We start from the raw sequence: 112,386 nt of genomic DNA, 5'->3' as shown, positions 1-112,386 counted from the left end.
GAGGGGTCGAAGAACGGGAAGGTGATGTTGTAGCCGGTGGCGTACACGATCACGTCGAAGTCGCTGCTGGTGCCGTCCTCGAAGTGCACGGTCTCGCCGTCGAGGCGCGCGATGTTGCCCTTCGGGGTGATGTCGCCCGACCCGAGCCGCAGCGGGAGCTCGACCGACTGCGTGGGGTGCGCCTCGAAGAACTTGTGGTTGGGCTTGGGCAGGCCGTACAGCTCGGGGTTGGAGCCGGTCATGAACTGCATCTTCTGCACCGCCCAGCGCTGCCACTTCAGCGGGAGGTACGGCGTGGTCACGTAGTACTTGTCCGCGGGCAGGCCGTAGGTGTACTTCGGCACGATCCAGGCGCTCGATCGCGTGGAGAGCGTCACCTGGTTCTGCAGGGACCGCGAGGACAGCTCGACCGCGATGTCGGCCGCGCTGTTGCCGATGCCCACCACCAGGATGCGCTTGCCGGTGAAGTCGAGGGGATCGTGCGGGTCGATGTAGTGGTGGGAGTGGATCGACACCCCGGTGAACTCGCCCGGGAAGTCCGCGAAGCGCGGGTCCCAGTGATGGCCGTTCGCGACCGCGAGCAGGTCGAAGCGCCGGGTGCCGGTGCGCTCGGTCTGCAGCTCCCAGCCGCCGTCGGGCAGCCGCTCGGCGTGCACCACGCCGTTCTCGAACTCGATGTGCTCGCGCAGCCCGAACGCGTCGGCGTAGGAGTCGAGGTAGGCCTTGATCTGGGTGTGGTGCGGGAAGTCGGGGTAGTCCTCGGGCATCGGGAAGTCCTTGAAGGACAGCCGGTGCTTGGAGGTGTCGATGTGCAGCGACCGGTAGGCGCTGCTGTGCCCGTTGGGGTTGCCGAACGCCCAGTTGCCGCCGACCCGGTCGGAGGACTCGAACGTCGCGTAGTCGATGCCGTAGTCGTCGAGCATCTTGCTCGCGGTCAGGCCGCTGATGCCGGCCCCGATCACGGCCACGGTCGGTCGGGCTCCGGTCACCGGTCCTCCTGAGGTAGTGAAACCTGTTCTAATTCCGGACGCTAAGCCCTAGATTGACACGCGTCAACTGACCGGGAGGGCGCAATGAACGAGGCAGCGGACCGCGTGGCGGTCGTCATCGGTGGCGGATCGGGCATCGGCGCCGCGATCGCCCGCGGACTGGCCACCGACGGCTGTCGGGTGGTGGTCGCCGACCTGGACCCCGCCCACGCGGACGTGGTCGTCGACGTCACCGACGAGGCGTCCGTCGAGTCACTCCTCGAGGGCGTGCTCGGCTCGCACGGCCGCCTCGACGTGGTGGTCAACAGCGCCGGGGTCTCGACGCTCGGCCAGGTCACCGACCTCGATGCGGCCGAGTGGCGCCGGGTCGTGGACGTGTGCCTGACCGGCTCGTTCCTGGTGATCAAGCACGCGGGCCGTCGCCTCGGCGCGGGCGGCTCGATCCTCTCGCTCTCCTCGCTCAACGCTCGCCAGCCGGGCGCCGGCCTGGCGCCGTACTGCGCCGCGAAGGCCGGCCTCTCGATGCTCACCGAGGTGGCGGCGCTCGAGCTCGCACCGAGAGGCATCCGCGTCAACGCGATCGCGCCCGGTCTGGTGGTCACCCCCCTGACCGCACCTGCGATGGACATCCCGGGCATCGAGGACGACTACCTCGCCAACACTCCCCTGGGCCGCGCCGGCACGCCCGAGGAGATCGCGGAGGCCGCGGTCTACCTGTCGCGCGCCGCATGGGTCACCGGCGAGGTCCTCGACATCAACGGTGGTGCGCACCTGATGCGCTACCCCGACCTGGTCGGGCACGTGACACGCGCGTTCAGCTGAGACCGCTGGTCGAGCAGCGAGCGCCGACCCGACCGCTGGTCGAGCAGCGAGCGTCGACCCGACCGCTGGTCGAGCAGCGAGCGTCGACCCGACCGCTGGTCGAGCAGCGAGCGCCAGCGAGCGTCGTCGAGACCCCGCAAGCGAAGGCAGGGCCTCACCGCCCTGCCCCGGTGCGGCGGTCTCGACGAGCTCTACCACCGGCGCGCGCTCTAGGCTCGGCCCCATGGCCCTCCTCCACCACGCGACGCTCACCCCGACCAAGAAGGAGCTGCTCGACGCCTGGCTCCCGAGCCAGCCCTGGGCGAGTGGTCTGCCGGAGCTGACCGTGGTCGGCGGCTACCGGTTCGACGACCCCGAGGGCGAGGTCGGCATGGAGGGCATCGTGCTGCGGGGCGCAGGCGACACGTTCGTGCACGTGCCGCTGACCTACCGCGCGGCGCCGCTCGAGGGCGCCGAGGAGCACCTGGTCGGCACCACCGAGCACTCGGCACTCGGCACCCGGTGGGTGTACGACGCGGAGGCCGACCCGGTCTGGCGCGCGGCTGCGACGGCGACGGTGCTGGGCGGCGGCAGCGGCGCCGAGGAGTACTTCGAGGTCGACGGGGTCCGGGAGACCCGCGAGCCCCTCGTGGCGGTCGCGGGCAGCGGCGGCGAGGTCGCGGATCCCGAGCCGGTCGCCGTGCACCTCGTGGGCTCCGCCCCCGACGGGGCGGCCACCCTCGCCGGCCGCTGGGACGGCGGCGAGGGCGTGCTGGTCGTCGTCAGGAGCGCCGCGTCACGCTGAGCAGCTCGTGCTCGGGCACCGGGTTGTCGCGGTGCGCCTGGCAGGTCAGCCGGGTGGCGGTCGCGGGGTCGCTGGTCGTGCGGACCCGCACGTCGTAGACCGCGCCGGCGACCGTGAACGCCACGGTCGTGACCTCAGCGTTGGACGGACGTCCGTACAACATCACGTCGGCACTGCGGGTGACGCCCAGCTCGCGGCGCAGGAAGACCTCGGCTGCCTGGACCGGCATCGGCACCGACGACCGGCCGCGCAGATGGTCGAGGTCGAGCTCACCCGCGAGGTGCGCGCCGGTGACAGCGAGCGCCGCGACCGGGTCGAGCCGCCCGTAGTAGAGCCCCTCGGGCAGCACCACCATGTTGCCGGCGAACCGGTCACCGCCGATGTGCGAGACCTCCCAGGTCTCCTGCGGGTGCGCCTGGTCGAGCGCCTTGGCGATCGGCCGCCCGCGCTCCGCACAGCACGCGTCGTGACGACCGTTGGTGCACACGCAGAACAGCGCGCCGTCGTACGCCGCCAGGCCGGTCGACCCTCCGGCGCGGAAGGCACCGAGGTCGAGGTCGAGGACCTCGCGCTCGTCGGCGAGCACGCCGGACTCGAGCCGCGGGTGCACGGGGTCCGCGTACGCCGCGAACACCCGCACGCCGCTCTCAGCGTCCCGAGCCGAGCTGAACCGGCGGACCAGCAGCACCTTGGCCCGGTGCTCGCGGGCCAGCGCCTTGAGCGAGCGGCCGAGCCCCTCGGGCAGGCGGGCGTCGAGCAGAGCGTCGGCCCCCCACGGCCCGGTGTGCTCGAGCAGCACCCAGGTGCGGACGTGGGTCGCGGTGCCGGCGACGGGCTCGTCGCGCAGCTGGCTCTGGGCCGCGCACCGGAAGGCCGGGCTCACCGAACCTCCAGGAGGCCCTCCCGGACCAGTCGCCGGCACAGCACCACGTTGCTCTGGACGTCCAACGGCAGGTCGGCGGGGGCGAGCTCCGCCCGAGCCCTGATCTCCTCCAGCGCGGGGCGGACCCAGGCGGGGACCGTCATCGACCGGTCGCCGAGGAGCACCTCGACCCGGTCGTCGCGGTCGAGCAGCACGCACGGATGACCGGGACGCCGGCGCAGCCGCGTCATCTCGTCGATCGACTCCCGGGCGAGCACGTCGTGGAGACCGTGCTCGAGGCGCGGTGGCCGCGAGGTGAGGAACCGGCGTACCTCCGCCTCGACCGCGGCGCCCGCGTCGGCGCCGCGCACGGCGGCCGCGAGCTGCTCGAGCCGATCGGCGAGCGGACCGGCCAGAGCCGCCGGATCGTCGAGGTAGCCGGCCGGCAGGTGCTCGTCGGTCACGTCGCGGATCAACGGCGCGACCGTGCGCTCGACGAGGCCGCGCCAGGTGAGCTGGTTGATGCCGATCGTGACGTGCAGGGAGACGGTCTCCTGGGCTCGGGCGGCGTGCGGGGTGCCGGTCGGCAGGTACATCGACAGCCCGGGCTCCAGCAGCACCTCCTCGGGCCCGTCGGCACCGTGCACCTCCCACTGCTTGGAGCCGGCGGTCTGGAACACGAACACGTCGTGGGAGTCCGAGTGCACCGCGAAGCCCTGGGAGCCCGGCGGCGTGAGGTAGGCATTGGCCTGACACGGGTGGCCGAGCTCGAGCTCCAGCTCGGCGATCAGCCGGGTCAGCGGCGGCCAGTAGCGATGCAACCCCTGGAACACCACGGTCGCGCCCTCGTCGAACAGCGCGAGCGCCTTGCGGGCGTCGACCAGCCCGGTCAGCTGCTTGCCGGCCAGGGTGGCGCCGCGGGTGTACGCCGACTCCGGCAGCACGCTGCCGTCCTTGGCCAGCCGGACCGACGGCGTACGGATCGCGCTCGAGGTCAGCAGCCGGTCGGCGTCGTCGAGAGACAGCAGCCCGACCAGCCGTTCGGGGTCGGTGCGGTGCAGATGCACGCGAGACGCCCAGACCCTCGTCAGGAAGGTCTGGGCGTCACCGCTGAGCAGGTCGAGCGCGGACCTGTCGAGGGCGCTCAACTACGAGGCGTCGCCGTCGGTGGTGTCGGTGGCGTCCCCGTCGGTGCCGTCGCTGTCGGTGCCGTCCCCGTCGGTGCCGTCGGAGTCGGTGGTGTCGCCGTCCGTGGTGTCGGTGGCGTCGCCGTCCGTGCCGTCGGCGTCCCCGCCGTCGGTGCCGTCGGCGTCCCCGCCGTCGGTGCCGTCGGCGTCACCCACACCTTGGGTCGGGTCGCCGGCGGGGACGGTGGCCATGTCGTCGTCGCTCAGGGGCTCTTCGGGCGTGCTGGTCATGACGTCCTCCTGGATCGGGTGCTGGTGTGCCGATCATGTACCCCGCGACCAACCGCGTACACCGCCCGTCTCGCGCCCCGCGTCAGACGATGAGCCCCCGGCGGCGCGCGATCGCGGCGGCCTCGGTGCGCCCGGAGGCGTCGAGCTTGCCGAGGATGTTCGACACGTGCACCGACACCGTCTTCGCGCTGATGAAGAGCTGCTTGGCGATCTCGCCGTTGGAGCGACCCTGGGCGACCAGCTGCAGGATCTCGCTCTCACGTGGGGTCAACGTGTCGGGTGCGGACTCCTCGCGCACGGCCGTGCTGCCGATCGCGCGCAGCTCGTCCAGCAGCGGTTGCGCCCCGAGCCGGTGCGCGGTCTCGCGGGCCAGGTCCCCGAGCTCACGGGCCCCGGCCGGGTCGCCACTGGCCCGGAGGATGCCGGCGAGCACGGTGCGCACCCGGGCCAGCTCGTAGACGTGGCCGAAGTCCTCGAACAGCACGACGGCGTCGCGCCAGGCATCGATCAGCGCGTCCAGCGGCGGCGCGTCGATGCCGGCCAGCCAGCGCACCCGCAGCGTCTCGGCGTCCAGCCGCTTCATCCACGCCCGGCCCTCGGGACCCCAGTGGCCGGACGGGTCGGCGTAGCGGTCGAGCACCACATGACCGTCGGCATGGATGCGGTCGACACGGTCGACGTACGCCGCCCGCTCGGCCCCTGACATCTCCGGCATCGCACAGGCCACCGCCCCGATCGCGACCGCGCCGAGGCGGATGCGGGCGCTGAACCACTCGTGCCAGATGCGGGTCAGGACCGCGACGACCTCGTCGTAGACCTCGACCGCGCCGGCGGCGTCGCCGCGCAGGCGCGCGGCGTCCATCTCGACCGCGCTGGCGTTGATCGCCACCCCGCCGTCGCGAGCCCAGAACTTGCGCAGCGCCCGCGCCTCGGCGCCCACGTCGGCCCCGCGGGCCTGGAGGATCTGCATCCGCAGCGGGGCGATCAGCGCCCGCGGGAGCGGCGGTGGCGGTGAGTCCTGGACGACGTCGACCAGGTCGAGCGCCTCGTCCCAGCGGCCACGAACCATCAGCACCCATGCCAGCTGCCAGCGGGCCTCGAACGCGTACGGCGCGTAGGGCCGGGCGGCGTCGGCGCCGCGCTCGATCGCGCTGCGGAACCACCGTTCGGTCTCGTCGAACTCCGCCCAGTCCTCGTACGACCGTCCGAGCAGGTAGCGCGCCCGCAGCTCCGAGGACAGCGCCCCGGTGGCCTCGGCGCGCGTGACCGCGTCGGCGAGGGCGTGACGCAGGCCTTCCTTCGGGCCGGCCTTCTTCAACCCGCTGAGCGTGGTGATCACCTCGGAGGCCAGCTCGTGCAGGTCGAGCCGCTCGGCGAGGTGGAGCGCGTCGAGGCCGACGGCCTGGGCCTCGTCGTAGCGCCCCATGCCGGCGAGCACACGGGCGTGGTTGGCGAGCACCCGGGTGCGCAGCCCGCTGTCTCCGTCGGGCACCAGCGCCACCGCCTCGGCGGAGATGCGGGCCGGGTCGTCACCGCCGTCGATCATCAGCATCATCAGCGCCTGCGTGGACATCATCCGGGCCCGCCAGGTGGTGGGGGCGTCGACCGGCAACCGGTCGACCTGCTCGGCGATCACCTTGACCGCGCGCTCGGGGTCACCGCTGGCCGAGAGCGCCTCGGCCGCACTGACCACCAGCTTGGAGAGGTCGAGGTCGACCTGCGCACAGCGCCGCGGGTCGACGAGCAGCTCGAGCGCCTGCTGGTAGTGGTAGGCCGCCTCGTCCGGCCCCCCGACCTGGGAGGCCTCGTTGCCGGCCTGGATGCTCGCGGTCAGTGCGGTGTCGAGGTCGTTGGCCAGCCGGGCGTGGCGGGCCAGCTCAGCGGCAGTGCCGCGGGCACCGTTCTGGAGGGCGGCGACGTACTGCGCGTGCAGCCGGACCCGCTCGCCCGGCAGCAGGTCGTCGTAGACGGCCTCGCCCAGGAGCGCGTGCCGGAACCAGTAGCGGCCGTCGCCGGCCACCAGGATGTTCATCTCGACCGCGCGGCGCAGACCGTCGTCGAGCGCAGTGCCGGCGAGCCCGGACGCGGCGGCGAGCATCTCGTGGCTGACCCGGCGACCGGCGACGCTCGCGGTGCGGACGACCTGGCGCGCCGTGTCGTCGAGACGGTCGAGGCGCACGAGGAGTACGTCGGCGAGGTCGGCGGGCACCCACCGGCCCGGCCCGGCTGCGGCACTGGTGAGCTCCTCGACGAAGAACGCGTTGCCCTCGGCCCGGTCGACGATGTCGGCGAGCTCCTTCTCGGTGAACCCCTCGGGGGCGAGCTGGGCGATGATCGCGCGGACGGCGTCGTCGGGCAGCGGCGAGAGCGCGACCCGCTGGACGCCGCCGAAGCGGGACCACTCGGCGACCTGGCGGCGCAGCGGGTGGCGGCGGTGCAGGTCGTCGGAGCGGTAGGAGACGACCACGGACACCGGCCCGTCGAATGCCCGGGAGAAGAGGAAGCTGATCATGTCGCGGGTCGACTGGTCGGCCCAGTGGGTGTCCTCGATGACCAGCAGCAGTGGTGCCTGGGCGGCCGCCGTCTCGAGCATCGCGTGGACCGCCTCGAAGAGGTCACCACGGTCGAGGGCCGTGTGGTCGTCGCCCGATCGGTCCGGCGCGCCCATCATCCGGCGGCCGGGCTGGAGCCGGGCGAGCGCCGGGTGCCGGCCGGCGACGTCCTCGATGACATCGGGGAGATCGGTGGCGAGCCGGCCGAGGATCTCGGAGAACGGCAGGTAGGGCAGCGCGCTGTCACCGAAGTCGAGGCAGTGGCCGGCGATGACCTGCCAGCCCTCCGTGAACGCCAGGTCGCGCAGCTCGGTCAGCAGCCGGGTCTTGCCCACACCGGCGTCTCCCGAGAGCAGCACCATCCCGGTCCGCGGACCGGCGTCGCTCGCACCCGCGGGCGCACGGACGCCGAGCAACGAAGCGATCTCCGTCAGCTCGGCGTCTCGTCCGACCAGGGTCCGGGTGGTGTGTGCGGCCACGTCGCCCATGATCTCGTGTTCTGTTGTCGGGTGCTCCTGAATACTCGTCCCACCGGAGACGAGCCTCAGCGCGCGCTCGCTCATCGCCGCGCGCCGGTCAGCGCAGCGTCGTCCAGGTCAGCCCGTCGACGTCCCTCGTCCGGCGTACGAGCGACCGGCGCTTGCGGCGCCCGGCCAGGTCGGCCTGGATCCGGTTGAGCCGGTACTCCAGCTCGGTCTTGACGTAGTCGCGGTGTGCGGTGTTCTCGTACATGGTGTGGGCTCCTCAGCTCCTCGGTGACGAGTTGAGACTCGCTCCCTGAGGTAGGCCCCCACATCGGGCAACTGCCTTATCTGCTGGCTGAGGGGGGTCTTAGGCCGGTCGCCCCGCCGCGTTACAGCGGGCGGGACAGCGGGCGGCCGGCGATCCAGGTGGCGGCCACGAGCGGCACGCCCGGGCGATAGGCGAGGTGCACGTGACTGGGCGCGTCGAGCAGGACGAGGTCGGCGCGGCGACCGGGCACGAGGGCGCCGATGTCGTCGCGATCCAGCGCCTGAGCACCGCGGTACGTCGCCGCATGGACGGCCTCGGCCGGGCTCATGCCCATCTCGCGCACCGCGAGCGCGATGCACAGGGGCAACGAGCTCGTGAAGCACGAGCCCGGGTTGCAGTCGGAGGCCAGCGCGACGCGGACGCCGGCGTCGAGGAGCCGCCGGGCGTCGGGGTAGGGCTGCTTGGTCGAGAACTCCACACCCGGCAGCAGCGTCGCGATCGTGCCGCTCTCGCGCAACGCGTCGACGTCAGCGTCGCTGAGGTAGGTGCAGTGGTCGACCGCGTCCAGGCCGAGCTCGGCGGCGAGCCGGACGCCCTCGCCGTACGTCAGCTGGTTGGCGTGCAGCCGACCGCGCAGCCCGGCGTCGGCCCCGGCGGTGAGGATCGCGCGGGCCTGGTCGGCGTCGAACGCCCCGCGCTCGCAGAACACGTCGATCCAGCGGGCGTGCTCGCGGGCCGCGTCCAGCATCGGGCCGGTGACGAGCTCGACGTACTCCTCCGCGGTGGTGCCGTCGGGCACGACGTGGGCGCCGAGGTACGTCGTCTCCTCGGTGAACTGCCGCGCGACGGCCAGGCTGCGGGCCTCGTCGCGGACGGTGAGCCCGTAGCCGCTCTTGATCTCCACGGTCGTGGTGCCCTGGCGACGCATCTCGGCGACGAGACGGGCGACGTGGCTGGTGAGCTGCTCGTCGGTCGCGGCACGGGTGGCGGCGACGGTGGTGCGGATGCCACCGGCGGCGTACGGCGTCCCGGTCATCCGGGCCGCGAACTCCTCGGCCCGGTCGCCGGCGAAGACCAGGTGGCTGTGGCTGTCGACGAACCCGGGGATGACGGCGCGGCCGCCGGCATCGACCATCTCGTCGGCGGCGGGGGCGTCGCCGGCGCGGCCGACCCAGGCGAGGTGCGCGCCCTCGATCACGAGCGCCGCGCCCTCGACGACGCCGAGCAGGCTCTGCCCGTTCTCGGCAGCCTCGGGGTCGTTGGTGACCAGCTCGCCGATGTTGGTGATCAGGGTCGTGGCCACAGGACCTCCATCGCGGCGTCGAGCTCGCGCCCGATCTCGTCACGGTCGGCGGCCGTCGCGACGACGCGGCCTCCGACCACGACCTGGGTGACGTCGGCGGAGGTGGCCGCGAAGACGGCGGTGTTCTCGTCGGCGCCGGTGCCGGCCGTGCGGGGGCTCCGCGTGTCGATCGTGACGAGGTCGGCGGGCTCGCCGACCGCGATGCGCGCGCCGCGGGTGCCGATGCCCACGAGCTCGGCCGCCGACCAGTGCCCGCGCTCGTGGGTGGCCAGCCGCTCGTCCATCTCCAGCCCGCGCAGCTCCTCGAACGGGTCGATCACCGCGTGGCTGTCGCTGCCGGTGCTGATCCGGCACCCGGCCTCGGCCAGCCGCCGGGCCGGCCCGATGCCGTCGGCCAGGTCGCGTTCGGTGGTGGGCGTGACACAGACGTTCGTGCCGGTGCTGCCGAGCAGCGCGATGTCGTCGTCGGTGAGGTGGGTGGCGTGCACGACGGTGGTGCCCGGGCCCAGCAGACCCTCCTCGTGGAGCAGCCGGGTCGGGGTGACGCCGTACGCCGCCAGGCAGGCGTCGTTCTCCGCCTGCTGCTCGCTGAGGTGGACGTGCAGCGGGCTGCGGCCGCGGAAGACGTGCAGCTGGTCGCGGGGCACGGCGCGGACGGAGTGGATCGCGGCGGGACCGTCGCCGACGCGCTGCGCCCACCGCTCGGCGGTGCCGTCGCTGTAGCGGACCTGGACCCCCTCGGGCGGCGCCCCGAACCCGCTGCTGACGTAGCAGGCGTCGAGCAGGGTGAGCCGGATGCCGGCCTCGGCCGCCGCCCTCCGCAAGGCGTCGCCGGTCGCCGGCTCGGGGTCGTGGAGGTAGTGGAACTCGCTGACGCTGGTGTAGCCCGCGGCCACCATCTCCCGGTAGGTCGCGCGAGCCAACGTGAAGTAGGTGTCCGGGGTGAGCCGCTCCGCCACGGCGTACATCTGCTCGCGCCAGGTCCAGAACGTCCCACGCCCCCGCTGGGTCCGCCCCCGCAGCGCGCGGTGGAACGCATGGCTGTGGTCGTTGACCAGCCCGGGGAGGGTGAGCCCGGCGAGCCGCTCAGCTTCGTCGGCCGCCCGTGGCGTCACCGAGGTGAACACCCCGCCGGCGATCTCGACGAGCACGGCGTCGTGGACGGCGCCGTCGACCCACGCCCGTTCGAGCAGGTACGACGAGGAGGAGTCGCTCACCGAGCGAGCCGTTCCAGGGTGTCGGCCAGCGCGGAGACGCCGACCAGGCAGTCGGGGAGCTCCGCGTGCTCGGCGGGCGAGTGGGACACCCCGGTGGGGTTGCGCACGAAGAGCATCGCGGAGGGGATCCCGGCCGCGGACAGGATGCCGGCGTCGTGTCCGGCCTGGGTCGGGATCACCGGCCAGTCTCCGTCCTCGTGGTCGGCGGCCACGCGGGCCGCGAGCCCGGCGTCGAAGGACACCGCCGGCGAGACCGACTCGGCGGTCACGACCAGGGTCGTCCCGTCCCGGCCCGCACGGTCGGTGGCCTGCGCGGTGATCCCGTCGACGAGAGCAGCGAGCGACGACTCGGTCGCGCACCGGGCGTCGAGCCAGGCGGTGACGTGCGAGGGCACGGCGTTGGTGCCGTTGGGCTCCACCGAGATGCGGCCGAACGTCACCCGCTCGCCGGCGAGACGCGCCTGCTTGTTGGCCCCGAGCGCGGTGAACGCGTAGGTGAGCATCGGGTCGGCCCGGTCCTCCATCCGGGTGGTGCCGGCGTGGTTCGCGGCGCCGCTGAAGTCGAACCGGTAACGGCCGTGCGGCCAGATCCCGCTGGCCACCCCGACCGCCGCGCCCCGGTCGACGAGGTTCCGGCCCTGCTCGACGTGCAGCTCGACGTACGTCCCCACCGACGCGAGCAGCGAGGAGGAGCCCCCCTCCACCACGTCACCGAAGGCCACGCCGTCACGGTCGCGCAGCTCCCGCGCGGTCTCCCACGACACCGTGCCCGTCGCCAGGCGCGAGCCCAGGCAGGCCAGGCCGAACCGCGAGCCCTCCTCCTCGACGAACACCGACACCCCGATCGGCCGGCCAGGCGTGACGCCTCGCGCACGCAGCAGGTCGACCGCCGCCAGCGCCGAGACCACGCCCAGCGGGCCGTCGTACGCACCACCGTCGAGCACCGAGTCGAGGTGCGAGCCCGTCATCAGCGCCGGACCGGAGCCGACGTCCCACCAGCCGACCAGGTTGCCGAACGAGTCGGAATCGACCCGCAGGCCCCGCGCCTCGCACTGCTCGAGGAACCACGCGCGCAGCTCGTTCTCCGGAGCCGTGAACGGCTGGCGGTTGTAGCCCCCGGTGGCGGCCGAGCGCCCTACCGGAGCCAGGTCGGCCCACATCCGCTCGAAGTCATCGGGCATCGCTGTCCTCATATCCTTGGCCATCATGGAGTTCCAGGACGTCGTACGACGCCGCCGCATGGTCCGCAACTACGCCACCGACCCCGTCGACCCCACGATCATCGACCGAGCACTGCGCAACGCCACCCGCGCACCGAACGCCGGCTTCAGCCAGGGTTGGGCATTCCTGGTGCTCGACACCGCGGACGACGTACGCACCTTCTGGGAGGCGACCGCCGACGACATCGAGCACCCCGACGAGTGGCTGACCGGCATGATGCGCGCGCCGGTGGTGATCCTGCCGTGCTCGAGCAAGGCGGCCTACCTGAGCCGCTACGCCGAGCCCGACAAGGGCTGGACCGACGAGGACGAGGCACGCTGGCCCAAGCCCTTCTGGGACATGGACACCGCGATGGCCAGCCTGCTGATCCTGCAGACCGCGACCGATGCCGGCCTCGCGTCCTGCTTCATCGGCATCCCGCCCGATCACGACGTCGCGGTCCGGGAAGCGTTCGGCATCCCCGACGACTTCGACCCGGTCGGCGTGATCACGATCGGCCACCACCCGGCCGACCCGGGCGACCAGGGCGCCGCGGGCTCGCCGTCGCGGCGCCGGCGCAAGCCGGTCGAGGACGTCGTGCATCGGGGACGGTGGCGCCACCAGGCCAGTCCATCGGTGTGAGCCTCCGCGGTCAACGACCGGAGCCGGCCCGGCCGTCTCGCATCCGAGACGTACGCCGCCGAGTGGCCTAGCCTCACCCCCGTGACCAGCCCACCCACCAGTGCCGCGACTCACCGCGCCGTCGCCAAGCTGCAGGCCCTGGTCCGCATCCCCACGGTGTCCGACCGCGACCCGGCACAGGTCGACGCGGTGGTCTTCGACGAGCTGCTGGCCGAGCTCGCGCGGCAGTTCCCGGTGCTGCACGAGCGCCTCGAGCTGACCCGCGTCGACTCCCACGGCCTGCTGTTCCGCTGGCCGGGCCGCAGCGACGCCCGGCCGATCGTGCTGATGGCGCACCTCGACGTCGTACCCGTCGAGGAGGACGCACCCTGGCAGCACCCGCCGTACGGCGCGGAGATCCACGACGGTGCGATCTGGGGCCGCGGCACCCTCGACGACAAGGGCTCGGTGGTCGGCATCTGCGAGGCCGTCGAGACGCTGCTGGAGCAGGACTTCGTGCCCGCCCAGGACGTGTGGCTGTCCTTCGGCTGCAACGAGGAGGTGTCGGGTACGTCGGCGCAGCTCGCGGTCGCCGAGCTCCGGGCCCGCGGCGTGCGTCCGTGGGTCGTCGTCGACGAGGGTGGTGCGATCGCCTCGGAGGCGTTCCCCGGGGTCCGGGCCCCGATCGGCGTGGTCGGCGTGACCGAGAAGGGCGTCACCTCCCTCGAGCTGCGGGTCGAGGGACGGGGCGGCCACGCGTCCACCCCCGCCCGGATGGGCCCGACCGCACGGCTGGCCCGGGCGATCACCCGGCTCGACCGCGCCCCGATGGCCGCGAGCGTCCCGGAGCCGACCGTCGAGCTGTTCCGCCGGATGGCGCCGCACGCCACCCTCGCGCTCCGGCCGCTCCTCGCGAACGCCGCTCGTCTGCGCCCGGTGCTGACCCGGGCACTCGTCGCGGCCGGCCCGGAGCCGGCGGCGATGACGCGCACGACGTTCGCGATCACCACGCTCTCGGGCTCGCCCGCGCTCAACGTCATCGCCAGCACGGCCAAGGCGGGCGTGAACATCCGGATCATGGTCGGCGACACCGTCGCCGGGGTGCTCGAGCACGTCCGCCGCACCATCGACGACGATCAGGTGCAGATCGAGGTCGTCGAGCGCAACGAGCCGAGCCCGGTCTCGCCGGTCGACGACGAGGCGTTCGCGCTGCTCGAGTCCACGATCGCCGAGGTGTTCCCCGACGCGGTGGCCGCGCCGTACGTGATGATGGCCGCCACCGACTCCCGGTTCTTCACCGCGATCTGCCCGCGCGTCTACCGGTTCGCGCCGTTCCGGATGACCAAGGCGCAGCGCGAGTCCATCCACTCCTACGACGAGCACCTCGGTCTCGACGCGCTCGTCGACGGCGTCCGCTGGTACCAGCGCCTCATCGAGAGGATCCCCGCATGACCGTCTCGACCGCCCCGCGGCACTCGCCCCGACACGGGCTCTTCGCCGTCGTCGGCTTCCTGGTCTGCGTGGAGCTGGCCAGCGGCATCCTCCAGGGCTACTACACCCCGATCTTCAGCGACATCGCCGACCACCTCCGGATCGCCGACGCCGACGTCAACTGGTTCGAGGCGGCGCAGCTGATCGTCTCGGCGCTCGTCGTGCCGCCGCTGGCCCGGCTCGGTGACCTGGTCGGCCACAAGCGGGTGCTGCTGCTCTCGACGGCGGTGACCGCGGCCGGCTCCTGGGTCCTGGCGTTCGCCCCATCGTTCTCCACCTTCCTGGTCGGTGCCGCACTGCAAGGGGCGTACGTCGTGTGGCTGCCCCTCGAGGTCGCGATCATCTTCCGTCGCACCGCCGACACCGGCCGGCAGAACGAGCTCACCCGCAAGTCCGCCGCGGTCCTGGTCGGCGCGCTGGAGCTCGCGGTGATCGTCGGGGCCGTGACCAGCGGAGCCCTGGTCGGCGCCACGTCGATGACCGTGCTGCTGGCGTTGCCCGCCGTCGCGGTGACGGCGTGCTTCGTCGTGATCTGGTTCGGCATCGAGGACCTGCCCGGCACCGGGACGGGCGGGCTCGACCTCGGCGGCCTGGCGCTGGTCTCGGCCGCGATCGGCCTGGTGATGGCCGGGCTGATCGTGGTCCGTGTCGACGGGGTGGGGAGCGTGCTCGCGTGGGCGCTGGTCGCGCTCGGCGTGGCCGCGCTGGTGCCGTTCGTGCGCTTCGAGCAGCGGCAGGCCGAGCCGCTGATCGACGTACGCCTGCTGCGTCAGCCCGGGCAGTGGCCGGTGCAGCTGACGGCGTTCCTGTTCGGCATGTCCGTGCTCGGCGCGCAGATCCCGCTCTCGACGTTCGCGCGCACCGACCCCGACGTCGCGGGCTACGGACTGGGCGCGGGCGCCGGGTTCGTGTCCACCCTGATCGGGCTGTACGTGATCTTCCTGGCGATCGGGGCGTTCACGCTGCCGCTCACGACGCGCGCCCTGGGCGCGCGGGGCGCGCTGGTGTTCTCCTCGCTGCTGGTCGCCACCGGGTACGCGTTGTGGCTGCCGTTCCACGACGCCACCTGGCAAGCGCTGGTCAACATGGCCGTCGCCGGTCTCGGGTCCGGCGCCCTGGTCGCGGCGCTGCCGGCGACGGCGGCCGCCGCGGCGCCGCCGGAGCGCACCGGGTTCGCGACCGGGATGACGAACGCGACCAAGACCGTGGGTGGTGCGATCGCCTCGGCGGTGTTCGCGATCGCGCTCTCGGCGACCGGGACCATCGACGACCCGACCGAGGGGCACGCACCGTTGGCGGGCTACCTCACGGTGTGGTCGGTGTGCGCCCTGGCCGCCGTCGCAGCAGCGATCGCGCTGCTCGCCATGCCCCGCGTGGTGGCCGAGGACCGCGAGACGGTTCCAGCCGCCGACTAGTGCCCTAGCCTGGGCAGGGCAGGAGGTGGCGCCGATGCCCGACCAGCAGGACCCCCGCCCGGACCGTGACCACGGTCGAGCCGCTGCGCGTGCCCGGATCGAGCAACAGCAGTCCTGGGTCGACGTGCAGGTCCGCCAGGCCATGGAGCGCGGCGACTTCGACAACCTGCCCGGCGCGGGCAAGCCGATCGAGGGCCTCGGCGAGCACCACGACCCCGACTGGTGGCTGAAGAAGCTCGTCGAGCGCGAGCGCATCACGGTCCTCCCGCCGAGCGTCGCCTTGCGCAAGGAGGACGCCGAGCTGGACGACGAGCTCGACCGGTACGCCGTCGAGTCGGAGGTCCGCCGGCACGTCGAGGACTTCAACGAGCGGGTCATCCGCGCTCGGTACTCCCTCTCCCCCGGCCCGCCGCTGGTGACCATGCCGCGCGACGTCGACGCCACCGTCGAGGGGTGGCGCGAGCGGCGCGCGGCCCGGCGTACGTCGCGACCGGCACCCGCCGTACCCCCTCCCCGACGGCACTGGTGGAATCGGAGGAGCAAGCGGGAACGGAGCGAGGGAGAGTCATGAAGAGCGTCGGCGTGGTCGGTGGCGGCCTGATGGGTTCGGGCATCGCGGAGGTCAGCGCGCGCGCCGGCCAGGACGTGGTGGTCGTGGAGTCCGGGGACGAGGCGGCCAAGGCGGCGCTCGGGCGGCTGGAGCGGTCGCTGACGCGGGCGGAGGCCAAGGGCAAGATCGACTCCGCCTCGGAGGTGCTGGAGCGGATCCGCGTGGAGACCGACCTCGACGCCCTGGCCGATCGGGAGGTCGTGGTCGAGGCGATCGTGGAGGACGAGGCCGCGAAGGTCGCGCTGTTCCGCTCGCTGGACAGCGTGGTCGAGGCGCCGGATGCGATCTTGGCGTCGAACACCTCCTCGATCCCGATCATGAAGCTCGGCGTCGTGACCTCGCGGCCCACCCAGGTGATCGGGGTGCACTTCTTCAACCCGGTGCCGGTGCTGCAGCTGGTCGAGCTGGTGCCCTCGCTGCTGACCTCGGCCGAGACCACCGCGCGTTCGCGCACGTGGGTGGAGGAGTCGCTCGGGAAGAAGGCGATCGACTGCCAGGACCGGGCCGGGTTCGTGGTGAACGCGTTGTTGATCCCGTTCATCCTCTCCGCGATCCGGATGTACGAGTCGGGGTTCGCCTCCGCCGAGGACATCGACCGCGGCCTGGTGCTGGGCGCCGCCCACCCGCAGGGCCCGCTCGCCCTGGCCGACCTGATCGGCCTGGACACCACCAAGGCGGTGGCCGAGTCGCTGTACGAGGAGTTCAAGGAGCCCCTGTACGCCGCGCCCCCGCTCCTGCAGCGGATGGTCGACGCCGGGCTGCTCGGCCGCAAGACCGGGCGGGGCTTCTACACCTACGGGTGAGGCGGCCGGTCCGGTTTCGTCGGCTGGCCGACGAAACTCGCAGCCGCTGCGACATCCGTCATACCGACGAGTAGCACCCCGCTGCTACCTTCCGCCCCATGAGCGGATCGCGTAGCGCCAAGGACTTCTTCCGACCCCTCGCGGTGGGGGCTCCGACCCCCCGGACCGAGATCCCGGCACGGCCGAGCCGGGCCATCCACTTCTTCGACCCGAGCAACCCGAAGATGGCGGCCAAGGTCCCCGACCTGGTCGGCACCGTCGACGTGCTGCTCGGCAACCTCGAGGACGCGATCAAGGCCGACAACAAGGAGGCCGCGCGCGAGGGCCTGGTGAAGATCGCCCAGGACACCGACTTCGGCCCGACCCAGCTCTGGACGCGCATCAACTCCCTCGACAGCCCCTGGGTGCTCGACGACCTCACCACGCTGGTCCCGGCCATCGGGCACAAGCTCGACGTGATCATGGTGCCCAAGGTGCAGGGCGCCGAGGACATCCACTACGTCGACCGCATCCTGGCGCAGCTCGAGGCCAAGGCCGGGCTGGACCGCCCGATCCTCGTGCACGCGATCCTCGAGACCGCACGGGGCGTCGCGAACGTCGAGGAGATCTGCGGGGCCAGCCCCCGCATGCAGGGCCTCAGCCTCGGCCCGGCCGACCTCGCCGCCGACCGGCGGATGAAGACCACCCGCGTCGGCGGCGGCCACCCCGGCTACCTGGTGCGCCAGGACCCCCCGAAGAACGACGTGGGCGTCCCCGACGTCGACGCCAAGCGGACGACGTACCAGCAGGACCTGTGGCACTACACGATCTCCCGGATGGTCGACGCGTGCGCAATGCACGGCATCTACCCCTACTACGGGCCGTTCGGCGACATCGCCGACGTCGTGGCGTGCGAGGACCAGTTCCGCAACGCGTTCCTGCTCGGCTGTGTCGGCACGTGGAGCCTGCACCCCAAGCAGATCGCGATCGCCAACCGGGTCTTCAGCCCGAGCGTCGAGGACGTCGCGCACGCCCGCCGCGTGGTGGCGGCGATGGGCGACGGCACGGGTGCCGTCATGCTGGACGGGAAGATGGAGGACGACGCCTCCCTCAAGCAGTGCCTGGTGATGGTCGAGCTCGCCGAGCAGCTGGCCGCCATCGACCCGGAGCTGAAGAAGCAGTACGACGAGATCGGAACCGACGCGTGAGCGAGTACACCCCCCTGCGCAGCGTGCTCTACATGCCCAGCTCCAACGAGCGGGCGCTCGAGAAGGCCAAGTCCATCGCCTGCGACGGGCTGATCCTCGACCTCGAGGACGCGGTGGCCCCGGACGCCAAGCCGGCAGCCCGCGAGGCCGCGTGCGCCGCCGCCGCGAGCGGTGAGTACGGCCGGCGTACGCTCACGATCCGCGTCAACGGCATCGGCACCGAGTGGCACGAGGCCGACCTCGAGGCCGCCGCCCAGGCCGGCCCGCACGCGGTCGTCGTGCCCAAGGTCAGCAGCGCCGCCGAGGTCGTCCAGCTGGTCGAGGCTCTCGAGCGCCACGGCGCCCCCGACCACACCACGCTGTGGGCGATGATCGAGACCCCGGTCGCGATCCTCGACGCGCTCGCGATCGCCCGGGCCTCCGAGCGGCTCAGCACGTTCGTGATGGGCACCAACGACCTCGTCAAGGAGCTGTACGCCGAGCACGTGCCCGGCCGGGCACCGATCGTGCCCAGCCTGCACACGGCGCTGCTCGCCGCCCGTGCCGCCGGCATCGCGATCCTCGACGGCGTCTACAACGACGTGAAGAACGCCGAGGGGTTCCTCGCCGAGTGCCAGCAAGGCCGCGAGATGGGCTTCGACGGCAAGACCCTGATCCACCCCGGCCAGGTCGAGGGCGCCAACGAGGCGTTCGCGCCCAGCGAGCAGGCGATTGCCGACGCGGAGGGTCTGATCCAGGCCTGGGAGGACGGCCGGGGCTCGGGTGTCGTGACCTACAACGGCCGGATGGTGGAGAACCTCCACGTCGAGTCCGCCCGCCGCACCCTCGACATCCACCGGGCGATCCAGGCCCTCGGCTAGCCGATCCGGCGGCCGCAAGGTTTGCGGCCGGACTCCCGTGGGGTACCGCATGTCGGGGGTACACACAGGGAGGTAGAAAGAAATGATCGTTCTTGGCTTGATCCTGCTGATCATCGGCCTGGTAGCCAGCATTCCGGTCCTCACGACGATCGGGCTCATCCTGCTCGTCGTGGGGCTGATCCTGAACCTGCTGCCGATCGGCGGCACCCGCCGCAGGGTCTTCTAGCTGTTCCATCGGCAACCACGCGCGAGGCCCCGGGACACACCGTCCCGGGGCCTCGTGGCGTCTGGTCCTGTGGGTGCTCCGGCGCGCTCAGGCGGGTACGACGACCACCGGGACGGGCGCGTGCCGCACGATCCGGGTCGCGTGCGAGCCCAGGAACACCCGGCTGAGCACCCCGCCCGGCGACGAGCCGAGCACCAGGACGTCGCCGTGGTGCCAGTCGACCGCGCCGACCGACTGGCCCCAGTCACGCCCGATCGGCACCACGCAGTCGACGACGACCGCGGGGTCGAGCTCCGCGACGGCTGCGCGCTGCGCCGTACGCGCGTGCTCGACGAACTCGTCGAGCACCGCCTGCTCCCCGAGCACCTCGGGCGGGTACATGGTCCGGCCCCGGACCGCGAAGGTCACCACGCGCAGCGGGACGCCGCCGGCGGACGCGACCTCGGCAGTGCGGCGCAGCACCTCCGACGAGCGGCCATCGCCCTGGAAGGCGCACGTGACCCGGTCGAAGCGCGGCACCGCATGGGTGGCGAACCCGCGCGGGGCCACCGCCACCGGCAGGTGCGCGGAGTGCATCAACCTGCTGGCACTCGAGCCGAGCACCACCCGGTCCCACGGGCCGTCGGGTGCCGAGCCGACGGCCAGCACGTCGGCGCCGGTCGCCCGCGCCTGCTCCAGGAGCGCGGCCGGCACCGACCTGCCGACGACGCTCAGCGCCCGCGAGCTCAGGTCGCCGGCGACCTCGCGCAGCACGGCCTCGGCCTCGTCGACGGCCGCGACGCCCTCCGCGTGCGCCCACCCGGCATGGTCACGGTCGCTGTGCCCGGCGACGGTCGTGGGCCAGGGGGCGGGAATGACCGTGACGACGACCAGGTCGGTGTGCAACGACCGGGCGAGCATCGCGCCCAGCGAGATCGCGGCGCGGTCGGCCCGGCGCGGCGGATGCCCGACCAGGACGGTCATCGGGGACTCCCCACCGGCACTTCGGATGCGTCCCGGACCCGCTCCAGCGTGGCGTGCCGGCGCCCCCAGAGGAGGTAGAACGCGAGCACCACGACGAGCCAGGTGCCGAAGATCAGCCAGGTGACCGCCGCGAGCCCCGAGAGGATGTAGAGGCAGACCGCGACCGTGAGCACCGGCGAGAGCGGGTACAGCGGCACCCGGAACGGGCGCTCGAGGTCCGGTTGCGTACGCCGCAGGACGATCACGCCGATGGCGACCACGGAGAACGCCACCAGCGTGCCGATCGACACCGTGTCCCAGAGGTAGTCGGCCGGGACGAACCCGCCGATGCACGCGACGACGATCGCCACGACCACGGTGTTGAACGTCGGGGTGAGCGTGCGGGTGTTCACGCTGGAGAACCGCTCGGGGAGTATCCCGTCGCGACCCATCGCGAACAGGATCCGGGTCTGGCCGTAGAGCGTGACGAGCGTGACCGAGAAGATCGACACCACCGCGCCCGCCGCCAGGATCGTGGGCGCCACCTGGGACCCGGTGATGTTCTGCAAGATCACCGACAGGCCGGCGTCCTGCTGGTCGGGCTTGCCGAAGTCGGCCGCCGGCTGGGCGGACAGGCCGGCGATCGCGACGAGCACGTAGACCGTGATGACCACGCCGAGCGCGCCCATGATCGCCCGGGGCAGTGCCTTCTGCGGGTCGCGGACCTCCTCACCGGCGGTCGACACCGCGTCGAGGCCGATGAAGGAGAAGAAGATCGTGCCGGCCGCGGCCGAGATGCCGGAGGCGCCCTTGTCCCAGAACCCATCGAAGTGGTCGGAGCTCCACGCGGTGAACGCGATCACGACGAACATCATCAGCACGGTCAGCTTGATCAGCACCATGATCGTGTTGACCCGGGCCGACTCGCTGGCGCCGCGGATCAGCAGGACCATGCACATCAGCACCAGCGCGACGGCCGGGAGGTTGATGAGACCGGTGGTGTTGTCCTCGTAGGGGATCGGGGAGTACGACAGCGCGTCGGGCAGGTGCCAGCCGATCAGGTTCTCGAGCAGCTCGTTGAAGTAGCCGCTCCACCCGACCGCGACCGCGGCGCTGGAGACGCCGTACTCCAGCAGCACGCAGGCGGCGATCACCATCGCAACCAGCTCGCCGAGCGCGTGGTAGGCGTAGGAGTACGTCGAGCCGCTCACCGGGATCGCGCTGGCGACCTCGGCGTAGCAGAGCGCGGAGAGACCGGCGCCCAGGCCGGCGACCAGGAACGACACGATCACCGCGGGACCCGCGTCGGGGACCGCCTCCTGGAGGACGAAGAAGATGCCGGTGCCGACAGTGGCGCCGACGCCGAACATCATCAGCTGGAACGTGCCGAAGCTGCGCTTGAGGTCCGGGCCGGCATGCGGGCCGGAGAGCCGGATCGGCTTGCGACGGGTCAGCTGGCGACCGAGGGGCGTGCTCACCGGGCTTCCTTACCCTCCCCCGGACTCGCTCAGTCGTCCCCTCGCCGCAGCTGCTCGTCGAGCCAGAGCTTGACGCTGCCGAGCACGCCGGCGACGTCATGGACCATCTTGCCCACCGCGTCCTGGCTCTGCCGGAACGTCTCGGAGTAGCTGCGCGCCGCGGCCTTCGCCGCCTCGGAGACGCCCGCCTGGTCGTCGTCCTGGCGGCGCGGGTAGTCGCCGGCGAGGATCCGGGTGTACTCCCCGGAGTCGACCCAGCGGCGCAGCTCGCTCGCGCGCACCACGAGGAACGGGTGCGAGCGGTTCTCGACGAGCAGCATCTTCAGGACCGAGTCGCGCAGATCGGCCTCGTCGTACTCCTGCCCCTGGGCGAAGAACGACGTCGCGTCGAGGTCGTCGAGGTGGCCGCCGCTGGCGAGCTTCATGTGCACGCGGAACGCCATGGCGGGGTCTTGCGTCGCGAGCAGGCCGGCTCGGTCCGCGGAGAGCTCGGCCTTGCGCGACCACTCGTGCAGGGCCGCCATGATCGCGCGGAACCCCAGGCCACCGACCGGCACGCTGCTGAGCACGCCGGTGAGCTGGATCATCCGCTGCAGGAGCGTCTGGTAGACCGCGTGCCCGCTCATCGCGTGACCGAGCTCGTGGGCGACCACGAACCGCAGCTCCTCCTCGTCGAGCAGGTCGACCAAACCCGAGTTGAGCACGATGAACGGCTTGTTCATGCCGATGGTCACGGCGCCCGGCACGGGGTTGGCCACGACGTACATCTCAGGCAGCTCGGGGGCGTCCAACGTCCGCCCCACCTCGCCGAGCAGCCCGTGCAACCGACTGAACTGGCGCTCGTCGACGCGGACCGCGGAGCCCAGGAACACCAGGCGTACGGCGCGTTCGTTGAACATCCCCGCGATCGCCTTGAGCAGAGTGTCGAAGCCCTTGAGCTTGCGCAGCGCGACCAGCGCGCCGCGGTCGGCGGGATGCTCCCACGCGCGGGAGCTGATGTCGGTGAGAGTGGCGCGGGACCGAGCCGGCTGAGTCGTCACGGTCCCACTCTAGGGTTTCGACACGAGTCGCTGTCCCGCTCACTCCGTTCGCGACTCCCCCGGGACGTCATACCTTCTGAGCCCTAGGACACACTGTCGAGTCTCAGGACACACCATCCGTATGACGTCCTGCGACCGACCTCGACCACCATCACCCCTCGGACATGGGCACGCGCACGCCGCGCTCGCGCGCGACCTCGACAGCGCGGTCGTAGCCGGCGTCGACGTGGCGGATCACGCCCATGCCGGGGTCGTTGGTCAGCACCCGCTCGATCTTCTCCGCCGCCAACGCGGTGCCGTCGGCGACGCAGACCTGGCCGGCGTGCAGCGAGCGGCCGATGCCGACGCCACCGCCGTGGTGGAAGGACACCCACGTCGCGCCGGAGGCGGTGTTGACCAGAGCGTTGAGGACCGCCCAGTCCGCGATCGCGTCGGAGCCGTCGAGCATGCCCTCGGTCTCGCGGTACGGCGACGCCACGGACCCGCAGTCGAGGTGGTCGCGGCCGATCACGATCGGGGCCTTGAGCTCCCCGGAGGCGACCATCTCGTTGAACTTCAGGCCGGCCAGGTGGCGCTCGCCGTACCCCAGCCAGCAGATCCGTGCGGGCAGACCCTGGAACTGCACCCGCTCGCCGGCCATCGTGATCCACTTCCGCAGCCGCTCGTTCTCCGGGAACAGCTCGAGGATCGCCCGGTCGGTCGCGGCGATGTCCGCCGGGTCGCCGGAGAGCGCGGCCCACCGGAACGGGCCCTTGCCCTCGCAGAAGAGCGGCCGGATGTAGGCCGGCACGAACCCGGGGAACTCGAACGCCCGGTCGTAGCCGCCCTTGCGGGCCTCGTCGCGGATCGAGTTCCCGTAGTCGAACACCTCGGCTCCGCGGTCCTGCAGCTCGACCATCGCCCGCACGTGCACGGCCATCGACTCCCGAGCTCGCCGGGTGAAGGCGGCCGGGTCGGCCTCGCGCTCGGCGGCCCAGTCCTCGACCGCGGTGCCGATCGGCAGGTAGTACAGCGGATCGTGGGCGGAGGTCTGGTCGGTGACGACGTCGATGCGCACGTCCGTCTCGAGCAGCCGCGGCAGCACCTCCGCGGCGTTGCCGAGCAGCCCGATGGACAGCGGCCGGCGCTCGTCCCGGGCCTCGACCGCGAGGGCCAGCGCGTGCTCGAGCGAGTCGGCCCGGACGTCGAGGTAGCGGTGCTCGATGCGGCGCTGGATCCGCTCGGGGTCGCACTCGACGCAGATGACGACGCCGTCGTTCATCGTCACGGCCAGCGGCTGCGCGCCACCCATGCCGCCGAGGCCGGCGGTGACGGTGATGGTGCCCGCCAGCGTGCCCCCGCCCTTCGAGACGCCGCTCGTCCCTCGCGGCTCCTCAGGAACCGACGCGGCCCTTCGGGCGGCGAGCTTGTCGGCGACGGCCGCGAACGTCTCGAACGTGCCCTGGAGGATGCCCTGGGTACCGATGTAGATCCAGGAGCCGGCGGTCATCTGGCCGTACATCGTCAGCCCCAGGTCCTCGAGCCGGCGGAACTCCTCCCAGTTGGCCCAGTCGCCCACCAGGTTGGAGTTCGCGATCAGCACCCGCGGCGCCCAGGTGTGGGTCCGCATCACGCCGACCGGCTTGCCGGACTGCACCAGCATCGTCTCGTCGTCGCCGAGGGTGCGCAGCGTCCGCACCAGTGCGTCGTAGGCCTCCCAGGACCGGGCCGCCTTGCCGGTGCCGCCGTACACGACGAGCTCCGCGGGGTTCTCGGCGTTCTCGGGGTCGAGGTTGTTCATCAGCATCCGCAGCGGCGCCTCGGTCTGCCACGAGCGCGCGGTCAGCTCGGTGCCGTGGGCGGCGTGGATGGGCAGGCGCGGGTTCGCGCTGGGCTCGGCGGTGGGCATGCCACCAGTGAACGAGGTACGCCGGGCACCTGCCAGCCCGGCACGCCGGGCGGCGTCTCGGATGCGAGACGCCGCCCGGCGAGGGTCAGACGTGGAAGCGTGCCACTGCCGCCTCGAGCTGGGTGCCCATGTCGGCCAGCTCGCCGGCCGCCTGCTGGGCCAGCGTGACGCCCGACAGGGTCTGCGCGGCCGCCTGGGCGATGCCGGCGACGTTGGACGCGATGCCCTCCGAGCCGTTGGCGGCCTCCAGCACGTTGCGGTTCATCTCGTTGGTGGTGGCCGTCTGCTCCTCCACCGCGGAGGCGATCGTCATCTGGAAGTCGTTGATCTCGGCGATCACGGCGCTGATCTGGCCGATCGCGTCCACGGCGCCACTGGTGTCGGACTGGATCGTGGTGACCCGGCGAGCGATGTCCTCGGTGGCCCGCGCGGTCTCCTGCGCGAGCTCCTTGACCTCGCCGGCGACGACCGCGAAGCCCTTGCCGGCCTCACCGGCACGAGCGGCCTCGATGGTCGCGTTGAGGGCGAGCAGGTTGGTCTGCTCGGCGATCGAGGTGATCACCTTGACCACGGACGCGATCTCCTCCGAGGAGCTGCCGAGCCGGCCGACCGTCTCGGTGGTGCTGGCGGCCATGCCCACGGCGTTGCCGGCGACCTGGGCGGCCGCATTGGCGCTCTGGGCGATCTCGCGGATCGCGGACTGCATCTGCTCCGAGCCGGACGCGACCGTCCCGACGTTCTGCGAGACCTCACCGGCCGAGGCCGAGGCGAAGTCCGCCTGCTGGGCCACGCCCTCGACGTTGCTCGCGATGTCCGCCGCGGTGCCGCGCAGCTGCGAGGACGACCCGGCCAGGCGCTGGGCGAAGTCCCGCACGAGCACCATGACCGCGCCGAGGCTCTCCAGCGTCGCGTTCAGCGACCGGTTCATCTGCGCGATCTCCGCGGCACCGGTCTCCTCGACGCGCAGGCTCAGGTCACCCTCGGCGACCCGGGCCAGCACCTCGCGGGTCGCGGCGATCGGCCGGGCCACGCTCCGGGCTGCGCCGAAGCCGAGACCGAGGCTGAGCACGAGGCCGCCGACAATGATGACGATCGTCAGGGTGCGGGCCGACTCGTAGGCGTCCTGGGCGGCCTTGGCCTGATCGGCGGCCTCCGCCTGCTCGGCGGTGTTGGCGGACGTGATGGCAGCGACGGCCTGCTGGGCGTACTTGTCGAGGTCGGCGAGCACGGAGTTCAGCTCGTCCGGCTTCACGTTGCCGCTCTTGAGGCGGTCAAGCGCAGCACCGTTGCCCTCGACTGCGGCGGCGAAGTCCTTGATGTTGGCGGCAACCGCCGGCGCGAGGTCCATGGCCTGGACCTTCTTGGTGCTGTCGTTCAGCTCGGCCAAGGTCGCCTGGTCGGCCTTCTGCTCGGCGGCGAGCACGTCCGGCGGCAGGCTGGGGATCGCGATCCGGGCGTCGTGGGCGGCGTACTCCCACCACAGGACCTGCAGGTTGCGGGTCGCGTCGAGCTGGACGGTGCCGCGCTCGTAGACGGTCTGGGCCTGGTCGCTGATGCCGCCCATCCGGTTCAGCGCGAAGCCCGCGACGACGAGGCTGGCCAGCGAGACCACCAGGAACGCCGCGATCAGGCGGGTGCGTAGCGACAGGCGACGCAGACGGGCGCCCACGGACGCGCTCGAGTTCGACACGGTTGACCTCCTCGGACCCGATCGCCCTCGGACCGGTCTCGGGAGCAAAGGTCGACCGAAGTGAGGCAGACCTGAGCGGTCCTACCCGAGCGGGCCGACCACGGCCTCCGCCGACCGCAGCACGGCGCCGGAGGACACCAGCGCGACCGCGGCCTCGATCTCCGGCGAGAGATGCCGGTCCGGACCCGGGCCGGCGACACCAGCGGCGCGCAGCAGCCGCACCACGGCCCCGGTCGCGGGCGACGGCTCGAGCGGCGCCCGGAGGTCGAGCGCCCGGGCGGCGGTCAGCACCTCGATCGCGACCACCCGGGTGAGGCCGTCGACCGCGCGGCGCAGCTTGCGGGCCGCCGACCAGCCCATCGAGACGTGGTCCTCCTGCATGGCGCTCGACGGGATCGAGTCGACCGAGGCAGGCACCGCGAGCCGCTTGAGCTCCGACACGATCGCCGCCTGGGTGTACTGCGCGATCATCAGGCCGCTGTCGACACCGGGGTCCTCGGCGAGGAACGGCGGCAGCCCGTGGTTGCGGGCCTTGTCGAGGAAGCGGTCGGTACGCCGTTCGCTGATCGAGGCCACGTCGGCGGCGACGATCGCGAGGAAGTCGAGCACGTAGGCGACCGGCGCACCGTGGAAGTTCCCGTTGCTCTCGACCCGCCCGGGGGCTCCGTCCGCGTCGAACACCACCACGGGGTTGTCGATCGCCGAGGCGAGCTCACGCCCGGCGACGGTGGCGGCGTGCTCCACGGTGTCGCGGGCCGCCCCGTGGACCTGGGGGGAGCAGCGCAGCGAGTAGGCGTCCTGGACCCGGTTGCAGTCGGGGCCCCGGTGGGAGGCCACGACCCCGGAGTCATGCAGCAGTGCCGCGAGGTTGGCGGCCGAGAGCGCCTGGCCCGGGTGCGGCCGGATCGCCTGCAGTTCCGGGGCGAAGACCCGGTCGGTGCCGAGCTGGCCCTCGACCGACATGGCGGCCGCGACGTCAGCGGTGCGCAGCAGCATCCGCAGGTCCTCGATCGCCAGCACCAGCATGCCGAGCATCCCGTCGGTGCCGTTGATCAGCGCGAGACCCTCCTTGGCGGCCAGCTCCACCGGCACGAGTCCAGCGGCCGCGAGCGCGTCGGCGGCCGGCATCAGCGTCCCGGCGGCGTCACGCACCTCGCCCTCGCCCATGAGCACCAGGGCGCAGTGCGCCAGCGGGGCCAGGTCGCCGGAGCACCCGAGCGAGCCGTACTCACGCACCACCGGGGTGATGCCGTGCTCGAGGAGGCCGGCCAGCAGCTCCGCGGTCTCGACCCGGACCCCGGTGCGTCCGGTCGCCAGCGTCGAGAGCCGCAGCAGCATCAGCGCGCGGACGACCTCGCGCTCGACCTCGGGTCCGGAGCCGGCGGCGTGCGAGCGGACCAGCGAGCGCTGCAGCTGGGCCCGCGCCTCGGTGGGGATGTGTCGGGTGGCCAGGGCGCCGAAACCGGTCGAGACGCCGTACACCGGGGTCGGCGAGGCCGCCAGCTCCTCCACGACCGCACGCGCGCGGGCGATCGCGCCGACGGCCTCGTCGGTGAGCCGGACCGGGGCACCGTCGCGCGCCACGGCGCGCAGGTCGGCGAAGGAGACGGGTCCGACACCGACGCCGACGGGGGTGCTCGTGACGGGATCCATCCCGCCATCCTCTCCTCCGCGCATGGGGGTCACCAGGCCGCGCAGCCCATTCCAGGTCTGAGATCCGAGACACATCGCCCGGGCCGGCGTAACCCCGGGCCGATCGCTGCGTTGGGGGTGCGGAGGGTTGGCGCGGCGAGGGACGACGCGCGCCCGGTCGGGAGGCCGGGTCACCGCCCTCCGCACACAGGAGGGACGAGATGTTCCGGACCAGCCGCGCCCACGGGCGACATCGGTCTAGACCAACGGCTATGCCCGCGTCACAGCGGGCACCCCGTACGACAACAACCGCACCGCGCGAAGGATCTGCCATGAAGCGCCGCCACACCACTGTCCTGTCCGCCATCGCCACCGGCGTGCTCGTCACCTCGATGGGCCTTGTGGGAGCGGCTTCGGCCGCACCGGCGCCGACGCCGACCACAGCGCCTCGCACCACCACCGCCAAGGCGACGACCAGCGACATCGCCCTCAAGGGCTACGGCTACGGCACCCGCGTGGCCGGTGGGCAGGTCCCGGCCGGCTCCGGCATGACCGCCTTCATCGCCATCGGCTGCGCCGTCAAGAGCGGCATCGACCGCAGCAACGTGGTCGCCAACGCCGACCTGCAGGGCAACGGCGCCGTGTCCGGCGTCAAGACCGAGCTGTGGACACGCAAGGTCGGAGGCGCCCTGCACTCCTACTCCCGCAACACGACGGCCTCGATCGTGCTCGCCGACAGCCCGCTCGGCTCGCTGAGCATCCGCGGCATCACCTCGCTCTCACACGCGTGGCACGACGCCAGCGGCTTCCACGCCGAGACCGAGAGCAGCGTCGGCAAGATCGTGTTCACCCCGCCGGTCGGCGGGCCCCAGGTCCTCGACATCCCGACCCCGGGCCGGCCGGTCACCATCCCCGGCCTCGGCACCATCTACTTCGGCGGCTCCGCCAAGAAGGTCACGTCCGACGCGGCGATCGCCCGCGCCAGCGCGCTGCGCATCGACCTCACGCCGTCCACGGGCACCCAGATCACCGTGGCCCGCACCACGGCGCAGGCGCTCTCCGGGGTCAAGCACGGCCGGTTCGGCGGCTACTCCGCGGGCACCGAGGTGAAGGCTCTCGACGGCGCGATCACCAGCGGCCGCAACCCCCTGTCCCTGATGCCCTGCCAGGGCACCGACGGCGAGACCCAGTCCAAGCAGGACGCCCACGTCGACCTCGGCGGCCAGCTCGTCGTCGACGGCGTGAGCAGCAGCCAGATGGGCAAGCGGTTCCCGAGCAAGAGCATCGCCTGGGAGCGCGGCGCAGTCGCCGGCGTCAACCTGGGCGGGGGCCAGCTCGTCGTCGACGCGGTCGTCGGCAAGGCGACGGCCACCCGGACCAGCACCGGCAAGCTGATCACGAGCACCGCCGGCACCACCGTCGGCAGCATCACGGTCAACGGCCAGCCCCAGGAGCTCCCGATCGACCAGCCCATCGAGATCCCCGGCCTCGCGAAGATCGAGTCCAAGGTCGTCACCAAGGTCGCCGGCGGCATCCAGGTCATCGCCCTGCGGATCACGCTCCTCGACGGCACCGGCGCGGTGATCAACCTCGGCGTGGCCAAGGCCAGCATCCGCACCCACTGAGGTAGTCCGCACCACGAACCACTCTGCAAGACGCGGCGTCGTACGTCGTGCCGCTCGGCGTTGACTGGGTCCATGACCCTCACCGCCCAGCGACACGACGTCGGCGCCGTTCGTCGTTGGTCGATGCTCGGCGCCAGCACGATCGCGCAGGCAGCGACCGCGGTGATGGTGCACGGCCCGGCGTTCCTGATCCCCACGCTCCACTCCCGGGAGGGGATGAGCCTGGCCCGGGCCGGCCTGGTGGCAGCCGCCCCGACGCTCGGGGTGATGCTGACCCTGGTCGCCTGGGGGGCGGTCACCGATCGTCGCGGGGAGCGCTTCGTGCTGCTGAGCGGCCTGGGCGCCACCGCGGCCGCCGGAGTGGCCGGGGCTCTGGGCAACGGCACGACCTCGCTGGCGCTCGCGCTGTTCGTCGCCGGCGCGGCTGCGGCGAGCACCAACGCCGCGAGCGGGCGGGTCGTGGTCGGTTGGTTCCCGCCTGAGCGGCGGGGGCTGGCGATGGGGATCCGGCAGATGGCCCAACCGGTCGGCGTCGGCGTCGCCGCGATCTCGATCGCCGTGGTCGCCGACGCCTCCGGCGTGCACGCCGCGCTCTGGGTTCCCACCCTGGCCTGCGCGCTCGCGGCCGTGGCGGTGGCCGTGCTCGTCATCGACCCGCCCCGGCCCGAGCGCCGCGCGGGTGCTGCCGCGAACCCCTACCGGCAGGACTCCTACCTCGCCCGGATCCACGGCGTCTCGGTGCTGCTGGTGGTCCCCCAGTTCGTGGTGTGGACGTTCGCCCTCGCCTGGTTGGTCCAGGACCGGGACTGGTCACCGGCAGCGGCCGGTACGGTCGTGGCGCTCGCCCAGGTGGCCGGCGCCCTCGGTCGGATCGCGGTCGGCCACCTCTCCGACGTGGTCGGCGGCCGGATGCGACCGCTGCGCTGGGTGGCACTGGCGGCTGCGGCGACCATGGGACTGCTCGGCCTGACCGCAGCCCTCGACCTGGGGATCGCGGTCCTGCTGATGGGGGTGGCCACCCTGGTGACCGTCGCGGACAACGGCCTGGCGTTCACCGCGGTCGCCGAGCGCGCCGGACCCTTCTGGTCGGGTCGCGCCCTCGGCGTGCAGAACACTGCCCAGTTCCTCACCGCCTCCGCCGTGCCACCGCTCGCCGGGCTCGTCGTCACGGGCTGGGGGTACGCCGCGGCGTTCGGGCTGGCCGCCCTGTTCCCGGTGCTCGCCGCGCCTCTGGTGCCGGTCCGCGAGGAGCGCGTGCTGTCCTGAACCGGCCGTGCGGGACTGATCGGCGGGTGAGGGGGTACGAGTCCCTGGGGGTTACACAACCAGGGAGGAACCCATGAAGACCGTCATCGTCATCGTCGTGGTGCTGGTGCTGATCGCCATCGCCGTCGCGGCGTACCTGATGAGCAAGCGCCGCACCGAGCAGCGGCGCCAGCACGCCGACCACCTGCGCCAGCAGGTCCAGGAGCGCAGCGCCGACGTCGACCTGGAACGGCGTCGCGCCGCGGAGGCCGAGGCTCGCGCCGAGACCGCCCGCGCCGAGGCCGAGCACGCCGAGCAGCGCGCCGCCGAGGCACGCCAGGGCATGCAGGTCGAGGAGGCCCGCCAGGAGGACGTGCTGCGCCGGGCCGACGCGCTCGACCCCGACGTCGACCACCGCTCCGACGACTACCGCCCGGGAATCACCGACTCCCGCGAGCTCTGATCGCCGCACCAGTGGCATAGCCTGCGCCGCATGAGCCAGGTACCCGCAGCGACCCGCGCGCTGCGGGTGCTGCGGTTCCTGGCCGGCCAGCCCGACCCGGTCGCACTGGACCGGATCATGCGCGCGGTCGACCTGCCGCGCAGCACGACGTACCACCTGCTCCACGCGATGATCGACGAAGGCTTCGTCGTGCATCTGCCCGACGAGCACCGGTTCGGGCTCGGGCCGGCGGCGTTCGAGCTCGGCAGCGGCTACGCACGCCAGGAGCCGCTGCAGCGGATCGCCCGCCGTCCGCTGGCCGACCTCGTCGACCGGGCCCAGCAGTCCGCGCACCTCGCGATCCTGCACGGGCGTGAGGTGCTCTACGTCGTGGAGGAGCGCGCGCCGGGACGACCACCGCTGGTGACCGACGTGGGCGTCCGGTTGCCCGCCCACCTCACCGCGAGCGGCCGGGCGATCCTGGCCCTGCTGCCCCACACCCAGGTGCGGGCGCTCTACTCCGGTCCCTCGGACTTCGTCGACCGGCACGGGCGGGGGCCACACACGCTGAGCGGCCTGCGGCGGGTGCTCACCGACACCCGGCAGCGCGGCTACGCCGTCGAGGACGGCGAGATCACGCCGGGCCTGGCGAGCATCGCCGTCGCCGTGCTCGACCACAACGGCCACCCGGTGGCCGCCGTCGCACTCACCTATCCCGAGGACGCCGGCCTCGACGGGCTGCGCGAGGCGGTGTCGGCCACCGCCGGCCACCTCTCCCGCAGGATCGGCGGCACCCTGCGCTAGATCGCTGGTTGCGCAGGCTCCATCGAGGGAAGCATCACCACCGTCCACCCCGCTCGTTGACGCACCAGACGACGCGAAGGAGTGCCCGGTGACGGAGAAGAGTGCAGCCCGGCGGTTGATCTGGGCCTCGGTGACGGGTGTCGCCGTCATCGCCCTTGCGGTCTCGATGGGCGGCGCCGCCGGCCTGCGGCCCGGAGGACTGGTCGAGCGCTACGCGTTCGCCCAGAACGCGCTCGGTGCGCTCAAGACCGACAAGAACGCACTCTCGCGGGCCGGCGACCTCGGTGCGATCACCCGCGATCCCACCACCGCGGCCGAGAAGGCCGCGGCGACGGCGTACGTCGAGCGCGAGCGCCAGCTCCCCGACCCGCAGCTCACGACCGCGCCGGTCACCGGGCCGCGGCTCCTCCACCCGCAGGACCGCTATGCCCTCGCCGGCGGCTGCTACACCCTGACCCCGGGAGGCGAGCCGTTCTACTTCAAGGCCACCGACCTCGGCAGCTACCTGATCTACGACGCCGACCGGGCGTTCGTGCAGGGTGACGGCAGTCGTGCCTCGGCCCCCAGCCCCGAGACCGTGTGGCGGATCGCTCGCGTCGGTGCGGGGCGCTACGCGTTCGCCAACGCCACCGGCCCCCTCACCCTCGACCGCGCCTCGACGTTCCGGCCGACCCGCGCCACCGGGTGTGCGACCTACCCCGAGTCGCAGATCGACGTCGCCGGGCGCCCGCACGCCGGGATCACGCCGTACCAGGAGGTGCGTGGCTACGTCGACGCGCACACCCACGGGATGGCCTTCGAGTTCCTCGGCGGCGACGTCCACTGCGGCAAGCCCTGGGACCAGTACGGCGCGCCGTACGCACTGGTCGACTGCCCCGACCACACGGCCACCGGTGGCTACGGCGGCGTGCTGGAGTCGGTGCTCTCGGGGCAGGCCCACCACGACCCGGTCGGCTGGCCGACGTTCAAGGACTGGCCCGCGCCGAACTCGCTGACCCACGAGGGCACCTACTACCGCTGGCTGGAGCGGTCGTGGCGCGGCGGGCAGCGGATCTTCGTCAACCTGCTCGTGGAGAACGACCAGCTCTGCAAGATCTACCCGATCAAGCGCAACTCCTGTGACGACATGGACTCGATCCGCCTCCAGGCGCACGACATGTACGCCATGCAGGACTACATCGACGCCCAGTTCGGCGGCCCCGGCAAGGGCTTCTACCGGATCGTCACGGACCCGTTCCAGGCCCGCAAGGTGATCAACGCCGGGAAGATGGCCGTGATCATGGGCATCGAGACGAGCGTGCCGTTCGGGTGCACGTTCAAGGCGCTGCCGGGCGGCGACGTGCCCGCTTGCGACATCAACGACATCGACCGGCAGCTCGACGAGGTCAAGCGCATGGGCGTGCGCCAGATGGAGCTCGTCAACAAGTTCGACAACGCCCTCTCCGGCATCGCCGGCGACAACGGGGAGGTCGGTGCCGCCGTCAATGCGGCGAACTTCCTGGAGACCGGCACGTTCTGGGACATGCGGCACTGCGAGCCGGCGATCCCCGGCGCTCACGACCACAACCAGGTCGCCGCGCCCGACATCTCCGCGGGCCAGCAGGACGCGCTGTTCGGAGCGATCGCGCAGCTCTTCGACCCGCTCAACCTGCCGGCGGTCCCGGTCTACGCGCCCCCGGACCACTGCAACAGCCGCGGCCTGACCACGCTCGGCGAGTACACCATCCGGGGCCTGGCGAAGCGGCACATGCTCTTCGACCCCGACCACATGAGCGTCAAGGCCCGGGTGGCCGCGCTCGACCAGATCGACCAGATGGGCTATCACGGTGTGCTGTCGAGCCACTCGTGGTCGACGCCGGACGCCTACCCCCGGATCTACCAGGAGGGCGGGTTCATCACGCCGTACGCCGGCGACTCGACCGGCTTCGTCGAGAAGTGGCGCACCCACGAGGGCTGGGCGGACCCGCGCTACTACTGGGGCATCGGGTACGGCGCGGACATGAACGGCCTCGGCGCGCAGGGCGACCCGCGCGGGGCCGACGTGCCCAACCCGGTCACCTACCCCTTCACCGGGCTGGGCGGCGTGCGCGTGAGCCAGCAGCACGCCGGCCAGCGGGTCTATGACATCAACGTCGACGGCGTCGCGCAGTACGGCCTCTACCCCGACTGGATCGAGGACCTCTCCAAGGTCGCCGACGCCCAGCACCCCGGCGACGGCGCGAAGATCGAGGACGACATGGCCCGCGGCGCCGAGGCCTACCTGCAGATGTGGGAGCGCGCCGAGGGCATCGCCCCCGACTCGTGCCGCAACCCGGAGCGGCGCCTGCCGGTCGGCCGGGCACTGGCCCTGGTCCGGCCGGGGATGAGCACCCGCCAGGTGATGGAGGCCGTCGGGCAGCCCTTCACGCGGCTCGGCACGACCTACGGCTTCTGCGCTCGGACCTCCTCCGACCCGAAGGTCATGGTCACCGTGACGTTCTCGAACGCCGGCCGGGTGACCGCAGTCCGCCAGAGCTAGCTGCGGCCTGCAACCACTTGAAGTTACCAATCGGTAGGATCCTTCTCACGCTTCCGGGGGACTGACGTGCCACGCGGCTGCCCATAGGCTCACCGTCGCGCCCCCGGGCGCGCAGACCGACCACCTGACAGGGAGCAACCAGTGACTGCAGTGCTGATCTTGGGCCTCGTGATCAACGCGATCGCCCTGCCGATCGCGGGGAAGCGGGTGCTGTTCCTCTACCGGCTGATCGCCAGCGGCCAGCCGGCCCCCGACCGCATCGCCGGGGTGACCCACCGCCTGGGCGCTGCCGTGAAGCGGCAGGTCCTCGAGGTGTTCGGTCAGCGCAAGATGCTGAAGTGGACGGTGCCCGGCACCGCGCACTTCTTCGTGATGTGGGCCTTCTTCATCCTGGCCACGGTGTACGTCGAGGCCTACGCGGTGCTGGTCACCCGCGACCCGGAGTGGCACTGGTTCGTCTTCGGCGCCTGGTCCGCGCTCGGCTTCCTCCAGGACTTCATCGCGGTCATGTGCACGCTCGGCCTCGGGGTCTTCTGGGCGATCCGGCTGCGCAACCAGCCCCAGCAGCTGGGGCGCAAGTCGCGCTTCTTCGGCTCCCACCTCGGGCCGGCGTACTTCACGCTGTTCATGATCTTCAACGTCATCTGGACGATGTTCCTGTTCCGCGGCGCCGTCGAGGCGCGCGACATGGGCACCGACCGCGGCTACGGCAAGGCGGCGTTCGTCTCCTACCTGCTCGGCAAGGTGCTGCCCGACAACACCGGCCTGATCGGCGTGGGCCTGCTCCTGCACATCGGCGTGATGCTGGTCTTCCTGATCTTCGTGCTGAACTCCAAGCACCTGCACATCTTCATGGCACCGATCAACGTGCTGTTCGGCCGCGAGCCGGTCGCGCTCGGCGCGGCCAAGCCGCTGATCTCGGCAGGCAAGCCGGTCACGCTCGACGACATCGACGACCTCGACGAGGACGCCAAGCTGGGGGTCGGGGCGATCGAGGACTTCACCTGGAAGGGCCTGCTCGACATGGCGACCTGCACGGAGTGCGGTCGGTGCCAGTCGCAGTGCCCGGCGTGGAACACGGAGAAGCCGCTCTCGCCCAAGCTGCTGATCATGGGGCTGCGCGACGCGGCGTTCAAGAAGGCGCCGTACCTGCTGGCCGACGAGGGCAAGCGTGAGGCGCTGCTCGAGGGCAACGACACCTTGACCAAGGAGGTCGAGCGCCCGCTCGTCGGCGACACCGGCGACGAGTGGTTCTACATGCCCGAGGACGGCTCGGCCGTCATCGACCCCGACGTCCTGTGGTCGTGCGTGACCTGTGGCGCCTGTGTGAACCAGTGCCCGGTCGACATCGAGCACGTCGACCACATCATCGACATGCGCCGCTACCAGGTGCTCGTCGAGTCCAACTTCCCCAGCGAGCTCAACCAGCTCTTCCGCGGCCTGGAGAACAACGGCAACCCGTGGAACATGTCGCCCAACGCACGGATGGACTGGGCCAAGGGCCTGGACTTCGAGGTCAAGGTCGTCGGGGAGACCATCGAGTCCCTCGACGAGGTCGACTGGCTGTTCTGGGTCGGCTGCGCCGGCGCCTACGAGGACCGGGCCAAGAAGACCACCCGAGCCGTCGCCGAGCTGCTCGACATCGCCGGCGTCAGCTTCGGTGTGCTCGGCAACGGCGAGACCTGCACCGGCGACTCCGCCCGCCGGGCCGGCAACGAGTTCGTGTTCCAAGGGCTCGCCCAACAGAACGTCGAGACCTTCAAGCAGGCGCGCGTCAAGAAGGTCGTCTCGACCTGCGCCCACTGCTTCAACACGCTCAAGAACGAGTACAAGGAGTTCGGCATCGAGCTCGAGGTCGTGCACCACACCCAGCTGCTCAACCGGCTGGTGCGTGAGGGCAAGCTGACCCCGGTGCGCGAGGGTGCCGGCGCCCACAAGCGCACCATCACCTACCACGACCCCTGCTACATCGGCCGCCACAACGGCGTCTACACCCCGCCGCGGGAGCTGCTCCAGGTGCTGCCCGGGGCGCAGGTCGTCGAGATGGAGCGCAACTCCGAGCGGTCCTTCTGCTGCGGCGCCGGCGGCGCGCGCATGTGGATGGAGGAGAACATCGGCGAGCGGATCAACGTCAACCGCACCGTCGAGGCCGTCGGCACCGGAGCAGACCAGATCGCGGTCGGCTGCCCGTTCTGCCGGGTGATGCTCTCCGACGGCCTCACCGCCCAGCAGGACAAGGGCGAGGCCCGCGCCGAGGTCGAGGTGCTCGACGTCGCGCAGATGCTGCTCGCCTCGGTCAAGGGCGAGATGGCCACCCGCTACGCGCCGGGCTCGGGCGGCGCCGCCGCACCGGCCGCGCGGTCGGTGGAGACCAAGGCCGAGCCCGAGGCCGGCGACGAGACCCAGACCGCGAACACGGTCACCGAGACCGCGGACGCCGGCCCGGCAGCCAAGGCCTCGGGCGGCTCCTCGCTGTTCGACACCCCGGCCGAGTCCGAGACCGCGTCCGAGGACAAGTCCGTCGCCGAGGAGGCTCAGGCCGCCAAGCCCGCGTCGTCCGGTGGCTCGCTCTTCGACCTGGGCGGTGACACCGACTCCACCGTGGCGGCCAAGCCGACGCAGGAGACCCAGGCCGAGGTCGCCCAGGTAGCCAGCGACACCGCCTCCCCCGGCTCGCTCTTCGACATCGCCGACGACAAGCCGGAGGCCGGCCCGGACGCCACGACCCAGGAGGCGCCCGCCGCGAAGCCCGCGACCGCCGGTGACGGACTCGGCTCCGGCTCGCTGTTCGACATCGCCGCCGACCAACCGGCCGTCCCCGATGCAGAGCCGGAGGTCGAGCAGCAGGCGCCAGCGAGCGTCGTCGAGACCCCCGCACCCGAGAAGTCCGCGCCGGCCGCAGCTGCGCCCCAGGTCGACCTGGGCTCGGGTGGCTCGCTCTTCGACATCGCCACCCCCGAGCCGGCCGCCGCGGCCGAGCCCGAGCCGGAGGTCGAGCAGCGAGCGCCAGCGAGCGTCGTCGAGACCCCCGCACCCGTGACGGCACCGGAGCCCGCACCCGAGTCCGCGCCTGCGAGCCCCGAGCTGGACCTGAGCTCGGGCGGATCCCTGTTCGACATCGCCGCGCCTGCTCCGCAGGAGGTCAGCGCCTCGGCCACCGCAGCCGCGAACGCTGCCGCCGAGGAGCCGGAGACAGTCGCCGAGCCCGAGCCCGAGTCGGCCGAGACCACGCCCGCCTCGGACGCCACGCCCGAACCGGCGGCCGCGCCGGAGCCGGAGCCCGAGTCCCAGCAGCAGGAGGAGTCGAAGCCGCAGGCCAGCGGCGAGGCCCACCAGCCGAAGACCGACGTCGACATCAACGAGACCGGTTCGCTCTTCGACCTCTGACCCGACTCCGGGTCGACCCGACGGGTCGTGTGCCTCAGAACGCCTCATGGCGCGTCGTGAGGCACACGACCCGTTCGTCGTCTCGCGTACGGTGAGCAGATGCCCAGGCTGCTCGCGGCAGCTGCCGCCCTCGCCCTGTCCGGGACCGTCCTGCTGACCGGCTGCGGTTCGGACACCTCCCCGACCGCCCAGGACCCGACGCCCACCTCGTCCGCTCCGGCGTCGTCCCCGTCAGCACCGGAGTCCGGGTCGTCCGCGCCCCCGCCGTCGACACCACCGCCGTCCACGACCTCGAGCACGCCGGCAGAGCCGGGGGTCCCGGGAGCGGAGGACGCGCAGCTGTTCCGCGCCTTCGCCCGCGGCGGCGCGCCCCTGCCGCCGCTAGGCGAGCAGGTCGACCTCTACCTCGGCAACGCGTTCTCGGGCTTCGTCACCCGAGCTCGGGCCGAGCACCCCTCGGCGTGGGGGACCTGCACCGAGGTCGGCGACTACGCCGGGAGGGCGTGCCCGCTCTCGCCGCTCGACGTGCTCGTCGGGCACCCGGCGGTCGCCTACGTCGGCACGCCGGACAGCCGGTGCCTGAAGACCTACGGACCGGTGCCGCCCGACCTGCGCAAGCTCACCCGCGTCGCGATCGTCCCCGCGCCGGGATCGGTGGACTCCTGCATCGACGACTTCGCGGTGCAGCTGTTCAGCAACGCCGACGGCGAGCTCGTGGCCGTCTCGCTGCTCCTGGGCGAGCCCTAGGACCCTGCCGAACCAGTGCCGCGTCTGAATACCGCACTAGCCTCGATCACGTGGACCCGCAGGAGTACGCCGACGCGCGGTGGCACGCGCTGGTCCGCACCGCGGTCGACCTCGGCGTCGACGAGGAGGACGCGCCCGCGCTGGTAAGCCGGGTCCTCGCTGCCCAGCACCGGCGGATCCGCAGAGCAGACGACCCTGACCCGGTCGTCCTCGCCGCGCTCGAGCAGGAGGTCCGGGGCCCGGGGCCCCCGCGGCGCCCGCCCTGGCGGGCCCTGGCCGGCGCGGCTCTCGCGCTCGCCGCGGTGCTCGCCGTGGTCGCTCTCACCCGGCCGGATCCGCCGCCCGACGACCACCTGCGCGGCAACCAGGTTCCGTCACTGTTCGGCTTCAGCCAGCAGAAGGCCGAGGACCTGCTCACGAGCCTCGGTCTCGACGTCACCGTCGAGCCCATGCGCGCCTGCGAGGTGGCCGAGAGGGTGCTGGGGAGCGACCCGGCCCTGGGTGCGGCGTTCGAGCACGGCGACCCGATCACGTTGTACACGGCGGTACCCGCCAGCATCACCTGCCTCACCGACTACCAGCAGCGAGCCGTGGTCTGGCAGCTCGTCGACCTGGCGGCCGGGCGCGGTCAGGGGCCGCCGTTCGCGGACCGCGTCCGCGTCCACGCCGGCGACGCACCAGTCACCGTGCTCAGCAGTGCCGAGGCGGCCGACCCGGACTCGTGGGTGGGGACGGGCATCCTCGACGCACTACGCACCGCGGCCGCTCGGGTCCACCTCGTCGACGAGCGGCCGCCGACCTACGCCGGCCCGGCCCTCCACATGCTCCATGCCTCGGAGGGGTCGGGCACGTGCGGGGTGCCGGGCCACGAGCTCGCCCGCCCCGGCGATGCCTTCGCTGCCGTGATCGTGTCGCCGACCGGGGCAGCCTGTCCGCTGCGGCTCGAGATCCGCCGCGAGGAGGGACGGGTGGCGGCCGTCGCGCTCTACGCCGGGTCGTCCTGAGGAAGATCGTGGTGCTCGGGCACGACCACCGGGCGAAGCCGGGCCCACGCCAGGAAGACCACCCCGACCACCACCATCACGAGACCGGCCCACAGGTTGGCGTTGACGTCGCCGGTCTTGTCGGACTGCTCGTCGCCGAACAGGCCCATCAGCGTGAGGATCACGCCGTACACCCCGATGAGGCTCCCGATGATCGTGCGGATGTCGAGCAGGCCGGCCGTGTGCCGGCCCTGCGCGCCGCTGCGGGCGCTGGAGTTCTCGGACATGACGGCCTCCTCTAGAAGATGACGTTCAGGATGACGACCAGCACCAGTGCGATCCCGGCGAGCGGCATCGTGCGCTGGTACCACGGGTGGGACGCCTCGTCCGGGTCGACGAGGTCCTCACGCGGTGTCTCGGAGTAGACGAGTCCACGCAGCTCCGCCACCGGCTTGGGCGCGGTGACCATCGAGACGGCGACGCTCAGCACCACGTCGACCACGAACGCGGCCCCGGCGGCCACGAAGGCGGCACCCTGGCCGCTGATCGCCAGCGTGCCGGTGCTCGCCGAGCCGAACGTGTCCTCGCTGAGGAACGCGACGAGCACCGCGGACGCCGTGCCGGCCACCAGGCCGACCCAGCCCGCCGTCGGCGTCATCCGCTTCCAGAACATGCCGAGGATGAAGGTCGCGAACAGCGGGGCGTTGAAGAACCCGAACAGGGCCTGCAGGTAGTCCATGATGTTGCTGAAGTTGCTCGCCAGGCCGGCCGTGAAGATCGCGACGACGGTCGCAACGACCGTCGCGACCCGCCCGATCCACAGGTAGTAGTCGTCGTCGCGGTCGCGGACGACGTACTGCTGCCACAGGTCGTAGCTCAGCACCGTGTTGAACGCCGAGATGTTCGCGGCCATGCCGGCCATGAACGCCGCGAGCAGACCGGTGATCGCCAGGCCGAGCAGGCCGTTGGGCAGGACGTCGCGCATCAGGTAGAGCAGGGCGTCGTTGTAGGCGACGCCATCGCCGGATGCTCCCCCCGCCACGGTCTCGCCGGCCTTGACCTTGCCGATCTCGGTCACCAGCACCGCGGCGATCATGCCGGGGACGATCGTGATGAACGGGACGAACATCTTGGGGAAGGCACCGATGATCGGGGTCTTGCGGGCCGCCGAGATCGAGTTGGACGCCATCGCCCGCTGGACCTCGACGAAGTTCGTCGTCCAGTAGCCGAAGGAGAGCACGAACCCGAGACCGAACACGATGCCGATCACCGAGAGGATCGAGGAGTCGAAGCCCGTCAGCGGGATGCCAGGCCAGGAGTGCAGCTGCTGGTCGGCGGGCGCGATGTCCTTCGGGTGCGCCTCGGCCGCCGCGGTGATCTTGTCGGTCAGGCCGCCCCAGCCACCGACCCGGTGCAGCCCGATCAACGTGAGCGGCAGCAGCCCGCCGACGATCACGAAGAACTGCAGCACCTCGTTGTAGATCGCCGCGCTGAGGCCACCCAGGGTGATGTAGGACAGCACGATGGCGGCCGCGACGATCAGCGCCACCCACAGCGGCCAGCCGAGCAGGGCGTGCACGATGCTGCCGAGCAGGAACAGGTTGATGCCGGCGATCAAGAGCTGGGCGACCGCGAACGAGATCGCGTTGACGAGGTGGGCCCCGGTGCCGAACCGGCGGCGCATGAACTCCGGCACCGAGCGGACCTTGGAGCCGTAGTAGAACGGCATCATCACGACGCCGAGGAACAGCATCGCCGGGATCGCGCCGACCCAGAAGTAGTGCACGGTGGGCAGGCCGTACTCCGCCCCGTTGGCGGACATGCCCATGATCTCGACCGCACCGAGGTTGGCGGAGATGAACGCGAGCCCGGTGACCCAGGCGGGCAGCGACCGGCCCGAGAGGAAGAAGTCGACCGAGTCGGAGATCTGGCGACGCGCCACCACCCCGATGCCCAGGACGACCGCGAAGTACAACGCGATGACCAGGTAGTCGACCGCGTGGGCCGAGATGATCGTGTCGCTGGCCAGGACGGTCGGACTCGTCATGGTGATGACCTTTCGTGCACCGATCCGGTGGTGATGACCCGGGTGGGCCATCGGGCCTCGTGCCCGTGCAGGCGTCCCCACAAACCTCCGACACCACGATGACGCCGCATCGACGCCACCATGACATCACATGGTGTTGACATGACATCATGATGATGTCATGGTGGTGCACATGGACATCACGCCGTACGTCGAGAGCCTCCGCCGCGACCTGCTGGCCGCGGCCGAAGCGGCTGGTCCGGAGGCTCGCGAGGCCACCGAGCGGCTGGCCTTCGCGCTGGACCCCGCCGCTCGCCTCGCGCTGATGGAGGCGGTCTCCCAGGCCGCCGCCGAGATCACCGCCGAGATGCCGGACGGCGGCGTGGACGTGCGCCTCACCGGTCGCGAGCTCGACTTCGTCGTGCACAGCACCCCGGCCGCCCCGCCCCCGCCCCCGGCCCCGCCGAGCGAGGAGGCAGAGGACGACGGCAACGTCGCCCGCATCACGCTGCGGATCCCCGAGTCGGTCAAGACCAAGGCCGAGGAGCTCGCGGCCCGCTCGGGCCACTCGCTCAACACCTGGCTGGTGACCGTCGTCCGCGCCGCGACCACCCGGGACAGCGCGATCAACGTCGACATCGACCTCTCGAGCATCCCGTTCCTCAGCGGCAACGACCCGTTCGGCGGCAAGCGCGGCAACAAGCGCATGACCGGCTGGGTCTAGCCAGCCGACCCCATCTCCCACACCTCCCGGGACCGGCACCAGGCCGGCCCCGCGGCCGACCACACCCTCACGCAGGACCCTCACCCAGGAGGAGCACCACCATGACCGAGCACCGCTTCGAGACCCCCCATCCCGTCCGCCTCGTCGCCGAGATCGGGAAGGGCTCGGTGAACCTCGTGGCGACCGACACGGCCGAGACCCACGTCGAGGTCACCGGACGCGACGCCGACCAGACCATCGTCCGGCAGGACGGCAGCCAGATCAGCGTCATCGGGCCCAAGCAGCGCGCCGGCGGCATCTTCGGCGGCGACAACCGGCTCGACGTGGTGGTCACCCTCCCCCACTCGAGCGATGTCGCCGTCCGCACCGGCAGCGCCGACGTGACCGTGACCGGCACGGTCGGCACCACCCAGCTCAAGAGCGGCTCGGGCGACGTCGACGTCGACACGGCCGACGGCCCGCTGGTGGTCGAGACCGGCTCGGGCGACATCCGAGTCGAGGCGGCGCACGCCGAGCTCAAGGCCAAGAGCGGCTCCGGCGATGTGCTGATCGTCGACGCGACCTCGAGCGTCCTCGTCTCGACCGGATCCGGCGACGTCCGGCTGTCGACCTGCCGCGGCTCGGTCGTGGTCAAGACCGGGTCGGGCGACCTCAAGGTCGGTGAGTCCGGGGGCGACGTGGCCCTGACCACCGGCTCCGGCGACCTGGTCGTCGGCACGGCGCTGCGGGGCCGGGTGAGCGTCAAGGGCGCCTCCGGCGACGTCGCGATCGGGATCCCGGCCGGCGTGCCGGTGTGGACCGACATCTCGACGGTCGCCGGCGAGATCCGCTCCAACCTCGGCGGCGCCGGAGAGCCCCGCGACGGCGCCGACCACGTCGAGGTCCGCGCGAAGACCGTCAGCGGCGACATCGTCCTGACCCAGGTGTGACCCCAGGCCCGACCCCAGCCAGATCCGCTCGCCCCACTCACCTCAGGAGAACGTCATGGAGTTCAGCAACATCACCCTCGACGCCGCGGCCAACCGCCACCAGCTCGCCGAGCGGATCGCCCGCGCGAACGCCCCCCGGATCCCCTCCACGACCTACCGCCACCTGCTCGTGCAGCGGATGCGCCGGGTCGCCCCGCTCCTCGACAACTAGTGCCGTCTCTCGGAAGTCGTCGACCGGCTGGAGTCCCTCGTCGCCCTACGAGCGCATCGCGACACCACGGCGCCAGTAGCCCATGAAGGCGACCTGCCGCCGGTCGACGCCGAGGTCGGTGACCAGCGCCCGCCGCAGGGCAGTGACCATCCCGGCCTCCCCGGCGATCCAGGCGTAGAGCCCCTCGAGGTCGTGGCCCACGACCCGCGCGGCCGCATCGACCTCCTCACCGGAGGAGGAGTACGTCGGGGTCTCCCACAGGTCCGGGTCGACCTCGCCGGGCTCCTCGACCCGCCGCGCCGAGGCCCCCAGGTGCTCGAGCACCGCACCGTGCACCAGCGACCCGAGGGGTGCCCCGTCGCGGGTCAGCCAGACGACGTCCACCCCCTCGGGGTGGACAACGCTCAGCACGTCGGCGGCCGTCGGCACCTCGAGGAACGCCGCCCCCTGCGCCTGCCAGGGGAGCTGGGCGAGGATCGCGGACACCGCCGGCACGGCGGTCTCGTCCCCGACGAGCAGCAGCCGCGCCGCAGCACCCGGGTCGAACTCGATGCCACCGAACGCCTGCCCGCGCCGCGGGGCGAGCAGCACGAGCCGGTCGCCGGCCCGCGCGCGCTCCGCCCAGGAGGACCCCGGTCCGGCGGTCCCGTCCGCCCCGTGCACGACGAAGTCGACGACCAGCCGCGTGTCGACGCCCCGGCCACGCACCTCGCGCACGGTGTAGGTGCGCAGGTGGCCTCGCTCCTCGACCGGGCGCTCCAGCCAGGTGGCGAACCACGACTGGTCCGCACCCTCGAACGAGGGCAGCGGCGCGTCGCCGTACGGGAAGACGAGCTTGATCCGCTGGTCGTAGAGCGGCCCCTCGACGCCGAACTCGGCGAGGCAGGGTCCCCCCAGCTCCACCCGGACGAACGACGGGGAGAGTCGCTCGACGCGGACCGCCTCGACCTCGTCGAGGATCATCGGCAGGGCGTGCTGGGTGGTGGTCATAAAGGTTAGGCTAACCTAACCTCGACCTCAGATCTTCGTGCGGTGGAAGTTCTGGTACGAGCGCGAAGGGGTCGGACCCCGCTGACCCTGGTAGCGCGAGCCGTACTTCGCCGAGCCGTACGGGTGCTCGGAGGGCGAGGAGAGCCGGAAGAAGCAGAACTGCCCGATCTTCATGCCCGGGTAGAGCTTGATCGGCAGCGTGGCGACGTTCGCGAGCTCCAGCGTCACGTGCCCCGAGAAGCCGGGGTCCACGAACCCCGCGGTCGCGTGCGTGAGCAGACCGAGCCGGCCGAGCGAGGACTTGCCCTCCACGCGGGCGGCGATGTCGTCAGGCAGCGTCACGACCTCGTACGTCGAGCCCAGGACGAACTCCCCCGGGTGCAGGATGAACGGGTCGTCCCCCTCCGGCTCCACCACCCGGGTCAGGTCGGACTGGTCGGCCGCCGGGTCGATGTGGGGGTACTTGTGGTTCTCGAACACCCGGAAGAACCGGTCCAGCCGCACGTCGATCGACGACGGCTGGAGCATCGCCTCGTCGTAGGGCTCGAGGGCGATCCGCCCGGCGTCGATCTCGACGAGGATGTCGCGGTCTGACAGCAGCACGGAGTCAACCTACCGGCCCCACCCGCCGTCGGGGGCCGATAGGACCGCGGCGAGAATGGGCGGGTGAGCTTCCACCGGTACGTCGCCCTCGGCGACTCGTTCACCGAAGGCGTCGGCGATCCCGACCCCGACCGCCCCAACGGGCTGCGCGGCTGGGCCGACCGGGTCGCCGAGCACCTCGCGACGCTCGAGCCGGACTTCCGCTACGCCAACCTCGCCATCCGCGGCCGCAAGCTCCCCGCGATCCTCGACGAGCAGCTCGACGCCGGCCTGGCGCTGGGTCCCGACCTGGTCACGATCCACGGCGGCGGCAACGACGTGCTCCGGCCGCGGGTCGACGTCGACGCGCTCGCCAACCGGTACGACGCCGCCGTCGGGAAGCTCACCGCCAGCGGCGCCCGCGTCGTGATCTTCACGCTCTTCGACCCCGGCACCACCGGGGTCTTCGCCGCCATGCGCGGCCGGTTCGCGGTGTTCAACGAGTGGGTCCGCGAGATCGCCGACCGGCACGACGCCGCACTGGTCGACCAGTGGCGGATGCGCGACGTGGAGCTGCCGGCGGTGATGGACACCGACCGGATGCACCTCAACTCCGCCGGCCACGCCTACATGGCGACCAAGGTGCTCGACGCTCTCGGCGTCGTCCACGACCTGACCCCGCCGGCGATCGCCCCGATCCCGGTGCTCGACCGCCGCGAGCGACTGGTCGAGAACGCGCGCTGGACCCGGGAGTTCCTCGGGCCCTGGGTGCACCGGCGCCTCACCGGTCGCTCCTCCGGCGACCTGGTCACCCCGAAGCGACCCACCCTCGCCGCCATCGACTAGTATCTCCGCGACGCCGGCGGAGGCCGGAGTCATGCGGATGTAGCTCAGTTGGTAGAGCGCGACCTTCCCAAGGTCGATGTCGCGAGTTCGAGTCTCGTCATCCGCTCCACACTCTCCACGACCGCCGAGTCGGCGCATCTGCTCGCCCGTAGACCGCCGAGTCGGCGCATCTGCTCGCCCGGAGACCGCCGAGTCGGCGCATCTGCTCGCCCGTAGACCGCCGAGTCGGCGCATCTGCCCACCCGTAGACCGCCGAGTCGGCGCATCTGCCCACCCAACAGCGTCGAGTCGGCGCGTGTTCGCACCGGGGTGAGCACTTCATGCCGGCTCGACCCTCCCCACGAGCTGCCACCAGGTCGCACCAGCAGCCACCGGTCGCACTCACGAGCGCGACACTGCACCGAACGTCGATGTCGCGAGCTCGAGTCTCGCGGCCTGCTGCAGCCGGGGACCTGTGTCGTCGGATCTGGGACCTTCGCCCCTCCGGTCCCATGGGGGCCCCGACCGATAGAAGGTCACACCCACCCCACCGACGAGGGACCCCACATGCACGTCACCCGCCTCAACGGGCTTCGGATCGGCCAACGGCTCGCCATCCTCGCCCTCGTTCCACTCCTGGTCCTCGGCTACCTCACCTCGGGGATCGTCCTGGACCGGGCGGCGGCCCGGTCAGCCGCCGACCGGCTGGTCGTCCTGGTCGATCTCACCGGATCGACGAGCGATCTCGTGCACAGCGTCCAACGCGAACGCGGCGCCACCAGCGTCTACGTCAGCTCGCAGGGTGAGCGCTTCGGCGCAGAGCTGCAGCAGTACCGCGGCGAGGTCGACTCCTCGCTCGCCGCACTGGACAGCTTCCTCGATCAGCACCGCGCTCAGCTGCCCAAGACCGTGCTCTCGTCCGTGGACTCGGGCGTGCAGCAGCTCGCCCAGCGTGAGGACGTCCGCGCCCGGGTCGACCAGCTGCAGACCGAGCCTGCCGAGCTCCTGAGCTACTACACCGCCGCGGTGGCCAGCCTCCTCGCCGCCCTGCAGCCCGTCGTCGACGCCACCCCCGACGCCGACCAGGCACGCGACCTCTCCGCGCTCGTTGCGCTGCTCAACGCCAAGGAGCAGGCAGGGATCGGTCGAGCGCAGCTCGCCAACGCCTTCACGACCGACACCTACCAGCCGGGGCAGCTCGTCCTGGTCAGCAGTCTGGTCGCGGCGCGGGAGGCCTACATCTCGACGTTCCTGGGACTCGCCGACGCCACCACACGGGCCGCCTACCAGCGCGCCACCACCGAGCCGGCCTTCCAGAAGGTCGCCGACCTCGAGACCACCGCACTGGCACACACCCGGGGCCACTTCGGCCAGGACTCCGCGGCCTGGTTCCAGGCGGCGACCGACAAGATCGACGCCTTGCACAGCCTGGACACCGACTTCGTCGCCCGCATCCGGAGCCACGCCGTGGACATCAGGGACGAGGCGCGCGCCAGCCTGATCAGGACCATCGCCATCACCATCGGCGCCATCGTCTTGACCAGCCTGCTCGCCATGGCGATCATCCGCAGCATCACCCGGCCCCTCCGGGCCACCGCGGCCGTCCTGGGTCGGCTCGCCGAGGGCGACCTGGACCAGCGTCTCGACGTCCCGGACCACAACCGCGACGAGATCGCCGGCATGGACCGCGCCCTGGACAAGGCGCTCAGCGCACTGCGCACGACGATGCGGCACATCGGCGACACCTCTGAGTCTCTCGCCGCTGCCGCCACCGAGCTCGACCAGGTCAGTGGCAACCTGCGCGGGTCGGCAGACGCCGCGACCTCGCAGGCCCAGACGGTCAGCACCTCGGCCGACCGCGTCTCGGACAACGTGCACAACGTCGCCGCCGCCGCGGACGAGATGAACAGCGCGATCCAGGAGATCGCGCGCAGCGCCGCCGAGGCAGCGACCGTGGCGACCACGGCGGCCTCGGTGGCCGCCCGCGCCAACGACAGCGTCGCCCGCCTGGGGAGCTCCAGCCAGCAGATCCAAGACGTCGTCAAAACCGTCACCGCCATCGCCGAGCAGACGAACCTCCTCGCCCTCAACGCCACCATCGAGGCTGCGCGTGCCGGCGACTCCGGCAAGGGGTTCGCCGTCGTCGCCGGCGAGGTCAAGGAGCTGGCGCGTGAGACCGCGGCCGCCACCGAGGACATCAGCCGGCGAGTCCAGGACCTGCACTCCGACACGGCGGTCGCCGTCTCGGCGATCGAGGAGATCACCGAGATCGTCGCTCGGATCGACTCCAGTCAGGCACTCATCGCCGCTGCGGTCGAGGAGCAGTCGGCCACCACGATCGCGATCAGCGACCACGCCACCAGCGCCGCGAGCGGCACCCAGGCCATCGCCCAGGAGGCGGCCGGCGTCGCCGCCGGAGCGGAGGCGGAGAGCCACGGGATCAACGACATCAGCGCCGCGGCGAGCGACCTGAGCCGGATGGCCGCCCAGATGCAGATCCTGATCCACGACTTCCGCTACTGACCGGAGGCCGCCGCGACCCGGCCACTGTGACCATTGGGCAACTTGACGCTTGCTGTGGCCAGAGGTGACAGTGGGACGGCCGGTCCTTCCCCACCGTCTCGAGGTCGTTCCATGTCCCGCCGCCCCCTGCTGGTCGTCCTGCTCGCACTTCTCGTGCTGCTCGCGCTCACCCCGTTCATCCCCCGAGGCGGGAACGAGGGCGCGATCCTGCCCTCCGGAGACGGCAAGGCCGGTGCGCTCGGGGCGCTCCGGCCGGCCGCCACCGCCGGGTGGTCCCGGGTCACTCCCGCGATGCAGGCGGAGATCGACCGCGTCGTCGCGGAGGGCCGCATCGCGGCCCGCGTCTCGGGCAAGGCGACCCCTGAGCAGCTGGCCACCACAGCCGTGCGCTGCGCCGACCTCGAGGGGCAGCGCTACTGCTTGGGCACCGGGTGGACCGAGGACACCGAGGCCGAGGTCCGCGCCCGGATGGCGCGATCGGCGCGAGTCGCCGCCGCCCGTCCGGCCGGACAGGTGCGTACGACGGGCGACCTGAGCCCCGCGGCCGCGCTCGAGCAGCGCGCCCGGATGAGCCCCGCGGCCCGCGCCGCGGCCGACCGCGCCGAGCTGACCATGGCCGCCCGGTCGGTGGCCAAGGTGTGGCTGCTGCGCCACGACATCGAGGGCGTGCCGCTGCCGGCCGGCTTCCTGGCGGACCACCCGGAGGCGCGCGCCGCCGTACCGGCCGCCGCCAAGCCAACCACCACCGCGACACCGACGACCAAGCCGACCGCGACACCGACCACCAAGCCCACCATCAAGCCCACCACCAAGCCGTCGGCGACACCCACCCCCACGGCGACGCCGACCACGCCCAGCGTGAAGACGATGGCGGACTACCCCAGCCGCGTCGCGATCCTCGACCCCAAGCAGGTCGCCGAGCAGACCCAGACCTACTGGTGCGGCCCGACGACGATGCAGATGATCGCCTGGGGGTGGCGCAAGCACCCGCAGTCGCAGGCGCACTGGGCCCGTCGGCTCCACACGACCACCAGCGGCACCTCGGTCTACGACATGGTCCGCGTGGTCAACGAGAGCACCGGCTGGGACGGCGCGGACCACGCCGGGCCGTACGTCGTGCTCGACATCGGGAAGTACGACTTCTCGAAGTGGATGCTGCTGATGATGCGTCACATCGCCGACTACAAGGCGCCCGTGGTGCTGCACCCGATCCTGCTCAAGCAGTTCTACCCCTACCTCGACGACGACGCCTCCGGTCACTTCCAGGTCGGTCGCGGCTATGCGAAGCGCGGCGCCAAGCCGGACCAGATCGGCTACTTCGAGCCGTGGAACCAGCAGCGCTTCGACCCCTCGGAGCCCTACATCGCGCGGGTCCAGTGGCGTGACGCCTACAAGAGCTACCGCGCCAACGAGACCCACTACGCCCACAACCTCGGCGTCTGATGCACCCGATCCGGTACGTCGTCCCCGCGGCGGTGCTGACTCTCGCGCTCGGAGCTCTCGGGGCGTGCGGGGGCAGCGACGACCCGACCGAGCCGGCCGCCCAGTCCGGCACGACGCCGACCGGGACGCCCTCGGACAGCACGTCCCCCACACCGCAGACCCCGGCAACCACCAGCGACGCACCCACCTCTGCGGCGCCATCCGGGGGCACGGCCGACAAGCCGGCGGCGCTGGCACCGAGCACCGACCTCCTCGACTGGCGGCCGGTGCCCGGGTCGGTCCGCGACGTGGCGACCCGCAGCGGCGGCTGGACGCTGGCGATCACCGGCAACGGCCGCGGCTACTCGCTGGAGGGGCCGGGCTCGAGCAGCGGCTCGGGGTCCGGCGGCGGTTCGGCTACCAAGGTCAGCGACACCCTCATCGACCACGACTGGGCCGTGGTGGTGCTCCAGGACAAGGCCGAGCAGCGGCCCATGGTGGCCGAGGTCACCGAGCTGGCGACCGGGAAGACGTTCCGCCTCGATGGGCGCTCCGACGTTCCCACCACCACCGGCGGCACCTGGGCCCTCGGCGAGGGGAAGCTCCTGCACGCGACCGTCAGCCCCGACGGGGCCTACTGCCTGGCGTCCGTCGACCTGGCCACGCGCACCTCGACGCTGGGCTGGTGCGCTCCAGACCGGCACGGCTTCAACGACGCGCGGATCACCCCCGCCGGGACCTCCTTGCTCACCTTCGACCTCTCGAGCCACACGCGGGCATCGTGCCGCACGGTCGTGTCCGTCGCGGGCGACCAGGCAACCCCGCTCGCGGACGTGCCCGACTGCCACGGCTGGGACGGGCTGCTGACCGACGGCGGCGCGGTGTGGTCGTTGGTCCCGAAGGAGACCCAGATCGACAATGCGCACTTCTACGCCAGAGCCGGCGACCAGTACTACGACCTCGGGCCCGGCACCTCCGGCAGCCTCACCTGGTGTGCCGGGGCGGCGTACTTCGTGCGAGACCCACAGCGTGAGGGCGACCCCGCCGCACTGATGCGGTGGACGGCCGACGCCGGTCTCACGGTGGTCTACCAGTCCCCCGGCGGCCGGGCGTTCCTCAGCGAGCCGCGCTGCGGCGGCGACGCGATCACGGTGACGGCCATGGCCGAGGACCGCGACGAGCAGGTCAGCGCGCTCCTCGACTGACGAGACCGACCCGCGGAGAGAAATCCGGACCGGACCCGTCACATACCGGCGCCCGCTGCGTTGGACCCTTGTCGGAATGTGGGGATCCGACGCACGGGACGAGGTGGCGGCGCAGCAGCGGGCGGCGTCATCTCGTCGCGTCGGGCCTGGTTACCCTCGGTGCGTGACCGCCTCCCAGCCTCCGGCCTTCTCCGGCTTCCCGGTCGCCGCGCTCGACTTCTACGACGACCTCGAGGTCGACAACACCAAGTCGTTCTGGGAGAAGCACAAGGCGGTGTACGCCGACTCAGTCAAGGCGCCGATGACCGCGCTGTGCGCTGCGCTCGAGCCGGAGTTCGGGGCCGCGAAGATCTTCCGGCCCTACCGCGACGTCCGGTTCGCCAAGGACAAGACACCGTACAAGACCCACCAGGGCGCCTTCGTGAGGGTGGGCGAGGCGACGGGCTGGTACGTCGAGCTCTCGCCCCGCGGTGTGCGGACCGGGGCCGGGTTCTACGAGGCGAGCGGCCCTCGCCTCGCCGCGTTCCGCGCCGCGGTCGCCCACGACCGGTTCGGTCCGGCGCTCGGCAAGACCCTGCGGGCACTGGAGAAGCGCGGGTTCGAGGTCAGCGGCGACCGGCTCAAGACCACACCGCGCGGGTACGACGCCGACCACCCGCGCATCGAGCTGTTGCGGCACAAGTCGCTGGTCGCCGGGCACTCGCTGGGCTTCGAGCCGGTGATCCACACCCCCGAGGTGCTCGAGCTGGTCCGCGACGACTGGCGCACCCTGCGACCGCTCGTGGAGTGGATCGCCGAGCACTGCTCCACCTGAGCGGCCGCCGGCCACCGGCACCGCCGCGGGTCAGGCCGAGGTGAAGCTCGCCATCGTGCGCTCGGGCTCCCAGTAGGCCTTCATCGAGGCGACCCGCCCGGCGTCGTCGACGACGTACACCATGATCAGGTCGGTGGTCGTGTGGCTGCCGTCGGCGAACGACGTGGTGATCCGCCCGATGTTCGCGCAGGTGTTGCTGCCCGGGTTGGCGAAGGAGTCGTTGATCTCGAACTCGAACCGCGCGATCGGCGCGATCGCCTGGTGCCAGAACGCCGTGATGCCCTCGTGGCCGCGGTGGCCCTTGCCCTCGGGGTCGAACATCGACGGACCGACGGGGTCCTCGAGGACGGCGTCCTCGGCGTACACCGTCAGCCACTCCTCGAGGTCGCCCTTCGCAACGGCGGAGTAGGAGCGCTGGGACGCCCGGCGCGCGGGGTGGTCGTCATCCGGTGCGTTCCACGTGATGGCGTCGGAGGTGATCACGCGGGCATCCTAGACGTCGAACTGGAACACGTTCTAGCCCTGAGCGGTCACCCGACGTTCATCGACCCGCCGGGCGGGACTGTCACCGTGCTGCCATGGCACGCAAGCGCAGGGCCTACCTGCACATCGGACTGCCCCGCACCGGGGGCGCCTTCCTCGACTCCGCCCTCGCCGAGCACGCCGACGCCCTGGACGCGCTCGGCGTGCGGCACCCCGCGATCTCCGCGGAGGAGATGTTCCGCGCGGCGATCGAGGTCCGCCGCGACCACCGGACCTGGGGCTACGAGCGCGCCGAGGTCGAGGGCGCCTGGGCCGCGATCTGCCGCCGCGCCCACAAGGGCCGCCACGACCTGATCTTCAGCCAGGAGCTGCTGGCCGCCTGCACCCCGCCGCAGATCGACCTCCTGCTCGACGGTCTGGCCGGCTTCGAGGTGCACGTGATCGTCACGGCCCGCGATCTCGGCATCCAGCTGCTCGCCGCCTGGGCCGCCTCGGTCGAGGCCGGACGGTCGGTGTCGTTCGCGCGGTTCTGCAAGCGCGTCATGGATCCCACGCGTGAGCACGAGCAGGCACAGAGCTTCTGGGCCGGCCAGGAGCTCGGCGACGTGCTCGAGCGGTGGAGCGGCGCCGTCCGCAAGCCGCACCGGGTGCACGTGGTGGTGGTGCAGCCGGACGTGGTGGATCCGTACGACGCGGTCTGGGCGGCCATCGGCGACATCGTCGGCTTCGACGCCCGGATGCTCCCGCTGGCCGGCGACCGGCCGACCCGTCCGGACGCGGCCGGCATCGCGGTGCTGCGCAACGTCAACCGTGCGGTCGACGGCCGGCTGCCGGCCCGGACCCACCGCGCCGTCGTACGCCGCTATCTGTCCGAGGGGGTGCCGACGGATGCCGACAGCGTCGCCGGCATCACCGGCGTGCCCACCGATCTGTACGACGAGCTGCTGCTGATCGGCGAGCGGTGGCGCAAGGGGCTCGCCGATGGTGGGTACGACGTGCACGGCGACACCGCCGCGCTGCTGCCGACCCGACCCGACCCGGACGTGGTCCTGCCCGACGAGGTCCCGGCCGAGGAGCGGCTGACCTCCGCGACGGACGCGCTCGCCAACGTCCTCGTCGAGGTCGCTCGGCTGCGCGAGCACAACCAGGCCCTCGAGCAGCGCAACGCGAAGCTGGAGCGCAAGCGCAAGAAGCTCAAGCAGCGGCTGGCACAGACCTCCTGATGCGGCTAGTGCGGCTGCCAGGCGTCCTCGTCGGCCGTGCGGGACGTGACCGCGTCGGGGAGGATCCCGTCGGCGAGCTGCTGGATCGAGACCTGCTCGAACACATCGCGCAGCGAGTGGCGCGCGGCGATCCACACGTGCTGGAGCACGTCGGCGGTCTCGTTGTAGCTGACGGCCTCGGGGCGTAGCCCGTAGACCGAGACCAGGGGGCCGTCGACGGCCCGGATGACGTCGGCGACCGAGACGTCAGCAGCAGCCCGGCCCATCCGCCACCCACCGGACTGGCCGCGCTGCGACATCACGATGCCGGCCCGGCGCAGGTCCGCCAGGATCGCCTGGAGGAAGCCGTGCGGGATCTCCTGAAGTCGCCCGAGCTCCTCGGCGCTCACGGCGCGGCCGTCCGCGCGCGAGGCCATCTCGATCAGCGCACGCAGGGCGTAGTCGGACTTGGCGGAGACTCGCATGAGTCCCAGTGTGTCAGATGTGTCGACTTGTTCACTCGACCTTGGGGGGTACGGCGACCGGCGTCACGCAGCCTCACGCGACCACGCTGACCCCGCCCGTGCCGCGGGCGGCCTGCTCGAGCTTGACCGCCCAGGAGACCCACAGCACCCAGAGCGTGAACACCACCGACGCGAGCAGTGCGACCGTCATCCCGGAGGCGCCGACGACGTCGCCGAGGGTCTGCAGGTTGGTCAGCACGATCAGGCCGCCGGCAGAGACGCCGAGCACCCGCGCGGGCAGCACCCGCACCAGCAGCGCGGCCGCCGGTGCCGCGACGGCGCCGCCCGCCAGCAGGGCCCCGGCGACCTGCCAGTCGATCCCGACCTCCTCGCTGTCAACCTCGCCCGCCCACCACCGAAGATCCTGGTCCGGACGGGACTTTTTGATCTGGATTTGAGCGGACGTTGGGGATCGGCTGAGTCCATCACCGTGATAGTCAGTCAGGCCGATCGGCCCGACGTCGATCGCGAGAGAGGAAGAACCCGATGCCGTCCGACATCTTCGGCCTGCCCCTGCACCCCCTCATCGTCCACGCCACCGCTGTCCTGGTCCCGCTCTCGGCACTGCTGGTGATCGCGATCGTGATCTCCCCACGCCTGCGGGCCTGGGCCGGTCCGCTGCCGATGGGCCTCGCCCTGGTCGGCCTGATCCTCACCCCGCTCTCGACCGCGAGCGGCGAGAACCTCGAGAAGCAGGTCGGCGAGAGCTCACTGGTCGAGAAGCATGCCGAGCTCGGCGACCAGCTGCTGCCGCTGACCATCGCGCTGTTCGTGTTCACGGCCGCCTACTGGTGGCTCGGCCGGCGCGCGGCGACCACCGCTGACGGCGACGTCTCCACGCCCACCCGCGCCGGCTCCGCCGGCACCGCGGACCGGATGCGCACCATCACCGTCGTGGTCGGCGTCCTCGCCCTGCTGGCCGCGGTCGGCACCGGCGTCCAGGTCGCCAGGATCGGGCACAGCGGCGCGAAGGCCGCCTGGTCCGACACCGGCTCGGCGAGCGGCTGACCAGCAGTAGTGTGACCGGCATGGTCCGCCTCCTGCTGGTCGAGGACGACCCCGAGATCCGGCGCACGCTGTCGCGGGGCCTCGGCGAGCAGGGTGCCACGGTCATTCCGGTAGCCACCGCGGTCGAGGCCATCAAGGCCGTGAGCACCGAGCGGCCGGACGCGGTGATCCTCGACCTCGGGCTCCCCGACCTCGACGGAGCGGACGTGCTCGCCCTGATCCGAGCCAGCAGCGATCTCCCGGTCGTCGTCGCCACCGCGCGCGACGACGAGCGGGAGATCGTCCGGCTCCTCGACGCGGGCGCCGACGACTACCTGATCAAACCTTTCTCGGCCGCCCAGGTGATGGCGCGCGTCCGCGCCGTACTGCGCCGGGCGAGCCCGACGGAGCGCGAGGATCCGCGGGTCGTGGTCGGCGGGCTGGTGGTCGACCCCGTCTCGCGCACCGCCACGCTCGACGGCGCCGAGCTGACCTTGAACCGCAAGGAGTTCGACCTGCTGTTCGCGCTGGCCTCCCGGCCGGGCGAGGTCGTCACCAAGCGCCAGCTGCTCGCCGAGGTCTGGCAGATGCCCTGGGGCGGCGCCGACCGCACGGTCGACGTGCACCTGTCCTGGCTGCGGCGCAAGCTCGGGGAGACCGCGGCCGAGCCGCGCTACCTGGTCAGCGTCCGCGGCGTCGGCGTCAAGCTCGTCGACCCCGGCACCTCCTGAGCGCACCGTGAGCCCCCGATGAGCCTGCGCGCGCGGATCCTGGCCCTCGCGGTCGGCGCCACGGCGACCGTGCTGGTGCTGTTCGCGATCCCCCTCGTGCTCCTCCTCCAGCGCACCGCGACCGAGGAGAGCCGCGAGAGCGCGGCCGACATCGCTCGCAGCGTCGCCGACTACGTCAGCACCGGCCCCACCGACACCGATCTGCTCAAGGCGTACGTCGAGCGGGTCAACACCCGCGAGGACGCCACCCCGGTCACCGTGCTGCTGCCCGACGGCACGATGCTCGGAGCGACGCTCCCCGGCGAGGCGGGCGAGTACGCCGAGCACGCAGCCGAAGCGGGGCGTAAGGGCGAAGGCGGCGAGAGGAGCGACGACGACGCCGACAACCGGCTGATGCCGGTGTCGGATGCGGAGATCCACGAAGTGGGCGGCGGCCAGCTCGTCAGCGTCCATGCGGGCACCAGGGACGGGCAGGTGCTCGTGGCGGCGTACGCCTCGGGCGCGGATGCGCGGTCCCTGATGGGCGACAAGCTGATGCTGCTCGCGGCGGCGGCCGTCGGGCTGCTGGCGCTCGCCGCCGCGGCGGCGGAGGTCGTCTCCCGGCGACTGGTGCGGCACCTCGCGAGCACGGCGGCGGCCGCCGACCGGCTCGGCGAGGGCGACCTCACCGCGCGGGCGCCCCACGAGGGACCGTCGGAGGTACGCCGGGTCGCGGACGCCCTCAACCGCCTCGCGGGCCGCATCGACGACCTGCTCGCCGCCGAGCGCGAGACCGCGGCCGACCTCTCCCACCGGCTCCGCACCCCGCTGACCGCCGTGCGGCTCGACGTCGAGGGGCTCCCGCCGTCCGAACGCACGCAGGAGCTCGAGGCCCACCTCGACCACCTGGAGCGGACCCTGACCGCGGTGATCCACGCCGCCCGCCGGCCCGAGCGCGAAGGCGTCCGGCCGCGCGCGGACGCCGCGGCCGTCGTGGACGAGAGAGTCGACTTCTGGCGGCCGCTCACCGAGGACCAGGGGCGCACCCTGTCGACGCGCCTCGCGCCTGGCCCGGTCGGGGTGCGCTGCGCCCACGACGACCTGCGGGCCGCACTCGACGCGCTGCTCGAGAACTGCATTGCCCACACCCCGGACGGCACCCCCGTGGAGGTGGTCCTCGCCGAGGAGGGCGACCTGGTGCGCCTCGACGTCCGCGACCGCGGGCCCGGGCTCCCCCCTGACGCCGTACGCCGCGGCCGCAGCGACCGCGGCTCCACCGGGCTCGGCCTCGACATCGCCCGCTCCTGCGCGGAGGCGAGCGGTGGCCGGCTCGAGCTGCACCGCGACAACGACTGGACGGTCGTGCGCATGCTCCTCGGCCGCCCCTGACCACCCGGGACCACCCCACATGAACGACCCAGGTGGATTTGACCTCGATTTGAGCGGCCGTTCCGGCAGGCCTGAGCAAGGAAGGGACACCGTAGGGACATGACCGAGAACCCCCGCCGCCAGCTCCTCCGCCGCGCTCGCTACGCCACCGCGGGCATCGTGGTCACCGCCGTCGCCGGCACCGCCGGGCTGGCAGCGGTCGCCGCGAACGCCACGAACGTCGCCAGCGGCTCGACCACCAACGGTTCGACCAACAACGGTGCAACGACCTCGCACCGGACCGGCGCGCACCGGAGCACCAGCAGCAACACCGGCAGCACCGGCGTCACGCAGGCCCCGGCCGGCCAGTCGCAGGGTGGGTCGAACGCGTCATGAGCACGCGCACCTGGCGGGACTGGTCGTGCACGGTCCGGGTCGTCGTCGGCCAGGACGAGCCGGTCTCGGAGCCCGCGCTCGACGAGGCCGTCGCAACCGTCCGGGCGCTGATGACCGAGGTCGCCGCCGCGGTGAGCAGGTTCAACCACGACTCCGAGCTCGAGCGGGTCAACGACGCCGCGCCGCGGCTGGTGCCCGTCGGCCCGCTGGCGCTCACGCTGGTCGAGGTCGCGCTGGACGCGGCCCGACGTACCGACGGTGCGGTCGACCCGACGGTCGGCGCCCAGCTGGTGGCGCTGGGCTACGACGACGACTTCGCCGCGGTCCGCGAACGTGTCGCAGGGGCGGCGCCCGCTGTCCCGGCCGGCGACTGGAGCCGGGTCGTGGTCGACCGCGACCTCGGCCGGATCGGCGTCGCGCGCGGCCTGCGCCTGGACCTGGGTGCGACCGCGAAGGCCTGGACCGCCGACGAGGCAGCCCGCCGGGTGTCCGCGCGGCACCACCGGCCGGTGCTCGTCGAGATCGGCGGCGACCTGGCCGTGGCCGGCGCGGCCACCGAGCCCTGGCGCGTGCGCGTCGCGGAGTCCGAGGCCGCCGCGGGGGCGATGATCGGGCTCACCCACGGTGGCGTCGCCACGTCCTCGACGACCGTCCGCCGCTGGCGTTCGGCGAGCGGCCCGGCCCACCACGTCGTCGACCCCGCAACCGGCCGGCCCACCGACGGCTCGGTCCGCACCGCCACGGTGTGGGCACCGTCCGCGGTCGAGGCCAACACGTTCAGCACCGCCGCCCTGGTCTGGGGGGACGCCGCGGCCGCCCGGTTGGCGCTGGCCGGCACCGACGCCCGCCTCGTCGGGCGCGACGGGTCGGTCCACCGCGTCGGCTCGTGGCCCGAGGAGGTGGGCGCCGCATGACGCTGTGGTTCCTCGCGCGCGCGGCCGGCTTCACGGCGCTGGCCGGCGCGACCCTGGCGATCTGCCTGGGCGCCTGGACCTCCGGCGCATCGGCCGGGGGCCGGGTCGAGCAGCGCGAGTCGCGGTTGCTCATGCAGCTCGCCCACCGCTCCGCCGCGGTCGTGACGCTCGCACTGCTGGCCCTGCACGCCGTCCTGCTCGTGATCGACAGCCACGTCGCGATCTCGGTGCCGGGCGCCCTGGTGCCGTTCACGGCCGGGTACCGCGGCACGGCGGTCGGGTTCGGCACGCTCGCGGCGTACTGCCTCGTGATCGCCGCACTGGTCGGGGCCCTCCGCGGCCGGCTGACCTCCTCGCCACGGGCCGTGCGCTGGTGGCGCCCCGTGCACGCGCTCGCCTACGCCGTCTGGCCGTTGAGCCTCGGGCACGGCCTGTGGGCCGGCACCGACTCGCGCACCTGGTGGGCCTGGACGTTGTACGGCGTGTCCGCCGTCGCGGTCGTCACCGCCCTGTGGACCCGGCTCGCTGCGGAGGAGCGGCACCTCGAGACCCCGCTCGCGACCGCGCGGCACGAGATCGCGGCGGCGGTGAGGCGAGCATGAGCGCCGTCCGCGTCCCCGTGGCCCCGCCGACCGCGTTCGGCAGCGCCCGGCTGCTCGGCGGCGTCACCACCGGGGTCCGCGCCGACCTGACCACCCACCGACGCGTGCACGGACCCGCGCGCCACCGCACGCTCGAGGAGCTGGGCGCCGACGCCGCAGCCGTCCGGCTCCTCGGGCGGGGCGGAGCGGCGTTCCCGGTCGCCACCAAGCTGCTCGCCGTACCCACCGGGCGGCACACCCAGGTCGTGGTCAACGGTTCCGAGAGCGAGCCCGCCAGCCGCAAGGACCGGACGCTGATGACGCTGACGCCGCACCTGGTGCTCGACGGCGCCCTGGCCGTCGCCCGCGCGCTGCGCACCACGCACGTGACGATCGCGGTTCACGACGAGGCGGCCGACGACTCCCTGCGCACCGCGCTCGCCGAACGGGCCCGCCACGAGCCGCTGCGCGAGCGGGTGGAGGTACGCCGGCAGCCGGCCCGGTTTGTCTCCGGCGAGATCCGGGCGGTACTGCGTGGCCTGGACGGCGGCCCGGCCGTGCCCCCGAGCCGGCGCACCCTGCCCTCGGAGTCGGGGTTGCACGGCGCACCGACGTTCGCCAGCAACGTGGAGACGTTCGCGCAGATCGCGCTCCTGGTGTCGCTCGGCCCCACCGAGTTCGGTGCCGTCGGCGGGCGCGACGAGCCCGGGACCACGCTGCTGACGCTGCTCGGCGACACCCGCGTGCAGGGCGTGGTCGAGGTGCCCACCGACCTGCCGATGGAGGCGCTGATGCCCGGAGAGGGCGGACCGGTGCTGCTCGGCGGCTACCACGGCCGTTGGGTCCAGGACGTCACCGGCCTGCGCGTCGAGCGGCCGGGGATGAGGACAGCCGGGCTGCCGCTGAACGCCGGGGTGGTCGCCCGGTTGCCCCGCGGTGGCTGCGCGCTGAGCGAGGTGGTCGCGGTGACCCGGTGGCTGGCGGCTCAGTCGGCAGGTCAGTGCGGCCCGTGCCTCTACGGCACCGCCGCCGTGGCTCACGACGTGACCGAGCTGTTGCGCGGCCGCGCCGCACCCGCGGTGGAGGCCCGGCTGCTCGGGCTGGCTCGCCGCGGCGCGTGCGCCCACCCCGACGGCACCGCCGCCTTCGTGTCCAGCGCGCTGGACGTGCTCACCGACGAGCTGGCCGCCCACCGCCGGCACGGCAGCTGCGGGCGCCCGTACGCCGGCGTCCTCCCCCTCGACGACCCGCCCCGGACGGGCAGGGGTACCCGATGAGGATCGAGGTGGACTGGACCCGCTGCGACGGCCACGCGATGTGCGGGCTGCTGCTGCCCGAGAACATCGACAACGACGGCGACGGCTTCCCGATCGTGCGCCGACCGGAGGTGGCGCCGGGCGACCTGCGGCACGCCCGCAGGGCCGTCTCCGCCTGCCCCGCCCTCGCCCTGCGGCTGGAGCGGACCTGACCGCAGGCCGTGCAGACGCGCCGACTCGGCCCCCTCAGCCGTGCAGACGCGCCGACTCGGCCCCCTCAGCCGTGCAGACGCGCCGACTCGGCCCCCTCAGCCGTGCAGACGCGCCGACTCGGCCCCCTCAGCCGTGCAGACGCGCCGACTCGACCCTCCGCAGACCTGCTGACACGGCGACCGCAACCACACCGTCGGGACATCTCCTCAAGTCGCATCCGCGGCCGGCGTGGCGACGAAGTCGACACGCCAGACGCGGGTACGTATCATGGATGTTACTGACGAGTACACAATCCCGAAGGTGGGCCATGAGCCACTACAAGAGCAACCTGCGCGACATCGAGTTCAACCTCTTCGAGGTCCTCGGCCGCGACCAGATCCTCGGGACCGGGCCGTTCGCCGAGGTCGACACCGAGACCGCCCGCGCGATCCTCGCCGAGGTCGACCGCCTGGCCCGTGAGGACCTCGCGGAGTCGTTCGTCGAGAGCGACCGCAACCCGCCGGTCTTCGACCCGGCGACGAACACCGCTCCGATCCCGGAGCCGTTCCTCAAGAGCTACCAGGCCTGGATGGACGCCGAGTACTGGCGCCTCACCACGTTCGCCGAGCTCGGCGGCACGCCGGCCCCCTCCAGCATCTGCTGGGCGATGGGCGAGCTGGTGCTGGGTGCGAACCCCGCGATCTGGATGTACGGCGCGGGCCCGATGTTCGCCGGCGTGCTCTACCGCAACGGCAACGAGCGCGACCGGCAGATCGCCCAGTTGATCGTCGACCACGGCTGGAACACCACGATGGTGCTCACCGAGCCCGACGCGGGCTCGGACGTGGGCGCGGGCCGCACCAAGGCGACGCTGAACGAGGACGGCACCTGGAACATCGAGGGCGTCAAGCGCTTCATCACCTCCGCCGAGGGCACCACCGACCAGGTCATCCACATGGTCCTGGCCCGCCCGGTCGGAGTCGAGGGCGCCGGCGGCCCGGGCACCAAGGGCCTGAGCCTGTTCATCGTGCCGAAGTACCACTTCGACCTCGAGACCGGCGAGATCGGCGCGCGCAACGGCGCCTACGTCACCAACGTCGAGCACAAGATGGGCATCAAGGTCTCCAACACCTGCGAGCTGACGTTCGGCGACCCGGGCGTGGGCGGCGGCGAGCCCGCCGTCGGCTACCTGCTCGGCGAGGTCCACAACGGCATCGCGCAGATGTTCCAGGTCATCGAGAACGCCCGGATGATGGTCGGCACCAAGGCCATCGCGACGCTGTCGACCGGCTACCTCAACGCGCTGGAGTTCGCCAAGGAGCGCGTCCAGGGCGCCGACCTCGCGCAGTCCGCGGACAAGACCGCACCCCGCGTGACGATCACGCACCACCCCGACGTGCGGCGTTCGCTGATGACCCAGAAGTCGTTCGCGGAGGCCATGCGCGCGCTGGTGCTCTACACCGCGTCCTGGCAGGACAAGGTGATGGTCGCCGAGCACAACGGCGAGCGCGACGAGCTGGCCGAGAAGGTCAACGACCTGCTGCTCCCGATCGTCAAGGGCTACGGCTCGGAGCGCTCCTGGGTGCTGCTCGGCACCGAGTCGCTGCAGACGTTCGGCGGCTCCGGGTTCCTGCAGGAGTACCCGATCGAGCAGTACGTCCGCGACGCCAAGATCGACACCCTCTACGAGGGCACCACCGCGATCCAGGGTCAGGACTTCTTCTTCCGCAAGATCGTCAAGGACCAGGGCACGGCCCTGGGCCACCTGGCCGGGGAGATCTCGAAGTTCATCGAGAGCGGCGCCGGCAACGGGCGTCTCAAGAACGAGCGCGAGCTCCTCGCCACCGCCCTCGACGACGCGCAGGCGATGGTCGGGCTGATGATCAACGACCTGATGTCGGCGCAGGACGAGGTCCGCAACATCTACAAGGTCGGGCTGAACACCACCCGCCTGCTGATGGCGCTCGGCGACGTCGTGTGCGGCTGGCTGCTGCTGCGCCAGGCGGAGATCGCGCTCGAGAAGCTCGGTGGCGACCCCGGCAAGGACAAGGCGTTCTACGAGGGCAAGGTCGCCGCGGCGCAGTTCTTCGCCCGCACCAACCTGCCCCGCCTCACCGCGGAGCGTGCGATCGCCGAGGCGACTGACCTGTCGGTCATGGACCTCGACGAGTCCGCCTTCTGATCGAGTGATCGACGTCGACCCGCCCGGAAATTTCGGGCGGGTCGACGTCATTTCGGCGCTAGCCTCCCGATCGTGAGCACGAACGCCCCGAAGCACGACCGCCCCTGGCGACGTCCCGGCGCGCTGCGCTACGCCGCTTCCCGCGTGCGCGGGCTGCTCCGTCCTCCGGTCACCGTCACCGATGCGCCGCCGGGGCTGCTGGTCGTCGACCGCGACGTCCCCGTCACGATGCGCGACGGCACGGTCCTGCGCGTCAACGTGCACCGCAACGCCGATGGCGTGCCACGCCCGGTGGTGCTGTGTGCCCACCCGTACGGCAAGGACAACCTGCCTCAGCGCGGCCGCCGCGGATGGCAGATCCCCCGCCCCTACCGGGTGCTGCGCCAGCCACGACCGGTCCGGTTCTCCGAGCTGACCAGCTGGGAGGCCCCCGACCCCGTGTGGTGCGCCGAGCACGGCTACGTGATGGTCAACTGCGACCTGCGCGGCACCGGCACCTCCGACGGGGTCGGCGCGTTGCTCTCCGACCAGGAGGGCGAGGACGTGGCCGCGCTCGTCGAGTGGGCCGCCGCCCAGCCGTGGAGCACCGGCCGGGTGGCGATGATGGGCGTCTCCTACCTCGCGATCTCCCAGTGGAAGGCCGCAGCGCTGCGGCCGCGGGGCCTGGCCGCGATCGTGGTGTGGGAGGGGTTCACCGACGCTTACCGTGACCTGCTGCGCCCCGGCGGCGTCCGCGAGGACGGCTTCCTCAAGATGTGGTCGGCGGGACTCCGCGGCGCGCGGACGGCGTACGACTTCGGCGTCGAGAGCGTGGCCCGGCCGGAGTACGACGAGTTCTGGGCCTCGCTGGTGCCCGCCGTCGAACGCATCGAGGTGCCGGCCCTCGTGTGCGGCAGCTTCTCCGACAACAACCTGCACAGCCGCGGCTCGGTGCGCGGCTTCGAGCGGCTCGGCTCCAGCGAGCGGCACCTGTGGACGCACCGGGGCGGCAAGTGGGCGACGTTCTACAGCGACGAGGCGCGTCGCGACCAGCTCGCGTTCCTGGCTCGTCACCTCACCGACGACGGGACCGGCGCCGAGGGCGCACCGCTGCCGCCCGTGCGCCTCGCCGTCCACGAAGACCGCGACACCGTCGCCGTGCGCAGCGAGGCGGTCTGGCCTCCGGCCGATGCTCGCCCCGAGATGCTGCACCTGACCTCCGACGGCCTCGCCCCGGTGGCTGCCGGGACGACCGGTCACCTGACCTTCGACACCCGGCGAAGCGGGCTCCGGGTCGGGTGGACCGTCCCCGAGGACCTCGAGGTGGTCGGTCCCATGTCGCTGCGCCTGTTCCTCGAGTCGCCGGCCGAGCTGACGTTGTTCGCGGGCGTCGAGAAGTGGCACGACGGACACTACGTGCCGTTCGAAGGCTCCTACGGCTTCGGCCGCGACCGGGTGACGACCGGGTGGCTCCGGGTGCCGGCGCGCCCCGGCGTGCGCGAGGTGGAGCTCGAGCTCGGCCCGTCCGCGACCCGGTTCCGCGCCGGTGACGAGCTGCGGCTCGTCGTCGCCGGGCGCTGGCTGTGGCCGCGCAACCCGCTGACCGGTCAGGCGCCCGGCTGGTACCCACCCGGCCCACGCACGACCTGCACGGTGCACTGGGGCCCCGACCAGGACGCACACCTGACGGTGGGGGTCATCCGGCTCTGAGCGCGCCCCGAGCAGCCCGGCGTACGACGTCGCTCAGCCGGTCCAGCGTCGGTGAGTCCAGCCGCCAGCGCTGCCAGTGGAGGGCGACGTCGACGTGCAGGCGACCAGGCAGCGGCGCCAGGCGGCCGGCCCGGACGTCGGGTCGCAGCTGCGGCTCGGGGATCATCCCCCAGCCGAGGCCGAGGCGAACCGCCTCGAGGAAGTCCGCCGACGTCGGCACCCGGTGCGCCACGGCCGGCGGTTCGACACCTCGGGCGGCGAGGACGTCGTGCTGGAGCGCGTCCTTCTCGTTGAACACCACCACCGGCATGGCCGCCCAGTCGGCGCGGCGACCGCGCCGCCAGCGCTCGACGAACGCCGGGGTCGCCGCGGGGACGTAGCGCATCAGGCCCAACCGCTCGACCGAGCACCCCTGCACCGCCACGGGCTCGGAGGTCACCGCGGCCAGCACGTCGCCGCCCCGCAGCAGCCCCGCGGAGAAGGCCTGGTCCTCGACGTGCAACCGCAGCGCGACGTCCGGCCAGCCGGCGAGCTCCCCGACGACCCCGCGGAACCAGGTGGCGAGCGAGTCCGCGTTGACCGCGACCGGCAGCTCGATCGTGGAGCGGTGACCGTGCGCGAGCGCGTCGCTCACCTCGTCGAGCAGCAGCTGGGACTGGCGGGCCAGCCGGAGCAGCACCTGCCCGGCGGCGGTCGGCCGGCACGGGGTGGTGCGTTGCACGACGACCTGGCCGACCTCGGACTCGAGCGCGCGGATCCGCTGGCTCACCGCCGACGGCGTGATGTGCAGGTGCCGGGCAGCGGCCTCGAACGTGCCGTGGTCGGCGATCGCGACGAGCGCTGCCAGCTGGGGCGGTCCGAGCTCCATGAAGCAATGCTAATGGTTGTGCAGAATCTTTCGTTGGTCTTCATCACGCCGTCCGCCTAGCGTGGAGAGGTGCTCGACTCCTCCCTCGCCGGCTTCGCCACCGGCCTGTCGCTGATCGTGGCGATCGGCGCGCAGAACGCCTACGTGCTGCGGCAGGGTCTCGCGCGCGAGCACATCGGGGTCGTGGTCGCGATCTGTGCGCTGTCCGACGTGGTGCTGATCAGCGCCGGCGTCAGTGGGATCGGCACCATCGTCGAGAACGCGCCGTGGGCGCTGGACGTGGTGCGCTGGCTCGGCGTCGCGTTCCTGACCTGGTACGGCGTCGGCTCGCTGCTCCGGGCCCGGCGCTCCGATGCCCTCCGTGCGGCCGACCGGGGTTCGGCGGGCGTGCGCGGCGTCGCCGTACGCGCACTGGCCCTGACCTGGCTCAACCCCCACGTCTACCTCGACACCGTGCTGCTGCTCGGCTCGATCGCCAACCACCACGGGCCGTCGGGCCGGTGGTGGTTCGCGGTCGGCGCCTGCGCGGCCAGCGCGACCTGGTTCACCGGGCTCGGGTACGGCGCGCGGCGGGCCGGTCCGCTGCTGTCGAGCCCGCGCGCCTGGCAGGTGCTCGACGTCCTCATCGGGGTGACCATGCTCGCGATCGCCCTCACGCTCGCGCTGAGCTGACTCACGCGGCGCGGAGTCGATGCCCCGAAGGGTGAGCAGAGCGGGCACACCCCGCGATACCGTGCGCGCGGGGCACCGGGAGGAGAACCCGAACACCATGGAGTCAGCCGGCGCTGTAGGCGCCGACCCCTCGTTCGACCGGTACGCCCGCGTGGTCCGCCGGGCCCTCGGCGTACCCGTCGCGCTCGTCACCTTCACCAGGCCCGACCCGCACCCGGTCGCGGTCGCCGACGTGCGCGACGACCCCGTCCTGCGCGAGGACTCCGTGGTCACCGGCCTGCGCGCGATCGCCTACGCACACTGGCCGTTGACCGACCACACCGGCGACGTGGTCGGCGTGCTGTGCGCGGTCGACCGGGAGCCGCGGGCGTGGAGCCCCGGCGACCTCGAGCTGCTCGAGGACCTCGCGGCCGCCTGCTCCACGGAGCTCTCCGAGCGCACGATGCGGGCGGTCGAAGCCGACCTCGCGCACCGCAGCCGCGTGCTGCTCGCGCTGAGCGAGGGCCTGTCCGCGACCCGGACGATGGCCGACGTCGCGTCGGCGATCGAGAAGACCGCGCTGGCACAGCTGGGGTGCTCGCGGGCCGGGATGTGGGTCCGCAGCGACGACACCCCGACACGCGGTGGCCCGCCCCAGGAGCAACTGCGGTTCGTGACGTCACCGACGAGCTACTGGGAGTCCGCGCTGCGCAACGCGCTGCTCACGCTCGACGACGCCAACCCTCTGGGGCGCGCGATCACCCGCACGGGACACCTGCACTACCGCGACCGGGACTCGCAGAACCGCGAGTACCCCCACCTCGACACCACCCGCCAGGTCGGCGAGGCCCGCTCGTTCGTGCCGCTCATCAGCCGGGGCCGGGCGCTCGGCGCGCTCGCGCTGGTCTGGGACGAGGCCCGCGACCTGTCCGAGCAGGATCGGCTCACGATCGACGCGCTCGCGTCGTACACCGCCCAGGCCGCGCAGCGCGCGCTGCTGCTCCAGGAGCGCCTCGACGCGCTGGTCACCCTGCAGAGCTCGCTGCTCCCCCGCCTGCCTCAGCCCGACAGCCTCGAGATCGCGGCGAGGTACCGGCCCGCGGCCGCACGCGACCAGGTCGGCGGCGACTGGTACGACGCGGTGGTGATGCCGTCGGGCGCCACCAGCCTCATGGTCGGCGACGTGGTGGGGCACGACATCGAGGCCGCCGCGATCATGGGCCAGCTGCGCAACATGCTGCGCGCGATCGCCTGGGCGGTCGACGACGCCCCGTCGCGCAACGTCGCCCGCCTCGACCAGGCCATGGCGGACCTCGCCGTGGACGGCATGGCGAGCCTCGTCTACGCGTGCATCGAGCAGAGCGGGGAGCAGCGCACGCGCGGGGAGCGCACCCTGCGCTGGACGAACGCGGGCCACCCGCCGCCGCTCGTCATCGGTCCGGACGGCGCGACCCGGCTGCTCGAGCTCGGCTCGGCCGACCTGATGCTCGGGGTGCTGCCGACGACCGAGCGCACCGACAACCGGTCGACGATCGAGTCGGGGTCGGTGCTGCTGCTCTACACCGACGGCCTGGTCGAGCGCCGCCGCGAGGACATCACCGAGGGGATCGAGCGCCTCTGCGCGGCCGCCTCCACCCACCACGAGCTCCCGATGTCCGAGTTCGTGGACGCGGTGCTCGCCGACCTCGTGCCCGACCGGCTCGACGACGACGTCGCCGTGCTCGGCGTACGGTTCCACGCCCAGCCGGTGCCGTGACCGTCCGCGCCTACTAGGGTGCTGGGGCATGACGGCCCCCGCGACAGGACCCGTGCCCGACCAGGACCTGCTCCGCGGGTACGTCGACGTCTGGTGGCAGGCGATCAACGACTTCAGCGACCTCCTCGAGGAGCTCGAGGAGGCAGAGTGGGCCACCCCGACCGACCTGCCGGGCTGGGACGTCAAGGCCGTCGCCTCCCACGTCGCCCACCTCGAGTCGATCCTCTCCGGCGCCCCGGAGGAGTCGGCCGACATCGGCGAACCCGTCCACGTGACCGGCCTGATGGGGATGTACACCGAGATCGGGGTCGTCACCCGCCGCGACGCCGGCCCCGACGAGATCATCAACGAGATCCGGTCCGCGGCGACGGCCCGGCACACCCGGCTGCTCGCCGACCCGCCGACCGACCCGTCCGGCAAGCCGGATCCGATCTTCGGCGGGGTCGGCTGGGACTGGCGAACGCTGCTGCGCAACCGTCCGCTCGACGTGTGGATGCACGAGCAGGATGTACGCCGGGCGGTCGACCGCCCCGGCGGCATGGACTCCACCGCCGCGCGGCACACGGCGGAGTATCTCGCCGAGAGCCTCGGCTACGTGCTGGCCAAGCGGGTGGGCGCACCCGCGGGCACGACCGTCGTGCTCGAGCTGGAGGGCAGCACGCCGTACGCCTTCACCGTCAACGACACGGGGCGCGGCGAGCGGCTCCCCGGTCTCCCGGACCACCCGGACGTGCTGCTGCGCATGGACCGTGAGGCGTTCATCCGGGTCGCCGGCGGGCGGTGCGAGCCCGAGCCCGGCACGGTGAGCGTCGAGGGCGACACCGATCTCGCCGTCCGCATCCTCGACGAGATGGCGACGACACCGTGACGACCCGTGAGGGCGCGTGGTCGCCGGCCGACATCCCCGACCAGAGCGGGCGGACGGCGCTCGTCACCGGCACCACGGTCGGCGGCCTGGGGCAGTTCACCGCGCTCGAGCTGGCCCGGCACGGCGCCCGGGTCGTGCTCGCCGGCCGCACCGAGGAGCGGCTGGCGGAGACCCGCACGGCCATCGCGACCGAGGTCCCAGGCGCATCCCTCGAGACCCTCCTCGTCGACCTCTCCGACCTCTCCTCGGTGCGGCGTGCCGCAGCCGAGGCGGCGGCCCTCGGCCCGATCGACGTGCTCGTCAACAATGCCGGCGTGATGGGGACGCCGTACCACCGCACGGCCGACGGCCTCGAGCTCCAGCTGGCCACCAACCACTTCGGGCCGTTCCTGCTGACGGGGCTGCTACTGCCGCAGCTGGTGGCCAGTGGCGCGGGGACGGTCGTCGCGGTCTCGTCCCAGATGCACCGGGTCGCGCGCAGCGCGCCGCTCGACGACCCACGCACGCAGCACGGCCGCTACCGGCGGTGGCCGGTCTACGGGCAGTCCAAGCTGGCCAACCTGCTGTTCATCTACGAGCTGGACCGGCGCGCACGTCGAGCCGGGGTGCCGGTGCGCGCGCTCGCGGCGCACCCCGGGTTCGCGGCCACGCACCTGGCCGCGAACGGGCAGTACGGCCGCGCCCGAGGCGGCCGGGCGACGATCCTCGACGCGGCGATCAAGGTCGTCTCGCCCAACAGCGCCGACCAGGGCGCGTGGCCGACGCTCATGGCCGCGACCGCCGACCTGCCGAGCGGCACCTACTGCGGACCCAGCGGGCTCGCCGAGTGGGGCGGCGCGCCGCACGTCACCACCAGCAACAAGCTGTCGTACGACGAGACCGCGCAGCGACGACTCTGGGAGCTGAGCCAGGAGGTCACGAGCATTCACTACCCGTGACCGGGGACGGGGCGCACTGGTCCAGCGTCCCCTGACAGCGCCTCTCTACGCGCGCATTGTCGCCGCGCTGTTCGGCGTCTCGCGCAGCACCGTGCGTGAGGCGCTGCGCCTGCTCGAAGAGAGCGGGGTCGTGCGTGTTGAGCGGGGGAAGGGCGTGCGCTGCCCGGCGTCTCGCCGCGGCTGCGCACCCTGATCAGTCCCGTGGTCCTCGCCACCCTGCTGGAGCGGGTCAGCGCACACCTCGAGGTGCTCCGGAGCCACCCGCTGACCACGCGTCGCTACTACAAGCGCGTCGCCTACTGACCCGGCGGCGGCGCCGTCGAGGCTCGCTCGACGTACGTCGTCGCCAGCTTGCGGTGCACCGGAGCGTCCAGGGTGCCCGCGATCCGCGCCAGCAGGAGCTCGCCGGCGACGGCACCGATCCGCGAGACAGGCTGGGAGACCACGGTGAGCGGAGGAGAGACAGCCTCGGCCCAGTCCGCGTCGTCGAACCCGACGAGTGAGATGTCGTCCGGGCAGGACGTGCCGAGGTCCGCGAACGCTCGCAGCACGCCGAGCGACAACAGGCTGTCGAGCGCGATGATCGCCGTCGGCGGTTCCGGCAGTGCGAGGAGGCGCCTGGTCGCCCGGGCGGCGTCGTCGCGCCGGAGGCCGTCGGCACTGACATAGCGGGGGTCGACGGAGACGCCGGCCTCGGCCAGGGCATCGCGGTAGCCCGCGGTCCGCGGACCCGTGGTCCCCCGGGTCGACCGAGCCACCTCCCGGACGTCACGCTGCACCAGCTGGTCAGCCAGTGACCGGTCGGCTCCCGTGATCAGTGCGATCCTCCGGTGGCCGAGCGCCAACAGCCGCGCCGTCGCGTCCCGTGCGGCCGCCCGGTTGTCGATCCCGACGGTGTCGGCGGCCAGACCGTGCACCCGACGGTCGAGGAGCACGACCGGAGTGCCGCCGGCCACCGCGCGCCTCAGGTGGGTGCTGTCTCCGTCGCTCGGGGAGACGACGAGCCCGTCCACGCGCCTCTCCAGCAGCACTCGGACGGCGTCTCGCTCCATCTCGATCCGCTCGTCCGTGTTGACGACCACCACCTCGTGACCGTGTCGGTGCGCGACGTCGGAGATCCCACGCAGCGCCTGGGAGAAGAACGGGTTCTCGATGTCGGAGAGGACGACGCCGATCGTGCGGGTGGTGCCGGTGATCATGCTCCGCGCGAGGGTGTTGGCGCGGTAGCCGAGACGCTCGGCTGCGGCCAGCACGCGCTCCCGGGTCGCGGGCTTGACCGACCCGTAGTTCCCCAGAGCGCGCGCGGCGGTCGCGACCGAGACGCCGGCGGCGGCCGCCACGTCGGCAACGGTGGCGATTCCCGGGCCTTCCTCGCCCGCGGACGCGGGCGTGCCCCCGCGTTTCACACCGACCCCAGTGCGGTCGGCGGCTGATGCGGGACAGCCGGTGGCGGCGCCACCGACCCGCGGTCTCGCCACACGGCGTACAGCGACGTGGTGCGGGTGCGGGCGCGGTCGTTCTGCACCCGGGCCAGCAGTCGGCGCCCGGCCGTCGCCCCGAGCTCGTACGCCGGCTGGTCCATCACGCTCAGTGGCGGCTGGACCACCGAGGCCCACGGCGGGTCGTCGAAGCCGATGAGGGAGACCTCGCCCGGGCACGAGAGGCCCACGTCGCGCGACCCGAGGAGAGCGCCGAGCGCCAGCACGCTGTCGGTCGCCAGGAGCGCGGTGGGCCGGTCCGGAGACCGCAGCAGGTCGGCGGTCCGCGCCCTCGCCGCTTCGAGGTGGAAGTCGCCGGGCCGGACCAGGGCCGGGTCGAACGGCAGGCCCGCGGCCTCCAGAGCCTCCCGGTAGCCGGCGAGCCGGTCGACGCTCGTCGATGCCGGGTCCTGCTCCTCGGCGGGATCGACGGCCACGCCGTTGCCGGTGATGAGTCCGATCCTCCGGTGGCCGAGGGCCAGGGCATGCTCGACCGCCTCGCGGGCAGCCGCGATGCCGTCGACGATCACGGTGTCGAGACCCGCGCGCGGAATGCGACGATCGACCAGGACGATCCGCGCCCCGGCGTCGCGCGCCTCCCGCAGGTGCCGCCCGTCGCGCATCGAGACCGGCGCCACGATCAGGCCGTCCACGCGGCGCTCGAGCAGCACGCGGATCGCGGAGCGCTCGCTGTCCAGGCGCTCGTCGGTGTTGACGAGGACGGTATCGAAGCCGCGCTCCCGGACCACGTCGGTGAACCCGCGCACCAGCCGGCTGAAGAACTCGTTCTCGATGTCGCCGACCACCACTCCCAGCGTCATCGTCCGGCCGGTGATCATCGAGCGGGCAACCCCGTTGGCCTGGTAGCCGAGCTCGCGAGCGGCTACGCGAACCTTCTCGCCCGCGGCGGCGCTGACGCTCCCGTGCCCCCCGAGCGCGCGGGCTGCGGTGGCGCGGGACACGCCCGCACGAGCAGCCACGTCGGGGATGGTCGGAGCCGCGCGTCGGCTCCGCGGCAGTGGCATGGCGGCCAATCTATCTCACCCCTTGACGACGAATCCTCGTCGTGAGAACGTTATCAAAATTCCATTGAGAACGTTCTCAAAACTGTCGAGGAAGTGAAGCTGATGACTCAGACCCTGCCGCTGCGACCCATCGACACCGGGCTCGTCGAGAGCCTGCAGAAGACCATCGACCAGCGCGGCGCGATCGACAGCGTCGTGCGGGACGTGGTCGCCAAGGGCCTGCGGAACGTGTACTTCGTCGGCGCGGGCGGCTCCCTGATCTGCAGCTACCCCGCGCACTACCTCCTCCAGCGGTCCGCGGGATTCCCGAGCTTCCAGCTGCAGAGCGACGAGCTCAACTGCAGCACACCGGCGCTCATGGGCCCGGGCTCCTTGGTGGTCCTCGCGTCCTACACCGGCACCACGAAGGAGACGGTGCGCGCCGCGACCACCGCCAAGGCCTCCGGCGCGACCGTGATCGCCGTCGCCCGCGAGGGAAGCCCGCTGGCCGAGGCGGTCGACGTCGCCTTCAAGGCCAAGAGCGACCTGTTCGAGGTCCTGGTCGCCTACGCGCTGCTGCAGGCCACCGGGGCCGAGCTCGACTCCGAGGCCGTCGACGCCGCCCTGGCCGCCCTGCCGAAGGCCACCCTCGACGCGGTCGAGCAGAGCGACGTGCGGCTCCACGAGATCGCCACGGCGCTCAAGGACGAGCCCATCGTCTACACCCTCGGCTCCGGCCCCAGCTACGGATGGGCCTACGGACTGGCCATGTGCTACCTGCAGGAGATGCAGTGGAAGCACGCCGCAGGGTTCAACACCGGCGAGTTCTTCCAGGGCGCGTTCGAGATGGTCACCGAGGACACCGCCGTCCTGCTCTACCTCGGCGAGGACGCCAGCCGCCCGATGGCCGAGCGCGCGAAGGGCTTCCTGGAGAAGTACACCCACAAGGCGCACTTCCTCGACGTTCGCGACCTCGCGCTCCCGGGCGTGCCGGCCGCGCTGCGCCCGGACGTCTCGCCCCTGGTGATCGGGGAGCTGACCGGCCGTCTGGCCCAGCACCTGGAGGCCGTGCGCGGGCACCACCTCGACCAGCGCCGCTACATGTTCCGCGTCGAGTACTGAGGGCGCGACCTTCCATGACCGGGGTCGAGCTGGTCATCTTCGACTGCGACGGTGTGCTCGTCGACAGCGAGCGGATCAGCATCCGCGTGGGGCGGGAGATCCTGGGCGAGCTGGGCTGGCGGATCTCCGAGGACGAGATGATCGAGCGGTTCGTCGGGTGCTCGGCCGAGCACTTCCGGCGCGAGGTCGCCGCCGGCACCGGCCGGACGCTGGACGCCGACTGGGAGGCCCGCTTCACACCGCGCTACCGCGCGGCGTTCGAGGCGGACCTCACCGCGGTGCACGGCGTCCGCGACGTGGTCGACTTGCTCATCGCATCCGGCACGGAGTACTGCGTCGCCTCGAACTCCGGCCATGCACACGTCGACCACGTGTTGTCGGTGACCGGACTGGCCGACCGGTTCCGGGACCGGATCTTCAGCGCCGAGGACGTCCGGCACGGGAAGCCCGACCCCGACCTGTTCCTCCACGCCGCACGCCGGATGGGCGCCCGAGCCGAGCGCACCGTCGTGATCGAGGACAGCGTGTTCGGGGTCCGTGCCGCCCACGCGGCCGCGATGACCTGCCTGGCGTACGCCGGCGGGGTCACGCCGGCCGCGCCGCTGGCCGCCGAGGGCGCCACCGTCTTCGCGTCGATGTCCGACCTGCCCGTGCTGCTGGAAGGCCTGCCTGAGGCGGGCCCCGGACGAGTCGAGGAGTGCGCATGAGCGAGTCGAGCGCGGACAGCCCGCGGATCGTGGCTCTCGGTGACAACGTCGTCGACTGCTACCCCGACCTCGGCGTGATGTTCCCCGGGGGCAACGCCCTCAACGTCGCCGTGCACGCCCGGCGCGCCGGTGCCTCTGCCGCCTACGTCGGCGCGGTCGGGACCGATCAGGCGGGCGTGCTGGTCCGCGACGCCCTCGCCAAGGAGGGGGTCGAGACCCGGCTGCTCCGCGTCGTCGACGGCCCCAACGCCCACGCGGTCGTCCGCCTGGTCGACGGCAACCGGGTCTTTGGTGCCGGCGACGTCGGCGTGTCCCGGTTCGCCCTCTCCGCGGCGGACCTGGCCGCGGCAGGGGAGGCCGACCTCGTGCACACCGGTGAGTGCTCGATGCTCGAGGACGACCTCGATCGGCTGTCGGACGCCGCGCGCAGGCTCTCCTTCGACTTCTCCGAGCGCCCCTGGTCCTACATCGCGGAGCTGGCGCCCCGAGTCGACGTCGCGATCCTCTCCGCGGCGTCGACCGAGGCCCATCCCCGAGACCTCGTCAGCCGCGTCGCGAGCCTCGGGCCGTCGGTCGTGGCGGTCACGCAGGGTGCGGCCGGCGCGACCCTGTGGATCGAGGGCCGGGTGCTGCGCGCCCCGGCCGGCGCGGGCCCCGTCGTCGACACCCTCGGCGCCGGGGACGCCTTCATCGCACGCTTCCTGGTCGGCCTGGTCCGCGGCGAGGAGCCCGCCGCACTCCTGCAGGCGGCGACGGCCTACGCCTCGGCCGCGTGCGCCGAGCACGGGGCATTCGGCTATCGGGCTGCTCTGCCCGGGGATCTCACGGCATCGGGGGAGGTGAGCGCATCTCAGTGACGATCTCGTTGCGTCCGGCTCCATCGGGAGGCCCAGCAACGGCTGTTCCACCACCGCAGCTCACCGGAGAAGGAGTGTCATGAGTTCTCACGTGCGTCGCATGACCGCTGTCACCGCCACCGCCGCGACCTTGTTGGTCCTCGCGGCTTGTGGCGGGAACGACGACGGGTCCCCGTCCGGTTCACCGGACCTGTCCCCACCCGCCGACAAGGAGGGGACGCTGACGATGGTCACGAAGTTCGCCGACCCCAAGTACGCGCCCTACTTCGAGAGCGTGGTCGCCGCCTACGAGGATGCGAACCCGGGTGTCGACATCAAGCTCGAGCAGGTCGGCGACCAGCCCTTCAAGGACAAGATCCGGGTCCTCGCCGCCGCGCACGACCTGCCCGACATCTACTTCTCGTGGGCCGGGGACTTCGCGAACAAGTTCATCCGCGCCGGCCTCGCCGCCGACCTGTCGAGCATCCTCGGGCCCGGCACCACCGTGGGCGACACGCTGGCGCCGGCCGCTGTGAAGGCGTTCACCTACGACGACAAGGTCTACGGTCTGCCGATCGACCTCGACGGCAAGTACGTCGCCTACAGCGGCGCGGCCTTCGACAAGGCGGGGATCACCGAGCCGCCGGCGACGCTGGAGGACCTGCTCACCGACTGCGATGCCCTGCGCAGCGCGGGCTACACGCCGATGGCCTTCGGCAACCAGTACGGCTGGCCGGCGATCCACTACATCACCCAGCTCAACGCCTATGACGTGCCGCCGGAGACCCTGGCGGCGGACTACGACCCCTCGACGGGTGAGTTCACCGATCCCGGCTACGTCACCGCCCTGGAGCAGTTCAAGACGATCGTCGACCGGTGCGCGAACCCGGGCTCCAACGGGCTCTCCCACGAGGCGGCCCAGGCCAACCTGATCAACGGCAAGGCCGCCATGCAGTACATGGAGTCGCTGGAGTTCTTCGTGCTGACCAAGAAGGGCGGCGCTCCCGACGCGATCGCCGACGACTGGAACTTCTTCCGGCTGCCGCCGGCCAGCGACGCGGCGGGAGACACCCGCGCCCTCACCGGCGCTCCCGACGGGTTCATGGTCAACGCCCAGAGCAAGAACGCCGCGCTAGCCGCGGACTTCCTGACCTTCTTCGCGAGCACCGAGAACGCGACCAAGATGGTCGAGGACATGGGCTGGCTCAGCCCGGTGAAGGGCTCCGCGGCCGCGGCGAGCAACACCTACCCGCAGCTGAGCGCGACCCTCGACGACATGAACCAGGCCAGCCAGTTCGCGATCTGGCTCGACACGATCACCGATGCGGACGTGGCGAGCGCGTACCTGTCCGGCGTCGAAGGCCTGATCGGGGGAACCAACACGCCTGAGGACGTCATGAACGACGTGCAGAAGGCCGCCGAGGACGCCAAGAAGTAGTCCCACCAGGTGCCTGGCCGGCGCCACTCACAGTGAGGTCGGCCAGGCACCGTGTCGGTCGTCGGGAGGTCCGGATGACACGAATGATGCGACGTTGGCAGACGTGGGTGTGGGTCGCGCCCGCGCTGGCCCTGCTGGGGGTGTTCGTCTACTACCCCGTGGTCGACAACATCCGGCTCAGCTTCTACTCCTGGAACGCGTTCGAGCCCGACCCGGTGTTCGTGGGCCTCGACAACTACCGGACGGCCGTCCACGACTCGGTGTTCTGGAACGCGATGCTCAACAACACGGCGTACGCCGTGGTGTCGCTGGTGTTCCAGGTCGGCCTGGCCCTGGTGCTCGCCGCCGTGCTCGAAGAGGCGGTCCGCCAGAAGCTGCGCGGGTGGCTGCGCACGATCTACTTCATCCCGGCAACCATGTCGATCACGGTCACCGGCATCCTCTTCTCCTTCCTCTACAACCCCGAGATCGGCCTGTTGAACCGGCTGCTCGGCTACCTGGGGTTGGAGTCCTGGCAGCACTCCTGGCTCGGGGAGGAGAGCACGGCGATCTGGGGCATCATCGCGATGAGCCAGTGGCAGTCGATCGGCTACACCGCGGTGCTGTTCGTCGTCGCGATCCAGCGAGTGCCGCGCGAGTACTACGAGGCTGCGAGCATCGACGGCGCCGGCAAGGTCCGCTGCTTCTTCACGATCACGGTGCCGATGGTGCGCGAGATGACCACGCTGTTGGTGATCCTGACGATCTCGGGCGCCTTCCTCGTCTTCAACGAGGTGATGGTGATGACGGCCGGCGGTCCGAACAACTCCAGCCAGGTGCTCGGCACCTGGCTCTACCGCAAGGCGTTCTTCGAGGACGACATGGGCTACGCGGCGACGATCGCCACGGCCATCTTCGTGATCACCTTCTCGATCGCGACGCTCCAGCTCGCGATCTCCCACCGGCGAAGGGTGGAGATATGAGCCAGCACGTGACCGTGATCCGGTCCCGGGTCGCCGCTCAGACGGTGCCCACCGGGTCACCGCTGCGGTGGTTGCTCGCCGTGATCGGCCGCCTCCTCGTCTGGGGCGCACTGGCCGGCCTGGTCGTCGCCATCATCTATCCGTTGCTGTGGATGTTCCTCAGCGGTTTCAAGACCAACCAGGAGATCTTCGGCAACCCGTTCAGCCTCCCCGGCAAGCTGCGCTGGGAGAACTACCAGAAGGCCTGGGAGCAGGGCGTGTTCCGCTACCTGGGCAACAGCGTGTTGGTCACCGCGGGCAGTGTCGTGACGACCACGCTCGTCAGCGCGTGGGCGGCGTACGGGCTCACCCGTCTCCGCCTGCCGCTGAACCAGGGGGTGCTGCTGGCGATCCTGGGTGGGCTCATGCTCGCGCCGACGGTCGCGCTGATCCCCTTGTTCCGCCTGCTGCAGAGCATCGACCTGTTCAACACCCGGATGGCACTGGTCGTGCTCTACACCGCCTTCCGCGTGCCGTTCACGACATTCCTGATCCGCGCGTACATGATCGACCTGCCACTCGAGGTCGACGAGTCCGCGAAGATCGACGGCGCCAGCTCCGCCCAGATCTTCTGGCGGATCATCCTGCCGATGTCGCGACCGATCCTGGTCTCCGCCGCGTTGTTGCAGGCGCTGTTCGCCTGGAACGAGTTCGTCTTCGCGCTCGCGTTCATCAGCGACGACAACCTCAAGACGCTGCCGGTCGGCCTGATGAGCATGCAGAGCCGGCTCACCACCGACTGGCCGGTGGTGTTCGCCGGCCTCTCGCTGGCGGCACTGCCCATGATGCTGCTGTTCCTGGTCGGCCAGCGGCAGTTCCTCCGGGGCCTGACCGAGGGGGTCGGCAAGTAGCGGCGCCGGGATCAGTCCCGGTCGCGCACGCGGACGAGCCCGCCCAGCACGGGCACGTACGCCGCGCGGTCCGGGCCGAGGGTGACCTCGCTGTGGTGGTTGTCGCGCAGCACCCCGAGCCCCGTGCGCTGCGCCCAGAGCAGCCGGCCGGTCTCGAGGTCGAGGGCGGCGAGGTACCACGCGTCGACGCCCAGCCAGCTGTGCCGCTTGACGTAGGCGTAGACGAGGCCGTCGTCCACGGACACCGCGGGCGCGCCGCTGGGCACGTCGAGGTCGGAGGTCCAGGTGACCTCGCAGGCGCCGTCCGTCACGGTGACGCGGGCGATGCCGCGGTCGGTCGTGCGGCCGAGCAGCGTCGAGAGCGGACCGTGGTAGCCGTGGGAGTTCTGCACCACCACCGCATCGCCCGCCGCGACGAGCCCGCCGTCGGTCGCACCCGCGCCGTCCCCGAACACCTCGGCCCGGCAGACCACGTCGCCGGTGTCGGCGCGGTGGAACACCACCTGGAGCCGGGGGTCGCGGTTGTCGGCGACGGCGACCAGGCCGTTCGCCAGCGGCACCGGAGCCGCCCCGCGCGCGCCCCCGCCGTCGTACGCCGAGCTCCAGGCGGGCGTCGGGCGTCCATGGGTGAGCACCAGCCGGTGCAGGGCGTCGGCGCCGGCGACGTAGGCACCGCCGTCGTCGACAGCGAGCGGCCGGTCGACGGTGTCGTCGAGGTCGACGGACTCCACCCGGTCACCGGTCACCACGCCGGCGGTGCCGTCGTGGGAGACGAACCAGGTGCGCGATCCGCGGGCGGCGACGCCGACGACGCAGTCACCGTCGCCGAGGCCGAGCTCGACGGTCGCCTCCGTGGTCAGGTCGGGGGCACCCTCGGCGTCGGCGGTGCCGACGACCAGCAGCCGGTCGCGGGCGGCGACGACGACGCGGCCCTGAGCGTCGAGGTCGAACGCAGCCGGGCAGCCGGCGCCGCGAGACGGCAGCTCCTTGGATGCCACCGGACGCAGGCTGTCGGGGTCGACCAGCCGCAGCACCGGATGGTCGTCGCCGCCGCAGACGGTGACCAGCCGGTCGTGCCCGTCGACGTCGAGGCGGCGGCAGTCGTCGACGCCGTACGACCTCGAGCGCACCTGGGGGGACTCTCCGCCCGGGCCTGCCGTGCTGCCGCCGACGACCGGGCGCCCGACGTACGACGGCGTCACCCAGATGCCGGGCCCGGGCGCGATCGGCACCCAGCCGTCGGGGACGACGACGGCGGCCCCGGCGATCACCAGCACCGCCGCGGCCCACCACACGACCACGCGTCGCGTGGGGTGCAGCCAGCCGCGCACCCGCGGGAAGTAGAGGCACAGCCCGGCGAGGATCAGCACCAGCGGGCCGGCCACGTACACCAGCAGCGCCACGCCCACGAGCGCGGCCGTCCGCCCGCCCTTCACCCCGAATCCCTCATCCCGCACCCGATCCTAGGAGCCCGGCGGGCCTTGGCTCGGGCGGCACGACGGAGCACAGTGGGCGCATGAAGCGACTCTCGGACGTGAAGCGGATCGGATTCGGCGCGATGCGGCTGACGGGGCCGGGCATCATGGGCCCGCCGGCCGACCCCGACCAGGCGCGCGCCGTCCTGCAACGGGCCGTGGAGCTCGGCGTCGACCACATCGACACCAGCGACTACTACGGCCCGTACGTCGTCAACGACCTGATCCGCGAGGCGCTGCACCCCTACCCGCCCGAGCTGGTGCTGGTCACCAAGGTCGGGGCGCGCCGCGACGACGACGGCGGCTGGCTGCCGGCGTTCGAGCCTGACGAGATCAAGGAGGCCGTCCACGACAACCTCGGCCGCCTGGGCGTCGAGCGGATCGGTGGGGTGAACCTGCGGTTCATGGACGGCTGGGAGGGCGACTTCGAGAAGCAGTGGACCGTGCTCGCCGACCTGCAGGCCCAGGGACTGGTGTGCGACCTCGGGCTGAGCAACTGCACTCACGAGCAGGTGCGCATCGCGCAGGACATAGCCCCGGTGTCGATGGTGCAGAACGCCTACAACGTCGCACACCGCGAGGACGACGAGCTCGTCGACTCACTCGCCGAGCAGGGCGTCTTCTACGTGCCGTTCTTCCCGCTGGGCGGGTTCAGCCCGCTGGCGATCGACGCGGTGCACGGCGTGGCCGAGAAGCACGGTGCCACGCACATGCAGGTCGCTCTCGCCTGGTTGCTGCAGCGCTCGCCGAACATCCTGCTGATCCCCGGCACCAGCTCGGTCGAGCACCTCGAGGAGAACCTCCGCGCCGGCAAGCTCGCGCTCGACGAGGACGACCTCGCCACGCTCAACGCGGTCGGTCGCTGACGGCAGGCGTCAGGCGGGGACGGGCTCCGGCTCGCCGAGCAGGCCCTCGCGTCGGGCCACCAGCACGGCGGCGCCGATCGTCATGGCGACGGCCGTCGCGTTGAGCACCAGCACGGAGACGCTCTTGACCAGCACGAACGTCTCCAGCGACTGCGACTGCAGCAGCCAAAGTGTCATCGTGGCCTTGCCGATGCACAGCAGCGCCCAGCCGAGCGTGAGGTACCAGAACAGCCGGCGGATCCGCGGCCGCACGTGCAGCTCGTCGTCCATCGGGTAGAAGTCACCGGCGAGCCGGGCGACCATCGGGCGGGCGGTGCCCATCGAGACCAGGAACGTCAGCCCGAGCAGCCCGTCACTGATGATCGGCTGCAGGAAGTACAGGTAGGTGCTGTCGGTGGCCAGCGCGACCAGGGTCCGGGCGGTCATCACCACCGCGGTCAGGATCAGCAGCCCCGACGTACGCCGGCGGGTGACCGCGCGCCACGCGATCGCGCCGTAGGACCAGGCGAGCGCGGCGAAGATCGCCACCCACACGCCCTCGAGCCGCAGGCACACGTAGAACACGGTCGCCGGCACGGCGCACGCGATCAGCAGGCTCAGCCCGACCCGGCGGATCACCGCGCCCAGGCAGGGCCGGTGGGCCTCGGCGGCGCTCGCCGGGACCGGGACGAGGGTGGCGGTGCCGGAAGTCGGCATGGGTTCCTGTCTCACGACGTGCGCGAGGGGATCCCGCGCTTCCACTGTAGGCCGTGCCCGGCGGCACGGTCACCGAAACTGATCGGCGGGCATGATGTGAACATGAGCCACCCGCGTGCAGGACAGCCCGCTGAGCCCTCCGACCTCGTCGACGTCGCGCACCTCGTGACGGCGTACTACACCGGCGTCCCCGACCCGGAGAACGTCGATCAACAGGTCGCCTTCGGCACGAGCGGGCACCGCGGCTCCTCCTTGCGCACCGCGTTCAACGAGACGCACATCCTCGCGACCACGCAGGCGATCTGCGACTACCGGCGCGAGCAGGGGTACGACGGGCCGCTGTTCCTCGGCCGCGACACCCACGGGCTGTCGGAGCCCGCCTGGGCGACCGCGCTGGAGGTGCTGGCCGCCAACGACGTGACCGTGCTCGTCGACGACCGCGACGGCTACACGCCCACGCCGGCGGTCTCGCACGCGATCCTGCGCGCCAACGGCGGCCGACTCGGTCGTTCCTCGGGGCCGGGCTCCGGGCTCGCCGACGGCATCGTGGTGACGCCCTCGCACAACCCGCCGACCGACGGCGGCTTCAAGTACAACCCCCCGCACGGCGGACCCGCCGACACAGACGCGACGTCGGTGATCGCGGCCCGGGCGAACGAGCTGATCCGGAGCGGCCTCGGCGGGGTGAAGCGGGTCCCGTTCGGTCGCGCGCGGGCCGCGGCCGCGCCGTACGACTATCTGGGGACGTACGTCGACGACCTCCCGAACGTCGTCGACCTGGCCGCGATCAAGGACGCGGGCGTGCGGATCGGCGCGGATCCGCTCGGCGGGGCGTCGGTGCACTACTGGGGCGAGATCGCAGAGCGGCACGGGCTCGACCTGACCGTGGTCAACCCGCTGGTCGACGCGACGTGGCGGTTCATGACGCTCGACTGGGACGGCAAGATCCGGATGGACTGCTCCTCACCGAACGCGATGGCGTCCCTGATCGCACAGCGACACTCCTACGACATCGCGACCGGCAACGACGCCGACTCCGACCGGCACGGCATCGTCACCCCGGACGCCGGGCTGATGAACCCCAACCACTACCTCGCGGTCGCGATCGGCTACCTGTTCGGCGGGGCGCGGCCGGGCTGGCCCGCGGGCGCGCGGATCGGCAAGACGCTGGTGTCCTCCTCGATGATCGACCGGGTCGCGACGTCGATCGGGCGCGAGATGGTCGAGGTGCCGGTCGGGTTCAAGTGGTTCGTGCCGGGGCTGATCGACGGGTCGTTCGGGTTCGGCGGCGAGGAGTCGGCCGGGGCGTCGTTCCTGCGGACCGACGGCTCGGTGTGGACGACCGACAAGGACGGCATCATCCTGGCGCTGCTCGCCTCGGAGATCCTGGCGCGCACCGACCGATCCCCCTCGACGCACTACGCCGACCTGGTGGCCCAGCACGGGGAGCCGGCGTACGCCCGCATCGACGCCCCGGCCACGCGTGAGCAGAAGGCCGCCCTCGGCGCGCTCTCCCCCTCCGACGTCACCGCCACCTCGCTCGCCGGGGAGGAGATCACCGCCAAGCTCACCGAGGCGCCGGGCAACGGCGCGAAGATCGGCGGGCTCAAGGTGACCACCGAGTCCGCCTGGTTCGCGGCGCGGCCCTCGGGCACCGAGGACGTCTACAAGATCTACGCCGAGTCGTTCCGCGGCCCCGACCACCTGGCCCAGGTGCAGGAGGAGGCGCGCGAGGTCGTCAACGCCGCGCTGGGGTGATCTCGCCTCTGCGGAAGGTCAGGCGATGGCCAGCATGACCCGGCCCTCGGGTGCCTCGGCCCGGCCCTTGAGGAGCTGAGTCACCGCGCTGAAGCCTGCCTCGGTGGCGAGGCCGGTGAGCTCCTCCGCCGAGTCGTAGAGCGTGTGTCCCGCGGCGGGGAAGGTCCGTTGAGCCATCGCCGGCATGTCCTGCCGGAGCTGGTAGCCGAGCGCGATCAGGCCCCGTGGCCTCAGGAACCTCCGGATGTGGGCCAGCTCGGCCGCAGGGTCCACCCAGAAGTACGCGACGTGGTTCGCCATCACGATGTCTGCGGGTTCGCACGCGCTCAGTGCCGACACGCTCCCCTCGCGGAGCGTCAGCCGGCCGGCGGCAACGGCCGACCGGTTGCGCCTCCCTGCCTGGGAGAGCATGACCGGAGACAGGTCGATGCCCCAGACGTGCGCACGGGGGAAGCGGGCGAGCAGGGCCTCCAGGCCGACCCCGGGGCCGGGCCCGAGCTCGGCGACGCGCTCGACCGCGTCACCCTGGAGTGCCCCGGCCTGGTCGACCACCCACCGGCTGAGCGCCGCGTTGCCCCGTGCCATGGCACGCCCGACGAGTGCACCCAGCAACCCGGACGGACGACCGAACTGCTCCGCGAGGCCCATCCCGTCATTGTCTTCACCGGCCGACGCCGGCGGAAGGCGCCGGCCGGTTCGGATCCCCGGGCCGGACCGTCATGTCGTCGAGACGCGCCGTGCTTCTGGCGCCGCCTTCCTCAGGCCTCGGGGACGAAGACCTTGCCGGTGAGCGTGCTCGGCGCGAGGTCGATCAGGACGTCGACCGGAGCCGTCACGACGACGGTGGCATGTCGGCTGGCCGGCCAGCGGCCGGCTGCCCCGTGCGGCTCACCCGGATCTCGTCGCGAAGCTGCCAGTACGTGAACGCACCCCAGACCACGCCGAACACCAGCGCCTGCACCACGAGGCCGGCCGCTGTGCCGAGGGACGGCTCGCCGTCGGCGACCGCTGACCAGACAACGGTCACGAGCAGGAAGACCCCGGTCACACCGAACATCGACGCCGCCCAACGGGCGCGAGGATCGGCGATGTCGAGGAGTGCCACGGTCAGATGGTGCCACTCTCAGCACCGAAGGTTACGACCTCCGCAGCGAGGCACTCTGCCCGTTCCGGCGCGAATGGGAGGCGGTCGCCCTCGCGGCGCCCCGGCACGCCTCGGTTGACGCCTCGACCGGGCTCTGGGCCCGCTCGGCGTCATCGACACGACGGTAGCCATGACCATTGCGGCGCGCCGTGCGCCGCCGCGGGGACCGCAACCTCTCTCTGAAGAAGTCCAGCCGCTACAACCGTCTGACTCCGCGGCCTTGACCACGTGACGACTGTCACATATAATCGAGCACATGTTCGATCTCGAGTCTGCTCTCGGCGCCGCTCCGGTGGCGGCCTGGACGCGCGCGCTCGCCGAGACGAGCCTGGGCACCGACCGGGCCGGACTGGTCGAGGAGATCCGGGCGCTGGAGGAGCTCGTGTGCGCGGCGCGGGCGCGGCAGGCCCGCCTGGCCTCGGCGTTCGACGTCCTCGAGCAGGAGCGGCAGTCCGCGGCCGGCGCCCGTGAGACGGAGCTCGGGCGTGGGATCGCGGAGCAGGTCGCACTCGCCCGGCGCGAGTCTCCCCACCGCGGCCGCCAGCACCTCTCCTTGGCCAGGATCCTGCCCGAGCTCCCGCACGCCGCCGAGGCGTTCCGCCGCGGCCTGGTCACCGAGTGGCGGGTCACCATGATCGCCCGCGAGACCGCGTGCCTGGACCGCGAGGCCCGCACCACCATCGACCGCGCGATCGCCTCGGACCCCGACGCGTTCGCCGGCTACTCGGACCGCACGGTGCTCGCCGAGGTCCGCAAGCTGGTCGCCCGGCTCGACCCCGCCGCCGTGGCCGAGCGGCGTCGCCGCGCCGAGGCCGAACGCCGGGTCACGATCCGCCCCGCCCCGGACACCATGGCCTACCTGACCGTGCTGCTCCCGGTCGCCCAGGCCGTGAGCACCTACGCCGCCCTGGTCCGCGACGCCGACACCGCCCGTGCCAGCGGAGACCCTCGGGGCCGCGGGCAGGTCATGGCCGACACCCTGGTCGCCCGCGTCACCGGCGCCTCAGCCGGACCCGACGGCCGCCCCGTGGTCCCGGTCAGCGTCGGGATCGTGATGTCCGACCGGGCCCTCTTCGCCGGCGCCCACGACGACGCCGCCCTCGAGGGCCACGGCCCGATCCCCGCTGGCCTGGCCCGCGAGCTCCTCACCCAGGCCCTGGACGCCAGGACCCGCACCTGGGTCCGGCGGCTCTACCGCCACCCCGGCACCCACGAGCTGGTCGCGATGGACTCGCGCCGCCGTTGCTTCCCCCGCACCCTCGCCGGGTTCCTCCGCGCCCGGGACCAGTGGTGCCGCACCCCGTGGTGCGGCGCTCCGATCCGCCACTCCGACCACGCGGTCCGCGCCGCCGACGGAGGCCCCACCGACACCGACGACGGCCAAGGCCTCTGCGAAGCCTGCAACTACGCCAAGGAAGCCACCGGCTGGCACCACCAACCCCGCCCCGGACCCGACGGCGCCCACACCATCGAGATCACCACTCCCACGGGGCACCGCTACGACTCCCGCCCGCCGCCGCTCCTCGGCCCTCACCCCGACCAACCCGCCTACCACCAGACCCGCCCCGGCCACTGGGAACGCATCGCCTGACGCGGAGGAGGCGCTGAGGCGCGACCCTGTGGCAGGACGCGGTAAAGCCGGCCACTTCGGGCGATCCAATCGCGGAAAGACGCGACCTAAAATTGCCCTCGCAGCGGCACCAGGGGCTCGCAGTCGCTGGGGACCCGCGCGGCCTCGATGCCTCAGCCACGCGTCAGGAGGACGACGTGCCCCCACCTCCAGTGGCCAGTCGAAGTGCCTTGAAGGAACGCGGTGCCACGCTGGGCCGCTGGGTGCCCGGATCTACGGCGTCATTGCAGCCGCCGGGGCGCCGACTTCTCACATGGTCGCCGGGTTGGTCCGCCGTTTGAGGAAGGCACGGTCCGGTGAAGCGATGTCCTCGATCATTGTCCGGATGGGGCGCGCGGGCACGCGCTGTCAGGAGAGCGATCTGCTACTGCCGCGCGCGATCTGCGGACCGCCAGGTGAAAGGACGACCGAGCAACGTCATGCCACTCGCTAGTGCCGCAGACGGGCCTCGTCGTTTGCCTCGACCACACGAGTGTTTAGTTCGCTACCGAACTCCGGCAGATACTCCTCGTTCATCACATGCACCTGACACGGCTTGCCGCTCGCGTCGTGTCCCCGCACCACGGCCCACGGGACCTCGATCAGAGACACTGCGTCGTCGTCGCCGAGTCGGCACGTGATCAGGGGCGCCGCGGTGACCACGGCCGGCACGATCACGACCGCCCGCTTCTGAGCCGATCCCTGCCTCTCGAGGTACGTCTGGCGTCGCGCTTCCGAAGCGGACAAGACCTGACGCACTGCGTCGCCGGCGTGGTTCGTGCTATCGCCATGCGCCGCTGCTATGTGCGTTGCCACCTGTCGTGCATTGAATGGTGGAGCGCCGATCCACATCTCGTTGAGTGGGGTCAACACGGTTGCGAACGGCCCGTGCGCGAAGTAGGACCAGCTCTCCAGCGATCCGCCTTTGGTCACCCGCCGGTCGTAGAAGAGCACCCAGGGGTGCTTGACGCTGCTCTTGCATTCGACGACGAGTTCGATCGCGCACGGGACCCCGCTCTCGCCGATCCACGGAAAGTTGGCGAGCACGTCGCCTTCGCGCTGCACCTTCGTGTTGAAATCGGTGTACACGAACGATTGCTCCACTGGTCCGGCGCCAGCTTGCCGGAGCTTCCTGGCTGTGCGCAGCTCCAGGGCCCGGCCGCTCGTGTTTAGCCACTTAGCTACGCCATCCAGCAAGCTCGCTTCACCCATGGCCCGATTCTTGCGGGCGGGGCCAGTGTCCGTGAACAACGCGCCGGACGGGCTGCGCCGGACTATCTGGGGCTGCGCGGGACGGCGGGCCGACCCGCGACCGCGGGCGTCGGGCGATCGTCCTGAGACATCACGTTTATGGCGGGGCACAGTTTATGGCGGGGCAGGATTTGAACCCGCGACCTCTGGGACCCCTGGGGCTAAAGAGGTTCACTACTGATCGTCTTCGGCCCGCTCCGATCGCCGTCGTCCATAAAGAGATCGGCAGCGTTGTCGGCGACGCCGTCACTCTAACTCTTGATGCGACCACTACCGACTACTCCAAGACGGGCCCGCCGCGGCTTTACGAACCATAGGAGCGTCGCGAGGTGACCAGTCTTCTGCCGCAACTTGACTCTATGACCGCACTAACGACAGCAAGCCAGATCAGTGGGTCGCCCAGTCAGAATCGAAGGTCATCGGACGCACGACCTTCTCGACGAACGCGATCTCTTCGTCAGTCAGTCTGTACTTGGCGTAAAGGGCGTCATCGGTCCACGCCTTCGACCAGTCCTGAGTAGGCACAAACGCGTACACCTTGCGCGTCGTGTTTTGCGAGGGCTTGCGCAGCAGGATGAGGAATCGAGTGAGTCGGCAGGCGAGGTAGGAACCCATGCTCTCGGCCTCGGCGCGTGAGTCAGACCCGCCGATCCGCAGATAGGTCTCCGAGGAGACGCTCCCAGGAGCGCCTAGGAACGGTGTGCTGATCACCATGCCCGGATAGGTGTCCCGGTTGCCGGTGCCCGGGGCGAGGAAACCGACGAACACCTTCCACTTGTCGATCATGGCCAAGCCCGACGGGACGTCAGCGCGCTTCATCGAGCCGTTCTTCCCTGCCTGGTACACGGTGACCTGGCTCTTGCCTCGGGCAGGTATGGCGGGAGCCTTGGGAATGTCGCCGAACGGCCGTCGCGGACTGACGAGCTCCATGAACTGCTTCTCCGAGGGGAGCGCCAGGCTCTCTCGTTGTCCGGTCTCGACCTCGATGACCTTCTCGAGGATCGACAACCCCTCGTTGAAGCGCACGAACACGTCAGCACCCGGCATCAGCAGCGGTCGAGTCGCTGTCGAGTCCTCCCAGCCCTGATGGTGGGTGGTGATGCGGCAGTCACCTGGGTTGTCCCGGTCCCAGAGGAAGTAGCAGATCCCACCCTTGAGACCCACGTCGGTGAAGACGTCCGACGACGCCAGGTAGTCGTCGATCGAGCGCACGCGGGTATCGGTCAGCATCTCCTTCCGAAAGTCGTCGAGCACCTTGCCGCCCGTGAACCACCGCGACGGCACGACCATGCTTATGAGACGAGGACTCAGAGCCTTCGCCTGCTCGACGAACAACGGGTAGATGGGCATGGCGGACGTACCGCTTCCGCCCCCGTCGTTTCGGTGGTATGGCGGGTTCCCCACGACTGCGCCGAACTTCATAACGCCTCTTCCCTTCCCGAACGCGGTCTGAAGTTCCGCTGGAGCCGACGCGAAGTCGGAGGCGGTGAATGTTGATGACACCTGGGCGGTGTCCAGACCGAGGATCTCGTAGAACCTGCGAGTGAACTCGTAGGCGATCGGGGACGTCGGGACGGAGAAGATCGCCGACCCGGCGATGGCAGCGTCCACATTGAGCTCGTTGACCAGTCGGTCGTAGACCGCCAGTGCGAACTCGCCCGACTTGCTGCCGATGTCTAGGATCTTTTCGCCGCTCTCGACCGCGAGTCTCAGTTGATCTCCCGGGAGATTGCCGACCAGGTCTTCGCACAGGCTGGACGGGGTGCGGACCTCGGCGTCGGACATTCTGGTGAACTTGTTGAGCGCGCTGACCGCGCGATCGATCGGATCCAGTGTCTCGTCCCGGACGAGCTGGGAGATGTTCTGGATCTTGTAGTCGAGCCGGGTGAGCTTGAACGGGTCAAAGGCCCCGAGCATCACCCGGAGCAGGTCTACGTCGAGGCCGAGGTTGGCGGCGATCCTGGCGTTCTCGCCCACCGTCGCTTCCGCGATGACCTCCTCCAGGGAGCCGACGCGGTTGGTCGACAGCATCGCGAAGAAGAGGATGCGCTGGTAGTAAGTCTGAAGCCTCCGCTCTAGTGACCTGAGCTCGTCCAACGACGAGTTACGACCCTTCGGGTCCGCAGGCCCATCGACGCCGTCGTCTTCTTCGTCGCTCCTGCCCGGCGGCGTCGTGACGTCGAGGTCGTCTCCCTCGCCATCGACTGCGTTCAGCGTGAGTCCCGCCTTGCTGCCGATCTCTGCCTGGAGCTCGATGGCGCGAAGGATGTCACTATTGGCGAGCAGCCCCACATCGGCCGGAACGTCCCGTGCCTCGTCGGCGATGCTGCGGGCCCGGTTGTATTCGCTCACCGCCTCGAGCACGTTCGCCGGCTGGACCTCGCGGATCTGGTTGTTGTCGACTGTGATGATTGGCGAGATTCGAAGGTCCTCGCGAAGGCGCTCGGCAAGCTGAGCGTTGCCTGCCTGGGCCGTGTTTACGTTGGACATTAAGGATCGCTGCTCCTGCATCCGGAACATGCGATGGGGATCGAAATCCACGAGCAGCGTCTGGGGCTTGAGGTTCACCTTCACCACTTCGTCCTGGCCGCCCTCGGCGTCGACCGAGCGGACGAACTGGCTCTGGAGCCGGAAGGTAGCCTGGTCGTACTCCTGGGGAGATGCCGTGTCCTTGAAGTAGATCATGGTGTCCCACTGCTCGACCGTGCTGCCGGTAAGCATCCGGTTGACTGTCAACGTGATCGTCTTCCGGCCTTCCTCGTCGGCCCTCGCGATGGCAGCCTTGACCGACTCGGGCGTGGGGTAGCGCCGCTGGTCCTCGTGGCCGGAGATGTTGACGATCTCGAACTTGTCCAAGTTCGTGAACTCGTTGGCGCGATCGCCCAGCAGTGCCTTCATCGCGTCGCAGGAGGCCCGGTAGGGAAGGACCATGACGAGGTGTCGACACATCTGGCCCTGCTTGAGCTTGGCGTAGTCGAGGAAGCCAAAGACGTGTGGATCCTGCTGGGTGCCGTCGATGGCGTGTAGGAGATCGAGCACCTCGGCCTCGTGCTCGAAACGCTGGTGGAGGCCACCGCTCGTGTCTCGCTTGATCGAGCGCGGCTGGAGGAGCGCCGAAAGTGCGTATGTCGCGCCGCGCGCACGGAGCTCTTCGAGCTTGCGGCGCGACGACTCGTTCGGGTTGAAGGCGAATCGCACCATCTGGGGAAAGCCGAAGTACGGGTTGTCCCATTCGTCGTCGTCCGGATGGTCGGCGTCCCACTGCTCCTGCTCGCGAACGATGTCCGCGAACTGCACGAAGGCGACGATGTCCTCTGGGGTGAACTCGCTCCCCATCAGGATCCTGTAAGGGGATCCGGACAGGTGCAGCCGGACGCGGGCGTCAAAGCCCTTCAGCTGCTCCTCGGCGTACTCAAGGTCCACGACTTCCTGCCCTAGAGCAGTTTCCGGCCGCTCCGTGGCCTGCTTTGCCTCCCTCAGCACCTCACCGTACTTCTCGGCTCGGGCCCCGAAGTGGGTCTCGTCGATGAGGAGCAGATCGACCTGGTTGCTGAAGACCTCGCGATGCTTCCTTTTGATCTCATCTCCCTGGAGGTCCTGCAGGGTCAGGAAGATGACCACGCAGTCGTTGGTCACGCGAGCGTTCCTGATGGCTTTCGGGTCGTCTAGCAGTGCGTTGGAATCGAGGAAGGCGAAGCCCTCGAAGTTGCCCGCTGACTGGACGGTCTTCTTCCACTCCGTCTTGACATCGGCCTTGCCCGACACCACGACTACTGTCGTCGCGCAGGACTCCTTAGCGCACATGAGCGAGGTGAACGTCTTGCCATAGCGCATCACGGCGTACATCAGGAGGTTGGTCCGCCCGCTGGCAACTGCCCGCGTGAAGTTGTCGACGGCCACTCGCTGGTTCGGGCGCAACTCCCACGCAGCTCCGCGTCGGTACTCATGGGTCAGTGGCAGCCTGAGTTCCGAGCCGAAGAAGGTGTAGCGGCCGCTGTTATCGGCGTGATCACGCGTGATGTCCTGGATCGCGGCCTGAACGTCGGAGACCTCGGTGTCAGCGAAGAACTCGTTGCTGTAGTAGACGCCTGCTTCCAACGCGCTCGCGTCCAGGCGTTGCCGGCCCCGGTCGTGAACGAGGAAATCGTGCACCGCATAGTCCCGGAAATACACGTCGCCCGGGAGGGAGGCGGGGTGCCGGAACTGCTCCTCCAGACCGTGGTACCTGAGTCGCCACTCGTTCAGGCGTCGGTCCACGCTGCGGTAGGTGTCGCCGATCTTCAGGAAGTTCGGCACGCTATTGGTGACGAACGCGTAGATGTGTGGGGTCGTCCGTCCCACAATGAGCTCGTCGAGAGCCTCGAGATTCTCAACCACGTTCGTTGGCCCTCGGGTTCACAAGGTCCTGGTAGCGGTGAACCCGGACCTGACGCCAATCGCGCACGATGCACGGGTGGGTAACCCTAGTTGCCTCGTCGTCGAAGAGGCCCAACTGACTGTCGATCGTCGGCGGGATCTGGAACGGAGGGTGGAAGGTTATTGCGTCCATCTGCCAAAGGTTCCAGGAGATGATCTCGCCGATCCGCAACAGCTCGGCGAGCGGTGGCATCGATCCCAGAGCGCTGACGCTGGACTCGACGTAGGTCGCCAGCAAGTTCTCGCGCGCTAGAAGAAGGTTGTCTCCCTGAAACTCGAAGGCGTAGACGCTCTCGAACGCGCGACGAGCCCACTCGAACCACTCGGAAGGGTCGGATGCATTCTCCGTGACGACCCGAAGCTTGCGATCGAGCAGCCCGATCCGGCGGCTGAGGTCGATCGGCTCGCCAGTCGTCGAGTCGTAGCGGCTGACCAGGTACGGAGCCTCCCCGCACGCCGCCTCGAGACGGCGCTCGTCGACGTACGTGCGCCACGTCCTGTCACCGTCCCGAGCGAATCGAATCGGTTCAGTGTTTACCTCCCAAGACCTGTCCGAGGCGTGGTTAAACACTCCGGACCTGCCGAACCAAGCGTCGTCACACAGATTGTTCTGCTCGTTGCAGAGCCACGATGGCGTGAAGACTTCGCCGCGCCCCCTAGTGCGATCCGAGCGCAGCGCCTGGGCCTTGTGGATCCGCGGCTGGACCACTCGCGCGTGGACTCCGGTGATCGCGTGCGGAGTCACCTCGTCGGATGCTTGATGCCCGGGACCGAAATCAGCGTAGTGATCCGTGGCCCAGATGATGTTCCGTCCAGTGGTTCGGTCCGCCAGCAACACCTTCAGGATCTCCGGATACTCCGTAGCAAGGAACTGCTCCTCGACGTCGACCGCGATGAAGGCCTCGAGGAGACGCGTCGGAACCGCGAGCGCGCCTGCGCCTGCGCCTGCGCCTGGGGCAGGGGTATCCCGTTGCTCTGGAATGTTGTCGAGCGACTGCTGGGCAAATGCTGACATGACATCCCCATCCTGCCCGACCACGCCGACATGTTTGGCACGTTGCGCTCCCTGGGCAGCCCCAGCCGTTAGAACCTCGACGATTGTATGACCCTGCGCGCAGGGCGACCCATGGGCCAAGGCTGGTAGGTCTGCACTCGAATCACGAGGCTGACCGGGTGAGCGGGTGAGCGGGTGAGCGGGTGAGCGGGTGAGCGGGTGAGCACACCATTCTGGGTGGAGTGCCCCTGCCTGCTTGGACGCAGGAGATCGGCAGCAAGCATGCGCTTAGACCTGAGACGAACGGGCGGCCACCCTCGGGCGCGATCGACAGAGAAGGACCTACCCGCCGGCTCCCCTGAGTGTCAGACCTCGGGAACGACGACCACCTTGCCGGCCAGCGCGCCCGCCGCGGCGCGGGCGTGGACGGACGCGAGGTCGGGGAGGGCGACCCGCTCGGCGACGTCGACGACGAGCTCACCGCGGTCCACGCGTGCCACGAGCTCGGCGAGCTGCTGGGGGTCGTTGCGGACGTAGAGGTCGATGCCGCGCACCCCGCGCGCCTCGTCGCTCGGGGCGGGCATCCACACGGTGGTGTTGACGATGACGCCCCCGTCGCCGACCAGGGCGGCCAGCGCGGCGAACTGCTCGGGCGTGATCGGCGCGAGGTTGAGCAGGACGTCGACCGGAGCCGTCACCGCGGCGCTGACCTCGGTCGCCGTGTGGTCGACGACCTCGTCGGCCCCGAGGCCCTCGAGGTGCTCCCGGCTGGTCGCGCTGCCGGTCGCGATGACGTGAGCGCCCGCGGCCTTGGCCAGCTGTACGGCGTAGCCGCCGACCGCACCGCTCGCGCCGTTGACCAGGATCCGCTGCCCGGCCCGCAGGCCGGCGTGCTCGAACAGCGCCTGCCACGCGGTGAGGCCGACGATCGGGAGCGCGGCCGCGTCGACGAGCGGGATCGAGGTCGGGGCCGCGGTCAGCCCCGCGGCGTCCGCGAGCACGTACTCGGCTGAGGCGCCGTCCACGACGAACGGCAGGAACCCGATCACCGCGTCGCCGACCGCAGTGCCGCTGACGCCCTCGCCCACCGCGTCGACGGTGCCGGCGACGTCCAGGCCCGGGATGTGCGGCAGCGTCAGGGGCATCGGGCCCTGCATGTTGCCGGCGCGGATGTTGCCGTCGACGCCGTTGAACGTCGTCCCGGCGACCTTGATGCGCACCTGGCCGGCGCCGGGGGTGGGGAGGTCGACGTCCTCGTAGCGCAGGACGTCGGCGTCGCCGTACTGGTGGAAGCGGATGGCCTTCATGGGGAGCTCCTCGTTCGATCGGAATGCTTCGAATCCGAAGCACACGCAGAACGTAGCAATGCTTTGAACTCGAAGCAAGTGTTTCGAATCTGAACATTCGGCGTAGAGTGCGGCCGTGCCCTTCGCCGAGCCCTACGACCACCTGCGCCTCGACGAGACCCAGCTGCGTGCCTACTTCGGGCTGATGGACGTGGCGGGCCTGCTGCGGCACCAGGTCGAGCAGCAGCTGCGCGAGGCGGCCGGACTCACCTACGTGCAGTTCAAGGTGCTGGCCCGCCTGGGCCTGGACTCACCGACCGGCAGCCTGCGCATGACCGAGCTCGCCGACGAGGTGGTCTACAGCCGCAGCGGCCTGACCTACCAGGCCGGGCAGATGGAGAAGGCCGGCTGGGTCGAGCGCGGCCCCTCGCCCGACGACGACCGCGGCGTCACGGTGACGATCACTAGCAGTGGACGCGAGCGGCTGGCCCAGGCGCTGCCGGGCCACATCGAGGTCGTGCGCGACCTGCTCTTCGCGACCCTGGGCGAGCGCGACGTCAGCACCCTCGCCGGCCTGCTCGAGCCGGTCCTCGACCACATGCGCGCCCAACCGCCGCGGTCAGCCACGCCTCGGCGCCGCAAGCGGTGATCCGCGACGGTGCACCGGTCTAGACCGGTGTACCCGTGATGTAACGCCGGACCGCACTCGTGACATGTGGTGGTTGCCGGCGGTCTTGACGACCACCCCCGCAACTCAGGACCGCCGGCCCCTTCGGGGGCGCTCAGAGGTGGTCGGGGACGATCAGCGCGTCGGGGTCCTGGCGCGGCGGCAGGCACTCGAGCGCGAGCTGCACCAGCGCGACCCGGGCCGTGAGCAGCGCCTTGCGGCGTACGCCGCGCTCGTCACCGAGGTGCTCCTCGACGGCAATCCGGACCTGCTCGTCGGTGTACGTCGGCCGCCCGCCCGGAGCGACCTCGACGTCGGGCAGCGCCACCAGGGTCGCCAACAGTTGGGTGCCGAGCGCGTCGAGCATCTGGAACCGCGCGAACCGCGACAGCCCCTCCCATGCCTCCTCGACGGTCCGCGAGCCCTTGCGGACCGACCGGTCCTGGGTCGCGAGCACGTTCTTCGCGACCTCGGTCAGGGCCACGGTCAGCTCGTGCTCGGTGAATCGCATGGGACCAGCCTGCCGCACCGCCTCGGGAAACACCCGGAGGTTCCCCCGATGTCCGCGTGGATCCGGGCCGACCACGCCGCTGCGGGGCTAGGTTGAGGATCGTGGGCGTGATCGAGACCGCGGGGCTGACGAAGCAGTACCCCCGGGTCACCGCGCTCGACCGGCTCGACGTCACCATCGGCGAGGGCGTGACGGGGTTGGTGGGCGCCAACGGCGCCGGCAAGTCGACGCTGATCAAGATCCTGCTCGGCCTGATCCCGGCCACCAGCGGCAGCGCCACCGTGCTCGGCCACGACGTCGCCACCGAGGGCGGGCAGATCCGGGCGCTCGTGGGCTACATGCCCGAGCACGACTGCCTGCCGGCCGACGTCTCCGCCAGCGACCTGGTCGTGCACCTGGGCCAGATGTCCGGGCTGCCGTACGCCGCGGCCCGCGAACGGGCCTCCGACGTGCTGCGACACGTCGGCCTCGCCGAGGAGCGCTACCGCCCGATCGGCGGCTACTCCACCGGCATGAAGCAGCGCGCCAAGCTCGCGCAGGCACTGGTCCACGATCCCCGCTTGGTGCTGCTCGACGAGCCCACCAACGGCCTGGACCCGTCCTCGCGCGACGACATGCTCGCGCTGGTGCGCCGGATCGGCCGGGAGTTCGGGATCGCCGTGCTCGTCACCTCACACCTCCTCGGCGAGCTCGAGCGGGTCAGCGACCACGTCGTCGTGCTCGACGGCGGCAAGCTGCTGCGCTCCTCGGCCACCACCGAGTTCCTGCACGCCACCGGCAGCCTCCTGGTCGAGGTGCAGGGCCGCCCCGACGCCGACCGGCTGCTCGGCCAGGCCCTGGTCGACGCCGGCCTGGTCGCCCGGCCCGCGGAGGGCACGATGATCGAGGTCGAGGTCCGCGACGAGACCACCCCCGACGTCGTCCGCGACCTCACCGTCGACCTCGGGCTCGGGCTGGTGCGGATGCAGGAGCGGCACCACCGCATCGAGGACGTCTTCCGGGACGGAGGTGCCGGCGATGTCCAGCCCGTCTGAGCTGCCCGTGAACGCCGCGACCGGCACCACGCCCCCCACCGGGGTCATCCACGACCTCGGCTACCGCCCGTACGGCGGGCCACGGCTCGGCGAGGGCCCGGTCGCCTGGTCGTTCTTCAAGACCGGCCTGCGCAACACCTACGGCCTGGGCCGCTCGGCCCGCTCGAAGGTGCTGCCGATGATCCTCCTCGGGCTGATGCTGCTGCCCGCACTGATCCTGGTCGGCGTGCTGGTGCAGGCCAGGAACATCCTCGACCTCGACGAGCAGATCGTCGCGTACTCGACGTACCCGCTCACCACGCAGCTGCTGATCTCGGTGTTCGTGGCCTCCCAGGCCCCGGCGCTGATCTCCCGCGACCTGCGGTTCCGCACGATCACGCTCTACCTCGCGCGGCCGATGCGCCGGTCGGTCTACGTGCTGGTGCGGCTGGGCTCGCTGGCGGTCGCGACGTTCATCCTCATCGGCGCCCCGCTCCTGCTGATGTACGTCGGCGGCCTGCTCGCGGACCTGCCGCCCGGGCGCGAGACCGGCCGGTTCCTCGGCGCGATCGTCGGCGCCGCGCTGCTCGCGGCCTGCCTCGCCGGGCTGGCCGCGCTGGTCGCGGCCCTCACGATCCGCCGCGGGCTGGCGGTGACCGCGGTGATCGTGGTGCTGCTCGTCAGCTACACGGTCGTCTCCACGATCCAGGGCATCGCGGTCGGCGCCGACCAGGACGTGGTCGGCGAGGTCGCCGGGCTGTTCTCGCCGTACACGCTGGTCAACGGCGTGCAGGTCTTCCTCTTCAACGCCCCCGAGGCCACGCCGACACCACCGTCCGGCGACGCCATGGGGATCTTGTACGTCGTCGCCACGGCGCTGACGGTGCTGGGCTCGATCGGCGGGCTGATGCTGAGGTACCGGAAGGTCAGCCCATGAGCGAGATCCGGATCGACCACGTCTCGCGGTGGTACCGCAACGTCGTCGCGATCAACGACGTCTCGATGACGATCGGCCCCGGCGTCACCGGCCTGCTGGGCCCCAACGGGGCCGGCAAGTCCACGCTGATCGCGATGATGTCGGGCTTCCTGGCTCCCTCCACCGGCACGGTCACCCTCGACGGCGACCCGCTCTGGCGCAACGAGCAGGTCTACCGCAAGCTCGGGCTGGTGCCCGAGCGGGAGGCGCTGTTCGACTACCTCACCGGACGCCAGTTCGTCGTCGCCAACGCCGAGCTGCACGGGCTCGCGGACCCCGGGGCCGCGGCGCAGCGGGCGATCGCGCTGATCGAGATGACCGATGCCCAGGACCGCGAGATTTCGACGTACTCCAAGGGCATGCGGCAGCGGATCAAGATGGCGTCCGCGCTCGTGCACGACCCGGCGGTGCTGCTGCTCGACGAGCCGTTCAACGGCATGGACCCCCGCCAGCGGATCCACCTGATGGAGCTGCTCCGCACGATGGGTGCCGAGGGTCGCACGGTGCTGTTCAGCTCCCACATCCTCGAGGAGGTCGAGCAGGTGGCGCGCCAGATCGAGGTCGTGGTGGCCGGCCGGCACGCGGCGTCGGGCGACTTCGGCGCGATCCGGCGGCTGATGACCGACCGGCCCAACCGGTTCGTGCTGCGCACCGGCGACGACCGGCTGATGGCGTCGGTGCTGCTCGCGGACTCCTCCGTGCGCGGGGCGCGGCTGCGCTCGGAGGGCGGGATCGAGCTGGAGGCCTCCGACTTCGGGCGGTTCAGCGAGGTGCTGCCCCGGCTGGCGCGCGAGCACGGCGTACGCCTGCACGAGGTGACCCCGACCGACGAGTCCCTGGAGAGCGTCTTCTCCTACCTGGTGGCCCCGTCATGAGCCGGGCCATCTCCCCCACGATCGTCCGGCTGGGCGTGCGCAGCATCTTCGGGCGCTGGCGCGGGGCGCTGCTGTTCGTGCTCCCGGTCGTGCTCATCGGGCTGTCGGCGCTGGCGCGAGCGCTGGTCGGCCAGGACGACGTCGGCGCCCGGCACACGCTCTACGGGCTCGGCCTGGTGGTGATCGTGCCGCTGATCGCCCTGCTCGCGACCTCTGGGCTGCTGGCTCCCGAGATCGACGACGGGTCGATCGCCTACCTGTTGGCCAAGCCGATCTCGCGGCACACGATCGTGATCAGCAAGCTCGTGGTGGCGGCCGGGTGCGTGCTGGTGTTCGCCGCGGTGCCGATGTTCCTCGCCGGGCTGGTGCTGCTGACCGACACCCCGTCGTACGCCGTGGGCTTCGCGGTCGGCGCGCTGGCCGAGGGCATCGCCTACTGCGCGCTGTTCGCGCTGCTGTCGGTGATGACCCGGCACGCCGTGGTGATCGGGCTGATCTACCTGCTGATCTGGGAGGGCCTGCTGGGCGGGCTGCTCGACGGCGTGCGCTGGCTCAGCGTGACCCGCTGGTCGGCGGCCGTCGTCCAGCAGGTCGCGGACGTGTCGCTGGTCGACAAGCTCCCGCTGGCGTACGCCGTGATCGCGCTCGCCGTCGTGATCGTGGCCGGCACCTGGCAGACCGGACGCCGGCTACGCGCGTTCAACCTCACCGGCGACGAGTGAGCGCCCGGTGTCGGCGAGGGTCTCCTCGATCGGCCGGGGATCGAAGCCGAGGACCTCACGCGCCAGAGCGGTGACGAGGACCGGCACCGCGGGCGCCGGTCCGTCCATCTCCTCGGTCGGCGCGGCATCGGCCACGTCACCGAGCGCGGCCCGGAGGCTCCGGGCGATGTCGAGCCGGCTCACGGTCGCGGCGGTGAGCAGGAAGCGCTGACCCGCGGCCCCCGGCACCTGCAGCGCACGCACGTGCATGGCGGCCACGTCGCGCACGTCGACCGCCCCGGAGACCGCGCGCGGCGCGAGCGGCATCAGGCCGCGCAGCATCGCCAGCACGATGCCGGCCGACGTGCCGGCATCCGGGCCGAGCACCGGACCGAAGATCCCGGTGGGGTTGAGCACCACCAGCTCGGGCGCGCCGTGGAGGCGCACGTCGTCCCAGGCAGCCCGCTCCGCGACCGCCTTGGAGCGAATGTACGCCGGGAGGTCCGGCGTCGGGTCGGTCCAGTCGCGCTCGTCGTACCGCCGGCCGTCGACCACCGGGTAGCCGATCGCGGCGAACGACGACGTCAGCACGACCCGCTCCACGCCGGCCTCCCGCGCAGCACCCAGCACCCGCAGCGCGCCGTCGCGGGCCGGCCCGATCAGCTCGTCGGGGTCCGCCGGCTCGACCGCCGGGAACGGCGAGGCCACGTGCAGCACCGACCGGCAGCCGGCGACGGCCTCGGCCCATCCGTCGTCGCGGGTCAGGTCCGCCTCGGCGAAGGACAACCGGGCCGGGTCGGCGCCGGCGCGAGCCACCATCGCCCGCACCTCCTCGGCGCGGGCCAGGCTCCGCAGCGTGGTGCGCACGGCGTACCCGGCCGTCAGGGCGGCGGCCACGGTGTGCGCGCCGAGGTAGCCGGTGCCCCCGGTGACGAGGACGGTCGTGCGGTGGACAGGGTCAAGCGTGGTCATGTCGTCCTCTCGGGGCGGGTCAGAGCAGGTCGGCGAGCTCGGTGAGCCGCCGCACGGCACGCTCCTCGGCGGCGGGGTCGCCCGCCTCGCGTGCCGACCAGAGCGCGGCCTTCTGGGCCAGGTAGTCGCGGCGCAGCTGGAGCGCCGCGATCTCCCGGGTCACCCGCTGCACGTGGCGCTCGAAGAGCTCACGCTCCGCCGTCGCATCGTCGGCGCGGAGGTGCTCGCGGTAGCGGCGCATCTCCTCGATGCCCATGCCGGTCGCGCGCAAGCAGGACAGCGCCTCCAGGGTCTGGAGCGTCGCGGCGTCGTAGCGGCGGTGGCGACTGCTGTCGTCGCGGGGCACCCGGTCGATGAGCCCGACGCGCTCGTAGTAGCGCAGGGTCGCGTCGGTGAGGCCGGTACGCCGAGACACCTCCTGCATCGTGAACCAGGAGGTGGAGGCGGTCGCGGTGGTCATGCCACCCAGTCTGCGGAACCTGAAGCGCTTCAGGTCAAGCAGTGACCAGGCAAGCGATCAGCTGAGCACCCAGGCGAGCGTCCCGGAGACCACGAACAGCACGACGGCCAGCAGCAGCACCGGGACGAGCGGCCAGTCGGCCATGCGCCGGCGCGGCAGCGTCACCGCGCGGCCGGCCGCGAGCTCGCGGAGCGCGGCGGCGAGGTCGGCGCAGCTCGCGAAGCGCTCCGTCGGCCGGGCCGCGAGTGCCCGGGTCAGCACGTCGTCGAGCTGGCCGGGCAGACCGAGCTCCGCGGCGATCGGGGGCGGTGGGACGTCGGGACGAGCCCGGGCCGCGGCCGGCGAGTCCACGTCGTACGGAAGCCGGCCGCTGAGCAGCTGGTAGGTCACCGCCCCCATCGCGTAGACGTCGGCCCGGGCGTCGAAGCCACCGATGTTGCTCGCCTGCTCGGGCGCCATGTAGGCCGGGCTGCCGGTGACCACGGTCAGCATCGAGGCGTCGGCGAGCAGCTTGGCGCTGCCGAGGTCGGCGACCAGCACGCGCGGGGCCGGACCGCTCGCGTCGACGAGCAGGTTGCTGGGCTTCACGTCGCGGTGCACGACACCCTCGTCGTGGAGCACCTGGACCGCCTCGGCCGCCTCGACGGCGAGCGCCAGCGCGGCGCCCGGGGTGAGCGTGCCGACCCGCGACTCCAGCGTGCCGCCGTCCACCAGGTCCATCACGAAGTAGGGCCGGGCGAACCCGTCGTCGCCGTACGCCGTCCCGACGTCGTGCACGCGCACCACGGCCGGGTGGGCGATCCGGCGCAGCAGCCGCGCCTCGGCCAGGAACCGCTCGCAGACCCCGGCGTCGGCGGCCCAGTTCTCGGCCAGGACCTTGACCGCCACGGTGCTGTCGAGCTCGGGGTCGTATCCGCGCCACACCGTGGCGAACGCCCCGGTCCCGAGCCGCTCCTCGAGCAGGTAGCGTCCCAGGCGTGCCATGCAGCCAGTATCCCGGGAGGCTCGATGTCGGGCTCACCGCCTGAGGTGGATCGTGACGACGAGCTCCTCGACGCGCTCGTCGTGCGCGCCCGTCGTGGCGACGCCGCGGCGCTCGAGGACCTGCTCGCGCGCATCCGGCCGATGGTGCTGGGGCGGTGCCGCCGCTTCCTGCCCTACCCCGAGGACGCCGAGGAGGCGGCCCAGGACGCGCTCCTGACGATCGCCACCAAGCTCGACCAGTTCACGGGGCGTGGGTCGTTCCGCGGCTGGGTCGTGGTGATCACGTCCAACACCGCCCGGGGCACGTACCGGTCGTTGCGGCGCCGAGCCGGCGAGCGCTCCGCCGAGCTGCTGCCCGAGCACCCGGACCCGCGCACCACGAGTGTCATCGCCGGCACCCGCCTGGACCTGCTGGACGCCCTGGAGGAGCTCGAGGAGCGCTCGCCCAGCGTGGTCGAGCCGTTCGTGCTCCGCGACCTCGGCGGGCTGACGTACGACGAGATCGCGGCCACGACGGGTGCGCCGATGAGCGCGGTCAAGGACCGGATCCACCGGGCGCGCGCCCAGCTGCGGGCGATGCTCGGGGAGCGATGAGGCGACGGATCGGCCGGACGGCCGCGCTCCTGCTGCTGGCGACATCCGTGGTCGCCGGGGCCGCCGCTGGTCTCACGGCGAACGCCGTCTCCGGTCCGGGGCCCGACCCGGCCTCCGCTCCGGGCTCGGGCAGCCACACCCCACGGCCGACCCCGGACGGTGGACTGCTCGGCGCTGACGACCTGCTGGCGACCACCGACTTCGAGACGATCGGCTGGCCGGTGCTGTCGATCGAGGCGCTGGCGAACGGCGAGCCCCAGTTCGCCTACGCCTGTCAGCGCTCCGCCCTGAGCCACGTCGCGCTCCTGTCCGGAACGGTCAGCGTCGACTGGGACCACGCCTCGTCGCTGACCGCCGCCGAGACCGTGACCCAGGTGGAGACGCCACCCCAGGCGCGGCAGCTGTACCGGCGCATCTCGGGTTGGTACCAGGACTGCACGAGCGGCACCGGGAACCAGCAGTCGACCCTCGTCAGCTCGGTCGACACCGACGGCGGGACCGCCGAGGTGTGGCGGATCGGCCGCGCCGATGCCGAGCACGCGGCGTACGGCGTGCTGGCGCGCTCCGGTGACCGGATCGGCCTGGTCGACGTGTACGGCGACACCACCCCGGTCGACCCGGACGGGCTGCACGACCTGGCCACGCGCGTCGTCCAGCGGCTCGGCTGAAACTTCTCGCGGCTCCCAACCAACAAAACCGTGCCCCCGGTCATCACGTAGACGTCCGCATCACCATGCACGTCTTGGAGGAACCGATGAACATCCGACGCACCACCCTCGCCGCCGCTGCCGCCGCTCTGGCGCTCACCGGAGGACTTGCCACCGGGTCCGCGTCCGCCCTGCCGGCGGACCGTGCCGCCGCAGGCACTCACGACCTGCTCACCCGCGCGGCCGTCGCCCGCGCGTTCGACTCCGACCAGCCCGTCACCCGCCACACGGGCGCAGGCGGCTTCGCGCTCTCGGCCTGCACCGGCGAGACGCGGATGCGCGACGTCGTCGGTCGCCACGACCGGATCGTGCACGCCACGTTCAAGGGCCGCACCGGCGATGGGCCGTTCACCGTGTCCGAGCAGGTCGCCGGCCGGTCGTCGGTCGCCAAGGCCACCGCGAGCTACCGCCATATCGTGCGCGAGGTCAGCGCCTGCCAGGACGTGCCCGAGGGCCACTGGTACTACGGACCCGCCCACCGGTGGTCCACCGATGCCGGCACGGTCACGTGGATGCTCGCCTTCAACGGGGACGGCACCCGCGCGGGCGGGTACGCCGCCCTGGCCGCCGACACGAACGTCGGCGTCGTCGAGGTGTCCGCACCCATGGGTCCGCGGCAGCTGTCGGCGCTCGCCCGCGCGGCCGTGCTGCGAGCCGCCTGAGGATCTCGCGCGAACTCGATCCGATGCGCTGCGGTCCCGGCCACGCCTAGGGTGGTCGGGAACGCGCGCTCGACACTCGGGGGAGATCGGCATGAGGCTCAGGACCTGGCGTAGGACGACGGCGACAGCAGGGGCCGCGGCTCTGGCACTGCTCGGACCCGCCATCCCGGCCCTCGCGGGCGGGACGACACCCGCGACGTGCTTCGGACTCGCCGCCACCATCACCGCGCCCGCGGGCACGGACGAGGTCCGCGGCACCGAGGGCGACGACGTCATCGTCGTCTCGGACGTCGGCTCGGTGTGGGCCCTTGGGGGCGCGGACGCCGTCTGCGTCACGGGTTCGGCCGTCATCAATGCGGGCGAGGGCAACGACCGGGTCCAGAACACGCAGGACGACGGCGTCAGCCAGGTGGTCCTGGGCTCGGGCTCCGACCTCTTCGAAGGCTCCGACGGCAGTGAGGAGGTCTACGCCGAGCGGGCCGACGACGGGGACTCCGTCCCGGGCACCGGCACCGAGAACACCGACGTGATCCGCACCTACGGCGGGCTCGACCGGGTCATCTCCGGCACCTACAGCCAACCCAACGACGACGACATCGACCTCGGCGCCGGCAACGACCTCGTGACCGTCTTCAATCCCCCGGGAGGCGAAGCTCACGTGTCCGGTGGGCCGGGCACCGACAGTTACACCGCCTGGATGTCGGAGGTGGAGGACATCGTCCGCATCGACCTCCCCGCCGGGACCGCGACGGCGGACGGGGTCGCGTTCAGCACCCTCGACAGCGTCGAGGACGTCGCCGTCACCAGCACCGGCACGGTCGAGGTCGAGGGGACCGAGGGCCCCAACACGATCTACGTGGCCGGTCGACGGCCGAGCGTCGACGCCGGAGGCGGCGACGACATTCTCCGGTTCAGCAGCGACCCACACCGCGCCATCGGCGGACCGGGCGTGGACACGATCGAGATGCTCGGCTACACCGGCACCGAGAACCTGTCGGTCGTCTACGACCTGGCCCGCGGGCTCTTCACCCGCAGGGGCCACACGGCACCGTTCGAGACCGAGCGGCTGGAGGTCAGGAGCACCGGCTACGCCCGCGAGCCGGTGCGGATCCTGGGGACCAGCGGTCACGACGTCATCGAGACCGGGGCGTGCGGCAGCATCGCGCGGGGCCGGGGCGGCGGCGATGTGCTGCGCTCCCGCAGCGAGCAGTGCGGCGGGTCTGCCGTCCGGCTGTACGGCGGGGCCGGCGACGACTGGCTGGTCGGCGGCCACGACCGCGACGTGCTGCTCGGTGGGTCCGGCGCCGACCGCGCTCGCGGCGGGCGCGGTGTGGACCGCTGCCGCGCCGAGGTCGAGCTCGGCTGCGAGCGCGACTGACGCGGTCGTATCCTGCGAACGAACCTGCACTCGGGAGACGGGGGACTCGATCGTGGGACGCATGACGCGGGCCGTGCTCGCGGGATTCGCCGTCGCGGCCTGGATGGTGCTCGTGGACGCCGCCTTCGACCGGGCCTGGCCGTCGGGGCCGGCCACCTTCTGGGTGATCTACGTCGGCGGCTTCGTGGTCATCTACGTCGGCGCGGAGATCATCGACTCGGCCGTGAAGCGCCGGCGCCTACGCGACGAGGAGCAGCCGGTCAGCGGGGCGTGAGGCCCAGCACGGCGTACCCGAACGCGTCGGCGACGACCCGGGTCCCGTCGACGACCACGCCGCTCACCTCCAACGGGGACGCGGTCCACCCGGCGAGGGCCGCGACCTCGACCTCGCGGGTCGAGCCTGCGGGGTTGACGACGACCAGGTGCCGCTCGCCGCGGCGGTAGACCAGCGGGTAGCCGTCGGCGAGGACCTCGGTCGGTGTGCCCGGGCGCAGCTCGGGCGCACGCCGGCGCAGCTGGATCAGCCGGCGGACCCGGTGCAGCGTCGAGTCGTCCCGGGCCCGCTGGTCGGCCACGGTCGGCCGGTGCGGGTCCGGGTCCTGCGGCAGGTAGACGTCCTCGGACCGGGCGGAGGAGAACCCGGCGTTCGGCTCGCTGTCGTCCCACTGCATCGGGGTGCGGCAGCCGGCGCGGTTGAACCCGGGGCTCCAGATGCTGCCCTCCCGGTCGGGCAGGCCCGTCAGGTAGCGCAGCCCGATCTCGTCGCCGTAGTAGATCGACGGGATCGAGCCCCAGGTCAGCAGGAACGCGAAGGCCGCGCCGAGCTGGTCGGCCGGCCGGGGCGCGGTCGCGAGCCGGGAGAAGTCGTGGTCCGCCGACGGGAGCACGACCAGCCGGTCCCCGCCTGAGCCGGCCTGGTGCTGGGACCACAGCTCCAGGAACGCGCCGAACCGGTCGGCGTCCTCCGGCGCGCTCGCGTCGAAGTAGCAGGGGCCGAGGTCGGGCAGGGTGGCCAGCGTGCCCGCGCCGCCGTTGTTGAACAGGAGGCTGTGCGCCCGCTCGATCACCAGGAAGAAGTCGGCATCGAACCCTGCCCGGACACCGAGACCGGGCCCGGCCCGGTGGTCGTTCTCGGGCAGCAGCACGGCGTCGGGGTGACGATCCGCGATGGTCGCCCGCAGCTCGGCCCACAGCGCCGCGGTCGCGGTGAAGTCGGGATCGTCCTTCACCAGCGAGTAGGCCATGTCGACCCGGAACCCCGCCACGCCCCGGTCCAGCCAGTACGACATCACCTCGACCAGGGCCGCCCGGTTGGCCCTCGGTCCTGGGGCGTCCACGTCCTGCCGCCACGGCTCGGCATCGTCGAGGCGGGCGTGACCGAAGTTGAGCGCGGGCTGCTCGTCGAAGAAGTTCTTCAGGTAGTAGCCCGGCCTCGGGCCGGGCGATGCGACGAACCCCGGCCCGGGACGGTCCGACCAGATGTAGCGGTCGTCGCCGGGGTCGGCCGCCGACGCCCGGAACCACGGGTGCTCGACCGACGTGTGGCCGGCGACCAGGTCGAGCAGCACCCGGATCCCGCGGCGCCGCGCCTCGGCGACGAACGCCACCATGTCCTCGTTGGTGCCGTACCTCGGCGCGATCGTGAGGTAGTCGGCCACGTCGTACCCCGCATCACGGAACGGCGAGGCGAAGCAAGGGTTGAACCAGATCGCGTCGACGCCGAGCCACTCGAGGTGGTCCAGGTGTGCAGCCGCACCGGCCAGGTCGCCCGCCCCGTCCCCGTCGCCGTCGGCGTACGACGGCAGGAAGATCTGGTAGATCACGCTGTCTCGCAGCCACTCTGTCCCCGCCACGAGACCCATCCTCCTCCCCGCCGCCGGACCGTATCGTGGCGGCAGAGGCCTTCACTCGGGAGAGGATCGTGGGGATGACGCGGACCACGTGGAAAGACGCGGCGCCGGTCTGGCTGTTCTCGATGCTGCTGCTGGCCCCGGTCACGGCCGCCACCGCCGCACCCGTGGCACGGGCCGAGGCCGGGCCACACACTTGGCAGGTCGGCCCCGGTCGCGCGCTCACGACCCCGAGCGCGGCGGCCGCCCTGGCCCACGACGGCGACACGGTGCTGATCGACGCCGCGACGTACGCCGGCGACGTCGCGACCTGGACCCAGGACGACCTCACCCTGCGCGCTGTCGGCGGTCGCGCGCACCTGGAGGCCGACGGGCGGAGTGCGCAGGGCAAGGCGATCTGGGTGATCGCCGGTGACCGCACCCGGGTCGACCGGATCGAGTTCAGCGGCGCCACCGTCCCGGACGCCAACGGCGCCGGCATCCGCCAGGAGGGCACCGACCTCACGGTCACCCGCAGCTGGTTCCACGACAACCAGGACGGCATCCTCACCGGCGCCGACTCCGCGAGCGACGTCGTCATCCGGAGCAGCCGCTTCTTCCGCAACGGCGCGGGCGACGGGCAGAGCCACAACCTCTACGTCGGCGCGGTGCGGTCGCTGACCGTGACCGGCAGCTACCTGGGCGACGCCGACGTCGGCCACGAGCTGAAGTCCCGGGCCGCGCGCAACACGATCGTCGGCAACCGCATCGCCGACGGCGACGCCACCGCCAGCTACTCCATCGACCTGCCCAACGGCGGGCGCTCCCTGATCGCCGGCAACCTCGTCATCCAGGGCCCGAGCTCCGAGAACTCGACCCTGGTCTCCTACGGCGCCGAAGGGCTCACGGGCTCACCGGAGCTGTGGGTCGCCAACAACACCTTCGTGAACCGGCGGACGACGGGGACGTTCGTCAGCCTCGCCGACGCGAGTCGCGCCCACCTCGTCAACAACCTCCTCGTCGGCCCGGGCAACGTCACCACCGGCGCCGACCCCGTCGGCGCCAGGGCCAATCGCCGCGTGGGGCTGGCGGGGTTCGTTCGCCCGGCGCGAGACGACTTCCGGCTGCGAGCCGGCTCCCCCGCGATCAACCGGGGCGTGCGGGTGCCGGCCCAGTGGCGGGCCCGCTGGGAGTACGTCGACCCCGCCGGCCGGGCGCGCCGCCCGGTGGTCGGCCGCATCGACCTCGGCGCCTACGAGCGACGCCGCTGACCGCCGGCGGGCTCAGCGCCGCAGGATCCCTCTCACCAGCACTGCCAACAGCCCGACCGCCAGCGCGGCCACGACGAGGAGGATCAGGAGTTCCGAGAGTCCGTACCGAGCATGCGCCCACCCTAGTGCTCGCCGGGGTCAGGACCGGTGCGGCGCCGGGAGACCCACAGGCCGCTCCGCGACCAGGGACGCCAGCAGCGCGAGCCGTTCCGCGGTGTCGGTGCCGGGCTCCGCGTGGTGGACGACCAGGGTCTGGCCGTCGGTGCCCTCGACGGCGAGCTTCGCGAGTCGCAGGTCGAGCATGCCCACCAGGGGATGGTCCAGGAGCACCGGCTTGCTGCCCACCGCCTTGACGTCGTGGCGGGCCCAGGCCTGGCGGAACTCCTCGCTCTTCAAGGACAGCTCGCCGACGAGCTCGACCACACGCGGGTCGTCGATGTCGTGGCCCACGCGTGCCCGGAAGCCCGCCACGAGCTGCGGCGCGAGCTCGGGGCATCCGGGCAGCAGCGCGCGCTCCGCTGGGTCGAGGAACAGCGAGCGCAGCCGGTTCTCCCCGACCCGGACATTGGGCTGCAGGGCCGTCGCCAGCGGGTTGGCCAGGAGAACGTCGAGATAGCGACCCTCCACGAACGCCGGCAGGCCGATGACCTGCACCAGCTGGGCGATCTCGGGCGGCACCGTCTCGCGGCGCGGGCGGCGGACTCGTGATCGCGGTCGCGGGGAGCCGAGAGTGAGCAGGTACTCCGTGGCCGTCGCGTCCAGCTGCAGCACCCGCGCGAGCGCCTCGAGCACCTGCACCGAGGGGTTGCGGTCACGGCCCTGCTCGAGGCGCAGGTAGTAGTCGGAGCTGATGCCCGCGAGCATCGCGACCTCCTCGCGGCGCAGCCCCGCGACCCGGCGTACGCCATGGACCGGCAGCCCGACGTCCTCGGGCCGCACCAGCTCGCGGCGGGCCCGGAGGTAGTCACCCAGGCGACGGTCGTCGGTCACCCGTCCCACGGTAGCCGGGTGGTCCCGGCCGTCCCTGGCCCTCTCGCTCCCAGGATGAGCGGGACCTGGGCCATCGGATCCGGCCGGGGCACCGTGGTCGGCATGACGATCAATCCCACGACCCTTCCTGGCGGCACCTACGAGCTCGGCGACCTCACCGTGACCCGCGTCGGGTACGGCGCGATGCAGCTCGCCGGCCCCCATGTCTTCGGGCCGCCGGCCGACCGCGACGCGGCCGTTGCCGTGCTGCTTGAGGCGGTCGAGCTCGGCATCACCCACATCGACACCGCCGACATCTACGGACCCCACGTCACCAACGAGATCATCCGAGAAGCGCTGCACCCTTACCCCGCCGACCTGCACATCGTGACCAAGGTCGGCTCGCGTCGCGACGCCGAGGGCGGCTGGCCGCACGCGCGCAGCCCGCGCGAGCTCCGCGAGGACGTGCACGCGAACCTCGACCGCCTCGGTCTCGACACGCTCGATGTCGTGAACTACCGCGTCGGTGGGTTCGACCGCCCCGAGCCCGGCTCGATCGCCGAGGGGTTCGAGGCCCTGGCCGAGCTGCAGCGCGACGGGCTGATCCGCCACCTCGGGCTCAGCACCGTCTCGGCCGATCAGGTCGCCGAGGCGCAGGCGATCGCCCCGGTGGTGTGCGTGCAGAACCTCTACAACCTCGCCCGCCGCGACGACGACGACCTGATCGACGCGCTTGCCGAGCAGGGCATCGCCTACGTGCCGTACTTCCCGCTGGGCGGGTTCTCCCCGCTGCAGTCCGCGGCGCTGGACGCCGTCGCGACCCGGCTCGAGTCCTCGCCGATGGCGGTCGCGCTGGCGTGGCTGCTGCGGCGCTCACCGAACATCCTGCTGATCCCCGGCACCTCCTCGCTCGCCCACCTGCGCGAGAACGTCGCCGGTGCGGGGCTCGAGCTGTCGGCCGAGGACCTCGCGGAGCTGGACGCCATCGGTCGCTGAGCCGCAGGGCCACGGGGTTTCGAGGCTCGCTGCGCTCGCACCTCAACCGCCGTGGACGTCGCTCACACGGCGGTCACACGGTGGTTGAGGTGCGAGGAGCGCCAGCGACGAGCCTCGAAACCACCGCGACGCCGGTCAGGCGCCGCTCACACGGTGGTTGAGGTGCGAGGAGCGCCAGCGACGAGCCTCGAAACCACCGCGACGCCGGTCAGGCGGCCGCGGACGCCTTGCGGGCCTGCTGGTTGAGGCGGGCCTGGGCGGCGCGGCGCACCTTGGGGCCACCGGTGCTCATCTTGTAGAGCATGGTGAGCTGCTGCGGGGCGTTCTTGACGTTGGTGGTGGCCAGCCAGCCGTTGGGCAGCGAGAGCCGGACGACCTTGTGCCAGGCCGAGTAGACCTGCTTGGGCAGCGGCGCCTCGTGGTAGTTGAGGTCGTACTTCTCGAACAGCGCCTTCACACGCGGGGCGATCTCGGCGTACCGGTTCGAGGGCAGGTCGGGGAACAGGTGGTGCTCGATCTGGTGGGAGAGGTTGCCGCTCATGAGGTGCATCGCCTTCGAGCCGGAGATGTTGGCCGAGCCGAGCATCTGGCGCACGTACCACTCGCCGCGGGACTCACCCTCGATCGAACGCTTCTCGAAGGTCTCCACGCCCTCGGGGAAGTGGCCGCACATGATCACCGAGTGGCTCCACAGGTTGCGCACGACGTTCGCGGTGAAGTTCGCCGCGAGCGTGGGCAGGAACGACCCGGTCGGGATCGACAGTGCCGGGTGCACGACGTAGTCCTTGGTGGCCTGGCGGCGGATCTTGGTCAGCACGCCCTTGACCCGACGCTTGAAGTCGGGGTCCTGGGTCTGCTTCTTCTTGATCGTGGCGCCGAGCTCGAGGTCGTACGCCGCGATGCCGTACTCGAAGAAGCAGGCGTTGATGAAGTTCCACAGGGGCTGCACGAGGAAGAACGGGTGCCAGGGCTGGTCCTCGTCGACGCGCATGATGCCGTAGCCGAGGTCGTTGTCCTTGCCGATCACGTTCGTGTAGGTGTGGTGGAGCTCGTTGTGCGAGTGCTTCCACTGCTCGGCCGGCGTCGCCATGTCCCACTCCCAGGTCGTGGAGTGGATCTTGGGGTCGCGCATCCAGTCCCACTGGCCGTGCAGGATGTTGTGCCCGATCTCCATGTTCTCGAGGATCTTCGCGACGCTGAGGCCGGCCGTGCCGAGCACCCAGGCCGGCGGGAGCGAGGAGAAGAGCAGTACGGCGCGGCTGCCGAGCTCGAGTCGCCGCTGGACGTCGATGACCGTGCGGATGTACTTCGCGTCCTTCTCGCCGCGACTGTCCAGGATGTCCTGGCGGATCGCGTCGAGCTCGACACCGAGCTGCTCGATGTCCTCGGGCGTGAGGTGGTCGATCGGGCTGACGGGCTTCTTCTGGATCGCGGTCATGGCTTCGTCTCCTGGACGTCGATGTCGTCGGGCAGCTCAGCGGGTTTCGAGGCTCCTCGCTCGTTCCTCGCTCGGAGCACCTCAACCACCGCCGTGGTCGAGGTGGCACTCGCCGGCGGCGGCGTTGATGCAGGTCTGGATGATCACGCCGTCCCCGGGGGCGGCGGTGGTGAGCTGGCCGTTGCGCAGGTCGCGCACAGAGCCCTCGCGCAGCGGCAGCACACAGCCGTAGCAGACGCCCATCCGGCAGCCGCTCGGCATCAGCACGCCGGCGGACTCGGCGGCGTCGAGGATCGGGGTCGCGCCGTCGGCCTCGACGGTGATGCCGGAGGTGAAGCCGATGGTGCCGCCCTCGCCCGGCTCGGCGACCATCGGCGCGCGGAACCGCTCCACGTTGAGCGCGAGACCGAGGGCGTCGTAGCGCTCCTGCAACGCGTCGAGCAGGCCCGCGGGCCCGCACGCGTACGCCGTCCGGTCGGCCAGGTCGGGGACCATCGTGTCGAGATCGCGTACGTCGAGCAGGCCGTGGGTGTCGGTGTGCAGCTCGACGAGCCGCAGCCAGCCGGCGGCGCCGTAGCGTCGCAGCTCCTCGCCGAAGATCACCTCGGAGCGCGACAGCGCGGAGTGCAGCAGCACGATGTCGGTGGTGGGCCGCTCGGCGCGCGAGAACAGGTTGCGCAGCATGCCGATGACCGGGGTGATGCCGGACCCGGCGGTGACCAGCAGCAGCTTGGCGGGGATCGGCTGGGTCAGCACGAACTCGCCCTCGGCCTGGCCGAGGTGGATCATCTGGCCCGGCCGGATCCGGTGGACGAGGTGGTTGGACACGACGCCGTCGGGGATCGCCTTGACGGTGATCGAGATGCAGCGGTCGGCCCGGGGGCCGTGGGTCAGGGAGTAGGTGCGCCAGAGGCGGACACCGTCGACGTCGACGCCGACGCGGAGGTACTGCCCAGGGACGTGGCCGGCCCAGTCGCGACCGGGCTTGATCACCAGGGTCGCCGAGGCCGAGGTCTCCGGTCGCACCTCGACCACCCGGCCGCGCAGGTCGGTGCCGCGCCGCAGCGGGTGGAAGTGGTCGAGCACGTCGTCGAGGTCACGGGGCGTCACGGCCGCCTGGGCGACCTGGCGCAGTGAGGTGCGCAGCGACCACCCGGACCCGGACCGGGCCGAACCTGTGGGGATGGCGATGCTCATGTATCCGAGTGTGCTGGCCCGCGTGCGTAAGATCATGACCGCTGGACGTGAAGATCTGCATCACAATTATCATCTGCGAACAGTCTGGCTCGAGCAGGAGGCGAGATGGTCCGACACACGGCCCGGCGTACGGCGGACCACGGCCTGCGGCTCGACCCCGGCGCGGTGCACGACATGCGGGCCGAGCTGCCCCGCGTGGCCGAGCACGTGGTGACCGCGATCATCGACGAGGTGCCCAGCTACACCGACGCGTTCAGCGGGCCGATGGGCGAGACGATCCGCAACGCGGTGCAGCTGGCGCTCGGCGGCTTCCTCTCGCTGGCCAGCGGCAGCCGGGGTGCGGACGTCTCGACCCCGGCGGCACCGGCCGTCGAGGGCGCCTACCAGCTGGGCCGCGGCGAGGCTCGTAGCGGCCGGTCGACCGACGCGCTGCTCGCGGCGTACCGCATCGGCGCGCGCGTCTCGTGGCGCGAGATGTCCACGGTGGCGGTGCGCAAGGGGGTTGCCGGTGAGAGCCTCGCGGGCTTCGCGGAGCTGGTCTTCGCCTACATCGACGAGCTGTCCGCCGCGAGCGTCGCGGGGCACTCCGACGAGCTCGCCACGAGCGGCCGGGTGCGTCAACGGCTGCTGGAGCGCGTGGCCCACCACCTGCTGACGGGAGCACCCGTCGACCAGGTCGTCGCCGCGGCCGAGCGGGCCGGCTGGGAGCCGCCCAGGACGCTCACCGCGGTGATCGTCCCGGAGTCGCAGGTGCGGCCGGTGATGTCGACGGTCTCGCCGGCGACCTTGCAGGTCAGCGATCCGCCGGGCCTCGACGACAGCGTGCTGCTGCTGGTGCCGGACGCGCACGGCCACCGTCGCCTGCCGCTGCTGCGCGCGCTCGCCGACCGGGGTGCGCTCGCGGGGCCCGCGCGCCCGTGGCTGG

Annotated in this window: 105 protein-coding genes and 1 tRNA gene (2 of these 106 cut by a window edge); 65 read left to right on the top strand and 41 right to left on the bottom strand. The window is 71.7% G+C overall.

Annotation, left to right across the window (positions count from 1 at the left end):
• A protein-coding gene (locus tag AC3ANS_RS01040) for a flavin-containing monooxygenase (protein ID WP_488294326.1) crosses the window boundary here: on the bottom strand, positions 1 to 989 show its 5' portion. It extends 355 nt beyond the left edge of the window; 989 of the gene's 1,344 nt are visible here — the first part of the coding sequence; the start codon lies at positions 987 to 989; the stop codon falls past the left edge of the window.
• A gap of 84 nt (positions 990 to 1,073) precedes the next feature.
• Between AC3ANS_RS01040 and AC3ANS_RS01035 the strand changes: the two genes are divergently transcribed.
• Both AC3ANS_RS01035 and AC3ANS_RS01030 read left to right on the top strand, forming a co-directional pair.
• A complete protein-coding gene (locus AC3ANS_RS01035) occupies positions 1,074 to 1,811 on the top strand; it encodes an SDR family NAD(P)-dependent oxidoreductase (protein ID WP_488294325.1) in 738 nt (245 codons plus the stop codon).
• A 223-nt stretch (positions 1,812 to 2,034) separates the two neighbouring features.
• Positions 2,035 to 2,595, top strand: a complete 561-nt coding sequence (locus AC3ANS_RS01030) for a CG0192-related protein (protein ID WP_488294324.1) — start codon at positions 2,035 to 2,037, stop codon at positions 2,593 to 2,595.
• Here the strand turns inward: AC3ANS_RS01030 and AC3ANS_RS01025 are convergent.
• From AC3ANS_RS01025 to AC3ANS_RS00990, 8 genes are all read right to left on the bottom strand, one after another.
• Positions 2,573 to 3,478: a ferredoxin family protein gene (locus AC3ANS_RS01025; RefSeq protein ID WP_488294323.1), complete on the bottom strand. Its 906-nt coding sequence runs from the start codon at positions 3,476 to 3,478 to the stop codon at positions 2,573 to 2,575. The two genes, AC3ANS_RS01030 and AC3ANS_RS01025, sit on opposite strands and share 23 nt — an antisense overlap.
• A complete protein-coding gene (locus AC3ANS_RS01020) occupies positions 3,475 to 4,605 on the bottom strand; it encodes a cupin domain-containing protein (RefSeq protein WP_488294322.1) in 1,131 nt (376 codons plus the stop codon). Before AC3ANS_RS01020 ends, AC3ANS_RS01025 begins: the two co-directional genes overlap by 4 nt.
• Positions 4,606 to 4,875, bottom strand: coding sequence for a hypothetical protein (locus AC3ANS_RS01015; protein ID WP_488294321.1), 270 nt, complete (start codon positions 4,873 to 4,875; stop codon positions 4,606 to 4,608).
• Positions 4,876 to 4,957: 82 nt separating this feature from the next.
• The gene (locus tag AC3ANS_RS01010) at positions 4,958 to 7,906 is read right to left on the bottom strand and encodes a helix-turn-helix transcriptional regulator (RefSeq protein WP_488294320.1); all 2,949 of its coding nucleotides are present in this window, start codon (positions 7,904 to 7,906) and stop codon (positions 4,958 to 4,960) included.
• Positions 7,907 to 8,003: 97 nt separating this feature from the next.
• Positions 8,004 to 8,159: a hypothetical protein gene (locus tag AC3ANS_RS01005; RefSeq protein WP_488294319.1), complete on the bottom strand. Its 156-nt coding sequence runs from the start codon at positions 8,157 to 8,159 to the stop codon at positions 8,004 to 8,006.
• A gap of 121 nt (positions 8,160 to 8,280) precedes the next feature.
• Positions 8,281 to 9,462, bottom strand: a complete 1,182-nt coding sequence (gene hutI, locus AC3ANS_RS01000; RefSeq protein WP_488294318.1) for an imidazolonepropionase — start codon at positions 9,460 to 9,462, stop codon at positions 8,281 to 8,283.
• Positions 9,447 to 10,679, bottom strand: a complete 1,233-nt coding sequence (locus tag AC3ANS_RS00995) for a formimidoylglutamate deiminase (RefSeq protein ID WP_488294317.1) — start codon at positions 10,677 to 10,679, stop codon at positions 9,447 to 9,449. The genes hutI and AC3ANS_RS00995 overlap by 16 nt, the downstream gene beginning before the upstream one ends.
• Positions 10,676 to 11,860 (bottom strand): allantoate amidohydrolase, encoded by a 1,185-nt coding sequence (locus AC3ANS_RS00990; protein WP_488294316.1) that lies wholly within the window; start codon positions 11,858 to 11,860, stop codon positions 10,676 to 10,678. The genes AC3ANS_RS00995 and AC3ANS_RS00990 overlap by 4 nt, the downstream gene beginning before the upstream one ends.
• Positions 11,861 to 11,885: 25 nt before the next feature.
• Between AC3ANS_RS00990 and AC3ANS_RS00985 the strand changes: the two genes are divergently transcribed.
• The 8 genes from AC3ANS_RS00985 to AC3ANS_RS00950 all read left to right on the top strand — a co-directional run bounded on the left by AC3ANS_RS00985 (position 11,886) and on the right by AC3ANS_RS00950 (position 19,092).
• Positions 11,886 to 12,521, top strand: coding sequence for a nitroreductase family protein (locus tag AC3ANS_RS00985; protein WP_488294315.1), 636 nt, complete (start codon positions 11,886 to 11,888; stop codon positions 12,519 to 12,521).
• Positions 12,522 to 12,602: 81 nt separating this feature from the next.
• A complete protein-coding gene (locus AC3ANS_RS00980; RefSeq protein ID WP_488294314.1) occupies positions 12,603 to 13,952 on the top strand; it encodes a M20 family peptidase in 1,350 nt (449 codons plus the stop codon).
• Positions 13,949 to 15,406: an MFS transporter gene (locus AC3ANS_RS00975; RefSeq protein ID WP_488294313.1), complete on the top strand. Its 1,458-nt coding sequence runs from the start codon at positions 13,949 to 13,951 to the stop codon at positions 15,404 to 15,406. The genes AC3ANS_RS00980 and AC3ANS_RS00975 overlap by 4 nt, the downstream gene beginning before the upstream one ends.
• 34 nt (positions 15,407 to 15,440) lie before the next feature.
• Complete coding sequence (locus tag AC3ANS_RS00970; RefSeq protein WP_488294312.1) at positions 15,441 to 15,977, top strand: DnaJ family domain-containing protein; 537 nt, start codon at positions 15,441 to 15,443, stop codon at positions 15,975 to 15,977.
• Entirely contained in the window at positions 15,974 to 16,819 is an 846-nt protein-coding gene (locus AC3ANS_RS00965) for a 3-hydroxybutyryl-CoA dehydrogenase (protein WP_488294311.1), read from the top strand. Before AC3ANS_RS00970 ends, AC3ANS_RS00965 begins: the two co-directional genes overlap by 4 nt.
• Positions 16,820 to 16,917: 98 nt before the next feature.
• Complete coding sequence (locus AC3ANS_RS00960) at positions 16,918 to 18,006, top strand: HpcH/HpaI aldolase/citrate lyase family protein (protein WP_488294310.1); 1,089 nt, start codon at positions 16,918 to 16,920, stop codon at positions 18,004 to 18,006.
• Entirely contained in the window at positions 18,003 to 18,866 is an 864-nt protein-coding gene (locus AC3ANS_RS00955; protein ID WP_488294309.1) for an HpcH/HpaI aldolase/citrate lyase family protein, read from the top strand. Before AC3ANS_RS00960 ends, AC3ANS_RS00955 begins: the two co-directional genes overlap by 4 nt.
• Positions 18,867 to 18,963: 97 nt before the next feature.
• Positions 18,964 to 19,092 carry a hypothetical protein gene (locus tag AC3ANS_RS00950; RefSeq protein WP_488296586.1) on the top strand — a complete coding sequence of 43 codons (129 nt, stop codon included), beginning with the start codon at positions 18,964 to 18,966 and terminating at the stop codon, positions 19,090 to 19,092.
• A gap of 87 nt (positions 19,093 to 19,179) precedes the next feature.
• On the opposite strand, the gene AC3ANS_RS00945 is transcribed toward AC3ANS_RS00950, so the two are convergent.
• From AC3ANS_RS00945 to hutH, 6 genes are all read right to left on the bottom strand, one after another.
• A complete protein-coding gene (locus tag AC3ANS_RS00945) occupies positions 19,180 to 20,055 on the bottom strand; it encodes a universal stress protein (protein ID WP_488294308.1) in 876 nt (291 codons plus the stop codon).
• On the bottom strand, positions 20,052 to 21,512 hold the full coding sequence (locus AC3ANS_RS00940; protein WP_488294307.1) for an amino acid permease: 1,461 nt from the start codon (positions 21,510 to 21,512) through the stop codon (positions 20,052 to 20,054). Before AC3ANS_RS00940 ends, AC3ANS_RS00945 begins: the two co-directional genes overlap by 4 nt.
• Before the next feature lie 29 nt (positions 21,513 to 21,541).
• Complete coding sequence (locus AC3ANS_RS00935) at positions 21,542 to 22,552, bottom strand: M48 family metallopeptidase (RefSeq protein ID WP_488294306.1); 1,011 nt, start codon at positions 22,550 to 22,552, stop codon at positions 21,542 to 21,544.
• 151 nt (positions 22,553 to 22,703) lie between these two features.
• Positions 22,704 to 24,440 carry a urocanate hydratase gene (gene hutU / locus AC3ANS_RS00930; protein WP_488294305.1) on the bottom strand — a complete coding sequence of 579 codons (1,737 nt, stop codon included), beginning with the start codon at positions 24,438 to 24,440 and terminating at the stop codon, positions 22,704 to 22,706.
• An 85-nt stretch (positions 24,441 to 24,525) separates the two neighbouring features.
• Positions 24,526 to 26,130: a methyl-accepting chemotaxis protein gene (locus AC3ANS_RS00925; RefSeq protein WP_488294304.1), complete on the bottom strand. Its 1,605-nt coding sequence runs from the start codon at positions 26,128 to 26,130 to the stop codon at positions 24,526 to 24,528.
• A gap of 81 nt (positions 26,131 to 26,211) precedes the next feature.
• Complete coding sequence (hutH, locus tag AC3ANS_RS00920) at positions 26,212 to 27,783, bottom strand: histidine ammonia-lyase (RefSeq protein ID WP_488294303.1); 1,572 nt, start codon at positions 27,781 to 27,783, stop codon at positions 26,212 to 26,214.
• Positions 27,784 to 28,094: 311 nt separating this feature from the next.
• Here hutH and AC3ANS_RS00915 point away from each other — a divergent pair, with 311 nt between their 5' ends.
• The 8 genes from AC3ANS_RS00915 (at position 28,095) to AC3ANS_RS00880 (ending at position 39,534) form a co-directional block, all read left to right on the top strand.
• Positions 28,095 to 29,387 (top strand): choice-of-anchor P family protein, encoded by a 1,293-nt coding sequence (locus AC3ANS_RS00915; RefSeq protein WP_488294302.1) that lies wholly within the window; start codon positions 28,095 to 28,097, stop codon positions 29,385 to 29,387.
• A 72-nt stretch (positions 29,388 to 29,459) separates the two neighbouring features.
• Positions 29,460 to 30,653: an MFS transporter gene (locus AC3ANS_RS00910; RefSeq protein WP_488294301.1), complete on the top strand. Its 1,194-nt coding sequence runs from the start codon at positions 29,460 to 29,462 to the stop codon at positions 30,651 to 30,653.
• Positions 30,654 to 30,726: 73 nt separating this feature from the next.
• Positions 30,727 to 31,095: a hypothetical protein gene (locus tag AC3ANS_RS00905; RefSeq protein ID WP_488294300.1), complete on the top strand. Its 369-nt coding sequence runs from the start codon at positions 30,727 to 30,729 to the stop codon at positions 31,093 to 31,095.
• 30 nt (positions 31,096 to 31,125) lie between these two features.
• On the top strand, positions 31,126 to 31,878 hold the full coding sequence (locus AC3ANS_RS00900; RefSeq protein ID WP_488294299.1) for an IclR family transcriptional regulator: 753 nt from the start codon (positions 31,126 to 31,128) through the stop codon (positions 31,876 to 31,878).
• 88 nt (positions 31,879 to 31,966) lie between these two features.
• Positions 31,967 to 34,396 (top strand): peptidase, encoded by a 2,430-nt coding sequence (locus AC3ANS_RS00895; RefSeq protein ID WP_488294298.1) that lies wholly within the window; start codon positions 31,967 to 31,969, stop codon positions 34,394 to 34,396.
• A 141-nt stretch (positions 34,397 to 34,537) separates the two neighbouring features.
• Positions 34,538 to 37,783 carry a (Fe-S)-binding protein gene (locus tag AC3ANS_RS00890; protein ID WP_488294297.1) on the top strand — a complete coding sequence of 1,082 codons (3,246 nt, stop codon included), beginning with the start codon at positions 34,538 to 34,540 and terminating at the stop codon, positions 37,781 to 37,783.
• A gap of 99 nt (positions 37,784 to 37,882) precedes the next feature.
• Positions 37,883 to 38,530 (top strand): hypothetical protein, encoded by a 648-nt coding sequence (locus AC3ANS_RS00885; RefSeq protein WP_488294296.1) that lies wholly within the window; start codon positions 37,883 to 37,885, stop codon positions 38,528 to 38,530.
• A 50-nt stretch (positions 38,531 to 38,580) separates the two neighbouring features.
• Positions 38,581 to 39,534, top strand: coding sequence for a PASTA domain-containing protein (locus AC3ANS_RS00880; protein ID WP_488294295.1), 954 nt, complete (start codon positions 38,581 to 38,583; stop codon positions 39,532 to 39,534).
• On the opposite strand, the gene AC3ANS_RS00875 is transcribed toward AC3ANS_RS00880, so the two are convergent.
• Positions 39,516 to 39,800, bottom strand: coding sequence for a hypothetical protein (locus tag AC3ANS_RS00875; RefSeq protein WP_488294294.1), 285 nt, complete (start codon positions 39,798 to 39,800; stop codon positions 39,516 to 39,518). The genes AC3ANS_RS00880 and AC3ANS_RS00875 overlap by 19 nt on opposite strands.
• 11 nt (positions 39,801 to 39,811) lie before the next feature.
• Positions 39,812 to 41,560 (bottom strand): sodium:solute symporter family protein, encoded by a 1,749-nt coding sequence (locus AC3ANS_RS00870; RefSeq protein ID WP_488294293.1) that lies wholly within the window; start codon positions 41,558 to 41,560, stop codon positions 39,812 to 39,814.
• Between the two features lie 160 nt (positions 41,561 to 41,720).
• Between AC3ANS_RS00870 and AC3ANS_RS00865 the strand changes: the two genes are divergently transcribed.
• From AC3ANS_RS00865 to AC3ANS_RS00855, 3 genes are all read left to right on the top strand, one after another.
• Positions 41,721 to 42,263, top strand: coding sequence for a histidine kinase (locus tag AC3ANS_RS00865; RefSeq protein ID WP_488294292.1), 543 nt, complete (start codon positions 41,721 to 41,723; stop codon positions 42,261 to 42,263).
• 101 nt (positions 42,264 to 42,364) lie between these two features.
• A complete protein-coding gene (locus AC3ANS_RS00860; RefSeq protein ID WP_488294291.1) occupies positions 42,365 to 43,192 on the top strand; it encodes a DUF4097 family beta strand repeat-containing protein in 828 nt (275 codons plus the stop codon).
• 55 nt (positions 43,193 to 43,247) lie between these two features.
• The gene (locus AC3ANS_RS00855; protein WP_488294290.1) at positions 43,248 to 43,403 is read left to right on the top strand and encodes a hypothetical protein; all 156 of its coding nucleotides are present in this window, start codon (positions 43,248 to 43,250) and stop codon (positions 43,401 to 43,403) included.
• Between the two features lie 45 nt (positions 43,404 to 43,448).
• Here the strand turns inward: AC3ANS_RS00855 and AC3ANS_RS00850 are convergent, their stop codons facing one another.
• Together AC3ANS_RS00850 and dcd are read right to left on the bottom strand one after the other, a co-directional pair.
• Positions 43,449 to 44,393: a siderophore-interacting protein gene (locus AC3ANS_RS00850; RefSeq protein WP_488294289.1), complete on the bottom strand. Its 945-nt coding sequence runs from the start codon at positions 44,391 to 44,393 to the stop codon at positions 43,449 to 43,451.
• A gap of 27 nt (positions 44,394 to 44,420) precedes the next feature.
• Positions 44,421 to 44,996, bottom strand: coding sequence for a dCTP deaminase (dcd, locus tag AC3ANS_RS00845; RefSeq protein WP_488294288.1), 576 nt, complete (start codon positions 44,994 to 44,996; stop codon positions 44,421 to 44,423).
• A 63-nt stretch (positions 44,997 to 45,059) separates the two neighbouring features.
• Here dcd and AC3ANS_RS00840 point away from each other — a divergent pair, with 63 nt between their 5' ends.
• The 6 genes from AC3ANS_RS00840 to AC3ANS_RS00815 all read left to right on the top strand — a co-directional run bounded on the left by AC3ANS_RS00840 (position 45,060) and on the right by AC3ANS_RS00815 (position 51,764).
• The gene (locus AC3ANS_RS00840; protein ID WP_488294287.1) at positions 45,060 to 45,821 is read left to right on the top strand and encodes an SGNH/GDSL hydrolase family protein; all 762 of its coding nucleotides are present in this window, start codon (positions 45,060 to 45,062) and stop codon (positions 45,819 to 45,821) included.
• A 33-nt stretch (positions 45,822 to 45,854) separates the two neighbouring features.
• Positions 45,855 to 45,930 (top strand) — tRNA-Gly (locus AC3ANS_RS00835).
• Positions 45,931 to 46,367: 437 nt separating this feature from the next.
• On the top strand, positions 46,368 to 48,323 hold the full coding sequence (locus AC3ANS_RS00830; RefSeq protein WP_488294286.1) for a methyl-accepting chemotaxis protein: 1,956 nt from the start codon (positions 46,368 to 46,370) through the stop codon (positions 48,321 to 48,323).
• A gap of 111 nt (positions 48,324 to 48,434) precedes the next feature.
• On the top strand, positions 48,435 to 49,766 hold the full coding sequence (locus AC3ANS_RS00825; RefSeq protein ID WP_488294285.1) for a C39 family peptidase: 1,332 nt from the start codon (positions 48,435 to 48,437) through the stop codon (positions 49,764 to 49,766).
• Positions 49,766 to 50,950, top strand: coding sequence for a hypothetical protein (locus AC3ANS_RS00820; protein ID WP_488294284.1), 1,185 nt, complete (start codon positions 49,766 to 49,768; stop codon positions 50,948 to 50,950). The genes AC3ANS_RS00825 and AC3ANS_RS00820 overlap by 1 nt, the downstream gene beginning before the upstream one ends.
• Before the next feature lie 163 nt (positions 50,951 to 51,113).
• Positions 51,114 to 51,764 (top strand): DUF2461 domain-containing protein, encoded by a 651-nt coding sequence (locus AC3ANS_RS00815; RefSeq protein ID WP_488294283.1) that lies wholly within the window; start codon positions 51,114 to 51,116, stop codon positions 51,762 to 51,764.
• A 30-nt stretch (positions 51,765 to 51,794) separates the two neighbouring features.
• Here AC3ANS_RS00815 and AC3ANS_RS00810 read toward each other — a convergent pair whose 3' ends face one another.
• A complete protein-coding gene (locus AC3ANS_RS00810) occupies positions 51,795 to 52,247 on the bottom strand; it encodes a nuclear transport factor 2 family protein (RefSeq protein WP_488294282.1) in 453 nt (150 codons plus the stop codon).
• A gap of 95 nt (positions 52,248 to 52,342) precedes the next feature.
• Between AC3ANS_RS00810 and AC3ANS_RS00805 the strand changes: the two genes are divergently transcribed.
• Positions 52,343 to 53,470 carry a hypothetical protein gene (locus tag AC3ANS_RS00805; protein WP_488294281.1) on the top strand — a complete coding sequence of 376 codons (1,128 nt, stop codon included), beginning with the start codon at positions 52,343 to 52,345 and terminating at the stop codon, positions 53,468 to 53,470.
• A gap of 5 nt (positions 53,471 to 53,475) precedes the next feature.
• Here AC3ANS_RS00805 and AC3ANS_RS00800 read toward each other — a convergent pair whose 3' ends face one another.
• Positions 53,476 to 53,934 (bottom strand): RrF2 family transcriptional regulator, encoded by a 459-nt coding sequence (locus tag AC3ANS_RS00800; RefSeq protein ID WP_488294280.1) that lies wholly within the window; start codon positions 53,932 to 53,934, stop codon positions 53,476 to 53,478.
• 73 nt (positions 53,935 to 54,007) lie between these two features.
• On the bottom strand, positions 54,008 to 54,223 hold the full coding sequence (locus tag AC3ANS_RS00795) for a hypothetical protein (protein WP_488294279.1): 216 nt from the start codon (positions 54,221 to 54,223) through the stop codon (positions 54,008 to 54,010).
• A 236-nt stretch (positions 54,224 to 54,459) separates the two neighbouring features.
• Between AC3ANS_RS00795 and AC3ANS_RS00790 the strand changes: the two genes are divergently transcribed.
• From AC3ANS_RS00790 to AC3ANS_RS00745, 10 genes are all read left to right on the top strand, one after another.
• Positions 54,460 to 54,981, top strand: coding sequence for a DUF2231 domain-containing protein (locus AC3ANS_RS00790; protein ID WP_488294278.1), 522 nt, complete (start codon positions 54,460 to 54,462; stop codon positions 54,979 to 54,981).
• Positions 54,982 to 55,001: 20 nt separating this feature from the next.
• Positions 55,002 to 55,691, top strand: coding sequence for a response regulator transcription factor (locus tag AC3ANS_RS00785; RefSeq protein ID WP_488294277.1), 690 nt, complete (start codon positions 55,002 to 55,004; stop codon positions 55,689 to 55,691).
• Positions 55,692 to 55,709: 18 nt separating this feature from the next.
• Positions 55,710 to 57,059 (top strand): sensor histidine kinase, encoded by a 1,350-nt coding sequence (locus AC3ANS_RS00780; RefSeq protein ID WP_488294276.1) that lies wholly within the window; start codon positions 55,710 to 55,712, stop codon positions 57,057 to 57,059.
• A 99-nt stretch (positions 57,060 to 57,158) separates the two neighbouring features.
• Positions 57,159 to 57,434, top strand: coding sequence for a hypothetical protein (locus AC3ANS_RS00775; RefSeq protein WP_488294275.1), 276 nt, complete (start codon positions 57,159 to 57,161; stop codon positions 57,432 to 57,434).
• Positions 57,431 to 58,348, top strand: coding sequence for an FAD:protein FMN transferase (locus AC3ANS_RS00770; protein ID WP_488294274.1), 918 nt, complete (start codon positions 57,431 to 57,433; stop codon positions 58,346 to 58,348). Before AC3ANS_RS00775 ends, AC3ANS_RS00770 begins: the two co-directional genes overlap by 4 nt.
• Positions 58,345 to 58,950: a hypothetical protein gene (locus AC3ANS_RS00765; RefSeq protein ID WP_488294273.1), complete on the top strand. Its 606-nt coding sequence runs from the start codon at positions 58,345 to 58,347 to the stop codon at positions 58,948 to 58,950. The genes AC3ANS_RS00770 and AC3ANS_RS00765 overlap by 4 nt, the downstream gene beginning before the upstream one ends.
• A complete protein-coding gene (locus AC3ANS_RS00760; RefSeq protein ID WP_488294272.1) occupies positions 58,947 to 60,206 on the top strand; it encodes an NADH-ubiquinone oxidoreductase-F iron-sulfur binding region domain-containing protein in 1,260 nt (419 codons plus the stop codon). The genes AC3ANS_RS00765 and AC3ANS_RS00760 overlap by 4 nt, the downstream gene beginning before the upstream one ends.
• Complete coding sequence (locus AC3ANS_RS00755; RefSeq protein ID WP_488294271.1) at positions 60,203 to 60,397, top strand: ferredoxin; 195 nt, start codon at positions 60,203 to 60,205, stop codon at positions 60,395 to 60,397. Before AC3ANS_RS00760 ends, AC3ANS_RS00755 begins: the two co-directional genes overlap by 4 nt.
• Positions 60,398 to 60,705: 308 nt before the next feature.
• Positions 60,706 to 62,559: an acyl-CoA dehydrogenase gene (locus AC3ANS_RS00750; protein ID WP_488294270.1), complete on the top strand. Its 1,854-nt coding sequence runs from the start codon at positions 60,706 to 60,708 to the stop codon at positions 62,557 to 62,559.
• Positions 62,560 to 62,628: 69 nt separating this feature from the next.
• The gene (locus AC3ANS_RS00745) at positions 62,629 to 64,248 is read left to right on the top strand and encodes a CocE/NonD family hydrolase (protein WP_488296572.1); all 1,620 of its coding nucleotides are present in this window, start codon (positions 62,629 to 62,631) and stop codon (positions 64,246 to 64,248) included.
• Here AC3ANS_RS00745 and AC3ANS_RS00740 read toward each other — a convergent pair.
• Positions 64,235 to 65,116, bottom strand: coding sequence for a LysR family transcriptional regulator ArgP (locus tag AC3ANS_RS00740; RefSeq protein WP_488294269.1), 882 nt, complete (start codon positions 65,114 to 65,116; stop codon positions 64,235 to 64,237). The genes AC3ANS_RS00745 and AC3ANS_RS00740 overlap by 14 nt on opposite strands.
• 69 nt (positions 65,117 to 65,185) lie before the next feature.
• On the opposite strand from AC3ANS_RS00740, the gene AC3ANS_RS00735 reads away from it, so the two are divergent.
• The 5 genes from AC3ANS_RS00735 (at position 65,186) to AC3ANS_RS00715 (ending at position 69,522) form a co-directional block, all read left to right on the top strand.
• Positions 65,186 to 65,788 carry a LysE/ArgO family amino acid transporter gene (locus tag AC3ANS_RS00735; RefSeq protein WP_488294268.1) on the top strand — a complete coding sequence of 201 codons (603 nt, stop codon included), beginning with the start codon at positions 65,186 to 65,188 and terminating at the stop codon, positions 65,786 to 65,788.
• 97 nt (positions 65,789 to 65,885) lie between these two features.
• Entirely contained in the window at positions 65,886 to 67,523 is a 1,638-nt protein-coding gene (locus AC3ANS_RS00730) for a SpoIIE family protein phosphatase (protein ID WP_488294267.1), read from the top strand.
• A 28-nt stretch (positions 67,524 to 67,551) separates the two neighbouring features.
• Complete coding sequence (locus AC3ANS_RS00725; RefSeq protein ID WP_488294266.1) at positions 67,552 to 68,391, top strand: maleylpyruvate isomerase N-terminal domain-containing protein; 840 nt, start codon at positions 67,552 to 67,554, stop codon at positions 68,389 to 68,391.
• On the top strand, positions 68,388 to 69,329 hold the full coding sequence (locus tag AC3ANS_RS00720; protein WP_488294265.1) for an oxidoreductase: 942 nt from the start codon (positions 68,388 to 68,390) through the stop codon (positions 69,327 to 69,329). The genes AC3ANS_RS00725 and AC3ANS_RS00720 overlap by 4 nt, the downstream gene beginning before the upstream one ends.
• Before the next feature lie 16 nt (positions 69,330 to 69,345).
• Complete coding sequence (locus AC3ANS_RS00715; protein ID WP_488296571.1) at positions 69,346 to 69,522, top strand: GntR family transcriptional regulator; 177 nt, start codon at positions 69,346 to 69,348, stop codon at positions 69,520 to 69,522.
• 103 nt (positions 69,523 to 69,625) lie between these two features.
• On the opposite strand, the gene AC3ANS_RS00710 is transcribed toward AC3ANS_RS00715, so the two are convergent.
• Positions 69,626 to 70,669, bottom strand: coding sequence for a LacI family DNA-binding transcriptional regulator (locus tag AC3ANS_RS00710; protein ID WP_488294264.1), 1,044 nt, complete (start codon positions 70,667 to 70,669; stop codon positions 69,626 to 69,628).
• A 62-nt stretch (positions 70,670 to 70,731) separates the two neighbouring features.
• Positions 70,732 to 71,832: a LacI family DNA-binding transcriptional regulator gene (locus AC3ANS_RS00705; RefSeq protein ID WP_488294263.1), complete on the bottom strand. Its 1,101-nt coding sequence runs from the start codon at positions 71,830 to 71,832 to the stop codon at positions 70,732 to 70,734.
• A 102-nt stretch (positions 71,833 to 71,934) separates the two neighbouring features.
• Between AC3ANS_RS00705 and AC3ANS_RS00700 the strand changes: the two genes are divergently transcribed.
• The 6 genes from AC3ANS_RS00700 to AC3ANS_RS00675 all read left to right on the top strand — a co-directional run bounded on the left by AC3ANS_RS00700 (position 71,935) and on the right by AC3ANS_RS00675 (position 77,766).
• Positions 71,935 to 72,933 carry an SIS domain-containing protein gene (locus AC3ANS_RS00700; RefSeq protein ID WP_488294262.1) on the top strand — a complete coding sequence of 333 codons (999 nt, stop codon included), beginning with the start codon at positions 71,935 to 71,937 and terminating at the stop codon, positions 72,931 to 72,933.
• A gap of 14 nt (positions 72,934 to 72,947) precedes the next feature.
• Positions 72,948 to 73,640, top strand: a complete 693-nt coding sequence (locus AC3ANS_RS00695; RefSeq protein ID WP_488294261.1) for an HAD family hydrolase — start codon at positions 72,948 to 72,950, stop codon at positions 73,638 to 73,640.
• Positions 73,637 to 74,497, top strand: a complete 861-nt coding sequence (locus tag AC3ANS_RS00690; protein WP_488294260.1) for a PfkB family carbohydrate kinase — start codon at positions 73,637 to 73,639, stop codon at positions 74,495 to 74,497. The genes AC3ANS_RS00695 and AC3ANS_RS00690 overlap by 4 nt, the downstream gene beginning before the upstream one ends.
• A gap of 100 nt (positions 74,498 to 74,597) precedes the next feature.
• Positions 74,598 to 75,914: an ABC transporter substrate-binding protein gene (locus tag AC3ANS_RS00685; protein WP_488294259.1), complete on the top strand. Its 1,317-nt coding sequence runs from the start codon at positions 74,598 to 74,600 to the stop codon at positions 75,912 to 75,914.
• 86 nt (positions 75,915 to 76,000) lie between these two features.
• Positions 76,001 to 76,876: a carbohydrate ABC transporter permease gene (locus AC3ANS_RS00680; RefSeq protein ID WP_488294258.1), complete on the top strand. Its 876-nt coding sequence runs from the start codon at positions 76,001 to 76,003 to the stop codon at positions 76,874 to 76,876.
• On the top strand, positions 76,873 to 77,766 hold the full coding sequence (locus tag AC3ANS_RS00675) for a carbohydrate ABC transporter permease (protein ID WP_488294257.1): 894 nt from the start codon (positions 76,873 to 76,875) through the stop codon (positions 77,764 to 77,766). Before AC3ANS_RS00680 ends, AC3ANS_RS00675 begins: the two co-directional genes overlap by 4 nt.
• Positions 77,767 to 77,777: 11 nt before the next feature.
• On the opposite strand, the gene AC3ANS_RS00670 is transcribed toward AC3ANS_RS00675, so the two are convergent.
• The gene (locus AC3ANS_RS00670; RefSeq protein WP_488294256.1) at positions 77,778 to 79,223 is read right to left on the bottom strand and encodes a hypothetical protein; all 1,446 of its coding nucleotides are present in this window, start codon (positions 79,221 to 79,223) and stop codon (positions 77,778 to 77,780) included.
• Between the two features lie 59 nt (positions 79,224 to 79,282).
• Here AC3ANS_RS00670 and AC3ANS_RS00665 point away from each other — a divergent pair, with 59 nt between their 5' ends.
• Entirely contained in the window at positions 79,283 to 80,107 is an 825-nt protein-coding gene (locus AC3ANS_RS00665) for an oxidoreductase (RefSeq protein WP_488294255.1), read from the top strand.
• A gap of 9 nt (positions 80,108 to 80,116) precedes the next feature.
• On the opposite strand, the gene AC3ANS_RS00660 is transcribed toward AC3ANS_RS00665, so the two are convergent.
• Complete coding sequence (locus tag AC3ANS_RS00660; RefSeq protein ID WP_488294254.1) at positions 80,117 to 80,803, bottom strand: VC0807 family protein; 687 nt, start codon at positions 80,801 to 80,803, stop codon at positions 80,117 to 80,119.
• Positions 80,804 to 80,905: 102 nt separating this feature from the next.
• On the opposite strand from AC3ANS_RS00660, the gene pgm reads away from it, so the two are divergent.
• Positions 80,906 to 82,561: a phosphoglucomutase (alpha-D-glucose-1,6-bisphosphate-dependent) gene (gene pgm, locus AC3ANS_RS00655; RefSeq protein WP_488294253.1), complete on the top strand. Its 1,656-nt coding sequence runs from the start codon at positions 80,906 to 80,908 to the stop codon at positions 82,559 to 82,561.
• Positions 82,562 to 82,579: 18 nt separating this feature from the next.
• Here pgm and AC3ANS_RS00650 read toward each other — a convergent pair whose 3' ends face one another.
• Complete coding sequence (locus AC3ANS_RS00650; RefSeq protein WP_488294252.1) at positions 82,580 to 83,209, bottom strand: class I SAM-dependent methyltransferase; 630 nt, start codon at positions 83,207 to 83,209, stop codon at positions 82,580 to 82,582.
• Positions 83,210 to 83,393: 184 nt separating this feature from the next.
• Complete coding sequence (locus tag AC3ANS_RS00645; RefSeq protein ID WP_488294251.1) at positions 83,394 to 83,666, bottom strand: hypothetical protein; 273 nt, start codon at positions 83,664 to 83,666, stop codon at positions 83,394 to 83,396.
• Between the two features lie 295 nt (positions 83,667 to 83,961).
• Here AC3ANS_RS00645 and AC3ANS_RS00640 point away from each other — a divergent pair, with 295 nt between their 5' ends.
• Positions 83,962 to 85,296 carry an HNH endonuclease gene (locus tag AC3ANS_RS00640; RefSeq protein ID WP_488294250.1) on the top strand — a complete coding sequence of 445 codons (1,335 nt, stop codon included), beginning with the start codon at positions 83,962 to 83,964 and terminating at the stop codon, positions 85,294 to 85,296.
• A 468-nt stretch (positions 85,297 to 85,764) separates the two neighbouring features.
• Here the strand turns inward: AC3ANS_RS00640 and AC3ANS_RS00635 are convergent, their stop codons facing one another.
• From AC3ANS_RS00635 to AC3ANS_RS00620, 4 genes are all read right to left on the bottom strand, one after another.
• The gene (locus tag AC3ANS_RS00635; protein WP_488294249.1) at positions 85,765 to 86,526 is read right to left on the bottom strand and encodes a hypothetical protein; all 762 of its coding nucleotides are present in this window, start codon (positions 86,524 to 86,526) and stop codon (positions 85,765 to 85,767) included.
• Positions 86,527 to 86,952: 426 nt separating this feature from the next.
• Entirely contained in the window at positions 86,953 to 90,942 is a 3,990-nt protein-coding gene (locus AC3ANS_RS00630) for an Eco57I restriction-modification methylase domain-containing protein (protein ID WP_488294248.1), read from the bottom strand.
• Positions 90,935 to 92,020, bottom strand: a complete 1,086-nt coding sequence (locus AC3ANS_RS00625; protein WP_488294247.1) for a hypothetical protein — start codon at positions 92,018 to 92,020, stop codon at positions 90,935 to 90,937. Before AC3ANS_RS00625 ends, AC3ANS_RS00630 begins: the two co-directional genes overlap by 8 nt.
• Positions 92,021 to 92,340: 320 nt before the next feature.
• A complete protein-coding gene (locus AC3ANS_RS00620) occupies positions 92,341 to 93,282 on the bottom strand; it encodes an NADP-dependent oxidoreductase (protein ID WP_488294246.1) in 942 nt (313 codons plus the stop codon).
• 115 nt (positions 93,283 to 93,397) lie between these two features.
• On the opposite strand from AC3ANS_RS00620, the gene AC3ANS_RS00615 reads away from it, so the two are divergent.
• On the top strand, positions 93,398 to 93,910 hold the full coding sequence (locus AC3ANS_RS00615) for a MarR family winged helix-turn-helix transcriptional regulator (protein WP_488294245.1): 513 nt from the start codon (positions 93,398 to 93,400) through the stop codon (positions 93,908 to 93,910).
• Positions 93,911 to 94,043: 133 nt separating this feature from the next.
• Here AC3ANS_RS00615 and AC3ANS_RS00610 read toward each other — a convergent pair whose 3' ends face one another.
• Positions 94,044 to 94,439 carry a hypothetical protein gene (locus AC3ANS_RS00610; RefSeq protein WP_488294244.1) on the bottom strand — a complete coding sequence of 132 codons (396 nt, stop codon included), beginning with the start codon at positions 94,437 to 94,439 and terminating at the stop codon, positions 94,044 to 94,046.
• A 56-nt stretch (positions 94,440 to 94,495) separates the two neighbouring features.
• Here AC3ANS_RS00610 and AC3ANS_RS00605 point away from each other — a divergent pair, with 56 nt between their 5' ends.
• The 4 genes from AC3ANS_RS00605 to AC3ANS_RS00590 are packed head-to-tail and all read left to right on the top strand — an operon-like array spanning position 94,496 to position 98,025.
• The gene (locus tag AC3ANS_RS00605; RefSeq protein WP_488294243.1) at positions 94,496 to 95,473 is read left to right on the top strand and encodes an ABC transporter ATP-binding protein; all 978 of its coding nucleotides are present in this window, start codon (positions 94,496 to 94,498) and stop codon (positions 95,471 to 95,473) included.
• Positions 95,457 to 96,389, top strand: coding sequence for a hypothetical protein (locus AC3ANS_RS00600; protein ID WP_488294242.1), 933 nt, complete (start codon positions 95,457 to 95,459; stop codon positions 96,387 to 96,389). Before AC3ANS_RS00605 ends, AC3ANS_RS00600 begins: the two co-directional genes overlap by 17 nt.
• Positions 96,386 to 97,303, top strand: a complete 918-nt coding sequence (locus AC3ANS_RS00595) for an ABC transporter ATP-binding protein (RefSeq protein WP_488294241.1) — start codon at positions 96,386 to 96,388, stop codon at positions 97,301 to 97,303. Before AC3ANS_RS00600 ends, AC3ANS_RS00595 begins: the two co-directional genes overlap by 4 nt.
• Complete coding sequence (locus AC3ANS_RS00590) at positions 97,300 to 98,025, top strand: ABC transporter permease (RefSeq protein WP_488294240.1); 726 nt, start codon at positions 97,300 to 97,302, stop codon at positions 98,023 to 98,025. Before AC3ANS_RS00595 ends, AC3ANS_RS00590 begins: the two co-directional genes overlap by 4 nt.
• On the opposite strand, the gene AC3ANS_RS00585 is transcribed toward AC3ANS_RS00590, so the two are convergent.
• The 3 genes from AC3ANS_RS00585 to AC3ANS_RS00575 are packed head-to-tail and all read right to left on the bottom strand — an operon-like array spanning position 97,993 to position 100,420.
• Positions 97,993 to 98,976, bottom strand: a complete 984-nt coding sequence (locus AC3ANS_RS00585; RefSeq protein ID WP_488294239.1) for an NAD-dependent epimerase/dehydratase family protein — start codon at positions 98,974 to 98,976, stop codon at positions 97,993 to 97,995. The two genes, AC3ANS_RS00590 and AC3ANS_RS00585, sit on opposite strands and share 33 nt — an antisense overlap.
• 19 nt (positions 98,977 to 98,995) lie before the next feature.
• The gene (locus AC3ANS_RS00580; protein WP_488294238.1) at positions 98,996 to 99,436 is read right to left on the bottom strand and encodes a MerR family transcriptional regulator; all 441 of its coding nucleotides are present in this window, start codon (positions 99,434 to 99,436) and stop codon (positions 98,996 to 98,998) included.
• A gap of 57 nt (positions 99,437 to 99,493) precedes the next feature.
• Positions 99,494 to 100,420, bottom strand: coding sequence for a serine/threonine-protein kinase (locus AC3ANS_RS00575; RefSeq protein ID WP_488294237.1), 927 nt, complete (start codon positions 100,418 to 100,420; stop codon positions 99,494 to 99,496).
• 45 nt (positions 100,421 to 100,465) lie between these two features.
• Here AC3ANS_RS00575 and AC3ANS_RS00570 point away from each other — a divergent pair, with 45 nt between their 5' ends.
• From AC3ANS_RS00570 to AC3ANS_RS00550, 5 genes are all read left to right on the top strand, one after another.
• Entirely contained in the window at positions 100,466 to 101,014 is a 549-nt protein-coding gene (locus tag AC3ANS_RS00570; protein WP_488294236.1) for an RNA polymerase sigma factor, read from the top strand.
• The gene (locus AC3ANS_RS00565) at positions 101,011 to 101,682 is read left to right on the top strand and encodes a hypothetical protein (protein ID WP_488294235.1); all 672 of its coding nucleotides are present in this window, start codon (positions 101,011 to 101,013) and stop codon (positions 101,680 to 101,682) included. Before AC3ANS_RS00570 ends, AC3ANS_RS00565 begins: the two co-directional genes overlap by 4 nt.
• Positions 101,683 to 101,768: 86 nt before the next feature.
• Complete coding sequence (locus tag AC3ANS_RS00560; RefSeq protein ID WP_488294234.1) at positions 101,769 to 102,383, top strand: hypothetical protein; 615 nt, start codon at positions 101,769 to 101,771, stop codon at positions 102,381 to 102,383.
• 91 nt (positions 102,384 to 102,474) lie between these two features.
• Positions 102,475 to 103,761 carry a hypothetical protein gene (locus AC3ANS_RS00555; RefSeq protein WP_488294233.1) on the top strand — a complete coding sequence of 429 codons (1,287 nt, stop codon included), beginning with the start codon at positions 102,475 to 102,477 and terminating at the stop codon, positions 103,759 to 103,761.
• A gap of 61 nt (positions 103,762 to 103,822) precedes the next feature.
• On the top strand, positions 103,823 to 104,035 hold the full coding sequence (locus AC3ANS_RS00550) for a hypothetical protein (protein WP_488294232.1): 213 nt from the start codon (positions 103,823 to 103,825) through the stop codon (positions 104,033 to 104,035).
• On the opposite strand, the gene AC3ANS_RS00545 is transcribed toward AC3ANS_RS00550, so the two are convergent.
• Entirely contained in the window at positions 104,022 to 105,614 is a 1,593-nt protein-coding gene (locus tag AC3ANS_RS00545; protein WP_488294231.1) for an alpha-amylase family glycosyl hydrolase, read from the bottom strand. The two genes, AC3ANS_RS00550 and AC3ANS_RS00545, sit on opposite strands and share 14 nt — an antisense overlap.
• 74 nt (positions 105,615 to 105,688) lie before the next feature.
• Here AC3ANS_RS00545 and AC3ANS_RS00540 point away from each other — a divergent pair, with 74 nt between their 5' ends.
• Positions 105,689 to 106,861 (top strand): right-handed parallel beta-helix repeat-containing protein, encoded by a 1,173-nt coding sequence (locus tag AC3ANS_RS00540; RefSeq protein ID WP_488294230.1) that lies wholly within the window; start codon positions 105,689 to 105,691, stop codon positions 106,859 to 106,861.
• A 138-nt stretch (positions 106,862 to 106,999) separates the two neighbouring features.
• Here the strand turns inward: AC3ANS_RS00540 and AC3ANS_RS00535 are convergent, their stop codons facing one another.
• Positions 107,000 to 107,851, bottom strand: a complete 852-nt coding sequence (locus tag AC3ANS_RS00535; RefSeq protein ID WP_488294229.1) for a helix-turn-helix domain-containing protein — start codon at positions 107,849 to 107,851, stop codon at positions 107,000 to 107,002.
• A 102-nt stretch (positions 107,852 to 107,953) separates the two neighbouring features.
• Between AC3ANS_RS00535 and AC3ANS_RS00530 the strand changes: the two genes are divergently transcribed.
• Entirely contained in the window at positions 107,954 to 108,826 is an 873-nt protein-coding gene (locus AC3ANS_RS00530; protein WP_488296570.1) for an oxidoreductase, read from the top strand.
• A gap of 208 nt (positions 108,827 to 109,034) precedes the next feature.
• Here the strand turns inward: AC3ANS_RS00530 and AC3ANS_RS00525 are convergent, their stop codons facing one another.
• Both AC3ANS_RS00525 and AC3ANS_RS00520 read right to left on the bottom strand, forming a co-directional pair.
• A complete protein-coding gene (locus tag AC3ANS_RS00525) occupies positions 109,035 to 110,264 on the bottom strand; it encodes a fatty acid desaturase family protein (protein WP_488294228.1) in 1,230 nt (409 codons plus the stop codon).
• 81 nt (positions 110,265 to 110,345) lie between these two features.
• The gene (locus AC3ANS_RS00520) at positions 110,346 to 111,461 is read right to left on the bottom strand and encodes a ferredoxin reductase (RefSeq protein ID WP_488294227.1); all 1,116 of its coding nucleotides are present in this window, start codon (positions 111,459 to 111,461) and stop codon (positions 110,346 to 110,348) included.
• A 105-nt stretch (positions 111,462 to 111,566) separates the two neighbouring features.
• Here AC3ANS_RS00520 and AC3ANS_RS00515 point away from each other — a divergent pair, with 105 nt between their 5' ends.
• A protein-coding gene (locus AC3ANS_RS00515; protein WP_488294226.1) for a PucR family transcriptional regulator crosses the window boundary here: on the top strand, positions 111,567 to 112,386 show its 5' portion. It continues 350 nt past the right edge of the window; only the first 820 of its 1,170 coding nucleotides appear in the window; its start codon is at positions 111,567 to 111,569; its stop codon lies beyond the right edge, outside the window.

Source organism: Nocardia sp. 149-1B, from assembly GCF_057747975.1.
The sequence above is the reverse complement of the archived record's forward strand: the minus strand, read 5'-3'. Positions and strand labels throughout refer to the sequence as shown.

What these genes read in the sequence shown, in the direction of transcription:
- AC3ANS_RS00685 (WP_488294259.1), top strand. Translation starts at nt 74,598, where the DNA reads ATGACCGCTGTCACCGCCACCGCCGCGACCTTGTTGGTCCTCGCGGCT.
- AC3ANS_RS00905 (WP_488294300.1), top strand. Translation starts at nt 30,727, where the DNA reads ATGAAGACCGTCATCGTCATCGTCGTGGTGCTGGTGCTGATCGCCATC.
- AC3ANS_RS00825 (WP_488294285.1), top strand. Translation starts at nt 48,435, where the DNA reads ATGTCCCGCCGCCCCCTGCTGGTCGTCCTGCTCGCACTTCTCGTGCTG.
- AC3ANS_RS00730 (WP_488294267.1), top strand. Translation starts at nt 65,886, where the DNA reads ATGGAGTCAGCCGGCGCTGTAGGCGCCGACCCCTCGTTCGACCGGTAC.
- AC3ANS_RS01030 (WP_488294324.1), top strand. Translation starts at nt 2,035, where the DNA reads ATGGCCCTCCTCCACCACGCGACGCTCACCCCGACCAAGAAGGAGCTG.
- AC3ANS_RS00580 (WP_488294238.1), bottom strand. Translation starts at nt 99,436, where the DNA reads ATGACCACCGCGACCGCCTCCACCTCCTGGTTCACGATGCAGGAGGTG.
- AC3ANS_RS00855 (WP_488294290.1), top strand. Translation starts at nt 43,248, where the DNA reads ATGGAGTTCAGCAACATCACCCTCGACGCCGCGGCCAACCGCCACCAG.
- AC3ANS_RS00690 (WP_488294260.1), top strand. Translation starts at nt 73,637, where the DNA reads ATGAGCGAGTCGAGCGCGGACAGCCCGCGGATCGTGGCTCTCGGTGAC.
- AC3ANS_RS00525 (WP_488294228.1), bottom strand. Translation starts at nt 110,264, where the DNA reads ATGACCGCGATCCAGAAGAAGCCCGTCAGCCCGATCGACCACCTCACG.
- AC3ANS_RS00680 (WP_488294258.1), top strand. Translation starts at nt 76,001, where the DNA reads ATGCGACGTTGGCAGACGTGGGTGTGGGTCGCGCCCGCGCTGGCCCTG.
- AC3ANS_RS00830 (WP_488294286.1), top strand. Translation starts at nt 46,368, where the DNA reads ATGCACGTCACCCGCCTCAACGGGCTTCGGATCGGCCAACGGCTCGCC.
- AC3ANS_RS00740 (WP_488294269.1), bottom strand. Translation starts at nt 65,116, where the DNA reads ATGGAGCTCGGACCGCCCCAGCTGGCAGCGCTCGTCGCGATCGCCGAC.
- AC3ANS_RS00760 (WP_488294272.1), top strand. Translation starts at nt 58,947, where the DNA reads ATGAGCGCCGTCCGCGTCCCCGTGGCCCCGCCGACCGCGTTCGGCAGC.
- AC3ANS_RS00990 (WP_488294316.1), bottom strand. Translation starts at nt 11,860, where the DNA reads ATGCCCGATGACTTCGAGCGGATGTGGGCCGACCTGGCTCCGGTAGGG.
- AC3ANS_RS01015 (WP_488294321.1), bottom strand. Translation starts at nt 4,875, where the DNA reads ATGACCAGCACGCCCGAAGAGCCCCTGAGCGACGACGACATGGCCACC.
- AC3ANS_RS00875 (WP_488294294.1), bottom strand. Translation starts at nt 39,800, where the DNA reads ATGTCCGAGAACTCCAGCGCCCGCAGCGGCGCGCAGGGCCGGCACACG.
- AC3ANS_RS00800 (WP_488294280.1), bottom strand. Translation starts at nt 53,934, where the DNA reads ATGCGAGTCTCCGCCAAGTCCGACTACGCCCTGCGTGCGCTGATCGAG.
- AC3ANS_RS00620 (WP_488294246.1), bottom strand. Translation starts at nt 93,282, where the DNA reads ATGAAGGCCATCCGCTTCCACCAGTACGGCGACGCCGACGTCCTGCGC.
- AC3ANS_RS00750 (WP_488294270.1), top strand. Translation starts at nt 60,706, where the DNA reads ATGAGCCACTACAAGAGCAACCTGCGCGACATCGAGTTCAACCTCTTC.
- AC3ANS_RS00850 (WP_488294289.1), bottom strand. Translation starts at nt 44,393, where the DNA reads ATGACCACCACCCAGCACGCCCTGCCGATGATCCTCGACGAGGTCGAG.
- AC3ANS_RS00945 (WP_488294308.1), bottom strand. Translation starts at nt 20,055, where the DNA reads ATGACCGTCCTGGTCGGGCATCCGCCGCGCCGGGCCGACCGCGCCGCG.
- AC3ANS_RS00755 (WP_488294271.1), top strand. Translation starts at nt 60,203, where the DNA reads ATGAGGATCGAGGTGGACTGGACCCGCTGCGACGGCCACGCGATGTGC.
- AC3ANS_RS00860 (WP_488294291.1), top strand. Translation starts at nt 42,365, where the DNA reads ATGACCGAGCACCGCTTCGAGACCCCCCATCCCGTCCGCCTCGTCGCC.
- AC3ANS_RS00780 (WP_488294276.1), top strand. Translation starts at nt 55,710, where the DNA reads ATGAGCCTGCGCGCGCGGATCCTGGCCCTCGCGGTCGGCGCCACGGCG.
- AC3ANS_RS00600 (WP_488294242.1), top strand. Translation starts at nt 95,457, where the DNA reads ATGTCCAGCCCGTCTGAGCTGCCCGTGAACGCCGCGACCGGCACCACG.
- AC3ANS_RS00635 (WP_488294249.1), bottom strand. Translation starts at nt 86,526, where the DNA reads ATGGGTGAAGCGAGCTTGCTGGATGGCGTAGCTAAGTGGCTAAACACG.
- AC3ANS_RS00695 (WP_488294261.1), top strand. Translation starts at nt 72,948, where the DNA reads ATGACCGGGGTCGAGCTGGTCATCTTCGACTGCGACGGTGTGCTCGTC.
- AC3ANS_RS00865 (WP_488294292.1), top strand. Translation starts at nt 41,721, where the DNA reads ATGGTGGTGCACATGGACATCACGCCGTACGTCGAGAGCCTCCGCCGC.
- AC3ANS_RS00960 (WP_488294310.1), top strand. Translation starts at nt 16,918, where the DNA reads ATGAGCGGATCGCGTAGCGCCAAGGACTTCTTCCGACCCCTCGCGGTG.
- pgm (WP_488294253.1), top strand. Translation starts at nt 80,906, where the DNA reads ATGAGCCACCCGCGTGCAGGACAGCCCGCTGAGCCCTCCGACCTCGTC.
- AC3ANS_RS00585 (WP_488294239.1), bottom strand. Translation starts at nt 98,976, where the DNA reads ATGACCACGCTTGACCCTGTCCACCGCACGACCGTCCTCGTCACCGGG.
- AC3ANS_RS00560 (WP_488294234.1), top strand. Translation starts at nt 101,769, where the DNA reads ATGAACATCCGACGCACCACCCTCGCCGCCGCTGCCGCCGCTCTGGCG.
- AC3ANS_RS00820 (WP_488294284.1), top strand. Translation starts at nt 49,766, where the DNA reads ATGCACCCGATCCGGTACGTCGTCCCCGCGGCGGTGCTGACTCTCGCG.
- AC3ANS_RS00915 (WP_488294302.1), top strand. Translation starts at nt 28,095, where the DNA reads ATGAAGCGCCGCCACACCACTGTCCTGTCCGCCATCGCCACCGGCGTG.
- AC3ANS_RS00555 (WP_488294233.1), top strand. Translation starts at nt 102,475, where the DNA reads ATGAGGCTCAGGACCTGGCGTAGGACGACGGCGACAGCAGGGGCCGCG.
- AC3ANS_RS00595 (WP_488294241.1), top strand. Translation starts at nt 96,386, where the DNA reads ATGAGCGAGATCCGGATCGACCACGTCTCGCGGTGGTACCGCAACGTC.
- AC3ANS_RS01005 (WP_488294319.1), bottom strand. Translation starts at nt 8,159, where the DNA reads ATGTACGAGAACACCGCACACCGCGACTACGTCAAGACCGAGCTGGAG.
- AC3ANS_RS00610 (WP_488294244.1), bottom strand. Translation starts at nt 94,439, where the DNA reads ATGCGATTCACCGAGCACGAGCTGACCGTGGCCCTGACCGAGGTCGCG.
- AC3ANS_RS00775 (WP_488294275.1), top strand. Translation starts at nt 57,159, where the DNA reads ATGACCGAGAACCCCCGCCGCCAGCTCCTCCGCCGCGCTCGCTACGCC.
- AC3ANS_RS00785 (WP_488294277.1), top strand. Translation starts at nt 55,002, where the DNA reads ATGGTCCGCCTCCTGCTGGTCGAGGACGACCCCGAGATCCGGCGCACG.
- AC3ANS_RS00725 (WP_488294266.1), top strand. Translation starts at nt 67,552, where the DNA reads ATGACGGCCCCCGCGACAGGACCCGTGCCCGACCAGGACCTGCTCCGC.
- AC3ANS_RS00575 (WP_488294237.1), bottom strand. Translation starts at nt 100,420, where the DNA reads ATGGCACGCCTGGGACGCTACCTGCTCGAGGAGCGGCTCGGGACCGGG.
- AC3ANS_RS00590 (WP_488294240.1), top strand. Translation starts at nt 97,300, where the DNA reads ATGAGCCGGGCCATCTCCCCCACGATCGTCCGGCTGGGCGTGCGCAGC.
- AC3ANS_RS00770 (WP_488294274.1), top strand. Translation starts at nt 57,431, where the DNA reads ATGAGCACGCGCACCTGGCGGGACTGGTCGTGCACGGTCCGGGTCGTC.
- AC3ANS_RS00965 (WP_488294311.1), top strand. Translation starts at nt 15,974, where the DNA reads ATGAAGAGCGTCGGCGTGGTCGGTGGCGGCCTGATGGGTTCGGGCATC.
- AC3ANS_RS00550 (WP_488294232.1), top strand. Translation starts at nt 103,823, where the DNA reads ATGACGCGGGCCGTGCTCGCGGGATTCGCCGTCGCGGCCTGGATGGTG.
- AC3ANS_RS00650 (WP_488294252.1), bottom strand. Translation starts at nt 83,209, where the DNA reads ATGGGCCTCGCGGAGCAGTTCGGTCGTCCGTCCGGGTTGCTGGGTGCA.
- hutU (WP_488294305.1), bottom strand. Translation starts at nt 24,440, where the DNA reads ATGCCCACCGCCGAGCCCAGCGCGAACCCGCGCCTGCCCATCCACGCC.
- AC3ANS_RS00530 (WP_488296570.1), top strand. Translation starts at nt 107,954, where the DNA reads ATGACGATCAATCCCACGACCCTTCCTGGCGGCACCTACGAGCTCGGC.
- AC3ANS_RS00970 (WP_488294312.1), top strand. Translation starts at nt 15,441, where the DNA reads ATGCCCGACCAGCAGGACCCCCGCCCGGACCGTGACCACGGTCGAGCC.
- AC3ANS_RS00660 (WP_488294254.1), bottom strand. Translation starts at nt 80,803, where the DNA reads ATGCCGACTTCCGGCACCGCCACCCTCGTCCCGGTCCCGGCGAGCGCC.
- AC3ANS_RS00885 (WP_488294296.1), top strand. Translation starts at nt 37,883, where the DNA reads ATGCCCAGGCTGCTCGCGGCAGCTGCCGCCCTCGCCCTGTCCGGGACC.
- AC3ANS_RS00705 (WP_488294263.1), bottom strand. Translation starts at nt 71,832, where the DNA reads ATGCCACTGCCGCGGAGCCGACGCGCGGCTCCGACCATCCCCGACGTG.
- AC3ANS_RS00540 (WP_488294230.1), top strand. Translation starts at nt 105,689, where the DNA reads ATGACGCGGACCACGTGGAAAGACGCGGCGCCGGTCTGGCTGTTCTCG.
- AC3ANS_RS00665 (WP_488294255.1), top strand. Translation starts at nt 79,283, where the DNA reads ATGAAGCGACTCTCGGACGTGAAGCGGATCGGATTCGGCGCGATGCGG.
- AC3ANS_RS00700 (WP_488294262.1), top strand. Translation starts at nt 71,935, where the DNA reads ATGACTCAGACCCTGCCGCTGCGACCCATCGACACCGGGCTCGTCGAG.
- AC3ANS_RS00985 (WP_488294315.1), top strand. Translation starts at nt 11,886, where the DNA reads ATGGAGTTCCAGGACGTCGTACGACGCCGCCGCATGGTCCGCAACTAC.
- AC3ANS_RS00975 (WP_488294313.1), top strand. Translation starts at nt 13,949, where the DNA reads ATGACCGTCTCGACCGCCCCGCGGCACTCGCCCCGACACGGGCTCTTC.
- hutH (WP_488294303.1), bottom strand. Translation starts at nt 27,783, where the DNA reads ATGGATCCCGTCACGAGCACCCCCGTCGGCGTCGGTGTCGGACCCGTC.
- AC3ANS_RS01035 (WP_488294325.1), top strand. Translation starts at nt 1,074, where the DNA reads ATGAACGAGGCAGCGGACCGCGTGGCGGTCGTCATCGGTGGCGGATCG.
- AC3ANS_RS00900 (WP_488294299.1), top strand. Translation starts at nt 31,126, where the DNA reads ATGAGCCAGGTACCCGCAGCGACCCGCGCGCTGCGGGTGCTGCGGTTC.
- AC3ANS_RS00910 (WP_488294301.1), top strand. Translation starts at nt 29,460, where the DNA reads ATGACCCTCACCGCCCAGCGACACGACGTCGGCGCCGTTCGTCGTTGG.
- AC3ANS_RS00765 (WP_488294273.1), top strand. Translation starts at nt 58,345, where the DNA reads ATGACGCTGTGGTTCCTCGCGCGCGCGGCCGGCTTCACGGCGCTGGCC.
- AC3ANS_RS00565 (WP_488294235.1), top strand. Translation starts at nt 101,011, where the DNA reads ATGAGGCGACGGATCGGCCGGACGGCCGCGCTCCTGCTGCTGGCGACA.
- AC3ANS_RS00640 (WP_488294250.1), top strand. Translation starts at nt 83,962, where the DNA reads ATGTTCGATCTCGAGTCTGCTCTCGGCGCCGCTCCGGTGGCGGCCTGG.
- AC3ANS_RS00520 (WP_488294227.1), bottom strand. Translation starts at nt 111,461, where the DNA reads ATGAGCATCGCCATCCCCACAGGTTCGGCCCGGTCCGGGTCCGGGTGG.
- AC3ANS_RS00790 (WP_488294278.1), top strand. Translation starts at nt 54,460, where the DNA reads ATGCCGTCCGACATCTTCGGCCTGCCCCTGCACCCCCTCATCGTCCAC.
- AC3ANS_RS00675 (WP_488294257.1), top strand. Translation starts at nt 76,873, where the DNA reads ATGAGCCAGCACGTGACCGTGATCCGGTCCCGGGTCGCCGCTCAGACG.
- AC3ANS_RS00870 (WP_488294293.1), bottom strand. Translation starts at nt 41,560, where the DNA reads ATGACGAGTCCGACCGTCCTGGCCAGCGACACGATCATCTCGGCCCAC.
- AC3ANS_RS00805 (WP_488294281.1), top strand. Translation starts at nt 52,343, where the DNA reads ATGGCACGCAAGCGCAGGGCCTACCTGCACATCGGACTGCCCCGCACC.